This window comes from Lysinibacillus sp. OL1 (assembly GCF_004332175.1).
GTDB lineage: Bacteria > Bacillota > Bacilli > Bacillales_A > Planococcaceae > Lysinibacillus > Lysinibacillus capsici.
In genome coordinates, this window is the sequence record NZ_SJDS01000015.1 from 1 (window position 1) to 110,640 (window position 110,640).

General features: G+C 33.9%; 114 protein-coding genes. 87 read left to right on the top strand and 27 right to left on the bottom strand.

The genetic code is table 11. The features are described 5' to 3' along the window. Positions 1 to 131: 131 nt before the first annotated feature. The 21 genes from EW028_RS20795 (at position 132) to EW028_RS20885 (ending at position 11,453) form a co-directional block, all read left to right on the top strand. Complete coding sequence (locus EW028_RS20795; protein ID WP_131522207.1) at positions 132 to 650, top strand: hypothetical protein; 519 nt, start codon at positions 132 to 134, stop codon at positions 648 to 650. A gap of 115 nt (positions 651 to 765) precedes the next feature. Further along, positions 766 to 1,020, top strand: a complete 255-nt coding sequence (locus tag EW028_RS20800) for a hypothetical protein (RefSeq protein ID WP_131522208.1) — start codon at positions 766 to 768, stop codon at positions 1,018 to 1,020. Positions 1,021 to 1,036: 16 nt separating this feature from the next. Further along, complete coding sequence (locus EW028_RS25390; protein ID WP_193767425.1) at positions 1,037 to 1,186, top strand: hypothetical protein; 150 nt, start codon at positions 1,037 to 1,039, stop codon at positions 1,184 to 1,186. A 301-nt stretch (positions 1,187 to 1,487) separates the two neighbouring features. Continuing rightward, positions 1,488 to 1,769, top strand: coding sequence for a transition state genes transcriptional regulator AbrB (locus EW028_RS20805; RefSeq protein WP_131522209.1), 282 nt, complete (start codon positions 1,488 to 1,490; stop codon positions 1,767 to 1,769). Positions 1,770 to 1,967: 198 nt separating this feature from the next. Beyond that, positions 1,968 to 2,180 carry a hypothetical protein gene (locus EW028_RS20810; RefSeq protein WP_131522210.1) on the top strand — a complete coding sequence of 71 codons (213 nt, stop codon included), beginning with the start codon at positions 1,968 to 1,970 and terminating at the stop codon, positions 2,178 to 2,180. Positions 2,181 to 2,253: 73 nt separating this feature from the next. Beyond that, the gene (locus tag EW028_RS20815; protein WP_131522211.1) at positions 2,254 to 2,910 is read left to right on the top strand and encodes an EcsC family protein; all 657 of its coding nucleotides are present in this window, start codon (positions 2,254 to 2,256) and stop codon (positions 2,908 to 2,910) included. A gap of 32 nt (positions 2,911 to 2,942) precedes the next feature. Continuing rightward, the gene (locus tag EW028_RS20820; RefSeq protein WP_131522212.1) at positions 2,943 to 3,587 is read left to right on the top strand and encodes a competence protein CoiA family protein; all 645 of its coding nucleotides are present in this window, start codon (positions 2,943 to 2,945) and stop codon (positions 3,585 to 3,587) included. 1,285 nt (positions 3,588 to 4,872) lie between these two features. Then, entirely contained in the window at positions 4,873 to 5,034 is a 162-nt protein-coding gene (locus EW028_RS25395; RefSeq protein ID WP_193767426.1) for a hypothetical protein, read from the top strand. 52 nt (positions 5,035 to 5,086) lie between these two features. After that, complete coding sequence (locus EW028_RS20825) at positions 5,087 to 5,314, top strand: hypothetical protein (RefSeq protein ID WP_131522213.1); 228 nt, start codon at positions 5,087 to 5,089, stop codon at positions 5,312 to 5,314. A gap of 104 nt (positions 5,315 to 5,418) precedes the next feature. After that, complete coding sequence (locus tag EW028_RS20830; RefSeq protein ID WP_131522214.1) at positions 5,419 to 5,934, top strand: hypothetical protein; 516 nt, start codon at positions 5,419 to 5,421, stop codon at positions 5,932 to 5,934. 111 nt (positions 5,935 to 6,045) lie between these two features. Next, complete coding sequence (locus tag EW028_RS20835) at positions 6,046 to 6,366, top strand: hypothetical protein (RefSeq protein ID WP_131522215.1); 321 nt, start codon at positions 6,046 to 6,048, stop codon at positions 6,364 to 6,366. Between the two features lie 53 nt (positions 6,367 to 6,419). Then, on the top strand, positions 6,420 to 6,842 hold the full coding sequence (locus tag EW028_RS20840; RefSeq protein WP_131522216.1) for a hypothetical protein: 423 nt from the start codon (positions 6,420 to 6,422) through the stop codon (positions 6,840 to 6,842). A 44-nt stretch (positions 6,843 to 6,886) separates the two neighbouring features. After that, positions 6,887 to 7,876 carry a DNA-binding protein gene (locus EW028_RS20845; protein WP_227744994.1) on the top strand — a complete coding sequence of 330 codons (990 nt, stop codon included), beginning with the start codon at positions 6,887 to 6,889 and terminating at the stop codon, positions 7,874 to 7,876. A gap of 210 nt (positions 7,877 to 8,086) precedes the next feature. Beyond that, on the top strand, positions 8,087 to 8,377 hold the full coding sequence (locus tag EW028_RS20850; RefSeq protein ID WP_227744995.1) for a DUF2187 family protein: 291 nt from the start codon (positions 8,087 to 8,089) through the stop codon (positions 8,375 to 8,377). A gap of 204 nt (positions 8,378 to 8,581) precedes the next feature. Then, entirely contained in the window at positions 8,582 to 8,962 is a 381-nt protein-coding gene (locus tag EW028_RS20855) for a hypothetical protein (RefSeq protein ID WP_193767427.1), read from the top strand. A gap of 85 nt (positions 8,963 to 9,047) precedes the next feature. Further along, positions 9,048 to 9,269, top strand: a complete 222-nt coding sequence (locus EW028_RS20860) for a hypothetical protein (protein ID WP_131522219.1) — start codon at positions 9,048 to 9,050, stop codon at positions 9,267 to 9,269. A gap of 31 nt (positions 9,270 to 9,300) precedes the next feature. Then, positions 9,301 to 9,924, top strand: coding sequence for a hypothetical protein (locus tag EW028_RS20865; RefSeq protein ID WP_131522220.1), 624 nt, complete (start codon positions 9,301 to 9,303; stop codon positions 9,922 to 9,924). A gap of 95 nt (positions 9,925 to 10,019) precedes the next feature. Beyond that, positions 10,020 to 10,331 carry a YopX family protein gene (locus tag EW028_RS20870; RefSeq protein ID WP_131522221.1) on the top strand — a complete coding sequence of 104 codons (312 nt, stop codon included), beginning with the start codon at positions 10,020 to 10,022 and terminating at the stop codon, positions 10,329 to 10,331. Positions 10,332 to 10,362: 31 nt separating this feature from the next. Then, entirely contained in the window at positions 10,363 to 10,722 is a 360-nt protein-coding gene (locus EW028_RS20875; RefSeq protein ID WP_131522222.1) for a hypothetical protein, read from the top strand. A 51-nt stretch (positions 10,723 to 10,773) separates the two neighbouring features. After that, positions 10,774 to 11,136 (top strand): hypothetical protein, encoded by a 363-nt coding sequence (locus EW028_RS20880; protein WP_131522223.1) that lies wholly within the window; start codon positions 10,774 to 10,776, stop codon positions 11,134 to 11,136. Positions 11,137 to 11,183: 47 nt separating this feature from the next. Then, the gene (locus EW028_RS20885; RefSeq protein ID WP_131522224.1) at positions 11,184 to 11,453 is read left to right on the top strand and encodes a hypothetical protein; all 270 of its coding nucleotides are present in this window, start codon (positions 11,184 to 11,186) and stop codon (positions 11,451 to 11,453) included. Positions 11,454 to 11,786: 333 nt separating this feature from the next. Here EW028_RS20885 and EW028_RS20890 read toward each other — a convergent pair whose 3' ends face one another. Next, complete coding sequence (locus EW028_RS20890) at positions 11,787 to 11,987, bottom strand: hypothetical protein (RefSeq protein ID WP_004225113.1); 201 nt, start codon at positions 11,985 to 11,987, stop codon at positions 11,787 to 11,789. 128 nt (positions 11,988 to 12,115) lie between these two features. Here EW028_RS20890 and EW028_RS20895 point away from each other — a divergent pair, with 128 nt between their 5' ends. The 8 genes from EW028_RS20895 to EW028_RS25935 all read left to right on the top strand — a co-directional run bounded on the left by EW028_RS20895 (position 12,116) and on the right by EW028_RS25935 (position 15,902). Beyond that, complete coding sequence (locus EW028_RS20895) at positions 12,116 to 12,415, top strand: hypothetical protein (protein WP_131522225.1); 300 nt, start codon at positions 12,116 to 12,118, stop codon at positions 12,413 to 12,415. Between the two features lie 91 nt (positions 12,416 to 12,506). Further along, positions 12,507 to 12,689, top strand: a complete 183-nt coding sequence (locus tag EW028_RS20900) for a hypothetical protein (protein ID WP_131522226.1) — start codon at positions 12,507 to 12,509, stop codon at positions 12,687 to 12,689. A gap of 107 nt (positions 12,690 to 12,796) precedes the next feature. After that, entirely contained in the window at positions 12,797 to 12,952 is a 156-nt protein-coding gene (locus tag EW028_RS25400) for a hypothetical protein (RefSeq protein ID WP_193767428.1), read from the top strand. 54 nt (positions 12,953 to 13,006) lie between these two features. After that, entirely contained in the window at positions 13,007 to 13,402 is a 396-nt protein-coding gene (locus tag EW028_RS20905) for a hypothetical protein (RefSeq protein WP_227744996.1), read from the top strand. 186 nt (positions 13,403 to 13,588) lie between these two features. Further along, positions 13,589 to 13,999: a hypothetical protein gene (locus EW028_RS20910; RefSeq protein ID WP_131522227.1), complete on the top strand. Its 411-nt coding sequence runs from the start codon at positions 13,589 to 13,591 to the stop codon at positions 13,997 to 13,999. A gap of 27 nt (positions 14,000 to 14,026) precedes the next feature. Next, entirely contained in the window at positions 14,027 to 14,347 is a 321-nt protein-coding gene (locus tag EW028_RS20915) for a YozE family protein (protein WP_131522228.1), read from the top strand. Between the two features lie 129 nt (positions 14,348 to 14,476). Further along, on the top strand, positions 14,477 to 15,754 hold the full coding sequence (locus tag EW028_RS20920; protein ID WP_131522229.1) for a G5 and 3D domain-containing protein: 1,278 nt from the start codon (positions 14,477 to 14,479) through the stop codon (positions 15,752 to 15,754). Positions 15,755 to 15,776: 22 nt separating this feature from the next. Further along, positions 15,777 to 15,902: a hypothetical protein gene (locus EW028_RS25935; RefSeq protein WP_255501747.1), complete on the top strand. Its 126-nt coding sequence runs from the start codon at positions 15,777 to 15,779 to the stop codon at positions 15,900 to 15,902. 410 nt (positions 15,903 to 16,312) lie between these two features. On the opposite strand, the gene EW028_RS20925 is transcribed toward EW028_RS25935, so the two are convergent. From EW028_RS20925 to EW028_RS20935, 3 genes are all read right to left on the bottom strand, one after another. After that, positions 16,313 to 16,615, bottom strand: a complete 303-nt coding sequence (locus tag EW028_RS20925; protein ID WP_131522230.1) for a hypothetical protein — start codon at positions 16,613 to 16,615, stop codon at positions 16,313 to 16,315. A gap of 509 nt (positions 16,616 to 17,124) precedes the next feature. Beyond that, positions 17,125 to 17,358 (bottom strand): hypothetical protein, encoded by a 234-nt coding sequence (locus EW028_RS20930; protein WP_131522231.1) that lies wholly within the window; start codon positions 17,356 to 17,358, stop codon positions 17,125 to 17,127. After that, entirely contained in the window at positions 17,359 to 17,556 is a 198-nt protein-coding gene (locus EW028_RS20935; protein ID WP_131522232.1) for a hypothetical protein, read from the bottom strand. A 523-nt stretch (positions 17,557 to 18,079) separates the two neighbouring features. Between EW028_RS20935 and EW028_RS20940 the strand changes: the two genes are divergently transcribed. From EW028_RS20940 to EW028_RS20950, 3 genes are all read left to right on the top strand, one after another. Beyond that, positions 18,080 to 18,862 (top strand): helix-turn-helix domain-containing protein, encoded by a 783-nt coding sequence (locus tag EW028_RS20940; protein ID WP_193767429.1) that lies wholly within the window; start codon positions 18,080 to 18,082, stop codon positions 18,860 to 18,862. A 245-nt stretch (positions 18,863 to 19,107) separates the two neighbouring features. Next, positions 19,108 to 20,316, top strand: a complete 1,209-nt coding sequence (locus EW028_RS20945) for a hypothetical protein (protein ID WP_131522234.1) — start codon at positions 19,108 to 19,110, stop codon at positions 20,314 to 20,316. Between the two features lie 17 nt (positions 20,317 to 20,333). After that, positions 20,334 to 21,152, top strand: coding sequence for a hypothetical protein (locus EW028_RS20950; RefSeq protein WP_131522235.1), 819 nt, complete (start codon positions 20,334 to 20,336; stop codon positions 21,150 to 21,152). A 75-nt stretch (positions 21,153 to 21,227) separates the two neighbouring features. Here the strand turns inward: EW028_RS20950 and EW028_RS20955 are convergent, their stop codons facing one another. From EW028_RS20955 to EW028_RS21000, 10 genes are all read right to left on the bottom strand, one after another. Beyond that, entirely contained in the window at positions 21,228 to 21,599 is a 372-nt protein-coding gene (locus EW028_RS20955) for a hypothetical protein (RefSeq protein WP_193767430.1), read from the bottom strand. Between the two features lie 334 nt (positions 21,600 to 21,933). Continuing rightward, positions 21,934 to 22,776, bottom strand: coding sequence for a hypothetical protein (locus EW028_RS20960; protein ID WP_131522237.1), 843 nt, complete (start codon positions 22,774 to 22,776; stop codon positions 21,934 to 21,936). A 21-nt stretch (positions 22,777 to 22,797) separates the two neighbouring features. Then, on the bottom strand, positions 22,798 to 23,139 hold the full coding sequence (locus EW028_RS20965; RefSeq protein WP_131522238.1) for a hypothetical protein: 342 nt from the start codon (positions 23,137 to 23,139) through the stop codon (positions 22,798 to 22,800). Between the two features lie 180 nt (positions 23,140 to 23,319). Further along, on the bottom strand, positions 23,320 to 23,961 hold the full coding sequence (locus EW028_RS20970; RefSeq protein ID WP_131522239.1) for a hypothetical protein: 642 nt from the start codon (positions 23,959 to 23,961) through the stop codon (positions 23,320 to 23,322). Between the two features lie 56 nt (positions 23,962 to 24,017). Continuing rightward, on the bottom strand, positions 24,018 to 25,937 hold the full coding sequence (locus EW028_RS20975; protein WP_131522240.1) for a peptidoglycan DD-metalloendopeptidase family protein: 1,920 nt from the start codon (positions 25,935 to 25,937) through the stop codon (positions 24,018 to 24,020). A 31-nt stretch (positions 25,938 to 25,968) separates the two neighbouring features. Next, a complete protein-coding gene (locus EW028_RS20980; protein WP_131522241.1) occupies positions 25,969 to 29,385 on the bottom strand; it encodes a TrbL/VirB6 family protein in 3,417 nt (1,138 codons plus the stop codon). A gap of 33 nt (positions 29,386 to 29,418) precedes the next feature. After that, on the bottom strand, positions 29,419 to 31,545 hold the full coding sequence (locus EW028_RS20985) for a VirB4 family type IV secretion system protein (protein WP_131522242.1): 2,127 nt from the start codon (positions 31,543 to 31,545) through the stop codon (positions 29,419 to 29,421). Then, on the bottom strand, positions 31,478 to 32,467 hold the full coding sequence (locus EW028_RS20990) for a hypothetical protein (protein ID WP_131522243.1): 990 nt from the start codon (positions 32,465 to 32,467) through the stop codon (positions 31,478 to 31,480). The genes EW028_RS20985 and EW028_RS20990 overlap by 68 nt, the downstream gene beginning before the upstream one ends. Continuing rightward, on the bottom strand, positions 32,442 to 32,756 hold the full coding sequence (locus tag EW028_RS20995; protein WP_227745000.1) for a PrgI family mobile element protein: 315 nt from the start codon (positions 32,754 to 32,756) through the stop codon (positions 32,442 to 32,444). Before EW028_RS20995 ends, EW028_RS20990 begins: the two co-directional genes overlap by 26 nt. A 92-nt stretch (positions 32,757 to 32,848) precedes the next feature. Then, entirely contained in the window at positions 32,849 to 33,253 is a 405-nt protein-coding gene (locus EW028_RS21000) for a hypothetical protein (RefSeq protein ID WP_131522245.1), read from the bottom strand. 258 nt (positions 33,254 to 33,511) lie between these two features. Between EW028_RS21000 and EW028_RS21005 the strand changes: the two genes are divergently transcribed. Next, the gene (locus tag EW028_RS21005) at positions 33,512 to 34,459 is read left to right on the top strand and encodes a hypothetical protein (protein WP_131522246.1); all 948 of its coding nucleotides are present in this window, start codon (positions 33,512 to 33,514) and stop codon (positions 34,457 to 34,459) included. A 78-nt stretch (positions 34,460 to 34,537) separates the two neighbouring features. Here the strand turns inward: EW028_RS21005 and EW028_RS21010 are convergent, their stop codons facing one another. The 3 genes from EW028_RS21010 to EW028_RS21020 all read right to left on the bottom strand — a co-directional run bounded on the left by EW028_RS21010 (position 34,538) and on the right by EW028_RS21020 (position 37,864). Then, complete coding sequence (locus EW028_RS21010) at positions 34,538 to 35,842, bottom strand: DUF3854 domain-containing protein (RefSeq protein ID WP_131522247.1); 1,305 nt, start codon at positions 35,840 to 35,842, stop codon at positions 34,538 to 34,540. 22 nt (positions 35,843 to 35,864) lie between these two features. Continuing rightward, positions 35,865 to 36,170, bottom strand: a complete 306-nt coding sequence (locus tag EW028_RS21015) for a hypothetical protein (RefSeq protein ID WP_131522248.1) — start codon at positions 36,168 to 36,170, stop codon at positions 35,865 to 35,867. A gap of 173 nt (positions 36,171 to 36,343) precedes the next feature. Beyond that, on the bottom strand, positions 36,344 to 37,864 hold the full coding sequence (locus EW028_RS21020) for a hypothetical protein (protein ID WP_131522249.1): 1,521 nt from the start codon (positions 37,862 to 37,864) through the stop codon (positions 36,344 to 36,346). Between the two features lie 358 nt (positions 37,865 to 38,222). On the opposite strand from EW028_RS21020, the gene EW028_RS21025 reads away from it, so the two are divergent. From EW028_RS21025 to EW028_RS21055, 7 genes are all read left to right on the top strand, one after another. Next, positions 38,223 to 39,176: a Rad52/Rad22 family DNA repair protein gene (locus EW028_RS21025; RefSeq protein WP_131522250.1), complete on the top strand. Its 954-nt coding sequence runs from the start codon at positions 38,223 to 38,225 to the stop codon at positions 39,174 to 39,176. Between the two features lie 71 nt (positions 39,177 to 39,247). Next, positions 39,248 to 40,402, top strand: coding sequence for a DNA polymerase III subunit beta (dnaN, locus tag EW028_RS21030; RefSeq protein ID WP_131522251.1), 1,155 nt, complete (start codon positions 39,248 to 39,250; stop codon positions 40,400 to 40,402). 45 nt (positions 40,403 to 40,447) lie between these two features. Further along, a complete protein-coding gene (locus EW028_RS21035; RefSeq protein ID WP_131522252.1) occupies positions 40,448 to 40,771 on the top strand; it encodes a hypothetical protein in 324 nt (107 codons plus the stop codon). 10 nt (positions 40,772 to 40,781) lie between these two features. Beyond that, complete coding sequence (locus EW028_RS21040; RefSeq protein WP_131522253.1) at positions 40,782 to 41,387, top strand: hypothetical protein; 606 nt, start codon at positions 40,782 to 40,784, stop codon at positions 41,385 to 41,387. Beyond that, entirely contained in the window at positions 41,384 to 42,157 is a 774-nt protein-coding gene (locus EW028_RS21045; protein ID WP_131522254.1) for a hypothetical protein, read from the top strand. The genes EW028_RS21040 and EW028_RS21045 overlap by 4 nt, the downstream gene beginning before the upstream one ends. A 33-nt stretch (positions 42,158 to 42,190) precedes the next feature. Then, on the top strand, positions 42,191 to 43,447 hold the full coding sequence (locus EW028_RS21050) for a hypothetical protein (protein WP_131522255.1): 1,257 nt from the start codon (positions 42,191 to 42,193) through the stop codon (positions 43,445 to 43,447). Continuing rightward, positions 43,440 to 44,330, top strand: a complete 891-nt coding sequence (locus EW028_RS21055; RefSeq protein WP_131522256.1) for a ThiF family adenylyltransferase — start codon at positions 43,440 to 43,442, stop codon at positions 44,328 to 44,330. The genes EW028_RS21050 and EW028_RS21055 overlap by 8 nt, the downstream gene beginning before the upstream one ends. 126 nt (positions 44,331 to 44,456) lie before the next feature. Here the strand turns inward: EW028_RS21055 and EW028_RS21060 are convergent, their stop codons facing one another. The 9 genes from EW028_RS21060 to EW028_RS21100 form a co-directional block, all read right to left on the bottom strand. Then, positions 44,457 to 44,849, bottom strand: a complete 393-nt coding sequence (locus EW028_RS21060) for a helix-turn-helix domain-containing protein (RefSeq protein WP_227744997.1) — start codon at positions 44,847 to 44,849, stop codon at positions 44,457 to 44,459. A 106-nt stretch (positions 44,850 to 44,955) separates the two neighbouring features. Then, entirely contained in the window at positions 44,956 to 45,858 is a 903-nt protein-coding gene (locus EW028_RS21065; RefSeq protein ID WP_131522257.1) for a hypothetical protein, read from the bottom strand. Next, positions 45,858 to 46,646 (bottom strand): hypothetical protein, encoded by a 789-nt coding sequence (locus EW028_RS21070; RefSeq protein ID WP_193767431.1) that lies wholly within the window; start codon positions 46,644 to 46,646, stop codon positions 45,858 to 45,860. Before EW028_RS21070 ends, EW028_RS21065 begins: the two co-directional genes overlap by 1 nt. Next, positions 46,646 to 47,251 (bottom strand): hypothetical protein, encoded by a 606-nt coding sequence (locus EW028_RS21075; protein ID WP_193767432.1) that lies wholly within the window; start codon positions 47,249 to 47,251, stop codon positions 46,646 to 46,648. The genes EW028_RS21070 and EW028_RS21075 overlap by 1 nt, the downstream gene beginning before the upstream one ends. 178 nt (positions 47,252 to 47,429) lie before the next feature. After that, positions 47,430 to 48,356: a helix-turn-helix domain-containing protein gene (locus EW028_RS21080; protein WP_131522260.1), complete on the bottom strand. Its 927-nt coding sequence runs from the start codon at positions 48,354 to 48,356 to the stop codon at positions 47,430 to 47,432. 547 nt (positions 48,357 to 48,903) lie between these two features. Next, positions 48,904 to 50,745 (bottom strand): hypothetical protein, encoded by a 1,842-nt coding sequence (locus tag EW028_RS21085; RefSeq protein WP_131522261.1) that lies wholly within the window; start codon positions 50,743 to 50,745, stop codon positions 48,904 to 48,906. 902 nt (positions 50,746 to 51,647) lie between these two features. Further along, entirely contained in the window at positions 51,648 to 52,838 is a 1,191-nt protein-coding gene (locus EW028_RS21090; protein ID WP_131522262.1) for a hypothetical protein, read from the bottom strand. 393 nt (positions 52,839 to 53,231) lie between these two features. Beyond that, positions 53,232 to 54,530 carry a plasmid replication protein gene (locus EW028_RS21095; RefSeq protein WP_131522263.1) on the bottom strand — a complete coding sequence of 433 codons (1,299 nt, stop codon included), beginning with the start codon at positions 54,528 to 54,530 and terminating at the stop codon, positions 53,232 to 53,234. Positions 54,531 to 54,561: 31 nt separating this feature from the next. Beyond that, on the bottom strand, positions 54,562 to 54,903 hold the full coding sequence (locus EW028_RS21100; RefSeq protein WP_131522264.1) for a hypothetical protein: 342 nt from the start codon (positions 54,901 to 54,903) through the stop codon (positions 54,562 to 54,564). A gap of 544 nt (positions 54,904 to 55,447) precedes the next feature. Between EW028_RS21100 and EW028_RS26105 the strand changes: the two genes are divergently transcribed. The 44 genes from EW028_RS26105 to EW028_RS21320 all read left to right on the top strand — a co-directional run bounded on the left by EW028_RS26105 (position 55,448) and on the right by EW028_RS21320 (position 106,029). After that, complete coding sequence (locus EW028_RS26105; protein WP_193767433.1) at positions 55,448 to 55,624, top strand: AbrB/MazE/SpoVT family DNA-binding domain-containing protein; 177 nt, start codon at positions 55,448 to 55,450, stop codon at positions 55,622 to 55,624. Between the two features lie 546 nt (positions 55,625 to 56,170). Next, positions 56,171 to 57,553 (top strand): replication-relaxation family protein, encoded by a 1,383-nt coding sequence (locus EW028_RS21110; RefSeq protein ID WP_193767434.1) that lies wholly within the window; start codon positions 56,171 to 56,173, stop codon positions 57,551 to 57,553. Between the two features lie 27 nt (positions 57,554 to 57,580). Further along, positions 57,581 to 60,532, top strand: coding sequence for a TraM recognition domain-containing protein (locus EW028_RS21115; protein ID WP_131522266.1), 2,952 nt, complete (start codon positions 57,581 to 57,583; stop codon positions 60,530 to 60,532). A gap of 255 nt (positions 60,533 to 60,787) precedes the next feature. Continuing rightward, positions 60,788 to 61,735, top strand: a complete 948-nt coding sequence (locus tag EW028_RS21120; RefSeq protein WP_131522267.1) for a hypothetical protein — start codon at positions 60,788 to 60,790, stop codon at positions 61,733 to 61,735. Between the two features lie 260 nt (positions 61,736 to 61,995). Further along, positions 61,996 to 63,033, top strand: coding sequence for a hypothetical protein (locus tag EW028_RS21125; RefSeq protein ID WP_131522268.1), 1,038 nt, complete (start codon positions 61,996 to 61,998; stop codon positions 63,031 to 63,033). Then, positions 63,030 to 64,037 (top strand): hypothetical protein, encoded by a 1,008-nt coding sequence (locus EW028_RS21130; RefSeq protein ID WP_131522269.1) that lies wholly within the window; start codon positions 63,030 to 63,032, stop codon positions 64,035 to 64,037. The genes EW028_RS21125 and EW028_RS21130 overlap by 4 nt, the downstream gene beginning before the upstream one ends. 309 nt (positions 64,038 to 64,346) lie before the next feature. Next, positions 64,347 to 65,810: a hypothetical protein gene (locus tag EW028_RS21135; protein WP_131522270.1), complete on the top strand. Its 1,464-nt coding sequence runs from the start codon at positions 64,347 to 64,349 to the stop codon at positions 65,808 to 65,810. A gap of 40 nt (positions 65,811 to 65,850) precedes the next feature. Next, a complete protein-coding gene (locus EW028_RS21140; RefSeq protein WP_131522271.1) occupies positions 65,851 to 66,825 on the top strand; it encodes an SAF domain-containing protein in 975 nt (324 codons plus the stop codon). Continuing rightward, entirely contained in the window at positions 66,822 to 67,580 is a 759-nt protein-coding gene (locus tag EW028_RS21145; RefSeq protein WP_131522272.1) for a hypothetical protein, read from the top strand. Before EW028_RS21140 ends, EW028_RS21145 begins: the two co-directional genes overlap by 4 nt. Before the next feature lie 3 nt (positions 67,581 to 67,583). Then, on the top strand, positions 67,584 to 68,387 hold the full coding sequence (locus EW028_RS21150) for a CpaE/TadZ family protein (RefSeq protein WP_131522273.1): 804 nt from the start codon (positions 67,584 to 67,586) through the stop codon (positions 68,385 to 68,387). After that, positions 68,384 to 70,267 (top strand): ATPase, T2SS/T4P/T4SS family, encoded by a 1,884-nt coding sequence (locus tag EW028_RS21155; RefSeq protein WP_131522274.1) that lies wholly within the window; start codon positions 68,384 to 68,386, stop codon positions 70,265 to 70,267. The genes EW028_RS21150 and EW028_RS21155 overlap by 4 nt, the downstream gene beginning before the upstream one ends. Continuing rightward, the gene (locus EW028_RS21160; RefSeq protein WP_131522275.1) at positions 70,264 to 71,232 is read left to right on the top strand and encodes a P-loop NTPase family protein; all 969 of its coding nucleotides are present in this window, start codon (positions 70,264 to 70,266) and stop codon (positions 71,230 to 71,232) included. The genes EW028_RS21155 and EW028_RS21160 overlap by 4 nt, the downstream gene beginning before the upstream one ends. After that, complete coding sequence (locus EW028_RS21165; protein ID WP_131522276.1) at positions 71,229 to 73,289, top strand: hypothetical protein; 2,061 nt, start codon at positions 71,229 to 71,231, stop codon at positions 73,287 to 73,289. Before EW028_RS21160 ends, EW028_RS21165 begins: the two co-directional genes overlap by 4 nt. A gap of 126 nt (positions 73,290 to 73,415) precedes the next feature. After that, positions 73,416 to 73,880, top strand: a complete 465-nt coding sequence (locus tag EW028_RS21170) for a hypothetical protein (protein WP_131522277.1) — start codon at positions 73,416 to 73,418, stop codon at positions 73,878 to 73,880. 70 nt (positions 73,881 to 73,950) lie between these two features. Next, a complete protein-coding gene (locus tag EW028_RS21175; RefSeq protein WP_193767435.1) occupies positions 73,951 to 74,322 on the top strand; it encodes a hypothetical protein in 372 nt (123 codons plus the stop codon). A 15-nt stretch (positions 74,323 to 74,337) separates the two neighbouring features. Beyond that, entirely contained in the window at positions 74,338 to 74,892 is a 555-nt protein-coding gene (locus EW028_RS21180) for a hypothetical protein (protein ID WP_131522279.1), read from the top strand. Beyond that, complete coding sequence (locus EW028_RS21185) at positions 74,879 to 75,868, top strand: hypothetical protein (RefSeq protein ID WP_131522280.1); 990 nt, start codon at positions 74,879 to 74,881, stop codon at positions 75,866 to 75,868. Before EW028_RS21180 ends, EW028_RS21185 begins: the two co-directional genes overlap by 14 nt. Before the next feature lie 10 nt (positions 75,869 to 75,878). After that, a complete protein-coding gene (locus EW028_RS21190) occupies positions 75,879 to 76,334 on the top strand; it encodes a hypothetical protein (protein ID WP_131522281.1) in 456 nt (151 codons plus the stop codon). Between the two features lie 14 nt (positions 76,335 to 76,348). Continuing rightward, a complete protein-coding gene (locus tag EW028_RS21195; protein ID WP_131522282.1) occupies positions 76,349 to 76,678 on the top strand; it encodes a hypothetical protein in 330 nt (109 codons plus the stop codon). Positions 76,679 to 76,847: 169 nt separating this feature from the next. Then, on the top strand, positions 76,848 to 77,891 hold the full coding sequence (locus EW028_RS21200; protein ID WP_193767436.1) for an RES family NAD+ phosphorylase: 1,044 nt from the start codon (positions 76,848 to 76,850) through the stop codon (positions 77,889 to 77,891). A 176-nt stretch (positions 77,892 to 78,067) separates the two neighbouring features. Further along, positions 78,068 to 78,235 carry an SEC-C metal-binding domain-containing protein gene (locus EW028_RS25705; RefSeq protein ID WP_227744998.1) on the top strand — a complete coding sequence of 56 codons (168 nt, stop codon included), beginning with the start codon at positions 78,068 to 78,070 and terminating at the stop codon, positions 78,233 to 78,235. A gap of 102 nt (positions 78,236 to 78,337) precedes the next feature. Beyond that, a complete protein-coding gene (locus EW028_RS21210) occupies positions 78,338 to 79,150 on the top strand; it encodes a hypothetical protein (protein ID WP_131522284.1) in 813 nt (270 codons plus the stop codon). 206 nt (positions 79,151 to 79,356) lie between these two features. Further along, complete coding sequence (locus EW028_RS21215; RefSeq protein WP_131522285.1) at positions 79,357 to 83,004, top strand: leucine-rich repeat protein; 3,648 nt, start codon at positions 79,357 to 79,359, stop codon at positions 83,002 to 83,004. 600 nt (positions 83,005 to 83,604) lie between these two features. Next, positions 83,605 to 84,048, top strand: a complete 444-nt coding sequence (locus EW028_RS21220; RefSeq protein WP_131522286.1) for a hypothetical protein — start codon at positions 83,605 to 83,607, stop codon at positions 84,046 to 84,048. Between the two features lie 26 nt (positions 84,049 to 84,074). Then, positions 84,075 to 91,466 carry an S-layer homology domain-containing protein gene (locus EW028_RS21225; RefSeq protein ID WP_131522287.1) on the top strand — a complete coding sequence of 2,464 codons (7,392 nt, stop codon included), beginning with the start codon at positions 84,075 to 84,077 and terminating at the stop codon, positions 91,464 to 91,466. Between the two features lie 152 nt (positions 91,467 to 91,618). Then, positions 91,619 to 91,969: a hypothetical protein gene (locus tag EW028_RS21230; protein WP_131522288.1), complete on the top strand. Its 351-nt coding sequence runs from the start codon at positions 91,619 to 91,621 to the stop codon at positions 91,967 to 91,969. Continuing rightward, positions 91,953 to 92,261: a hypothetical protein gene (locus tag EW028_RS21235; protein ID WP_131522289.1), complete on the top strand. Its 309-nt coding sequence runs from the start codon at positions 91,953 to 91,955 to the stop codon at positions 92,259 to 92,261. Before EW028_RS21230 ends, EW028_RS21235 begins: the two co-directional genes overlap by 17 nt. Before the next feature lie 94 nt (positions 92,262 to 92,355). Continuing rightward, complete coding sequence (locus EW028_RS21240) at positions 92,356 to 92,634, top strand: hypothetical protein (protein ID WP_131522290.1); 279 nt, start codon at positions 92,356 to 92,358, stop codon at positions 92,632 to 92,634. A 67-nt stretch (positions 92,635 to 92,701) separates the two neighbouring features. Then, positions 92,702 to 93,070: a DMP19 family protein gene (locus EW028_RS21245; protein ID WP_131522291.1), complete on the top strand. Its 369-nt coding sequence runs from the start codon at positions 92,702 to 92,704 to the stop codon at positions 93,068 to 93,070. A 279-nt stretch (positions 93,071 to 93,349) separates the two neighbouring features. Next, positions 93,350 to 93,640: a hypothetical protein gene (locus EW028_RS21250; RefSeq protein WP_131522292.1), complete on the top strand. Its 291-nt coding sequence runs from the start codon at positions 93,350 to 93,352 to the stop codon at positions 93,638 to 93,640. Between the two features lie 149 nt (positions 93,641 to 93,789). Next, on the top strand, positions 93,790 to 94,026 hold the full coding sequence (locus EW028_RS21255; RefSeq protein WP_131522293.1) for a hypothetical protein: 237 nt from the start codon (positions 93,790 to 93,792) through the stop codon (positions 94,024 to 94,026). 25 nt (positions 94,027 to 94,051) lie between these two features. Next, positions 94,052 to 94,333: a hypothetical protein gene (locus tag EW028_RS21260; RefSeq protein WP_131522294.1), complete on the top strand. Its 282-nt coding sequence runs from the start codon at positions 94,052 to 94,054 to the stop codon at positions 94,331 to 94,333. A gap of 45 nt (positions 94,334 to 94,378) precedes the next feature. Continuing rightward, a complete protein-coding gene (locus EW028_RS21265; protein WP_131522295.1) occupies positions 94,379 to 94,678 on the top strand; it encodes a hypothetical protein in 300 nt (99 codons plus the stop codon). Positions 94,679 to 94,730: 52 nt separating this feature from the next. Next, the gene (locus tag EW028_RS21270; RefSeq protein ID WP_131522296.1) at positions 94,731 to 94,916 is read left to right on the top strand and encodes a hypothetical protein; all 186 of its coding nucleotides are present in this window, start codon (positions 94,731 to 94,733) and stop codon (positions 94,914 to 94,916) included. Positions 94,917 to 94,957: 41 nt separating this feature from the next. After that, the gene (locus EW028_RS21275) at positions 94,958 to 95,539 is read left to right on the top strand and encodes a hypothetical protein (RefSeq protein ID WP_131522297.1); all 582 of its coding nucleotides are present in this window, start codon (positions 94,958 to 94,960) and stop codon (positions 95,537 to 95,539) included. A gap of 268 nt (positions 95,540 to 95,807) precedes the next feature. Beyond that, positions 95,808 to 96,278: a hypothetical protein gene (locus EW028_RS21280; protein WP_131522298.1), complete on the top strand. Its 471-nt coding sequence runs from the start codon at positions 95,808 to 95,810 to the stop codon at positions 96,276 to 96,278. A 430-nt stretch (positions 96,279 to 96,708) separates the two neighbouring features. After that, positions 96,709 to 97,974: an S-layer homology domain-containing protein gene (locus tag EW028_RS21285; RefSeq protein WP_227744999.1), complete on the top strand. Its 1,266-nt coding sequence runs from the start codon at positions 96,709 to 96,711 to the stop codon at positions 97,972 to 97,974. Positions 97,975 to 97,989: 15 nt separating this feature from the next. Further along, positions 97,990 to 101,061: a DUF5704 domain-containing protein gene (locus EW028_RS21290; RefSeq protein ID WP_131522299.1), complete on the top strand. Its 3,072-nt coding sequence runs from the start codon at positions 97,990 to 97,992 to the stop codon at positions 101,059 to 101,061. Positions 101,062 to 101,361: 300 nt separating this feature from the next. Further along, a complete protein-coding gene (locus tag EW028_RS21295; RefSeq protein ID WP_131522300.1) occupies positions 101,362 to 102,414 on the top strand; it encodes a GGDEF domain-containing protein in 1,053 nt (350 codons plus the stop codon). A gap of 107 nt (positions 102,415 to 102,521) precedes the next feature. After that, complete coding sequence (locus EW028_RS21300; RefSeq protein WP_131522301.1) at positions 102,522 to 102,956, top strand: hypothetical protein; 435 nt, start codon at positions 102,522 to 102,524, stop codon at positions 102,954 to 102,956. 221 nt (positions 102,957 to 103,177) lie between these two features. Next, complete coding sequence (locus tag EW028_RS21305; protein WP_131522302.1) at positions 103,178 to 103,726, top strand: hypothetical protein; 549 nt, start codon at positions 103,178 to 103,180, stop codon at positions 103,724 to 103,726. 19 nt (positions 103,727 to 103,745) lie between these two features. After that, entirely contained in the window at positions 103,746 to 104,540 is a 795-nt protein-coding gene (locus tag EW028_RS21310) for a hypothetical protein (RefSeq protein WP_131522303.1), read from the top strand. Between the two features lie 215 nt (positions 104,541 to 104,755). Beyond that, a complete protein-coding gene (locus EW028_RS21315) occupies positions 104,756 to 105,844 on the top strand; it encodes a GAF domain-containing protein (RefSeq protein WP_131522304.1) in 1,089 nt (362 codons plus the stop codon). 5 nt (positions 105,845 to 105,849) lie between these two features. Further along, complete coding sequence (locus EW028_RS21320) at positions 105,850 to 106,029, top strand: hypothetical protein (protein ID WP_131522305.1); 180 nt, start codon at positions 105,850 to 105,852, stop codon at positions 106,027 to 106,029. Positions 106,030 to 106,365: 336 nt separating this feature from the next. Here EW028_RS21320 and EW028_RS21325 read toward each other — a convergent pair whose 3' ends face one another. Then, on the bottom strand, positions 106,366 to 107,037 hold the full coding sequence (locus tag EW028_RS21325; protein ID WP_131522306.1) for a hypothetical protein: 672 nt from the start codon (positions 107,035 to 107,037) through the stop codon (positions 106,366 to 106,368). Between the two features lie 312 nt (positions 107,038 to 107,349). Between EW028_RS21325 and ligD (EW028_RS26020) the strand changes: the two genes are divergently transcribed. From ligD (EW028_RS26020) to EW028_RS21335, 3 genes are all read left to right on the top strand, one after another. Next, positions 107,350 to 108,441: a non-homologous end-joining DNA ligase gene (gene ligD / locus EW028_RS26020; protein WP_306461364.1), complete on the top strand. Its 1,092-nt coding sequence runs from the start codon at positions 107,350 to 107,352 to the stop codon at positions 108,439 to 108,441. 5 nt (positions 108,442 to 108,446) lie between these two features. Next, a complete protein-coding gene (gene ligD, locus EW028_RS26025; RefSeq protein ID WP_306461365.1) occupies positions 108,447 to 109,181 on the top strand; it encodes a non-homologous end-joining DNA ligase in 735 nt (244 codons plus the stop codon). Between the two features lie 77 nt (positions 109,182 to 109,258). Beyond that, entirely contained in the window at positions 109,259 to 110,521 is a 1,263-nt protein-coding gene (locus EW028_RS21335) for a Y-family DNA polymerase (protein WP_131522307.1), read from the top strand. Positions 110,522 to 110,640 lie beyond the last annotated feature (119 nt).

A 110,640-nucleotide genomic window follows, 5' to 3' on the forward strand; every position in this document is an offset into this window, starting at 1 on the left:
CTATGCGGTGAAAAAATATTTTCATCACTTTAAAAACGGGTCAGACCGTTGATATATCAACATTTATAGAGGGAGGAGATTTTTTATTTGATTAATCTTTTTTGAATTAATTTTTTAGGGGAGGGATTTACATGAAGTTACGACAAAAAATCAAACAGGCGAAGAAAGAATTAAGAAAGTTGGAAGAGTTAGAAGAAGGGGAATTAAATAACCATTTTCATTTTCCGTTCCTTCAGAAGAAACATGGATTGACTAACTTAATTAATATAAAACGTCATTTACATTCCTATACGAAAGATGAAAGTATCCTCAATGGCAAACTTACTTATATGGAGTTATCTTGTGGAATGACAAAGTTGTTCTCTGTAAAGAACCCTACTGGTAAACCGCTCTCAATCACGCAACAAATGTATTTTAATAACCATGCTACTCAAGCATTGTTAAACTATGTTCCAATCGTATACGAAAAATACAGTCAAATAGATGAGTTACCATCAGATTTTTATTCTATTTACACCCTCTACGTATCAACAGACAGTAGCAAGTCCAAAAAATTGTTTTGCAAGCTGACAATATATCAATTTAAGAATAGTCAAAGCTTGTATATCCGAGAAGATGGGAAATGGATAAAAATTATTGATAAAGATTAGGTGTTTAAATATAACACCTATTTAATAGGAAGTAACTAATAATAGCGGTGCCGTTGACCTGTCATTTTGAGACATAATTATATATAGGATATTTTGATTCAAAAGGAGAACCCACATGCATACAACGCCGATTAAATCTGAGAATGTGTATTTAACCTTCTCAGATTTATATAAAAAGTATATACCTGCAGCCACCATTTTCTTTGAGGGTGATATATATGAACGAAAAGAAAATGGTCGGCATAAAAATACAATTATTCACTACTATCGCTGTGAAAATGAACTGCATACATTAATTATTAGACTTAAAGATAATAACGTCCCTTATTTAATAGAAGGAATATACTCTCGAATATATGAACCGCTGTAAAAGATGTGGAAAACAGTTGAAATCGCAACAGTCTATTGTAGATGGCATGGGACCGTTATTTAAAAAGAAAACACATGAGGAAGCGGCATATCTTGAATTTTTAAAAATACAAATGACAATTTTTGATCCAGAATTTGTTTTACATGAAATGAATGACACGAACTAAGTAGATGGGCATTAGAAATCAAGGTTCGGTTAGATGGACAAGTAACCAAGAAGTAAATGATATTGAATATGTGAGTTATACGGGAAACGAGGACAAATGAAAGAAATTTTGCGGAAACGGAGATAACTACAGTAACAAAATCAGGAGGTGTATAACTAGATGCTATACTATATTATTAATATGACATAATAGTTGTGTACATATAGTTTATAGCCTGAGTAAGAAGAATAAATATGCTCACAATCTAAATAAACAGTTACGGTATGTGTAAGTGCAAATAAACTACAAGGGAGAAATAATTATGAAATCAACAGGTATTGTAAGAAAAGTGGATGAGTTAGGTCGCGTAGTACTTCCAATTGAGTTACGTAAAACTCTAGGTATCAAGGAGAAAGATCCGATAGAAATTTTCGTTGACGAAGATAAAATCATACTAAAAAAATATGAACCAAATATGACTTGTGCAATTACAGGTGAGGTATCAAACGATAACTTAAGAATTTTAGACGGAAAACTAATTTTAAGTGAACAAGGTGCTGAACAATTGATTAAGGAAATTCAATTAAAATTAATAAAAGAGTAACTACTACAGATAGATTATCTGAGGAACCGAAAGTGGCAGCATACACAGAGTATGCTGCTTTTTTTATTAAAGAGAACGAAGTACCTCTCCTTACGAAAATTTATCAATAATCAAAAGGGGTCTATTTTACTATTAGAATATCAATTTTTGGACTCTATAATGTCTCAGACATTCAAACATTAAGGAGAGATATAAAAGATGAGACAACTGTTATTGATAACTATTATTTATTTAAAGGCGAGTACATCAGTGATGCTTGCCATAATAATCCTACTAGAATCCACATGGGCCTATGAGATGACAGCAATGGTAATCAGTAAAAATATTTTATCTAGTTTGAATTATCTACTTGATATAGGCCTGATTACAATAAACCTACCTCAAAAAGACATTGAACAAGCTAAATATTGAATCAAATATACTAATTTTTCTGGTTCTGCTAGAATAGATTTACAAATGTTAAATTTAATGGAGGCAGATTAAAATGGGGCAAAACGTAGAGAATATCCAAAAGGTCCTAGATTGGACATATGATAAGGTTTTACAAGGTGTGCCAGGCTCAGATTCAGTTTACGAGCTTGCTGACAGCTACTTGTCAAAACATCCGACTAAAGATAAGGCAATCGATAGTTTAATACGCTATCAACAAAGTAAAGTAGGGGCAAATGGATTTGCTGCTGGTTTAGGTGGCATTGTAATCCTTCCAATTACATTACCTGTCAACCTTGCCTCTGTTATGTATATGCAAATGCGAATGATCGCTGCGATTGCACACATAAGAGGATATGACTTAAAGGATGATCAAGTACAAACCTTTGTTTATGCTTGCTTAACAGGTAAATCCGCTTCAGATGTAGTAAAACAGACAGGTATGCTAATGGCCGCGAAAATGGGAGAAGCACAAATTAAGAGAATACCAGGTGAAGTGATCAAACAAATTAATCAAAAGGTAGGATTCAGGTTAGTGACAAAGTTCGGAGAAAAAGGCGTTGTGAACTTAGGTAAAATGGTACCACTAATAGGTGGGGTAGTAGGAGCCACATTTGACTCATCAGCTACCTACATTATTGGAAAGGCTGCCAAAAAGTCATTTATTGAAGGTGGATATGATAAGGAGAACAGAATTATTTTAAACATTTAGTATGAGGCAGTACATAAATTAGGAGGGATATGATGAGTTTTAAAGCACTAAATATATGCGACAGCATCGTTTACACAATCGACTATTGGGAAAGAAATTTAACTAATGTTACCCCTTACTGTCCCGTGTGTGGTGAAGTAACAGAAATTAGGGCTGCAGGGTCAACAGTAATGAAAACACATTTTTTCCATTCAACACAAGGTACAAATTGTCCAAGCATTATAGAGAATCATTCTAAGTATGCATTGCTTACACCAACTACCTTGGATACTACCAATGGTAATCAACTAATTAATTGGACTAAAATAAATATCTGGCATTTGTATTCAAAATGTAAAAAGATTCTTAAAAACAGATTACAATTTAAAGAGTTCTCAGCCATGTTAGAGAAAGCTAAAGAGAATAAAATTTGGTATTACAAAGGATTAAATACAAATACTTTACCATATGTATTAATCGTTAACTTTGGAATTTTTCCTAAAATTGAAGGTAGAAGTGAAGAAGTTTGGTATATCTTTGATAAAAAAATGTATGGTGATAATCTTTTCTTACAAAAGAAAATCACACATATATGGAGAGTAACAAAATTGGATATAGAAAGAATAGAGTTAGACTATGATACAAGTGATACTGGAAAACATTATGCATGGATAAATTTTCAATCATTCTATAAATAGCTATGATGAACAAACTGAGCATTCCGATTGTCGCGATGCTTTTTAAATTACCTTGAATCAAATGTTTTTCACGGAGACAAACAACTAATGTTAACCTTGTCCTCTATTCTTCAAGATATACTGAAAATAAGTATGAACAGAAAACAGAGACTCATATAATTGGTAGAAAATATTCTATATAGACACAATATGTTAATAGCAGCACCTTTACCGATTTGCAGAATTAGAATTGTAAATTAACATTAAAAAAGCAAGAAATATTTAAACTCTTTTGACTATTTTTAAGGGTAAAGTAAATAAAATCTAGCTAAATTATGGTATAATTAAAAGGTAACTAGATAGAGGTTTCATGGGCGGTTTGGCAAAAATTACACCTATTCTCCTTCAGATTTTATGAAGAGAAAGGAGTTGATGCCATGACAGTTTATGAAGGTATGATGATAGCAATTAGCATGTCCACGCTGATTGTATCGGTACTTGCATTGTCATTTACTTTTACACAAAAAAAGTAAACCGCCGACAGCCTCGCATGCTTTGAGCAGTTTACTTTTTCTCTTAGCCGATCGCCTTTGAAGCGATTCGTCTTGTTACAATGACCATTTGGCGCTGGAACGCCGAATGGTCTTATTTATTTTATATACTGTTTCATAAAGAATTATAACATGAAACCTCTGTATTTTCAAAAAAAAATAGTCCTTAAATACTGGTGTGTGTAATTTGATGAGAGAATTGAATCTCTCTTTTTTAATGTGAATTATATTATTGATTATAAATAAAATATTTTAAATAATTATATAGATAAATATGGTATAATTATAATCAAGAGGAATTATTTGCATTAATCAAAATGCTACATAAATTGTAATAAGAAGGTAATGCAAACTATGTAATTACTGTATACCATTAGCTTTATATGAGGTTTAATCGAAAGAAATTGTGCAAGAAAAGGGACTCAATTTCGAGAGGCTTTGTAATCAGCGATTTGTTGCATAGTCAACATTGAAAAAGAGAAATTGCAAGATATTTTAAACAAAAAGTAGTTACTGCACAATATAAGGAAAAGTATAGTAAGGATGGTGGAAAATGAATTTAGATCCAGCAACTTTTTCAAATAAAATAAATTCACTGGAAGTAGTAATCTATTTCTTTGGGATCTCAATTATCGGTGCAATCATATTATTGCCGTTGTTTATATGGTATCTTCCGAAAAAGAAATGATGGGGGACTAAGAATGTAGTAAACAGTAATTGAAAGATTATGTACTAGTAACGGAAGGTGATATTGAATGGATAAAGAAAAAGTGTTAAAAATTTTGGAAGAAAGACAAGTTTATTCTGGAGAAAAATACATTGAAAATGAACAGAAAAAGCTTATTAGACAAGCTGAATGGTATCAAGGCTACAGTGAAGCCTTACTTTTCGCTATTGAAACGTTAAAGAAATCTTAATACAAGAAATTTATAATAAGGACAAAAATTTTTGTATTTAGGAGGTGCTAAATTGTTTATTCGCAAAGACGAATTATATATAAATAGACATAGCGTAGGCCCATTTAAAGTCTACTTGGCGCTTGAAGATGCTGTAAGTGCCGATAACCTTGTAAAAGTCGTTGATCTTACTCGTAATGCTTATGTTTATCTCTCAAGTTCAACGGTATTGCCGTTTGAAGGCAAACTGGATGAAGAATTAATAGAAATAGCAGTGAAATACAATTATACAAATGAATGAGCGAATAATAGTATGTTGAATTGTTGTTAGAGGAATGCGTAAGTACTTGCTTTGCAAAGAAATCATAGTAAAAAATTATACCTTAAGAACGAAGGTGAAGTAGCGTGCGAGGAATATGTATACAGGCTCCTGAAAAATCTAACCTTATCAATGGAAAGGAATATTATTTGTTTCCCCATGGCAGCCATGCGGTTGAAGCTAGTCTTTTTCCACACCCTGAATCGCATTTTGGAACATATCAAAAAAGTCGTTTTCAAATCATTGACGAACAAAAAATAATAGATTTTAGGAATGAAGCAGAGTCTCCTAAAAAATTTTTAGCACGTGTTGTAATGCCACCCTCTAAGTTTTATATCGTTGGTGAAGAGTATATTGTTAGTGAATCAAATGCAAACGGTTATTATGACGTATTTTTTAAAACTCAACCAGATTGTGCACCAATAGGTTCATACAAAAAAAGCGAATATTTCGAACTTATCGAACGATATAGAGAGGAGCCTTCAGCTGCTAAAAAAATCAGAGCAGAAGAGAACGATTTGGTGCCAGTATCTTATGAATCTAAAAAAAAGATATTAGTACATACAAAAAAGCAAGAATTTACTCAGCTTAGTTTATTTTAATAGAATTTTGTTTACTCAAATTTTTGCCCTTAATGGTTTCTAAAGAATACATTTATTGTTACAGACTCAGGAAAATCTTGAATTTTATATTGAAATTAAAAGGAGATTTCTATGGATGACTTTATTCTATATATAGTATCGATTGTTGAATTTTTGGGCCCAACCAAATCAATTATTATTACTATTATCAGCTTTTTCCTATTACTATTATTAATGTACATATCGATACAGTTAGAGCATAGTTCTATACTGGATGTAATACATTATCGAACATTCATAGTAGTCGCAACTACACCTACAGGAGAAGCAATCAAATTAACACTGAAAGCCTGGGGACGTGTAAATGCTGTTGAAAAGGCTGCTAAAAAAGTAGGAAATACTACTGGTGTAAAATTCACCGTCACAGAATCAATAGGTAAAACTCACAAATGATACTATTATAAATATACTTTTAAACATATAACCATAGTTAGGGAGTTGTGTTTATGGAAGTCCTTGAACAAATTGAACTAGAACTGTTTGATGACGAACTACCATTTCTTCAACCAGCGCTCTGTAATAAAATGGACACGGAGAACAAAGTAATCCGTCAATCTGAAGATATATTATTGAACAATCATGTGTTACCATTATTGCGAGGAGCTGGAGCAAATATAGATCAGTTACAAGTATGTGTTCGTAATATAAATGAAACATGGATGGTAGTGGAAGTGGCCACACTAGACATGTGTGTATCTATGACTATCTGGAATAACGAAAGCAGCGACTATATCCACTATAAGTCGAAACATGTAACTGAAGCCTATATAAATCAGTATTTTACGAGCCGCTATAAGCCTGCTCAGGTGTTCTATTTAGATAAACAACTGGAGCGGTATATAAAGAACTTCTTCCACTATAAGACCTAATACGGGTCTTATAGTTCGTTTAATTTTGAAAGGAATGAAATGTGATGCACAACAATAAAGAATTTGAAGAAGGGCTAACTATTAAAGAAATAGCCAAGACTTTGAGCGTCGCTGAAATTACGGTTTACAAGTACATTGAAAAAGGACTTCTTAAAGAAATTGAACAACCTAACTTAAAATATGCTATTAATGGTCAACGTTTGTTTACTTCAGAAAGTGTCTTTTCTTTAAAGGACCAAATGACGGATACACGTGATCAAATTAGTTTGAATGCTTATGCAAAAGAAAAGAAAGTTAGTCCTGAGTCATTGAAGAAAATCATAGCTGATAATGGCTTAGAAATACCAAAGGGTTTTCATGGATTACGTCAAACATACCTAATATCACCTGAACTTAGACAAAAACTGGACAAGCTTATATTAGATAATAGTTTTTCTCATTTCAGAAATAAAAAAAACTACTATAATAGTAAATTCAACATTGCATTATTGCAGCCTTTTGTTATTGAAGGTGGAAGAACCTACCGTGTTATGATTGAAGGTCGTCGTTGGGGCTTCTATACAGAGACAGGTTTTATTGATTTTGAGAATTTTTCGGAGGCAATTCCACTTTATGATATCCATAAGCCGACTGTCAGATCCACTCTTCATGTAAACTTTTCTATACCTAAAAATAATGAGGATGCTTATTCATATGTGGATGCAATTTACAACGTTTTCGGTATTGAAAACGCACAGTTACTATTGACAGATGACAGTATTAATGGCCGCATAAAGATGGCTAATTGGAAAGTAACTGAAGACCTCAAACAACATATCCAAAAGCTATTAGAATTAAATAGCTTTACTCTAAATGGTGAAATGCAATTGATAAATCATGAGTTACAAGTAATTTGTTTTGATAAACGTGTGGTTGTACTGTTAGGACAAGAATATTATGAACAATTATCTGAACTAGCAAAAAAACAAAACAAAACCGAAAGTAAGCTGGGACAAAAAATCATTGAGGATTATTTAAATAAGCAACATCAGTAATTTACGGGCATAATTCCTTATTTTATGTTGTTAGTAAAATATGATTGAACACTGTGAATCATGTTGATATAATACCCATATAAAGTACTATATTTTCCAAATTTAATCTTGAATGGGAACACCCCTTCATCTACACGAAACTGCAATAATATTGTGGTCTATTTCGTGTGAGTGAAGGGGTTTTTTTGTTCATAAAAGGAGAGAAAAGATATGATAAATCTTGCGAATTCATGGGATATGCAACAAATAAAATGCTCACCAAAGAAAGGTAAAAAAGGGCATGTTGCTGTAGGTAATACAGTTAGATTTTCAAGGAATGGTATTAATATCTGTGGCCAAGTCGAATCATACCGTGAGAATACTGTAATTGTTTCCATCAGTGATGAAGATGCAGCTAAACTTCATTTAGAATCCCCACTAACTTTAGTTAACCATAAGAATTACGAAGTGATTCCTTCAGATAACCTTAGACCAGCATCAGGAGGTGAATTACGTGGTTAATAATCTTTCAGATGTTCTACCAATACTCGCACTTGTTTTTGCAATTATTCTAACTTGGAAAATTGTCTCTGTTATAAGATCCTTCTTACTAAGATTAATTGCATTTATCAGCACCTTTCTTCTTTTATGGAGGCTCTTTGCTTTAGGATCCAGTATTTTCAATTATTAAAGAGAGGAATGAACATAATGAATCGTCAGTTGTTGATGCCGCCAGTACAAGAAGATAGAGGAATATTACAATGTCACAGTTTAAATAATTTGCTTTCTCCCACAAAAAAAGAAGAGTTTTTATTAAGACGAATAAAGGCAGTACATTTAGTTAGCCTCAATTTACCCTATACAAAGTCCAAAAAGAAGTTACTTGTAGATCATGCAATCATCTTGTTAGGCTTCCTCTCAGGGCGCCTGGATCGATCCATGACAATTCCTATTCATATATCCGAAATAAGCGAAGAAACGAAACTGGCAGTTAGTCGTATTCGTACTGTTTTCCACTTTTTAGAAGCGGTCAGAATACTTAAATACAGCAAGAGCATCGTATCCATCTACAAGATTTCAGATTTAAGATCGTATACAGAACACTAGTTAGTTTTGGAAGTAAGGTAAATTCGATCGTAAAAGTGATTATAGAAAAGGATTATTAATTAAAAAATGGGAAGGAGTATTTAATATGGGAATTATTGATTTTGTAATTCTAAGTATTACAGGAATTGTTTTTACAACCACCTTGCTTTTATTAATTTTTAGTTTGAAATCAACGAAAGAAGAAGTTAAGCGTAAACGCTATAAAAGGACTTATGTCCCTGTGATTACATTATGTGTCATTGTTATTACGCTATATGTTGCTGTTCTTAGTATAGGAAATGCTACAGTGAATTTAATGAACCAGTGAAACATATTGTTCTGAACCAGGAGGGAGCAAAGTGAAAGAATCTGAATTATTTACGCCTGTAAAGAAGTTACTCTTAAATCAAGGTTGTAAAGATGTTTATGGAGAAGTATGCAACTACGATGTGGTAGGAGTTGCACCAGACAGCGAGTTCATCGTTGAAATGAAAAAAAATATGAATTTCAAAGTCATAGAACAAGCTCACCAAGGAATCGGCAGAGCAAAGTATGTTTATATAGCTATACCTAAACCAAAAAGCGAAATACCTAATCGTTTTGCTCGAACAATTTTAAATGATTATGGTATTGGTTTGATTTATATAGATAGTGATAGCGCCTCTATTGAGATACCAAGTGCCGAACATGATATTCATTGGAGAAATATTCGTGAGGATGTATTGCCACACAATAAAATTATGATTGGTGGTGTAAAGTCAGGTGATGGGCCAACAGAGTATTCAATCACAATAGACGCTGTAAAAGCTTTTATGCGTGATCGTGATTGGGTAACTATTGAAGAAATCTTACAACATGTAGATACACATTATTCGAATCCCAAACCATCATTAGCTGCTACATTGCGAGCCACATGGAATGAATCATGGTGTGAAAGAAAAATCATCAAACGAAAAACTCATTTTAAATTTAAGAATGACTGAAAGATATTGTGCAGCAAGGAGTGAGAGCATGGATAATATAAAGTTTCGCGCAAAAATTATTGATGAATCACATTTAAGTGCTGGAAAGATTGTTGATGTGGAATAGATTGACTTCAAAAAACAAACAGATTACATTCAATGGTGTGGCATTTGAAATGGGTTTTGGCGAGTTAGTTGAACATGCAAAAGAAAATCAATTTAAGCTCTTGCAATATAGTGGCTATAAAGATATGAACGGTAAAGAGATTTATGACGGTCACATTATTCGTATATTCGATGATGTAGATTCGGACGATGGTTGGAATGAAGATGTAAGTATGCACATGGGTGCTTTTATGGCTGGAGATGAAAATTTTATCGGTAACGTGCATTTCAGATCAAGGATAATTGGCACTATTTTTGATTGAAAGATATTGATCAGTACCAGGAGGGATATGAATGGCTGTAGAAAACGTAATTGAGCTAACAAATATTAAAGCACATCTTATGTTCACTATTAACAATGAGCACAGTGAAGATGAAGTGTCAGTGGAAGTAGGATGTGCAGAGGATATTGAGAATACAATGCAACTATTTTTCAAAGAACGTTGGGAAGCGCTGTTTGGTGATCTTTATGACCGTTTGGAATTCGAGTGGGCGATATTTAACGGAATTTCGTTTGTAAATGATGATAATAACCGCATAGGTATGCAGAATTACGGTAATTACAAGCAGGGAAGTTGCTCACTAGATATTGATTCATTAGCAGATAAAAATGCTGAGAAATTAAAAAGGATTAGAGAAATAGCAATCGAGTAAATTAATTGCAATACGGTATTCGAAAGATTTTATACAGTAGGAGGAATTAATTTGGAACACGAAAAAACCTTAAAAATCACTGATTCATTAGTTGGTATGCTTGAGGATTATTCAAGAGAATTGGAAGAAGCGATTGAAAACAATCAACCAAGAGAACCCGAAATCAACGATGCTTATTTATTGGATGGATTATTAGAAGTACAAGAGGCTCTTCATGAAGATCTGATTTGTGAGGGTGCAACTTATGAAGCGTATACATTAATCACTGATAAACCAGTTACTTTATACAGCACGATGGAGTCAATAACGATGATAGGTGGTAGAAAGCTAAAGTTTAAAGTGATGAGTATCGTTGAAGTAAAACCTATGCCAGATGGACAAATGATGATTGAAATTTTAGGACAGGAATTGTAATAAGTATTTAGTTAATCGAAAGATTTTGTTTAGAAGGGTGGATGAAAATGTTCGCTATATTTTTAACATCAAATGACGAAAGACTAGATGAAATTTGTACAGTTAAGGTTGAAATGTTAAATGCAGATGGAAGTGTATTAGATTCTCAATATCATCAAAATAGCTCATTTAAAAGTGTTGGAGAATTAATTCATAATCGAAATAGGGATGGGGTTGAGATGTCCGTGTTGGATTACGGAGATGAACTTAGAGGTATCATTACACCACTCGGTGACTTAGTTACTCATAGTTATGTGATTACGAAATTCATTGATTAAACTATTACTTCAATTTTGGGTATGGGTATTAATCGAAAGAATTTGTGCAGCAAGAAAAAAGGTTAAATTCTTAATTACGGTAGTATTAGTCAATTTATATTCAAAAGATGCATTTGCCAGCGATGGATGATGAATTACTGAACGAAGCAATTGAAATTGTTCGTCATAGAAATGAATAATTCAAAAGTGAACATTGTTACGTTCAACGGAGTATTGACTATGTAAGTAAAGAAGAAATTGCCAGAAAAGATTGATAAAACCGTAGCAGAGATTAGTTGAAAAGAAAGAAACGAAAAAGGGTCACTAGGTTGGAAATGACCCTAAACAGAAGTTTTATATGAATTTTTTAGGATTAGCAACTTTGAGTGATGCAATCTCTCCGCAGTTTTTGCAAAAAGTCATAAGAATTGGTGAACCAAAAGCCATTTTTGAACCAATCGGTCTTATATTACCCGAACTACTATTACCACCAACTTGACCGCTTATAAAGGAATCCTTACCACAAGTCTTACAAACTAATTTATTATTTTCCATAATATCACCTCTTTATGTAATGTATGTAAATTATAGCATAAAAAACCTGATATATTTCACACGAATACAACAAACAACTGCACAATATGAGGATATTACACACTAGAAGAAAAAGGAGATTAATTAAAATGGATAATTATTTATTAGAAAGATTAAACACTGCTTTAAATTATAATCTAACTAAAGAAGAAGCAGAAAAAGAAATATTTGATTTATTTGATAAGGGAATGATCCCTAACATTGTTAAAGCATTAAATGAGCAGTTGGGTATTACGAATTATGAAACTAGAAATGCTTTAGAAAATTTATTATCTGAAAGGGATAGACTTAATACTATTGAATTACTAAATATATGTGAGGATGAAGTTCGGCATAATAAATTAGAAAAATGGCTTAATACCGAAGTACGCATACATGTAGTTGATTAAATTGGGTAGTATTTTTTTACGAACAAGACCCCACTCACGCAGATAGACTTGAGCAAACTACTGTTAAATCAATAGGAGATTAACGTTGTATATGGAGAAAATTTTATTTAATGTTGTACATTTTGAAGCACCCAATACGCCTATAACAATGGGTGTTATGTTTAAAACTACTACTATCTTAGCTAAAGAATTTCCCATTATTTCAATTTTAATTGGTGTATTCTTTTTGTTTCTAATAGCCCGTTCAATTCGCTTTAAAATAAGAAAAATATGAAATTAGAATTGTGAATCTTAGACCTTCTGAATATACGACATGAACGACATGGTGGACTACATTTTTTTGTACAACAGATTTAGTGCGCAACTAGGAGGTGTTAAAAATTGATTGTAAAATCTCTTATAAATGGATTTGGATTAACAGAAGATAAAGAATATACAGTTATTTTTGAACATGATTCTGTTTATGAAGTCGAATTGGATAACGGAAATATTGCATGTAGAAATAAAGATTTTTTCATTATTGTTCAAGAGAACTAAATCTAAGTTTATGGCAAGTCATCCAGAAAATTTAACTTGGAAAATGGAGGGCCTATGAAGACACTTAACAGGGGAAAAATAATTTTCTTCTCTATATTATTTTGTACACTATTGTTGGTAGGTTGTAATGAAGAAAGTACTAATATCTCAAAAGAGCTCGTATTCTTAGAAAAAACTAATGAATATGGGCGTCCATTATTAGTTTTTGAGAGCATTGAAGATAAAAAGTACTACATTATTGAAGTTACAAACTGGGAGTATGACAATACACAATATGAAAATGGGGAAATATTAGAGGTATATACAAGGCAAGAAAAAGATTTAGGTGTTATAGGGAGAGGTTTGTTGGAGTTACTATTTGATTTTGTTCAAACAACTGATTTTGAAGTTTACATCAATGAAGAATGGCATCATTTATTTGAGATGATCAATTACACGAAAACAAAATGAAGAAAAGAGATGTTGTAGGTAACTTCTTAACAAACTGTTATTCATATCGATAATCGTTAACTTTGGTAAAGTTCCAAGTTATTGATGATAAACCATGGTAGGGAAATTCAGATGTTACTTTTCTCTACCTATTTATTTAGGATTTTTATAAGAACATTGGTAAAAATTACAAAAGGAGCATTTATAATGAAATGGTTTAAGAAATTAATTCATCCCTCATGTTTGTGCTGTGGTGAAATAGCAACTAAGGATGTCAATGAAATACCACTGGGTAAACAGATTTTGGAACACCTAATTAAATCCAAATACCTGATTGTATCAAGAAAACATTATGAAAAGATTACTTATAGGAGGTTTTCTCATGGACCTTTAGCAAGGTACCCACTATGTATTAATTGTTATAAGCAGGTAGAAGAAAAATGGGAAAAAGATGAAGCGGAGTTAAAAGCTTCGCATGAAGAAAAACAGAAAAAGCTTGAAATCAGTGAATATTACGAGAGGTTAGCAGTAGAAATTGAACGTAAAGAATTAGAAATACGTGCAAAAGCTTTAGGAATTGATTTAGACAAAGAAATATTAGAGCTTAATACTAAATAAGTAGGAGTAAGTGAAAGGGGATCAATAATGATAAACTGGATGTCATTTTACGAATTTGCTATTACTTTTAGGCATGACCATATTAGAAAAGAACATAGGGGTGATTATTTCCATGCACGAAACTGTGACATGATGTACCACTTTGCAAACCAAATGTGTCGAGATAAAAAATTTCCCAGTACATGCTGCCATTACTTAGAATTAAAAAATTATATCTCTGATAATTATAGAGAGGATATAGTAAATGGATTTGAATTAATATGGCAAAAGTACAAGAGAGCAAAGGAGCTGGCATTGGATTTGGCACATAAAGAAGCATTAGAACATGAGGAATTGATAAAACAGTAGTGCTAACTACAGTACTGCTTAAGAATTGGTAACCCTTTTACGGTTTGTCAGTAATGAATTATATCACAAGAAGGGCGTAGCAACTAATATAAACTTGCAAAGTTGAGCTCTATGAGGTAGGAGGAATTAATGAAACAATTATTCTTAAGATCATGGTGTAATAAGCAAACAGTGATAATATGCATTATTTCACTTGTCCTGTTTGTATCTGTATTTTCAGTTGTATATTATCTAAGTACAAAAAAGTCCATAATGTTGGAAATGAACAGAGAAACAATTGAAGTATCAACACATGCTAAAACCGTAGAACAATTATTACAAGAACAAAATATAGATGTGGCAGCGCATGACAAAATATCACCTTCTCCAAGCACCCCCATTGTTAATGACATGGCTATTTCGTGGAAGCAGGCGAAAAAAGTAACTATTTCAGTTGATGGAAATCAATCAAAAGTTTGGACAACTGAAACAAAAGTGAAAGACATTTTAAAAGAAGCAAATATAGAGGTATCTGAGCATGATTCTTTATCACAAGAACTAGATACTGAACTAGGAGCAGAAAACGAAATATCTATTCAAAAAGCATTTCAAGTTACTCTTGTCGATGACGTAAATAAAAGAAAAGTATGGTCCACTTCGACTACGGTTGCTAACTTTTTAAAAGAAAACGGAATACAGTTAAATGAATTTGATCGTATTAAAAATAACCTGGAGGATGCTATTACTCCTCAGAGTAAAATTGTAGTAGTTCGCGTAGAAAAGGTTATCGATGTAGTGGAAAACTCTTTAAATTTTGAAATTATTAAAGAGCAGGATGCTTCATTGGAAGAAGGAAAAGAAACAGTAGTAACAGAAGGCCAGAAAGGTTTAATAATTAAAACGTATGAAAGCATAAAAGAGAATGGCAAAGTTGTAGCTAAAAATTTAAAATCTGAAAGTAAAGGTAAAGAACCAAAGAATCAAGTAGTTGCAATAGGTACTAAAAAAATAGTACGTAGTAAGAATAGTACTGATACTACAGCCAAAAAGGAAAGTACAGTTAGCGATAGTACAGTTAACCCAAATAGTATGGATAGTAAATCGACTATTTCATATGATTCAACAGAGCCCGCTATTGGGAGTGAATTTTACGTAATTGCAACTGCCTATACCCCTTATTGTAAGGGTTGTTCGGGTACATCAGCCACTGGTATTAATTTACGCTTAAACCCTGATATGAAAGCTATCGCGGTGGATCCTTCTGTTATTAAGCTAGGCTCAAAAGTTTGGGTTGAAGGCTATGGAACAGCTATTGCTGTGGATACTGGTGGAGCAATTAAGGGGAATAAAATTGATATACTTGTACAAAGTGAGACTCAAGCAATAAATTGGGGAGTTAAGAGAGTACGTATAAAAGTAATAAATTAAAAATATTGGAGGTAGATGTAAGTTGTTTGGTGAAATATTAAAAAAGTATTGTCCAACATGTAAAGAAGATGTTTTGGCCAAAGAGGAAAGAGAGATCATTAGAAAAGCACAAAATGAAGGAAAAGACGTTGTAGTTGTTATGTGCTAATACATTCAATTTATAATTCCTAGACCGTCTATTAGGCGGTTTTTTGTGTAAAGGGAGTAAATAGTTAACTAATGAACGACCCCTTCTTCTCAAAAGAAGAACAATACTGTATAATAAAAAATAAAGGCAACTAAAAAAGTTTAGAAGTCTTATAAAAGGGGAATTGAACATTTAAGATATTTTTTAATTCTACTGAACCTAGAAAACACATTTATACCCTAACTTTGTATAAATGATGGATTCTAGTTTTAAAATATCTCATATTTACATTTTTTGTAAAATTTGTATTTAGTTTACATAACATATATTATAGGAAGTTGTTAAAATACCGGAAAATTATCTATTATAACACAAAATATCTCACTATTACAAGTATACTTGTAATAGTGAGATGAAACAGAAATTTTACATTATTTTGGATTGTAAATTAAAAAGCTCTCGACATCATTTTTATAGAGTTTTGTGAGCTTTAGAAATTCTATAGGACTTATCTGTGTTGGGGCTACTTCAGTTAAACCTTGTATATTTTTCGGTACATTATCTAACTGAAACTCTTTTGAATGTGAATGACGTGATAACAGATTAATATTACCCGTTTTCCAATCATCTGAAATATCTCTTATACTGGTTATTACTATGAGTAAGTTCTCATCTTCTAGTCTATCTATTATTCTTAAAAACTCGTATTTTTTCTGAATCACATGTCGTTCCATTTGGCGCTCCTTTCAAACTTATATTTATTAATTCTATATTTATCCTATCCTTCATATATATTTGTATCGCACCTTTGAATTGCTGCTTCCCTAATATAAATTCCAAAGCACTACTCAAATAAATCATAGAGCTCAACTTTGCATGTTAAGGTGCGAATTAGTTTAGCAGATGCATTTGAGTAGTGTTAGTATTGTCTAATAAAAATAATAGGCACTGTTCCTCGTTTAATTCTAGGCCACTTTCAGATATGTAGATAATATTCCTGTTTAAAAGATAATTAATTGCTTCAGTAAAGTTTAATAGTAAATCTGGAGTTACTACATTATTGTATAGATGCATTTCCTCATAATCCACTTTTAATCCCTCAACAGAAGTATATTTTTTCTTTTTATTATAAATAAACAGTAAAATTATTGAACAACGACTATATTTAGGTATGGGTGAACAATACTCAGAGATCATAGTAAATAAATCGTAAGAATACTTAATCATATTCAACCTTCTTTCTCTAGTCTTCTAATATATCGATGTTCAAGCATCCCTTATTATAATCAGCTACAACCAGCACATTAGTTAATGGGCTAAGGTGAGCAATATCGCTTTGGGGAAGTAAATCACTAACTGTGGCCAGCTTTGTAGTTATCCGAAAAACTTTACTTTTATTTTTTTCAAACTCCTGCAGAAGATCATCTGTCAACTCCATATCACTTAAATTAACTGGTATTGTAAATAATAAACTCATTTATATTGTCATCCTTTCATTTGTATTTAGATTAGTGTTCTCTAACTGTTTAATTTGATTTTGACAACTCTCTAATTCGTCTAATAACTCAGATTTAATTTGATAATTTACGTAGCCATACTCATTTTCAAGAAAAGCGATACTATTTCTCAAATTCTTTTCTTCGTTAATAAGAGCGAGTAATTTTAGTTTCTTCATACTAATTCTCCTATTCACAAGCTGCTGAACTATCAGAACTGTCACTTGTTGAAATACCTCTATGAAAAGAAGACGTACCAACAATATGAGATGAGATCTCCATCATAGACTATCTCGCTTTTTAGTTTTCCTATTTGATTGACCTCATTCATTGAACTACCCCCTCTCTGCAAGTCAACTAAATAATTTATTAACTTTCTAAACATCTACTCAACTCCAATCACAGGATATTTTTAGATTTTAGGTAGAAATACATCTTTATACTTCTCTTAATGTAATCCATCTCTATAAAAAGTATAATTTTCCTTATAACCTCTAATTGTTCTATTGAAACTATTTACAAATCTAATTCTGACTAGAGATAATATACATTCATGAGTTCCAGCTAACCCACAACTACTTATACAGATGTGATAGATTATATCTATTCATTCTGTATAATAATTAGTAAAGAATTAGAAATTTTAGATTACTAAACACCCTAAATTTCAAATGCTTGTAACTATACGAAAGGACTGATTATATGTCATTACCTGTTAAAGGAGTAACGATGAAAGAAAGATTACAAAATGCTCGAAAACAAATCAAGATTACTCAAAAGGTCGCTGCAGCTGATATTTTTAATATCCCCCTTGGTACCCTTACTGGGATTGAGAGTGGCAGGATAATTCCACCAATAGAATACGTTTGTATTGCATGCTATAAGTTATTACAACGAAATACACTTAAAGGATTTATTACATTAGAGTGGGCTAAGGCATTATTTAGAAAGAAATCGTATCGTCTCAATTTTCTTTTTGAAGATGAGGAAGACCTTTTTGAAACCATTATTACTTTAAGTAGAGAATATCCTGGTTACATTCTTTCTCCATCTATAGTAGTTGAGTATCGCAGAGATCATGTGAACTTTGTTATGCCAGCTTATATAGAGCGAATTCATGTGCCCTCTTCTACTACACCATCTCGTAATTTGGCCACTTTTGAGGACAGTGTTAAGCATAGTAAACATGTCGAAAACCAAGATAACTCAAGCTGGACTGAATTAGTTAATGCTTTCTTAGATTTAAAGTTATTGCACAGCAATATGGGTAACATTTTAAATAAAATAAATCATCTACAAAACGAAATAATGGTACAAGCTAATCAAGATAATAAAAATTCAAAAGTCAGTAACATGCAAAATTTTAACGATCTCTTTATATATGAACTCCAATTAAGAAATGAAATATCAAGTATGTTAGCAAATCTCTCCATAGAAGAATTAGAACAGGTCAAATCACTTGTATCTTCTTTTGATATTCTTTAATTTAGATAAATGACCTGACCTGACTTTGCCTTGCCAGTCTGTGCATGTACTACACGTGATATTTGATTAATTATGAGGTGTGCTTACTTATTTGAATATTTTTGCTACGTTTATTTTTACTTATTTATTGACTATAAGTAAGGTTTAAGAAAAAATTGACAATTGTATATAGTTGAAGTATCATTAACTTACATATTTTATAACATTAGTAAAGAAATATCTCGTTATTGAAAGTGAGTGATACTATGTTAAATGAATTACTTTGGTTATACGCTACTAAGCGCCAATACGAAATGCAAAAAGAAAATGGCTTAGCTGGCCTAATTGGTATTTTGGTTACTATCTTAATAATTTGGCAATGGAACAATTGGTTTTATCCAATTTTAGAGTCAGTTGGCATCGTTTCTCTGGCAGATAGAATTGGCATGATCACAGGGTCACCTATTCTTACCACAATTAACGTTTTAGGCTTAATAATGGTCCTAATTTTCATTTTCTTAGCTATGGTGGCTATCCCTACTTTTATAATTCTTTCACTAATGAATTTGTTTGGAAGTAATCACAATAGTAACCGTCCGTCTCCTTTGCAATATGGTGTGTCATTAATTTTGTTACCGATTTTACTTCTGCTTTATCCAATCATAAAGTTAATGAAAAAATTAAAATTAATTAGCCCTACAACAGCAGAGATTTATAAAGAACAGAATAAAATTGATACGAAATCCATTGAAGAATCATATTTAGATGTCTTTACCTCACAAGAGCAAAAGAATGATCCTACGGCTTCTAGAACAGTAATCTCTCAACAAGAGGCCATTTCTCATTTAAATCGGGCAATTGCTTCATTAGAAGACATGAAAGATTTTATTTTTGCATATTCAGAGTCTAATAAAACTTGGTATTTATTAACACCAAATCCAATACCACCGTTTGCGTCTAAGATTTTAGTGAATTCTTCCCCACAAAGAACTCCGTATAATTATGGAGAACTTTATGAAACCTTTAAAAATAATAATGATAATCTAACGAATTTTTATGTACCCGCTTCCAAATTAACGATCAACTGGAATAAGATAACGAATTTCGTTAACATTAGTGTTACTAATGAAGGAAGCGGTTTTATCCTTAATTGTTCAGAAGCCAAAACGTTCGAAATATTAAAGGGTAAATCTATTGAAAACTTATTTAAACAAGCAGCGAATATGGCTTCATTGAAAAATTTGAGTTTAAAAGCTCATGTATTAAGTTACACAATTCCTATTGCTTATCCAGAAGAGATGAAACGTTTTAAAACATCTGCTACACCGTCCTATTATCGAGAACTAAAAAAAGTACCTTATGTAGATGCCTTCGCTCCTTTATACCGAGCAGATGTTTTTCAGGAAGTAAAGACTGCTGCTGCTCGTAACAACCAATGGGCAATTGACTATCTAGCAAATGCACAGAATTTATAAACAGGAGTGTGTAATAAGTGTCTTATCACTATCGAAATCTTACTAAAGAAGAATTAGATATAATTCTAATTCGTTATTTTAATAAAACCTTACTAGCTACCCAGTGGGATCAGATGCTTGGACGAAGGAAGCATCATAATTTACCCTACTCAGATACCATTATGAATATCCTTTCGGTTAATGAATGGGAACAAGTTTATGAGTATTCGGTCCAATTACTTAACAATTATTGCTCCTTGCACAATGTAACAGCCGATGAAGTACCTAAACATATAGAGAAGGAATATCAGAGGGTCATCATTAAATATGAGCTGGAACCCTTCTTAGAAAATGTTGTATCTGTTCGAAAATATGACGAATTTCGTAGAAATCATAGCGATTACCATCTGCCAAATCCTCAAAAAATCATTAGTAACTTTGGTAGTTGGAATCAATTTCGTGAAGCTATGAATTTACCTATCAACGCGACAGGGAATCCCGTTGTATACACGGATGAAAAACTTCTTGAGATTCTAGAAGAGCACAAAACATTCTTCACTACCAATGAAGTTTGGGAACAACATGTAAAGGACCATAAATCTAAAACGAACGAGTCCTTGCCATCTATGCAATGGATGAAAGCTCGTATCGATCGCGAGATTTTATTGAAATATAACCACTTATTGCATCGCACCGAAGAAGAGTACATTCGCGTCCTACAGGAGCATTCTCATGCTTTTAGAAATGGTGTTACTTATTGGACCGCTTACGCTCAGAAATACGGTCTACCAGGCTACAAATCGATTATTCGTAATCTTACTGAAGAACAAATAAATAAAGCACTTAATAGTGACTAGAAGCGGCTAAATGTTAGTCGCTTTTTTCATCATGAACGTTACCTTCCTAATTTCCCTTCAAATGAAGCTTCTTTTTCAACCTTTATTAAATTGCTTAATATCACTGTTGATTTCATCTAATTCTAAATCAATGGTCTGTAGAATTAGTTGTTTTCTATAAGAGGTCATACTTATATCACTGTTAATAAAATTAGATAAATGCGTTATACCTTCCTTTTTATCCATAAGACATTTTAGACAAGTACCTATTTCTGATGAAGAACAACTACAATGGGCTGCATCATACTCATCACCCCCTAGAATCCATTTAGTCGTAGTGCCTGCAATAAAAGCAATTTTCTGTACCTTATCTTTCGGTGATACTGCCAGTCCACGTAACCAAGAATTCACTGTAGACTTTTTAACATCACCGATTCTATATCCAAATTCTGCAATTGATAGGTTCAATTTTGAGCGGATTTTTTTAGTCGCCCAGCTACTTTTACCTTATCTGGTTTCATTAAACTCTTTCATATCAAACTTTCTATCTTCTCGCATATTGCGAAACTCCCTTTAATTTCGAGTAATCTATAATTTTGGTACCTAGTCATATAATCCATAACCAGTAGATTCTTTTCGGTTTCATCTTTAGCTTGTTCAAATATCCAGCTTGGCAATAGTACCTTTTGAGGGATTCTATTACTCAACTGTAATTTTTCCTTGTCGTAAATATAGAGGAATCACAATCTTACCAGGTAATATTTTTATCAATACTAAAGGCACTTGAATTCCCCCTCCTTCCCTATAAAAACTCAATATATTTATCTGATTTAATGACCATTTCTGTAGATGGCTTTTCTTTTACATATTCATTTTTTCGTAAAAAACCCATAGCGAGGATTTCTTTATTTAGAAGTTCTTCATCACGATAAGTAAAATGTTTGAAGTACTTTTCGAAAATAACTAGTGTAAAGTAATATTTGTCTGAAGTTAGGCTGATAAACCAAACCTTTTCACGTCTAACAACTTTTTCAACTACTCCATATATAAAATAAGGGACTTCTAATGTCTGTTCGTTCCAAAATAGTTGATGAGCGGTATCATAATGGCATATTAGCTTTGATATTGGTATTTGATTACCTTTAATAGATATAACAATACTGGCCAGTAGATCTGGACTAACACTTTGATACAGCTTTTTAATACTTTTAAGCGAAGATAATGATGAAGGAGTTTCAGGCTTTTCTTTAAGTAATTTCTGATCGATTTCTGGTGGTGGTGAAGCTTCTTTTTCGCTGTTACTGCGATTCACTTCTTTGGCAACATAATCTGGGTCCAATTTATCCATATTCAACTTAACAACAAATTCCCTGATCCCTTGAGCTCTTAATACCTCTTGATATTCATTAACCTTAGATACGGTGTCCTCAAATGTTAGCTTTTTTGCAAATCCACAAGATTCCTTATGAATTGAATTGGCTTTACCACTTGTTTTAAAATGTGGGGTATTTAATACATCCCCTTTTACAAAATGAACTGGTACTTTACATGTAGGATCCATACAAAGAAGGATTACACCATGTCTCTCCGCTTCATATTCTTTAGCAGTGATCAATTTTCCGTTTGCAAGAATTGCAGAATGCATTTTATTTCACCTTCCTTCATTTTAAAAACGATTTTTTGTACCACTAACACGTTTGATAGATTTAAACGGAATGGATTGATAGGACATTCCGTTACCTATATCACCCATAACTATATTTCTTTCATCAAGTACATTACTCCGTATTAATCTAGCTACTGTTCCTGGTTTACCTGCACCAGATATGTACGGGGAATAGTAGGTTGGTAAAGACCATTGCCCTTTGATATTCTTGAATTTTTCATATATATTTTGTTTTTTCTGAACATTATCAATCTTTTGAAGCAATTGTTTTACACCTTTAAGATAATGTATTGGATGCCCTTCTATTCTCTGACCCATAATACCGATTATTTGTTGATTCATAGTGACTAAACTACCTCCTTAGTTTCAAATAAAATAAAAAACCTGTCGAAAAAACATACTATTGGTATGTTCAATTCGACAGGTTGTTCCCGTTCAAAATATTAAATTTACTAGTTACTTGTTTGTGTTTATTTTATCAACAATTATCTGAAAAAACAACAAGATTAATTAATCTATTGGTTAATTAAATACTTCGTAGAATTCAATAAAAGAAGAACTAATTGCGTAGTAATACTCATTTTTGGTGCCATCCTCTATATACCTTTTAACTTTTAGATTTATTTTTAATGGTTCTCTAGTAGTATAATTAAATACAACAGTAAATTCCCTTTCATCTCTTCGTATGAAGCTAATAGATTCAAATGAACCAGATTTGTCAATTGAATTTAATAATTGGTTTTGCGCAGCTACCAACTCTGCATGACTTTGATATAAATTCACAAATTCCATATATGAATTTATATCAAAGAGAGACACGAGTATACCTACATCTTTGTTTTTTATAGAGTAGTATAGCTCGGCAAGTATGCTTTCTTGTAATTCCTCTTCTGACATTTTTTCATTTTTGATAGCGTCGTGTAACATTTCCCCCATATTTTTTGCATCGATGTTTTTTGGTAAAGAACTTTCAATAAAATTAATTATTTTCTTTCTATCAATATCTTCCATCTTTAAGTCTGAAGCTTTTTCAACAATCCATGCTTTATTATCTTTAAGTACCTCTTCTTCTTTCCCTTTAGATGCTAAATAAAAATACAAATAGAGGCATATAATTAAAAATACGAAAATAATAAAACCGCTATATAACAACCTTTTACTCATGTTTATCATTCCTTTTGAAAAAATCACCCACCATTCGGTAGGTGATTTAACGTTTATTAAAATGGTATATAATCTGCTGGATTTAAAACATTTTTGTTCTTTTGGCGGCTTCCTTTGTGTAATTCAAAATGCAAGTGATAACCAGTGGAACTACCTGAAGTCCCCATAAGTGCTACAGTATCACCTTGTTTAACAGTTTGACCTACTTGTACCTGAATTGAGTTTAAGTGTGCATAAACAGCTTCATATTGAACCCCATCAGCCGTATGTTTGATCCAAATATAATTACCCCAACCATCTCCACATTTACTTCCATAGTAACCTATCGATGGGCATCCACCTTTAGCATTTGTTACTACACCATCTGAAACAGCAAGTATTGGGGTATTCACTGCATTAGCTATGTCTGTACCATAGTGGAATTGACCCCAACGCTCACTAAAAGGTGAAGATAGCCTTCCTGCTGCAGGTCTTATAAATCCATTCTTAACAGTTGAAGGAGGCTTCTCTCCTGTCCCGTTAGAATTTACAGTAGCAGCATTCTTAAACTCAGAAGCTTTCTGATTTACTTGAGCAACATACGAGTCTGAATGATTATATTGATAAATTGCTTTATCCTTATTACTCGAAAATCCATTTTTAGATAAATAATAAGCAGCTGTATAAATGGCATCTGCAATATCCCAAGGACTTGCTTTACCATTACCGTCAGCATCAATACCATACCCTCCATATTGTTTTACAATAGCAGGATTATACAAATCTGATGCGGGCATTTCAGTATGGCCAATTGAACCTTTACAACCTGGGTAACTCCAGCCATGCCAAGTACATCTCATGAACTGTAGATGCCCTTCTGCACCAGTAGATGATATCATTGGTTTATGTGTAGAAAACTTGGTTTCAACCCAATGTAAAGCAGCTAGATAATACCAAGGCACCCCAAACCTTTGTTGTGCACCAAGATAGTATTTCATAAATTCTTCAGGTACGTTGCTACCAGGTGTAACACTGATACCTCCGTTGCCATAATCATATTCATACTCGCCTTGTAGAGTCCCATTTTTCCAAGCTGCATAGTTTACCCGTCCACCAGTTGCTTGGTAAAATACCTCTATAAGTTTTAAATCCTCAACACCCATCTTAAAAGGAGGAGCAAATAAACCTTTCTCAAATCTTGTATAGTCTTCAGTCACATCTTCATTGACTATATAAGTAGTTATACGTGTAGATGTTGTTGTGGTAGTGATACTTTGAACCGTATTCCCTTCCTCGTCTGTCGATTCACTGACCGAGGTTGAAGTTTCAGTTACCCAATCACCCACTACCTGCTCAGGTGTCCCAATCATTATATGATCCCAAGCTTCAACTCTTATTAATAGTTCAACATTAAATGGCTCGCTAGATTCAGTTGTTGTACAATGTCCATCTGTACATGTTGTGGTTTCTGTCTCTATCAAACCTTGCTTAGTTTCATAGGTAAAAATGGGTTTCAAAGCTTCTGCTATGTCAAACATTGCTTTTTCAATGTCTATATCATCATGTTCTGTATAGTAAATTTGAACAGCAGCAATGATGAGCTGGAAGGGTACTTTATATTTTTGTTGTTCTGGTCTATTTGGATCAACAGTTGTATCTGCAGCAGCGAATGCATATTCCCTAATAACTTCAGCATCTTCCCCAAGAGAATCATCTTCACTTAGAATAACTGTTGTCATTATGAAAATGAAAATGATTACAAGCAAAATAGCTCCAATGGCAAGTACATAGGGTCCTAACACCGTTGCTAAGAACCCCATTATTGCCTTCATAGCCGCAGCAATAGCTTTTACAGCTACTTTAATTGCTGTTTTTGCAGCATTTTTTATGAATTTTTTTGCTAGTTTTTTTCCCTGTTTAGATACTTCCTTTTTAACCTTTTCTTTTGCTACTTGCGATACAGTTGGTTGTTGTTCCTCATTGTCAGAATGATTCATCTAAACATACACCTCTTTCTGTATCAAACAACTAGCCTAATATGCCTTGCTTTCTTCTTACTACATCTAATTGATTTCTCCGATCGACAGATCGCATTGCTCGTTCTGTGTGACGGGATGTCATTAAATAGTCTGGTAGGTTTTGTGTAACCAAGCCTGTAACTCCACGCTGATCAAAGAATTGAGTTTCTTGGTTTTCTACTTCATTCCCAGCCACTTGAACTGATTGACTAACTAGACGGCTACCTACTGTTTGGTTAGCCATAGTAACAGTCTGATTGACATTATTCGCCATTTGTATTTCTTGTGAAACTCTTTGAGCAACTGCAGCTTGCCCTGCCATTTTAATAGGTTGTAATTGTCCATTATTAATTTCAACTGGAATTGTTACAACATCATTGTTATTTAAGCGTGTATCTCCTGAGTAAACTGGAGAGATACGATATGTTTGTCCATCTTTTTCAGCTGTAACAAATTGACGTCCTTTTTCCACAACTACTTGAGGATTTAACATGCCAGAAGAAACAATATCCTCTGTATAAAAATTCCCTGCATCTACACGCTGGTTAAATACAGGTGCTTCATTCCGTTGTACAGGTGCATGTTTTGAACTAGCACTTGGATTTCCTAATAAACTATTGTGGGATGAGTTAACTTCAATAGGTGTTTGAATCTTTGCCCCGCCACTATCTAGACGATATGTAGATGGACCACCTTTAGCTCCAGGCATTACAACCAAAGAATCTCCTTCTGCAGTAAGATCTTGATAAACTACGTCACCTTTTTTCAGTGACTCAGCTCCTGCGCCAATACGAGAAACTGTCATTACTTCACCACTATTAGTCCTTACTTCTACATGTGAGGAATCGCGAGTAATTACTTGTCTAATTGCCCCAGGTGCAATTTTTGTATTACCATAATCATCTGTAATAGTTTGAGCCATTCCAATAACTTCAGAAGGTGAAGCAATTTGTTCCTGCACTGCTTGAGTGTATGGAGAAGACATTCTCGTTGCTCCATTCTGAGCTAACTTTAATCCTGTTCTTCCTAACACTAGAGCTCCTGTATAGCCTGCTGCATTAGTAAAATTCCTTTGTGCTAAAACTGCATCTCCACCACTTTGAGCAATATGTTCATTTACCATACCAGTCGTAAATCCATTAATAGCATTAGGAATAGATTTGAAATATTGTCCATCGTTTTTAGATTGATTAAAAGCAGATAGACTCTCACCAAAACCTGCATCAAAACGTTTTCCTATATTTTTGAATGCATTAATGCCAGCTACTCCACTAATAAAAGTCTTTGCGGTAGATGATGATAAAGGTTCAATTGAGTTATGAATTGCATTTGAAAAGTCAGGGCCTTTCATCGCAGCCACGTGTCCTGCGTAAACCGACTTTTCTTGTTGTAACCAATCTTTCCTAGCTGTCTCCTCTGACATTGAAGGGGGTCTATTTTTAATGAATGCTGCTCCTTCTTGTGCGGTTTTAACATGAGCAATACTATTTGCTAATAAAGATAGATTTGGTTTACCTGCTGCATTGATTAGAGACGCTCCTTCTACTTGTGTCATTCCACTTTTTGAAGCTGATAGTAGATTGCTAGTATCGCCAACACCGATATGTTGTTTCGCGGCATCACTCATAAAGGTAGCAACCGCTTCTCTAGAAACATCCCCGCTTGCCCCTTTATTAGCAGCTAAAAACTTTTGTCCATCACTTAAAAAATGTGACTTAACGTCATTGACCCGTTTCTGGAACGCATCCTCTTTTCTTAAATTAAAGGCATCGTCTGATTCACCCAACCTTTGAGGATTTCTTATCGTATAATCTTGCATAAATGTTTCTTTATTATCCTTAGCCCATTGCTTTGCCATACCATCAGCTGATGCAGCAATTAGTTGATTACCGTTACCGATATCCTTGGCAAATTTTTTAGCAGATTGAATATGACTTGAAGCTGAAGCGTAATACTCGGACTCCTTCTGTTTCTTCAAATCGCCAAATTTCTTTTCTAACTCTTGCGGTGTCGCATTAGGGAATCGATCACGTAAATCATCCATGACTTTTTCTTTACTTACTTTTGCCCAATCGTTCGCATAGTGATGACTCAAACCCTTCGCCAGTGCTTCATCATCATTTGGACGATCTTTCATAGAGGTAACGGCATCTTTTCCAGCCTTGATTCTTGATGCTAATAAATTAACAGCGGCACTACCAAACCGACCAACAGGGTTCCCAGCAAGCTCACCTAGCTTAGCTCCTGCTTCTGCAAATCCGATTGAACCTGCTGGGCCTAAACCTGAGCCTGCTACAGAACCTGCCATACCCATAATCGCTTTACCCGCACGGCTCGTTAGATCACCTGCTTTTAGCATTCTATTTGTTTTAGAATCAGCAAAACCTTGTTCTTTACTGCTTGTAATTGACCCTGATGTAGCTTCATTACCTTCGCTTCCATCACCTGTTTTACCATCACGTAATCCAGATGTACCTTTACGCAAACCTTGTAATGTGCTAGCAACTGATTTACCATCCATTGCACCTTTTACAGCTCCAGCCATACCTGCTAGTGCACTCATTCCAAACATAGCACCAGCTTTTGAAAGGTTGCTGTTCATGCCACCTCCCATACCTAGTAGTCCTCTTATAGACTCTGCAATAGGTATGAAAATGACATAGACAATTATTGTTTCAATTAAGCCTGAACCCGAAGTAGATAACATAGCTATAGTCCAGAACACCATTGCATGAACAGATTGCACGAATATTGTGCCTGTAAGTTCTTTAAACCAAGCTGCTGTGATAGATTTTAGGTTTGGTACCATCCAAAAAACCATCATTAAAGGCCCTAAACCCATTAAAAGGATTAAAGTAACACGGCGCATCATGTAGTAGAAGTTAGCCCATAATGCCAAACCTAATAACACAAGGTTTATCGCAATTTTCCCTATCACACCTTTTAATGTAGATTCTTTATTGTCTAGATCCATTTGTTCTTGGATAGTATCTAGTTGTGAATCATGAGTACTCGCAAAAAGGCTGATGATTAAATCGTTAATCTGAAATAATATTTCATATAATGTTGGTAAAAAGTACAACATCATACCTACAAGGACTAAATCTTTCGTAAACTCTATAACTTCATTTCTTCTACTTGCATTGAAGTGTGAGCTTGATATTCTCATTCCTCCAAACACAATGAATGCAATGAAGAAACTCCCTGCCAATGTAAGTATCATTAAATACATAGGTGAGAAAGCGTTTGTTAAATCGGTATCATGAAATGTTGACCAAATTAAAGTCTCACCATCATCTTTGTTTTGTCCATAAACTAAATCCTTTAGCGACGATAGACCTGTGAAAGGTTCAATGAAACTTTTGTATATAAAGGTTATTAAACTTTCAAATATGGCAAGTATCTTCTCACCAATTGCTTCGAACATTTTTCCATCTCCTTTCTGTAGATTTGAATTATTTTACAAACCTGCTCTAGCAAACTCTCTTCGTTTACGTGACTCTGCTAAAACGTTAGCGTTTGATTCTATAAATTCCAAATCACTTGTAGATGGATCTGTTCTTAAGTGAACCGAAGACTTTCCAACTCGTAAAATACATTCACCCTTTTCTGGGTTTTCAAAAATTAATTTTCTTTCTCCTCGTGTTAAATTAAAGTGTTCATCTATTGCAGATAAATCAACTGAGTTTTGTTCAAAGAACATATAAGCGTAAGTGTTTTGGAGTACGCCCCTTGCTTTTTTTGACTCTAGAATTCGAATAAAGTCTTGTGAAGCAATACGGAATCCAGCATTACGTTTACGAGCTCGGCGTGCCATTTTTTCAGAGAAAGATACAGTTTGTTCATTGTCTACCATTGTCCAGAACTCATCGGCGTAGACGACTTTCTTCTTTAACTCGTTATCGATATTTTTAACAAAATATTCCCAAACGTAATTCAAGATCACGTGGTAAGCAATTGGACGAAGATAGCCTTCCTCCATATTCTTCAGATTGAAATTCACCAGTTTAGCAGTATGGATATCCACACCCTCATTTTCTTTTCCAAAATATGTTTGTCCATCAAAGACTGGTTTTGACCCTGTAGATAAAAACGGCCTTATATTTGCCAATAACTTTTCAGCTTTTTCCTCGTTTTTATACTTACTGTATAAGTATTCAAAAACGTCTGTTAAAGTTGGCTCAGGCTTTTTAACTTTTGTTTGAATGATCCTTCCATTTTCCTCTTTAGCTCCCTCTACATAGAGAGATGATGGATGTGTGCGATATAAAAATCTTTCATCTTCTGTGTAAAGATACGTTAAAGCTTCCTCGATATAATTTCGTTCAAATATGTTTAATCCAGGATTTTCTTGATTCTTACCTCGGCTCAAGATATCAAAGAAGTCTGTAGCTTCATTTATCTTTTCGCGAATCGGAACAAATTGAATGAACTTTTGGCCGTCTTCACGTTCAATAATTACGCGCTCTTCTCCATCTTCTAAATCCTCAAGCTCTTCATCATCTTCATCATAGGGAATAGTTGAAACATGAATTGCTAGTGGATTAATTCGAATTTTACTATCCTCTGAAAGTGTAATATTAATGCCTCGTAATCGTTTAACAATGCGGAGATACTCCCCTTCCACATCAATTAAACGGGAGTAAACATTCATACCTGTAGTTTCCCTGGATAGCAGAAGTTTCATTGCGATAGATTTCCCTGAACCCGAGATCCCCAATATTGCCATATTGTAATTTGGGGGACGAAATGACTCTGTACCAAAAGCATTATAAAATTCTTTTTGGCCTGTTCTCCTATTGTTTCCGATAGGAATCCCACCGTTAAACTTCCCACTACCACTAATAAAGGGTGCAAAAGTTGAAAGCGCCCGACGGTCAATATTTCTTAAGGAATCTGGGATTTCATTCTTCCCTAAAGGTGTATTTGAACGAAAACCTTTTTTAACACGTCCAAAAGTTGAAATAATTTTAATAAAACTACCTGATAATAAATCCTCTAGATACTCACGGTACTTATCTAATGTTCGCTTGGAATCACCGTAAAGTATTCCAGAAACGCTCACATGATAAAGGTCGTTCTCGTCAAATTGAGTTTCTTCAGCTAAGATTTCGTTATCTGCAATCTTCGTTTCTATGTCCAAGATCTGATCTTGATTTCCTCTTTTTCTTTGAAAGAATAAGTTGGATTTCAATATGGTATTTTGCTTTTGTAGCATCTTAACGGCTAATGATTTAGGTATTTTTTGAATATCAATCATTACATCACATTCGCCACTTGCTACAATGTCATTTAGCCAATTTGTTTGCAGCTTACGTGGATAACCATCCCTAGAAATATAGAAAGGATAAAAATGTGTCTCTGTACTGAAGGATTGTTTAATAATTCCCGAATCGTTACTCAATTCCGATATACCTATTCCGTCTGGAGAAATAACATCCCAAACATTTGGTTTCATACTAAGTATTGATTCTTCTTCTGACATTTCTGGTTCAATTGGAGAATCATCGAGATTGTCCTTAGACCGACTGAAGATGCTCTTCTTGGCTGGTTTGGCTTCCGCTGCTTTCTTTTTCGTTTTGAACATACTTTTCTAATTCTCCTTTCACTAAGGCAATTCGTTGAGGGGTTTGATCCGCTGTTACATATAAGGAAAGTTGTTCTTGTTTTTCAACATCTTTATAGCGATTTTTTAAAGCTCTTTTACGATTAAAAGCGTAATAACAGACCTCTACTATCCCATCAGTTGATAACATATTTACTTCCATCTCACCAGTTCGTAAATGTTGTTTTGCTGCTTGGATACGACGATGTAATTCATTAAATGCTTTATCAATAATCTTTTCTTCTAATTCTTCTTTATCATCTGCTTTGATTTCCTTAACATCTACACGGTAATCAAAAATGATGAAACGCTTAGCCTCAAATCTTGGTTCAGAATTTTGCCAATATAGAAGATCTCGAACCATGTTTTCACCGAATTCACGTGCGTCGTGATTTAAATTATCTTGAGATTTTAATGTTTTTTGAATTTCCTCAATTGCTTCTGATAAGTCAACATATCGATTTTGTATATAAACACGCACATCGTATCTATTAGAAGCAATCCAAGTTTCGAATGCACCATCGATTATTTCTTGCTCATCATGATCCCTAAGATAGTAGTTAACTGGCTCCACTTCAGCCATCATGCTAAATTCATTGTTAACTCTTCGAACCATATGATTCTCAAAACCCACAATGTCAGGAAAAAGTGTACGAAATGGAGCAGCCTCTTCCTCATCTAATGTAGATGGTGTACCTTTCTTTTTCTTATTACTTTTCTGATCGGGTTGCTTGTTTAAAGAAATGTCATTTACTTTTACTTTCTTTTCTTTCCAAGGGATTATTGGTTCTTTCAACATCACTCTCATAAGAATGTACATGGCTAAACCTATAGCTCCGAAAACTAGAACATCTATCAAAAAATAACTCTCCTTTCTTTTAAACCCCTCTTCGCCACTTTCCATACTGTGTTTTCTTCTGTAGTTTTATTAACATAAAGTAGTCTCGATTCATGTTGTACTTTGAGACTTTTGTAAAACCAAAGAATCCTACGATAAAAGCCACAGGAAGGATAGAAATTGTGCAAAATATTAAGGCAGCAACCCATCCAGCTACCAAGTTTACTATTGCAAATAATGGAGGTACGTATGAATAGACCACTGAAATTCCTACTCCTAAATAAATGGCCTGCCTAGTCGATAAAACCCCCATCAGATTTTTTTGCTCACTGGACATATCAACTGGTACTGTCACCCTTCGCAATTAAAATCACCTCTATGCTAGATTGATAAAACAGCACCTTCCTAAATAGAAGGTGCTGTTAACTTACATCTAATGAACCAAAATTACTTACCTTGACCTAAGCTGACTGCCCATCCGCCAATATCCCAAGCCTTGTAGATAATGAATAGACCAATTGTCGCAGTAAACAATGAACCAATACCTAATGCGCGCTTCTGTGGATTACCGTTACTACCAGATAATTGCATGGCACCTATAACTATGAATAATATTGACCATAGAGCACCAAAGCCCATCGCTATATAGATTAATGATGTAAAACTACCGAAGAAGGAATCTTTACCTTCACCATTAATGCTTTTTGACTCAATCCCTGCAGCTTTAAGGGCATCATCTGCTTTATCAGCAAAAGCTTGGGCTTGAATTAAAAACATTGTCGAACCCACTAATAATGTTGACGTTAATGCTTTTACTTTTGTAGATTTCATAGCATTTGAGATTAATTTCAAATTTTTTCACCTCCATTTTTAGGGACAAAAAAACACCCCGCTTTAAACACGACTCACCTCACCTATAGCTACTGCTATAAGTAAAGTCATGTAAAAAGCGGGGTGTTCCCGTCTTTGTATATTTAATTTCATAATTTCTATATATTGATATTAACCAATATGGAAGAAGTATGCAATAAAAATTTATAACTAACCTAGAGAATAGATTTTTTTGCTATAATTGAACAATTGTAACTAATTATAGGCAGGAGTTATAACATGGAAAATCAAATTATATTAAATTTACAAAATAAAGAAGGTATTGAAAAAGGTATTAAAGCTTTATTAGGAGAAAATTACACACCTTTTATAACATTCTTATCAAAATATCTCTTTGACGAATCAGAAAAATACGACACTCCTTTTAATTTATCTTATTTAGAGAATAATATTGATATAAATTGGGAAAGTATTGATATTAAAAACCTTTGGTTAGTAAATTACCACTTTACAACTAGAAATAATAAAGAAGAGATTATTGAAAATCCAATCCATCACCTTCGCTATCTAGTTAATGAAGAGACATCATTAAAAATATTTTTAAAAAAGCACAACATAGCTTTTGATGTAGAAAATCAACTAATGCGTGTGGAAGATAGAACTTATAATATTCTTGACCACGGTGATGATAACAATACTCCCTTATTTTGGATTGATACAAAACTAAATACAGACCCTGAAGTTTGGGCATTTGCTCGTGTATTAGATATTGGTGAATACAATAATGATTTTCCTGATTATCCTGAGTTTATTCGAAATGTAGCTGATGTATTGGAAGACGATACAGATTTTCTTGATGACTGGAAAAGTACTTATGGAAAACCATATGTAATTGAATTTAAAGAGCATTTAAGTAAAATCAAAATCTATGATGATCATCCAAGCTCATGTGATGAAGACACTATGAAAAAAAGATTGATAAATATATTACTCACCCTATTACTAAGTAGCTTAAGATCATGTTCATTTGTAATTTTTGAGGATATCTTTGGCGAAAATGATATATTAAAAATAGCTACAGCACTTAATCGTTTAAACGATTACAATAACGATGACTCCCATGATGTGCTTATCACCTCATTATTAAAAGGTAATGATTTGGAACCAGAAAACATTATAAAAATTTGGGACTATGAAGAATTTCAGAAGAGAAGTCCTTTCGAATAATTGAACTCACTAAAAAAATCGTATTTAAGAGGTAACGCTCCTAAATACGATTTTCTATTATTGTTGAACAAATACATTTTATAATTTTCTCAATTGTGGCGTGAAACCATTCAAAAGCAAGTCATCTATTCCTTTCCCATTATTTAATGACCATGCTGCTACATAAACTTCAAATCCAAGTGTTTTAAATTCTTTGACCATATCATGAAAATATGGACTTACATGTTCATTCACTGTTGCATCCATATCAAATGCTATATTGATACGTTTAACACCCATGGTTTTTAACAGAGGTAGTAAAGCTCTCCATGAATTAATTCCAGGTGCTGCAAGCATTGTATCTCCGACTTCTTCTATAATATCTGAAAATGCCTCAGCAATGTGATCAATTGCTATATCTGCCTTTAAAGCACCTTCTGTGATCCAGATCGCTTTTGATTTTCTCAAAGTTGTATGGCTATCACTATCTGGATTACTTAAATCCGCTTCAACCGCTTTATTCCAGGATTCTAGTTGTTTACTTGGAATAGCTACATGTATTGGAATAGGATCCCCAGCTACTGTCCCATACTTCTTGTTTGGTGAGCTTAACCAGTAATAACGTTGTCCTCTTGCCAATTTAACAGTCCCTAGAATTTCCCCATTTTCATCTACAACTTTCTCCATTTTTCCCTGTTCTAATACGCCTTCCCAAAACTTCTTACCGTTCACTACAATATTCACATAATTTGGCTGTTTAATTACATATGCCTTTAGATTTGGGTATTTAAGTTGATCTGTTTCTACAAAGTTTTTTACCTCGTCAACTCGAATTTGGTATCCAGTAATTAAATTATATTCGTTACGATAAGGAATCAAGATCCCTGATTGACCATTAATTGTCCAACTATCTTGGTTCATATAAAAACCTGGAATCCCTACTGTCATTTTAGGATCAGCAAGTCTATCTGCAAAAGGGCCAAGTACATTCTTTGCTGTTACCATAGGATGTTGTGGGAAACTGCGATATTGTCTATTTATTATTGTTCTTTCAGGTAGTTTTCTTACATTCATTAAATGTTGTGAATGCATATGAGATAACTCTGTAGTAGAATCCTTTGCTAATTTAGAGAAAAATCCATGTAATAAATGCACAGGGAATTTTTTCCTAGAGTTTGTATTTGATACTGTGTTACCAACATCTACTTTTACACCATCTTTTATTTGATGTAACCACGATTGACAGCTTCCTTTCCCAAATTGAATTTCACTTCTTTCTCGAATACAAGCTATTTTATTTCCGCTTTCATGAATCATACACCCTCCTGATTTTCCGCAAACTGGGCATACTGTACGTTGTAATTCAAACCAACCTTTAATTTTCGTTTGTCGATATACCATCATCCATAATTCCTCCTTTATTTGTTTAGATAACTCTCCTATAGGACTCGTTTGTTGGTGGGAAAAGGTTATATATTTTCAATTGTTTATGGTTTTTGTGATTTTTACCAATAACACAAACAATTGGGTTATCGTGTGCATCTAGTCCCTCTAAAATAACTTTTAATATTCCTTTATGAACCTGAACATCTGTTATTTCAGCTGTCCAAATACACTTAATTACATCACGTTTTGAATAACCCACCTGCAGCATTTTATCTTGAACAAATTTACTTAAAACAATCTGATTATTGACTAATGCTTTTCTGACATTAATAATAGTTAATTTCATTTCGTCACCCCTTTTTTAAAATAAAAAAAGTCTTTGGGATGAGAAAATAGACACAATTGTAGTGTATTTTCATCAAGTCCCAAAGACTTTATCGTAGTAAAATCTCGCAGTAGCTTTAGAATAGCCCGCAGTAAAACAATTAATATTATACGTTTTTATCATAACATTACACTTCACTTATCTTCAATAAGGAATCGAAAAGATTTTCTTAATTTACTTTTTACCTTATTGAACATAGTCGGATTTTCTATAGGTAATTTAGTATTAAAATTACTATTAAGAAAAAGGTGATTTCTTATTTGATAGAAGCCTGATTCCAGTTTTTTATACACCAACTCATTTTCTATTAAAGGTTTCGTTTGGTAATAATTTCTTTTCACTTCCTCGTGTAATGAAGGTAGAGAAGCAATGATTGAATAACCCAGTTCCTTCTCTAATCGACCAATTTGTGAAAAGTCATATTTTTTATTAAAGATTAATTTTATAGGTATATTGGCAAACTCATTCAACTGATTTATATACTCTTTCCAAGCTATTATCTCATGAAAAGAATCATCAACTATAATCCACAGCTCACTTAAATACAGGAGAGAGTCTAACGTGTGATTATTCATTTCTCCTGTTGGCAAATCAACTAAAACAATATCTAAAAGGCTGGGCATTTTAAAATATGATTCTATAGTTTCTTTATTCCATTTATGATCTATATCCTCTTCTTGTAACGGCAAGAATAGCACATTTCCATAAATCCAGTTTGCTTTCGTTGGCTCTATCTCATCATGTATCACTGTTGCATAACTTACCCAACTATCTGGAACCACCGTATAGCGATTCAACCAATATTTTAATATATGGTTACTTGTAATACCTTCCAAAACACCTGTATACATTCTTTGCTTTGCCAAATATAGAGCAAAATTAATAACAAAAGTAGTTACCCCAGTCTGATGAACAGGTGACCACACCCCTATTGTCTTATTTGTTTGCCATTCTTGTCTTGCAAACAACTGTTTTTGAATTGAACGAGCTTTTTTGTAATTTTCGTCATCATCAATTTCATTTTGATCTACTTTTACCTTATTATCATCCTCATTGGCAAGTGGCTCTTCAGCTCTTATAATCTCAGGCTGTACAATCTGTTCATGCTCATAGGACTGATGTTGCTCCAAGTCTACTTCTGGTGGTTCTGGATAAGGAATTGTATCATCTATCAATTGATTATGATTACTCGCACTTTTTAGAGGTGTACTTACATTACTTTTTTGTATCTCATTATTGACGTTATAGGGCAACGGTTGATTATGGTTCATCCATTGAGTATCACCTTGTTTTAGAAAATCTAAATTTGGTAAACCACTGTGTTCTACATTATTTATAACCTCTCCTTCGTCTATTTCAAACATTTCAAATTCCCAGTGATTTGTACTATCAATGTTCATATTATAAATTGCTTCTAATGAAGGACAATTAAATAGTACATTTTGTATCTGTTTTTCAGTAGCGTTTAACAATAGGACATATCCAACGTGATTTGGATCAATTTTATTTGTCCATTCCATTGCTAGTGTTCCGTATGACAATCCATAATCTGTACCAGTAATACAATCATTTAAGTAGGCTCGTAGCTCCTGCATAGCTGTAGCATTTATTGGAATACCGTTATCATCAGTGAATAGTATTATTTTTTTTATCATCGTATTTACTCCTTTAAAAGTGTCAAAAAAAACTCACATGAATAAGACCAATATAAGTTGGCCATCTCATGTGAGCAGTGTTTGCTTCTACGAATATTTAAAAATTACATATGGTTGTATTCTAACATATTTACTTTCTTTTGTATTTCATTTGCAAATATTTTATTGTATAATAGCCATATAACTATTTGTTTACTTTGTTTGCATAGAATTTATGTATAACACAACACTACTACTAACAGCCTTTGTGGTTGAATTGAGGAACGGGTATACTATGCCTGTTTGAATACAATTCTTCCCCAAAGGCTTTTTTGTTTTCTAACAAATAGTTAAATCTTTGAGGAAACAGGTGATCATTATGACAGGTATCTCCATTTTAGAAGCCCTAGCCCAACCAATGGAAGATAACGAGATTGAATGGAAAGTGCAAACAGTGTCTAGAAATAATCAAGGTCAACTCAACGCCTTAATTGTTCCTTATGTACAAGCACGTGCGATTCAATCAAGACTTGATAAGGTTTGTGGTCTACTTTGGCAGACAAAATATCGGGAACTGACTATTTTCGAGAAACCAGCAATCGAATGTACTATTTCTATTTTTCACAATAATGTATGGATCTCACGCTGTGATGCTGCCGAAGCAACTCAGTATGAGTCTGTAAAAGGCGGTTACTCAGATGCTTTGAAAAGAGCAGCAGTACAATTTGGTATCGGTAGATTTCTTTATTCTCTACCCCAATTCTGGGTTCCGATTAGTAACACAAGGCCTCAAGGTCAATCAGAATACATTGGAGGTCAGTACAAAGTAAATGGTAAAAATGAGTATGTTAAAGGTTACTATACTCGGCCTGAATTAAATTTGAATCAAAATCAAGCTTCCCTAGAAACAGGAAAACAAACTTCAGCAGCACAACAACCTTCGACTAAACAGAGCAATAAGAAAGAGCCGACTGAATATTCTCCTCAACAATTACAGAAAGAAATATTTGATTGTCTCCAGGTGTTAAATATTAATCCACAGTACGCTCCTAATTTATTTCACTACATCCACTGTCCACCTAAGCAACTACAGCATGCTTCTAAAGAAGAATTACTAGGACTCTATGAATTACTTCATCCAGTAAAAATGTATGTACTAATTTGTACAGATACTTTCAAACTTTCAGTAGAACATCAATTATGGTACGCAAGCCACTTCCTTGAGCAATCAATCGGTAGTTACATGCAGTTAATTGGTTGTCTTGATGATAGTTCAATTCGAATTATATTTGATATTATCCGAAACGATTTAAATACACAACAACGCGCTTAAGAGGACTTATACAATAGAGGACATCTCAAGTCCTCTATTCCTTAATACAACACAATTTGGAGGCTATTTATATGAAATTTCAAATCACAAAAAACATTCTTGATTCCATTTGCTTAAAATTTGGCAGATTATTATCTTGTTCTGTACCTATCCCTATTCTTGAAGGAGTGCTAGTTGAAACGACTGAAAGTTATATTAGCTTCATCGTTTCTAATAATGATGAAACAATACTTGAACGCATATCACTATCTGATGAGGTTAAGATTGAGGTTACTGGACGAGCAGTATTTCCTCGTAGCTTGTTTTCTATGTCTAGAAAACTAAAAGCAGGGGTAATAGATTTTTCTCTAAGTAAAAATAAGGTGACGGTAAAACAAAAGAAAACTAATCTGGAGTTTCAAGTAATGGACGCAGATGAATTTCCAAATCTCAAAACAGATCAAGCACCTATAAATACATTCTCTTTACCATACTCAGTGTTCAAATCATTTATTGAAGATACTGTCTTTGCAGTTGCAACTAATGAATCCCGTCCAATTTTACAAGGGGTAAAATTAGAACTTACAAACACTTCTGAAGGTACATTGTTTAGTACTGTGGCAACTGATGCACACCGCTTAGCTCAATGTCAGACAAAGAATTATTATACGAATGAAAACACAGTAGTCGTGACACCCCACGCTTCAAGCTTGAATCATGCACTAAAAAGTTTTAATGGTAACACATCTATAGGAATTGCTTGCTACAAGAATCAAATTGCTTTTGTGAGTGGTAATCAGAGAACTATTATGTACTGTCGTTTGTTAGAGGGCTCTTATCCAGACACTTCCAAATTAATTCCTCAAACTACTAGCTACTTTTCAGTTTCTACAGCTGAACTAAAGGATGGCGTAGAACTTATCAAAACAATGAAAGATTCCACCAAAAAAGATGCTATATGCAAAATACAATACAATGCTGGAACAGTGTCTTTAAGCTCCATTGATCCTGGCGGTGTATCTAAATTTCAGCAGGATTTGACGATCTCTGATTGTCAGATGGGGAATGTTTTTACCCTAAGTTGTAGTGCTGAGTATTTATTAGAATCCTTAAAGACCATTAGTACTGAAAAGGTAATGTTTAAAGTGGTAGATACATTAAAACCATTTTTAGTCGCTAATGTATTTGAAGATACTAGTAGCAGTGACGAACGCATTCAATTAATACTGCCAATTCGTACTTACTGACATATAGTGTTTTTTACCACTTGAAGTATATTAGGAGGAATATAGGTGTTAGATTTTGAGCGTTTCAATAATATTTTAGAACAGAATGGCAGACAAACTGATACTTTAAGATACGGGGAAAATTATATTTTCCATATTCTATATCATAGGTTATCTGTCAAAGAAATTAACTTTGATTCATTTAGTTTGCAGGATATTAATAATGTCATAGAAGAATTCGGAGATTATTTTGAATTCATAGAGGATACAGAAGAATATTTTATCAATTCTAAATCGCCCTTATATGCTATGGCTTCGACTTACAACATAATTTCATTACTTAATTCTACACCACATTTGAGATTCAAAAGAAAACATAAGTTTTTATAGGAGGCATTTTATGATTATTCATTCAGAAGAGTACTATACATTTGAAAAGACTTTACACATGATCCAAATTATGAAAATGTACTATGAACATGTCGGAGATAAGTCAGCTTTTAATAAAATAGATATCCATAGAAGTGATTACAATGGCGGTTGGGGAACTGTATATCCACATGATGTCTGCATAGATATTATCAACGAGCTATTCGATAGTGTTGAGATATTCACACCATATTCCATTAGTAAAACTGATAAGGATTATTCCACTCATTTAGATAAATGTCTTTCATTTTCTAAAAAGGTTGACATGAAACACTTATATAAATACCCCGTCAATTCTAAGAACACAGATTCAGAGTATGTAAACTATATCGATGACCTATTCTATACAAGCTATTTAATATTCATAGATTGCAGTACAAAAAACATTCCTTATTTCATTAATTTAGAACAAACAGAAGGTCACTTTGGAGAGTTTGTTATTGCAGAAGGAATTAAGAAGGATTGTTTTTGTATCATTATCGATGAAGAATTCTACTACAGTAATAACAAAGAAGATTTGATAGAGTTTTTACTACAATGTAAGAAAATTATTGAGGTGGAAGGTGACGTCGAATGAAATGGACGTTAGAAATTTCAGATAACCCTGTAAATCCTGACTACCCTGTAATAGGCCAAAGAATTTTTGATAACGGTACTAAAGGGCAATCGGTTATGTTGACCATTGAATCCGTTGTTAATGCTCTTACCTCTGGTCCCGTTGAAGGTTCTTCCCTATCAGATGAAACAGACTATTCTAAAGAGAGATGTACCCCACTACTACCCCGGAATACCCTTTCATTTAGTTATTCAGAAAAAGGTAATTATGAACGTTTAACAATGGTAGTCGATAAGGCAACCTGGTTTATCCGTTATCTTTCGGATGAAGAACTCTATGAAATTCCATTCCCTAAAATGATCATACAACTAGCACTTCGCCCTGTTGAAAATTCATTAAAAAGAAGAGTTATTGAGACAAATATCTTTGCTGTCATGGACAACCATGCGGTTATTGATGAAAATACAGAGCTATTCTACTTCCCTTACCCAAATGTGTCAAAGGAAAGTGGACAAGTTTGCTGGGGCACTAATACATTTACACTTGATTCTGTAGCAGCGAGTGAGCGATTTTTAACACAATTCTTCTCGGCCCCATTTAATGAAGACTATCATTTGATGATTGACTATGATTATAAAAAATCTAATGATTTTTCGAAGTTAGATATTGGCCAATTTAAGTATTTTATACAACACGTTACTGACAATAACATAAAACAATTTGATGATAATTGGCTTCTACCTTCAAAAAAGAAGTTATCCGATATTCTAGGAACTACTCTAATTTACTAATAGAAATAATAAGCCAATACTGGAGGATATATTATGACTAATTCTTTTGATTCTTTATTCACACTTTTCGATTTTCAAAATGAAAAAACTACAAATAAATCTACTGATAACAGGGTAGATATTAATCAGGATAACATTATAGAGGCAAATTCAGAACACTGTACACCAGCAATTTCAACTGATACTCCGAATGCTAATCAATACGAATTAATGATAATACCACCTCAAAACATGACTAGTGTTTATGGATTAATTCATAAAATTAACATGATGGAGGCTGAAAATGCTAATTCATTCAAGAAAAGCGAGCAAACTACTTCTGCTACTACTTTTGAGAAATTGTCAGCCCAAGTGGATGCACAGATCCAAGAAGCAGAAGCAGCAGAAAAAGCGAATGGTACCACAAGCAAAACTAACATATCGAAAGCTAAGGAAGACGATTTTGCTATTAACGAAGAAACCCTTATTCGGTACTACAGAGAAATTATACCGATCACTAATTATTTCACAATAGATGAAATTAATAACGGTATACAGAAAAAGAAGAAGGATGATACGATTGAGATTAAAAAAATTGATGGTGAGATGGTACGTCAACGCTTAGAGAAAGAATTTCCAGAGTTAGTGAAAGATTATACTGAAATGAAATACATTGGAAAAAACAAGAATTTTATTATTCCTGTTACAATTGCCAAGAAAAAGGGTTGTACAGGAGAAGTTAGAAAAGGAGTGGAATCGTCTATTGACGATCCCACTTCTTTTAAATTCCCATCTAAAATTCCTCTAAAGTTGCTATTGCAATTTATAAACCTTGCTAGATTGTATGCTGATTTTAAATTAGAGGTACGGGGAGAATTTTATTATAACTTTGATACGGAAGAATTCTTACTTCATATACCTAAACAAACTGTTTCACCTGAACTGGTAATCTCTGATGAAGAACCTGGTTACTTTGAAGTTATGCAATTGGAGACGAATGGACACTTTGTTCAACTGGCATGTGAAATTCATTCACATCACGTCTATAGGCCCCTTCCATCAAGTATTGATAATGCTAGCGAAAGAAAACCAGGTATGTTTTATATGATCGTAGGCAATTTCCAAAAAGTTGCTTTTCCCGAAATCTATTTAAGAACATTTTTATCAGATGGAGATAATGAATGGCATGTAAGTTGTGAGTTACAAACAATATTTGAAGATGATCACACACCACATAAGTACAATCAATTACCTACTGATTTAGAACTAAGAGATATTAAAGTGAATCTACTAGGAGGTCATTATGTATAATTTATTAGGAGCAGACGCAGAAATTCCATTTCGTAAATATGAAAGTATTTACCCTTATATCGTTCAAATCGGTACAGGGGGTACAGGAGGATACATTGTGCAACATCTTGCACAAATGCTAGGAACATTAGATTGTCCACATAGTTATGTATTGGTCGATCCTGATACAATTGAGAGCAAAAATTTAAAAAACCAACTATTTTTGGAGGAAGAAATCGGTGAAAAGAAGGCAGAAGTTTTAGCTGATCGTTATGCTGCAGCATATAATTTAAACATTTCTACCTTTACCGAAAAATATGTTGAGTCTGTAAGTGAAATTATTAGTCTATTTGCAAGCGAATACCTATCTACAGGAGATGGTTACTTTAATTATAAAGTTAAGTTAGTACCGATATTAATTGGTAGCGTTGATAATGCTTTTACACGACAGCAGCTCCATAAAGCCTTTTTAGAGCTTCCTAGATGTATTTATATAGATAGTGGTAACGAGAGCGTCAAAGTCCCTAGAGATTGGCAAAACCGTCCTATAAACGAATGGTCCAATGAGGAATTAAAGGATTACAAAGAAAGTGGATGGACGGGACAAATTGTTTGTGGCATAAAAGATGGTACACAAATAATACAACCACCTATATGTGAGGTATACCCCGACATGCTATCTACCGCTGATACAATTAAGCCTAGTGAAGTTAGTTGCAGTGATCTTACTGCTAGTGATCCACAGAGATTAATTGTCAATAAAATGGCTGCTCATGCAGTTATGATGTATATGAGCGAAATACTTGAAGATAATTATATTGAAAATCATATAACCGTTTTTCACGCTAAAAAGGGATACATGAGAACTCAAGATTATGTACCTTATGAACAAGAACAGGGTTAAAACACTATAACTATTAAATTATGACAGTGCAATAAAAGAGAGTGAGACAAAGGTTTTAGCCAAAAATAAACCCGAATTTACGAATAGCAATTCGTAATAATTCGGGTTTATTTTTATTTGATTGAATTAGTTGGCTTTTTTCTCTATAAAGTTTTCTAATGTTAAAATTATTTTGCGTTTGCAGGATTGAGACAATTTTTTACCTTTAAAAAAAACTTCTTCGTTTATCTCTAAAAAATCAAACAAATCTATATTCTTTATTTTATCTAATATATCTTCAGAAAGTGGCAATTTTTCTTGTCCATATAACACCATATTCGGTGATACTCCACCCAGTAATGCAATTTTGCGAATCCTTTCATATCGCGGAATATTTACACCTCTTTCCCAATTTGAAACATTCCCCTTACTCGCATTATCGATTAAAGAACCAAAATCTTCCATAGTAAAACCCAGTTGTAAACGAATTTTCTTTATTCTCTCCCCTATAGCCACTTCATCTAATTTAGTATTAGGCAAGACGTAACCCCTCCTTAAAACATTGTTAGAAAAAATTCTAGTAAACTCAATGTAGAGAACTTTTTTTACCCACGAGATATATAAATATCTTGTGGGTAAAAAGGGTCTACTGATTAAAAGTTACTATGTCTACGTTATTTACTGTATACACGCGGTATTCAGCATCAATTTTAATTTCATCTGGTAATATTTGATGTAAATTGTACATAATTTGATTTCGTTCTTCTTCACGAATGTCTATAGATAGACTAAAATTAATAATATAGTGAGTCTTCTTTTCATTTTCTGGTAAGATCACTGGAATAGCTGAAATATGAACTGTTCCTACCCACTTTTCTTCTGTCTTACCATCACTGATTTTGAAGGCATCCCAAATTTCATGTTCTTCTGAGTAATAAGAAGCCTTTAAAAAAATTTGAGGATTGACAAATTTTAAATCTAACGGATATCCCAATAAAAAAATGACTTCTTCTGAATTTTCTTCAAGTGCATATAATTCATGATCTGTTACATAAACATATGCACCGTAGCATGCAATTTCTCTAAGTAAACTTTGATATAGTTCGTAGAGCTCAGGTGATTCTCTAAGTAAATAGGTATTATATTGACTTACAGCAGTATTCATATACCATCTATCATCATGATTCAAGAATGCTCTGTTCATAACATTAGTCATTTCAATTCGCAACATGCCCTTTGGAATTTTAAAGGTTAACAGATAATCTTCTATATTTTCAGGGCTGTTCTGTAAATCCTTATCTAATAAGGACATTAGGTAATAACCGTGGAAAATTTGTTGAGTAATTGTATTTTCCATCATTTCAATAAATGATTCACGTTGCTCAGAATTTTTTGCTTGTTGAATGATTTTTTTTGTGTAAAATAATGAAAGATTATTATACTCTTGTGCAAAATCTTTATCATTTTTTAATTTATTCTCCAACAATTTAAAAATCTCTTCCTCTTGTTTTTTAGCCAAGATTAATTGCTCTTCAGATAATTTATCCATTATTCATTCTCCTCTTTTTCTAAAAATGCTGGTTTAAATTCAGCTTTCCCTGCATGGTAACCAGCTGTAGGTTCATCATTTGTAAGCTGCCATGAACCATTTGATATTTTCTTCATTGTTGTTCTATAAAATATCTCCACTTTATTAGAAAGAGTATACTTTCTAAAAAAAACTTTCTCTTCTTCTGAATCTCCATCATATAATTTAGTCATTTCATAATCTTCAATAGTATTTTCTAGCTGCTCAGTAAATAATCGTTGTAGTGATTTATACATCTTGATACGATCTTCTTCTATTGAAGGAAGCATATCTAAAAATTCTTTATGAAGGTATGGCTTTATGGTTTTATAGAAAGTTGGGCCATCCCAATTTACTGAATAATACATGAATAATGCATAACTAAAGAACTGACTCGCTTCATCTGCATTTGTAAAATTCTCTTTGATTACTGGCACGTTTTTCTTAACTACAACTCTTTCATCTAAATTGTTTTGACTGGCAGCTTCAGTTGGGCTTTTACTTTCACTTTTTTCTAGCGACTTTTTTTGACTCTCAGTCATTTCATAATCATTTGCAATACTATCAAACTCCGAACCTGATTCAGCATCCTCTATTTTTTTATCATTAATATTATCTTCTTTATTACTATCTTCTTTTGCATTTTCATTAATCTCTTGTTTGGCTTCATCTTGTTTTGTACCTTTTTCAATGAATTTAGTAGGCGTGCAACCTGTTATTATAAAACTTGAAAGAACTGCTACAGAAATAAACAAACTTCCTTTTTGCACTAGAAACAAGCGTGCTCCCTCATTTCCTCTTCTATTTTTTCTTGCTTTTGCATAAAACTCTTCTTAGCATGATCCGTTAATAATTCAAGTATCGCCAGTGACTCATAACTAGGGCGATGCTCAATAATTGAGGTGAGAAGTAATTCGTCTAAAGCCTGGACTTTAAAATTACCTTCCGAATTTAATCTTAAAAAGGATGTTCTCATTGCTTTTCCAAAAAAGTGAATAAGAGAATGTTTTGTATTTAAAGTCAAAGTGTTTTGGTGAATGACAACCTGATTATCAATTTTATTACCAAATAAACACAGCCATAACATATATGTGCTATTCCTTAATAATCTAGGATCAAGTGCAACTACATTCTTTCCATCTGACCAATCCCGAATAATTCTTTCTAATACTAAAGAATTGCTTATAACAAAGAGATTATCTTCTCCCGAAATTTTATCAATGCCAATTAAAGTTTGTAATTTTGATTTATCAATATAAAACTTCAAGATTTTCTGTTTACTTGGAGGTAAGTAAAATTTCAATTCATGTTTACCCCCTTTCCTATCTATAGTGCTATCTCCAAGGAGAATTGCAACCAGTAAGTCTTCTGTCATTTTTAGAGTTGCCATTGACATAGTCAAAAATATCACTATCCTTTTCAAATTTATAATAAAAAAAGACACCCTAAATGATGCGATTACAATTGCATTTTGCTTGTATCGCTAGGTCATTTAGGGTGTTCCCAAAATCAAATATTCTGATGTGTTTTCTTATTTATCATAACTGTAGTAACTAGATATTTTCAAGTATATTCGAATTATTTCCATTTGAAATATTAATTCTTTCTTTTGCTGATTGTAATAAATGGATAACACTACTCTCAGTCCGTCCAATTAATTCACTAATTTCACTAACTGATTTCCCTTGTTCAGATAAGTAATGAACGTAAGTGACACGGATTTCATCAGAACGAAAAGGCATCCCTATGAATTCATTAATGTAATTAATATATGTCCTTGATGATATTGGTTTTGTTTGAACATATTCTCCAGCATGCTCTTTAGAACGTACACTAATCAAATATTCTGTACCTCTAAATATGGCTACTTCAATAGCTTGTCTTAAAATTTCTATATCTAGTGGATCAGTAAATGGAATAATTGTTTTAATGTTAAATTTCGAAATATATGTTAGTTCCACAACCTCTAAACGGGATGTATCAAAATTATCAATTGTTAATCTATACATATCTATTAATTGAATACCCTTCATATAAAGAACAGCTAATAATTTGGAGTTGTCAGCTATATCGGAAGTTAAAATTTTTGTTTTATGTTCAAGCATTTTCTCATAAGTATAACTGATTTCCGATTGAATGTACTTAAAATTCTTCTTAGTTGTTGGTGAGTCCTGTTGATCGGCAAAGTAATTAAATTTTTCCATGAAATCATATGAAATTTGGTTAGTTCTCCATAAATAATCGAAGAAGCGTTTTAAATGGCCTTGTTTTCGATAGATAGTATGATCTGTCCAATTTTCACTTTCACTATGCAAAAAATCCCTTACATCTTCAGGAATAAATTCATGGGGCTCTTTCGTTTTATTATATTTTAGAGAAACAAATCTAAGAAATTGCTTTATTACTATTATCTCAAATTTTAAAGTACTTTCTCTTTTATTACTATTTTTGAGATTGTACTTTTCATATCCAAAAGGCATATTATCACACTCCTCTCAAGTAAATTACGATAAAATCCATCACTTATCTTTATAGTACACCATTTATTATCTTAAGTAGTATTCGAATTTGTATTAAATAATAGGTAAAGAACTTAATTAATAATATATTAAATAAATTTCATAACAAATAACAGAATAATAATAAAGAATAAAAAACAGAGTAATTGGCTAAATTAAAGAAATAAAGATAATGTCCAACGAAAGCTGATATCACTGCATCTCTTTAAAATTCTGAAAAATCAAAAAACAAAACATATAATCTTATAGTAATAATAGATTGCATTTAATGGATAATCATATTATATAACTACTTCTTCAATATCTATAGCGGCTTTTATGTGGTTATTTTTTACAATTAATACCTAAAAAAAATACTAAAAATAATACCTCATAAAAAAAATTAACCTTTTATGTTCTTAATAAATCTCTTTATATAAAAGCAGATATTGCCCCATGCCAAATAGGCCATTCCTATATAGATAGAAATAGCCGAAAGTATGTACGTATTTTTAAAAAAATTTAAAAGTTAATCACGTTCTTCTAACCAGTTATAAAAAATAACTTTATTCACGTCTGAGTTACCAGCACTCTCTAATGTCTTAGCTAAATATTCATTCGCCCAAATCTGGATTTTAGCTTTACGCGAGTTAAAAAGGGCCCTAGTTTCATTTTCAGTAAGCTCATAAATCTCTTCAATGGACATAGGTGTTTCATCTTGGTTTACAAATATCTTATCATGAAGCATCTTTATTAATGAGGGGGCAAAATCAGTATATGCTTCATCTAGTCTTGTTAATTCTTGTTCTAATATTTTGTTTTTAAAAGTATTTTTGAGTGATTTAGCAGCAAAATTAAACTGTTTTACTTTGGCATCAATCAATTCTTTTTCATTCATTCTTAATTTTTCTAGATATTTATGGTCTAAATGAATTTGGGCTATTTTAGAGTCGTAATATTGCTGAGCATAGAACACGTCTTTGATTAGTGATTTGTACTCATCAAATAACATAATTTTAGATGGTTCTCTATTTTCCATGTCAGTACTATAAGATTTCTTTAGTAAATTATAGCCATGATCAAAAAGGATAGAAAAACTGTCTTTTAATTCCATGTTTAAAGAAGGAGCTAAAGTTTCATTTTCTAAAACGAACAACATTAACCGTTCTTTAGCTACCTTATCATGATAATAATGTATTAAATTGTTCAAAATAATCTTGTTAGGGTGCTTAGAATCTAGATATGTGACTATCATGTTTTCAATAGCTGGTAATATATAATAATCAACCAATACATTAGCTAGCTTTTCTAAGATAACAAATGTAGCCACACGTTCTTCATGATCCAGAAATAGTTTATTAAGAGCTTTGTTATAGATGGATAACCCTACTTCCCCAGCTAATTTATAAAGAATATTTTTGTGCCCCACCACAAACCCCAGTTGAGCACTGTCCTGAATTTCATCAAAACTAATATTGTAAGCATCACAAAGTAAGCGTAACTCTGTATAGTTAGCCTGATTTCTCACCTTGTTTAAATAGAGTGTACTTGGCATTCTATACTCAAGTATAAAGTAAGTACTTGTTTCTTTACCTAATTTTTTCCTTGTATTTCTTTCATAATAATTGAATATACAAGATTCAATTTGTGCAAGGGACATATCTTGCGAAACAAGTAGAATAAGCTGCCCAGAAAGCTTATTTTGATGTTGAAGTAAAGTACAGTATTTTGTACTGTAACTTAGCTTCAAATCGATCACACCTAAATAAGCAAGTTTTGATAATGATTTTACCAAGTCTTGAAAGCTATCAAAAATGTCTAAACCCTTACTATTCTTTACAAAATTATTCTTGTATAAATTCGTAATACGAGTTCTTGAATACATCTGTGGACTTCGATTTGCATACAAATGTAAAAGTAATCTTATATCATTTAATGAAAGTTGTCCCATTATCACTTCATCTTGTAGAATCGCATAGTTATCAAAATATACAAAACTTCTACTAGTTACTTCTGGTTGATATACAGTGAAGATTGCTGGAGATAAAAAGTTCACTCCTTCTTTAGAAAATATAAAACCATGCTCAAATAACCTTTCTAAACCTTGAGAAAACGTCTCTTTTCTAACTACCATAGTTGCTTCCACTTCAGAAAAATTAGGACCTGCATGAATTTGGCCGTTGACATCTGTATAAGTGATCAACTTAAAAAGGATACGAATCGCAGTTGGAGTTAGTTGCATTTTTTCATGAACTAAACTCTTAATAAATGAAATTGTAAATCTAGGAGTATAGTTAGTTGAAATTAAGAGATTTTTATATGATGTTTCATTAACTGCAGATATATTATCTAAAATGTTTGAATTAACCATTGTCGCACTTCCTTGCTAGAAAAAAATTCAGTCTCTGACAAGGTTAGGATGTAACGGCAAAGCTTCTCTAAAAAATTAACTAGATTTATAATTTATCATACTTTAAATGACTCTAATCTATTGCCAAAACAACAGCATCTTTGCTAAAATAAAGTATGTATTGCATTTATAAAAAAAGGCAACTTTAAAGGCATATTCATATTTTTATGAATATGGACTTAGCATTAACACCCTAACATTGAAAAGAATGTTTTGATATGAGATTGTATGGTTTTGAATTTTATCTTCTCCCTTCTTTCTCTTCTTTTTCTTTCTTTCTTTCTTTTTCTTGTTGTCCAAGTAGTTATTACCAGTAACCCTTGGATCGTGTGGTGTATCATCTAAAAATTATTGGTCTTATGACCACAAGCACATCGCAGCGTCGGAAACTGTGGTGTGCTTTTTAATTTGCTTGTCACAAATTAAAATTTTAGAAATGTTACTTAATATTCTTGTCCTCAAAATAAATATGCTCAAATAAACCCTGTTACGAACGTATACAACTCTATTAGCACTCAGCACAAAATATGTAGTCGGATTACATAATCGTACTATAAACGGCAAATAAAGGCGTATAGACGCAATCAGCGTTTTTTTAGAAGGACACCACAATTGTACCAAATTTTATTAACGGTCTGCAATAGTTTTTACATTTAAACAGCTCTATTTTGCTACGTACAAACTATATAGTCATAATTAAATTAATTAAATATTAATCTCTTTGTTGCAATTTTATAAACAAATTGATATGATTAACTTAATTAAATCACGTATTCAAATTAATGCTCAGGTAACCCCTGAACAGCGTTTTTTTGAAGGACACAAAAAAGCTACCATTAATGGTAGCTTTTTTACTTTCTCTTTTATTCCTTACTTGGCATATTAAGTTGATTCTTCAATGTTTCAATACTCTTATTAGATTTAAGCCCCTGAAGCTGTTCCTCTAATTGTTTTACTGTATCAAGTGCTTGTTGTAACTCATCTGAAAGCTTTGTTTTATGCGTCTTACTATTTTCTATAGAAGCTGTAATATTACCTTGTTCTAACGTAAGATCCTCTATATGCTTCAAGAGATTAGCCTGTCTATCTTTAATTTGTTCTACCTCAACTTTATCTATTTCCTTCGTAATTTTAACAGTCTGCTCTTGTAAATCTTCTCCTTCTTCTATGAAAAGAAAGTTTTTTAGGAATCGAGGAATGTACTTCTTACCTGATACAACAGGGATATTTACAGTCATCTCTTCTTTTTTATTTAAACTAGCTTGTTGAGCAGTTTCCTGCTCTCTATCGACTAATACTGCAATCGTTCTTTTATTTTCCGCTAGTTGCCTTTCTTCAGTTCTTATAAAAGATTCTAAATAGTTTAGTTCAGTTCTAATTTGATTAACTTTGCTTTTTTCTTGGACTAATTCAAGCTCTTTTCGATTAATTTCATCATTATAAGTTATATGGTCCAGTAGTGTTGATTGCATTTTTAAATAACTTTGATCTTTAACTTGTGTTCGTCTCTCTAATTCTTCTACGAAATTTTTAAAACCATCTTGCATTTGCATTTTACTTTCTTTTAATTCTTGCTCTATAAGCCCCTTTAAGAAACTAGGGTTTATATTTTGTCGGGATGAATTGTTCTGACGCTCACTATCATCGTTCAATGATGTGTAAGTATCATCTTCACCTAAAATCGTAGAAATATCAGGTGCATTGAGCAAAAGAGACTCAGAAAGAAAAGTAATTAAAAGCAATTTAAAAAGTATCTCTATATTATGTCTATATTGATTTCCCTTTTTAAATGGTTTTAAGTAATTAGAGTACTTACTATCATTTAACATGTTAAGAATCTTTTGAGAGTATTTAAAACCAAGCAGCTGGGTAGCTGTATTATTAGTATAGTATTTATCTAATTCAACATTTTCAAAGAAATCCTGGGCATATTTCAAAAAAATATCTTGAGCTTGTCTATCTATTATATAAAGTAATAAAGGATCATCCTTATAGGTATCTAAAACATAAGCTTGTTTTTCAGTAACGTTAAGCTTTTTTCTGCTCTCATCCACTTTTCAACTCTCCTTTCCAAACAATTAAAAAAAAATTAAAAACAAATTAAGACTTTTAAGGTCATATTATCGCAGCAAATGTGATTAAACAAGGTTTTTGAACAAATAATTAAGATTTAATTGCAAAATAATTAAATATAAAACCATTAAAGACTGATTAATTAAATTAAACAAATTAATTTGTAATTAAAGTAATTGTAATTAAATTAATTAATTTAATAATTAGTTGAAAATTAATTGAATGTCTTATTTTATTGAGGAAATTAGGATCGAATTAGAAATTCATTAGTTTTAATACGTTGATTAGAACTGGATTATAAAAAAATTAAGAGCTAACTCAAAGGAATTAGCTCTTAATTGTATAATAATTAAAAAGTTCTTCTTAAACTCTATTTAATCAAAAAGATGCTTTTTAAAATCTGTTACTTCTTTTTCATTAACATTTTCATCTAAATCATCCCCGAATAGGCCATCTAGAGATTTTTTGCTTTCTGAAGTATTGACTGTACCACTCTTAAACCCAGCAAATAAATCAATATCTTCGTTTCGTTCTTGATCCTCTAATTCTTGTAGTTTATTAAATTCTACTACCATTTGAGTAACCCGATCAGTAGGTAATGGTAAACCAGCAAATACAGCATAAAACGAAACATTGGAACCCTTTATTTCATTGGATTGATAAGTAGCAATTGGTTTCTCAAGTGCTGTAGGAGAAACTTTATTAACTAATCCTTCCATTGTTCTCGTGAATTCAAAGGTAAATAATCTTTTGGCAACAGCAGAGTCAGTTAAAACACTTACTGCGAGTCTTTTTGCTTTATTTAAGTCATAGCCACTTGATAGAACACCTTCATTAATAAGGATTTCTAATCTCTGAGCGTATGATAAATCTTGTGAAGCATCTATAGCTGCGGCTTTTTCAGTAAACCTTGCAAAATGTAAGAGTCCTGGAGTTTTGATCAATTTTTCGAACTCTGAGCTATCAAAATGATACTCACTTGTCGGTAGGTAGCTCGCAGTAACTGTGTTTAATTCATGTAATGCCTCAGCAACGTATTTATTAGAAAAATCAAGATACTCAGAAACTAAAGAATTTGGTTTTGATTCACTAAATTCTTTAAATAACTTTTCGTTATCAACCAGAAGCACAGGTCCTAACCCATCCATGAATTTATTGATTTTTTGTAATCGTTGTATTGCATTGTCAAGAACAGTCTTTCCTTCTTTTAATCTTGGTAAAGTTAAAATCATGCCAAATTTCCCATCAAAACCTGCTTTCAATAGAGTTTGAATTGCTAAGATTACGGCACCTGTACCAGTTCCACCACCTAAGCCAGCAACTAACCAAACATAATCAACGTTTTTAAATTGCATTTTAGCTTTCTCAAGTATTTTATCAGCGTCTGCTTTATATATAGATTCACCAATCAATATATCTCTACCTGCCCCTTTGCCAGTACCAATTAGCATTTTTGCTGTATTTTTATTTACAGGTTGGACTTTAGCAAGATCGATCTCATTTGAATTAATGAGTAGAGCTGTATAAGGGAAGTTATTATTCTGAATATTGGTTTTTATGTCAGCACAGGTAGCAGCGATTGATGTACCTCCCATCCCAAGTCCAAGAAATCCGAATTTTAAGCTAAGTTTTTTCCCACTTTGAATTAATGTTGAATTCGTTGTTTCTATCATAATTAATCCCTCCATTGAACATTTTATTTAGTTAGTTTCTATTTATCATTTTTTTTTCTGACTTATAATTGAGTAATTTTTTCCCTAAATCAGTAATTGAATACATTCTTATTCGACCTAATATCTCTACATTAACTAATCCGGCACCTTCTAATCTTGCCGTGTGAATATCAAGAAAGTGGCGGGATGGGATTAATAATTCAGTTGTCGATAGCCCTTTTTCTGATTGTCTTTCTGCATATGCTTCATTAGCCATGTCATTTAAAAGAGCTTTATTAATGGGCTTCCCTGCTTCAAAGAGAATGAATAAAAACCATGTACTTTCTTCACTTAAGTTATTTTCAAGGATTTCCAAGAAGTCTTTTTCATGCAAAAATTGTCACCACCATTCCTATTGATTAAATAATTTCCGCAATAATAGCTGCATATATTTAATGTATTATTTCATCTATTATTTCCGCAATACATTTTGTATAAATCAATAATACCCAACAAACGTTTATATATCAAGATATATTATTGATCTAGTTGTCGACTTCACTATTTCATAAATAATAGAATCTATTATTGCATCAATAACTGTTTCGATTATTGCTGCAATAACTGCATTAATTAAAATTTAATTAAAAATTAAAGACACTAATTTCAATAGAGTTTATTTAATCTCTTTAAAATTGGACCATTTTAAATTAATTTTTTTACATATTTTAATAATCGGATTAAAAATTAATTAAGGATTAGATACGGAGGGCGTGTAATAAGTACAGTAAAACTTCTGAGTAAAGGAGAAATTACAATTCCAGGAGAAATACGAAATATACTTAAATTAAAACCAAAAGAAACTATAGTTTATCTACTAAATGTACACAAGGAAGTTGGGTTAGTGAAATTGGAATACACTAAATAGTAAATCAATTGTGACTGATAAAGGACAAGTAACTATTCCAAGTAAAATAAGAGACGACCTTAAATTGGAAACTGGTGATTTTCTTATATTTAGTTTTGTTAATGAATCTATATTTATAAGAAAAGAAGGTCAGATGGTCCCTTGTTGTGCTTGTAATGCAACTGGTCAATATGAGGATTATGGATAACCATATTTTATTTGTGATCAAACTTCTTATATCGAAAAACATAAAAATGGTATTTTTTTTATTGAGCCTTCCAAGTTTTTGATTCCAAATGACATTGCTCTGAATGAAATGTTAGATTTATTTGGAACTGATGAAGCGAAAACAATTGTAACTGAATGGTTTTGATTTAAAAGAACAGTTTAACGATAGAGTTTTAGTCATTTGATTCTCTAATCACCAAGTGACTGAGGCATTCGGAAAGAGGCATTCAGCGGGACTCATATAAAACCAATAACGAAAAGGGTTCCGCTTCGCTCCAAGAGCGAAAGTAAGTAGCTAAGTAGGAAGTGTATTTAACGGGGAGCAAATGGCCTTCACCTCCTATATTTTTTGAAAGCCTTTCTCTCAGAAGACGTCATAAATGCAACTTGAGATAACTAAAGAATCATGCTAGTATTTTTATGTAACTTAATAGTTCCGAGAACAACTCGAACACAAATTAACTCTATGGATTTCCATATGAGTTTGTTATGTGTTCGAGTTTTTTTCGTTTTAGGAGGTGAGATAGTGAGAGAAAAAGCAGTTTATAAGTTATCTAAAAGCAACAAGTACAACAGTGCATTACTTTACCAACACGATATTGTTTTATTGGAGCAATTAGCAATCCATCGATTAATGCGAGCTAGGGATGTCATTAATTTATTGGAATGTGCAAGGGAGCTAGAAGGTGTTCCAGCCCCCACAAAAAACGCGATTAGTAAACGATTACGAAGACTAGTAGCAGCTGGGATATTGGTGTTGGAGCAAGATGATGCGATGATCTTGCAAGGAATGAGATTTAATAGCTACTTTTATCGATTGGGATTAAGAGGGTATCGTGCATTAAAGGAGTTTACAAACGACAATACACTTAATCCTGAATCTGCTTATGCAGCTGCGCAAAAGTTATCAATTCCGAAATTGCATAATCAGGCCGCTTCCACTTTGGCAAATGAAATATACATGCACTTTCTAAAATTGCAATATGAGGGGAAGATTACCGAAGTACCCTTGGTATTAAGAGGAGGAACACACGAAGCATTTAAAGATCATCGAAACGAAAAATATCGAGTTCCAGTACAGCCAGATTACGTAATTGATTTTAAAGGGACATTAATTGCAATTGAAATGGATACAGGAAATCAACGAGGTACAGCTAATGCTGACAAGGTGAAGCAATATAGTAAATGGCTGAATAATCATTCTAAAGCCAATTATAAAAAGCTCATTATACTCTTTGCTGTTATGGATGAAAGTGTAGCTCCTTTAGTTGTGAAAGACAGAACGAGACGTGTTGTTACTTTAAGAGATCGAACTGGTATTCAGTATGTAGACTGGATGAATGATTCAAGAATGGGTGTATATTGTGCACTTTCAATTTTTGCTAAGGAGCTTATTGGTAACTGGATACAAGGGATAAGTATGGCCAATTCATCTGAACGCAGTTTTTTTGTATCACAATGGTTTGGTTATCTAGCAGGTTGTGTGAAGCCAGAAACTATGTTTTTGGAGACAGTTACTAACGAAGCATATAAACCAATTAGTCGTAATTGGGACAGGCAATGGGAAGCAGATGAGTACATGTATCTGAAAGAGAAAGAGAAGAAAGCTAGACATTTTTTAATTCTCTATGTGGACTCAGGTTCTTCAGTAGAATATAAACGAATCATAGCAAATATTGAACGTGTGAAATTAATCAATGATTCTGACTTGACGAATTTAACCGCTAGCTTGTTATTGGTTTATTCCAGTGAAATTGAACGACAGCTTGATTGTGTAGGTCAATTAAAACAATTGGATGTGCCTGTCTATTCAACAAGCTCTGAATTATTCCATGAAATGTATCAAAAAGAAGCACAAGTAGAACAAATACTTGAATTACCGCTTCACTTGTTAAGTAAACAAAGCTAGGACCTTCAGTAGGAAAGGAGGTATAACTTGTACCGAACAGATAAAATAGGCAATGTGGCTGAAATAGACGAGGATGAGGTAGAAGACTTAATTGAGGCAGAAGATGAAAAAACTGATGCAAGACAATCGCGCAAGAACAAGTGGTTAAAACGTTTACCTTTAATAACTGTCTTTACGTTCTACGCCATTACAGTTTACTTTTTACTTTGGAGTTGGATCAAGATCGGGTCAATGGCCATTTCTCAGTATATGGGGAAAGAGATTTTTCTAGTGCCATTATTATTTGGGCGAACAATGGGTATATCACTTCGTTGGATACCGTTCATTACAATTATCAGCATTTTTGGATGGTTATTGAGTACCCGTGTTCCACTATTGAAAGGGAAATTTTCAAGATTAATATTATTTGGCACCGTTTTTATTACAAATACAGGCTTGGCAATAGGATATGGAATGACAAAAATTCAGAACTACATCCTTCCATTTTTCTATGTACGAGTTTCCCGTGTTATTGATGCAAATGATGCCCTAAATAAAGTGCTATTTGAACAAACCAGTGGCTTTTTCTTTATGCTCCTAATGATGCCGATTATTTTAATACTCTTCATTGGCATGTTTATCTTAACAAAGTACAGACAGCATGATGAAGATCTTAAAAAAGCATTTTTCACTTATGAATGGACAGGAGAAAGGCTAAGGAAATTTGAAAGGTTAAGTAATATTGATGACTCGGTTGTGCCGCTTCCTGACATTGAGTTAGGGATTGAGGTAGAAAAAGGAGAAATGGTTACAATTCCAGCGATGGACCGAACACTCAATACTAATATCAATGGTAGTATTGGTACAGGTAAGAGTGCTGCTTTAGGGAAACCGATAATCAATCAAGACTTAGGCCACTTCACTCGATTTCTTAATGATTACTATAAAATAAAGAAATATAAGAACTTTAAATCAGAAGAGATTTTGGGTAGATATTTGAATGGTATATCGATAATTGAACCGTCCAATGACCTGTGTCAAGATGTTTACAAATTAGCTAAAGCACATGGGATTCCAGACGAAGCGATAACCTATATTGACCCAACCAATCCAAATACGCCTGCTATTAACGTCATGCAAGGACCAACGGATAAAGTAGCTGAGGTTTTTGCTCAAGTAATTTCAGGTTTATCGGATAGTGGTGGTGGCGGGAGTTTCTACTTTGAACAAGCTCAACGTAACCACTTAAAGCACCATATCTATTTACTAAAAATGCATGATCCAAATAAGGATGTTACCTTTGATATGCTGCTGGATATGTATAGTGACACTAAAATTGTGAGACAGATGCATGTGCAATTAAAAGCTAGATTTCCAGATGGCTATGAGAATATTGACAAAAATGAACGTAGGGATGAATATAACTACTGGCAAATTTTAAAGAACATTGATAAATGGTTTGATACAGTAATTGTTCCTCTTAAAGAACGAGTTGGAAATAGTATGCAAGTAGTCACTGATGATAATGGAGACATTGTTTATGTAGATACTAAAGAGGATAGGGTTGATGGGTTAAGAAATATCCTAAATGATATTGGAGCCAATCCTTTAATAAGACGTGTTCTTTTCGGACCTTCCAAGTTCAATTTCGATGAACATATGGGACCAGGAGGAGGTTTATTACTTGTAAATACAGCTAAAGGGGAATTAGAGGCTTTAGGTAGTGTCTTAGGTAAAATTATTTTAATGACTTTACAGAACGCTACATTCAGGAGAGCACCTAAAGTATCAGCGTTTCATCATATCCTTATTGATGAAGCTCCTGAATACTACTACAGTTCATTTGCTACTTTCCCAGCACAATCACGAAAGTATAAAGTAATCATTACTACTTTACAGCAGACATTAACTCAATTAAAAGGTGCTTTTGGTGAAGATTACATGAATACAGTAGTCGCTGCCATGCGTAACCGAATGGTGTATGCAGATGTATCAAATTTTGATGCTAAATACTTCTCGGACATGTTTGGAGAAAAGGATGTATATAGAGAATCAGAATCTGAACAATCTGTATCGCCAATGCAAGAAAATCCTGTTTCTAGAAGCGGATCAACATATTCAAAAGTTAAAGAGGCCGCAATGAGTGCAAGTGATATCTTGTTTCAAGAGGCATTTGAATGTGCTGTAAAAGTAGTTGTAAATAATAAGACTATGCCTGTACAAAGAATACAAGCTAATTTTGTCCCTAAAGAAGATTTTATAAAATCGAGTATTCAGGTAGATGCAAAGGCAGCTAAAAAGTGGTTGAAACTACGTGGTAGTGAGACACTAAAAGTAGATGAGTTTGGTATTGTGTACTCGTCAGAAGATGAAGTTGATACACCGCTTCCAACAACTGATGAAAAATTAGAGAATGCAATGGTACTATCTTTGTTAAATGAAGAAGATGCAGCTGAAATAGAGCGTGCTTTACAAACACCAACTCCAACCCGACCGTCTAAAAATCAAATTCCAAATCATGAACCTCAGCAGACAATTATTGTTCCACAAGCTGTAGTAAATAGAGATAAAGAAGAGCAGGCCATACCTTCAGTGGAGAGGAAAAACATTCAAATAAATGGAGCTGTGCCTGTGGTTGTTAAGAATGCTGAGGAAGAAATTCAGAAAGAAAATGTATGTGAGGAAAGAGAGGGTACTGCTATTAAAAGTATCACGTCAAAGGCTGCTCACCAGGGTACTGAAACCACTTTAGAAGTGGTAGACATAAGGCAGAGAGTGAAGCTCACAGAACCAGCACAGTTGATAACGTCCACCACAACACAACCTGAACTCGAAACAGTAGATATTGCTGTTCCTCGTAGGCGAAAAGCTAATACAGCAGCAGAAGTTTTATCAGACTCAGAATCAACAATTGATTATCGAGTAGATCTAGTTGATGAAAAGACTGAGAATTTTTTAAATTCACTTGCTGAAACTGCAAATGAAGTCAATAAACAGTAAAATTAGAAAAATAAACTTGCAATCTTGATTTTCAATCAAGTATTATGTAAATATCCAATAATAAATTGGTACCAGATGGAATACATTAGCGGAAAATTCCAAATCATAAAACCTATAAAACAATATATGAACAGGGAACACCCCTTTCAATGCAAACACACGTAATCTGACGTGTCGTTTGAATTGGGGGTGTTCTTTTTTGTTTAGGTATGGTTTACGAATAGGTATCTAGGTACTGCCGAACGGAGGAGAGGAATGGGTGTATTAGACATTGATTTAGGAATTGACCTTGTCAATGAAGAACCGATTACACTGTCATTTGCAAACAGACGACTAAGCACTCTAATTAAAGGCCCGAGTGGGTGCGGGAAGAAAGTTAAATTTCTAATACCCATGATTAAACAAGACTTAATGGCCCTCAACCATACCTACAAATACTTTGAGAGTGGTGGCGAGCATTTAAACGGCTTAACCATTTTTGAAAACAATATTCGATTAGGCAAAATTGCTTTAGAGTTAGCAAATGTCTACGGCTTGCCTAAAGGTGCCATAGCGGTTATTGATCCTAGCAATCCAGATACCGCTTCAATTGATTTAATGCAAGGGGAAGCGGATGAAGTAGCAGAGGCTATGATGGAGTTAGTCAGTCAGCTGTCAAACAGTGCAACGGAGGAAAAATATTTTGTAGAACAAATTCAACGTAATCATCTTAAACAACATGTTTTTTTACTCAAGATGCATGCACCAGAAAAAGAGGTAACCTTAGATATGCTACTGGATATGTATAAAGAGCCACACACAGTCCATGAAATGCACATGCAGTTGAAAGGGCGTTTTCCGAACGACTTTGAAACCATTGACCGCATAGAGAATCGTGAGGAATACAACTACTGGCAATTACTAAAGTTTTTAGACCGCTGGTTTGATAGTGTTATTGTTCCAAGTTCGAATAGAACAACCACTCGCTATATGGATGAACAAGCTTTTTATACAAATGGATTACGTGAAACGCTTAACTATATAGCAAGTAATGAAATGATTCGTAAAATTTTATTTAATGATGTAGGATTCAGTTTTGACAAACATCTTGGTCAAACTGGTGGGGTGCTACTTATTAATACAGCGAAGAATACTTTTGGTGAACTAAGTGATGTTATCATGACTCGGAAAATTTTCATCATTTACTCATTGATGATTTTTTAGACTTTTGGACAAACAGCTTTATTAGCGCACATTATTTAGCCAGAAAGAAAGGGCTTATTATTACATGTTCAACAGATCGTGAAGTAGTAGCTTTGGAAAAATTTGATAGAGGTTATGCTACAAGGTTTCAAAATAAAATTGAATTCGACATTAAGGAATATGGTATTGAAACACCATGGAAATGCCATGTACAGCAAATAGAAAAAGGTACTTCAAAGGTCTTCTATTTGAAATAAAAATCAAAGAAAGAGGTAATGTAAATGTCTATTGAAAACGAAACATTCTTACAAACACAAGCTGGAAGTGAAGGTGGAGCGGGAACTATAAATGGGGAACATGATGTGCATCATGGTGAACAAACTGTAGATGCACAAGATCAACCTACTGAGAAAGAATTATCATTAATCCAATCATGGAGTAATAAAGAGCAACTTGAAGAGCTTGTCAAAATGGAGCGCTATAGACAGCGAGTAAAAGGAATCGTTCGTACAATTAAATACACAGAAACACGAGAAGTTGTCGATGGCAAGTATGTGCCTGTTAGGAAGGATATTCTTGTTATTGCTTTACCGAATGGTGTAACAGGATATTGTCCAGCAGAGCAGTTTGCAGTACGTGAATATAAAGGATATATCCGTTTTATTGGTCAAGCAATTGAATTTTACATTGACCGGATTGACATGAGTAGTCGCATCCTAGTACTGAATGGTAAGAAAGCGCAGCAGGTTATGATTGAAGAATTGTGGGATCAATTAGAGATTCTTCAAGAAGAAAACGCATTACGTACTCACAAATTTAAAGCCATAGTAAATGGAGTTAACGAAAATACTCAAGTAGTTCACGTACGTGTCCACGGTAAAGATTGTTTCATTACAGCTTCTGAATGGTCATGGAATAGACGTGATTCTTTAAATGTAATAACAGGAGAAGAAATCGATGTCATTGTACGCCGCTTCGATCGCGAAGGTGGATTAGTGGAAGTTTCTCGGAAGCTAACGTTACCAGACCCATATGAGTTTTTAGAAAAGTTACAACCAGGTGATCTGATAGCAGGTAAAGTGTCTGACGTTGATCCAATTCGAGGGATTTTTGTAGAATTGGAGAGTGGTCTGGATGTAAAAGCGGGCCGTGTTAAAGAACTAGAGGAACCAGTAGCGGGGGAAATAGTACGTTGTCGTATAGTGGAGCGTATCACTAGACGAGGTAACGGAGAAGTGCAGGGACGTGTTGTGATTATCGGATACCCGAATGGAAAACTAACACGTAGAGACTTAGGCGGTTTTTTATTTAACTCATGACAAATCAAGATGCACCCATTATTCAAATGAAAACGTTCCCTCGTGAGGATGGTTCACTTTCATTGTGGGACCATCCCAGCTTTAGTTCATACAAAACTACACCCAAAACAGCACATCGTCCTACAACTTCATTAATGGATAGCATCTCCTATACGTCTAGGTGGAATCAGGATTTTTATCAAGACCGTCTAACCATTTTAAAAGTAATTGGTGACGCTATATGTGCGAATGAGAATCAGTTAAGAAGGTATATGGCATTAGCAGGATTTACTTCTTCACAAACAAGTACACACATTCGTTATTTGCGAGATAGAGGCTTTGTCGATAGACATAAGTGCTTTATTGCTGATTATTTAGATGATGAGGGGCAACCCATTTCATTAAAAAACCCAGCTCCGATTACACTTGGTATCGGTGGATGGTATTTAATGAATCATTTTTATAGTGGTCAATTTTTTGCAAAGCCAGACATGTGGTTTCAGCAAAATGGTAGTGCAGCGATTCAACGTTATGTGGCATTAAATGAAATCCGTTGTGCTGGTATTGAAGCTCAATTTATTACAAATTGGCGTTGGTATCCAATGGTAGGATCCAGTGTTCATACAAAAAAGCCCTTTGCCCTTATGCAGCTGGGTCAATTAACTGAAGAGTATGATGAACGCTCTTATATGTTGATTGAAAGAGCCCAAATGAGCCAGAAGTTTATTGAGTTCTTACGTACAAGGCTTGAAGAGTATCGTAAAATATATCAAGAGTTTGGTTATTTAAAGGTAGCAGGAGTTGATAAAGAAGCGGAAGTACGTGTCATCTTGTCAGTATCTAGTTTTCTAGTAGCCAAAGCACTACATAACAATATAGGCTTACATAAGTACCCCTTTGATGTTTGGGTGCTTGTGGATGAATGGTTTGATACTGGTGAGCCAGAGGCAATTACAACCGCTTTTGCTATGCCTAATGTTGCTAATGACGTAACCCAATTACAAAGAATACGACTGAATACCTAACCGACATTATTTTACAAAAAGTGTGTTGACACTATATTTGGTTATATGTTACATTTTATTCATCACTTGAACTCAAAGGTTTAACTTAAAAACTTTTTGATTACTTATGTAGTAGTGAGTAGTTAAATTGTAAGTAAACATTGAGCGAAAGGGCGGCTTCGGTCGCCTACTTATCATATACATTAATTTAAATTAAATATACAGAATGGGAACACCCCAATCTTTTGTTGACGACTGTTATCACAGACGTTTATTAAAGATTGGGGTGTTTTTTGTTTTTAAGTATCTATCTGGAAGGAGGATTAATCGATGTCAAATACAACAAACAATTCTGTATTACTGGCGATAGCAGAGGCTACCATCTCTAATGCTTTAAGAAAGTATTTAAAAAGTATCGGATTTGATGTGATAGAGGATGAAGTACTTCATCGAAAATATTTGCACGAGAGTGTGGAATTAAAAGCACCAGGTCTTGTGATAATTCACGATTACTACTTACCATCAGAGTTTGATTATGACAAGAAGGCCAAGGATCAGGAAATGCTTCAAATGATTGAGGATTGGCGGTTAATGTACGACCAATCAGTACGAGTTGTTTACTTGTGTGTCCGAGAACGATCAGATCCTTTTTTAGGCCAACTTGTAGCAAGAAATGTCTTAGATATATTCCATGAACAATCCATCCAGCTTGAAACATTTAATCAATTATTGGAACCTCCCCGCTTCTCAAATGTGAGGAAATTCGGGACGGGAAATTTAGAAATTGAAGAAATGCTTAAAGATGAAGTGGTGAATGAACCTGTAACTGAAGAGGATGGTGGTCATGGACAAATTACATCTGTATTACCTGATGAACATCAATCAACGCTGACATCAAAATCAACTGAGCGTGGTGAAAACCATTCGACTATGATGGAGCGGGCTCAGCAGGCATCCCAATCAGTTAAGGGGATTGTAGAGAATATCAAAGATAAGATTCCTAAAAGAGATATTGATAATTCTGAAAGCGAACAGTTCAAAGAAATGTTGGACTTGTTGCCATTAAGTATTTCAGAAGTAACAGCCCAAAGAGCAACGGTAATTGGAACTGTATTGATAGCCGTGGCTGGCGTAACAGCCCATTTAGGATCTACACACACATCATTAACGATTGCTCGCTACCTAGCCCAGTTAGGACATACGGTTGCCGTGATAGAACTGAATTATTCAGAGGATTTTGATCGCATACATGCTGAGTATGAGGGAGAAAAGCAATATTTAAAAAAGGATTCTTCTTTTGATATTAATGGCATCACACACTTTAAATACCGAGAAAATCTAAATTTAAACACACTATATTCCGCATTCGAATATGTGATTTTAGATTACGGAGATTTAGAAGAGGCAGCAGCCTTTACTGAAGAATTTAAACGAGCTCACGTACGCTGTGTAGTTTGTTCGGCCGATGAATGGAAGATCAAATGGATTCATGATTTCATGACATTTAATCAGTTAGAAGTAACAGATTGTGTACTCGTTGTCCCAAATTGTGGTCAAGAGAAAGTAGACGACTTAAAAGGACGACTTGACTATATGGACATTTTTGCCATGCCAACTTTGGATTATCCATATGAGATTTCTAAAGAAGCGGAATCAACAGTAAAAGACATTCTTGGTGATTTCATTAAGAATTCATCTTTATCTGTGTTCTCTCGGAAGGCGATGATTGCCATGGGTGCTATAAGTGCCTGTATCACAGCTTTAGTGCTCACCGTTGTTAAATTTTTATCTTAGTCCAGGAGGGCTACATAGTGTTAAGGAGGCTCAGTAAAGAGTGGGTATACGATTACGTACAAAAAAATTGATTTACTCGGGTTTAGCAGGGGCTGGTATTATGCTCCTTTTAAGCTCAACTGGCGGTTATCTAGCCTATAACAAGATGGAGGAAAGAGAAATTGCTCTTAAGCGAGAGTACAAGGGGAAAATGGAAGCTTTGCAGCTAGTAGCTGATCAAAGTGAAAATGCTTTAGCACTTAATCAAGACGTTGCAAAGGGTGAGCAGATTACAGAATCGATGCTTACAGAAGTATATGTTCCTGAAGGTGCTGCAGCAGGAGACCGCTTCTTGCTAAATACTTGGGAAGCGGCAGGAGATACACCCTACTTTGCAAAAACAGACCTTACTGCCAACACGCTTTTAACAGAATCTATTGTTTATGCAGAGGAAATGATCACAAATGATATTCGTGAAGGTGAATATTCGTTTATCGAATTACCTAGCAAGCTTGAAGTTGGGAAGTACATAGATATTCGTATTCAATTCCCAACGGGTGATGACTTTGTTCTCTTCAGTAAAAAGAAAGTTAAAGACGCACTGGGTGTAACCGTGTGGTTCGACATCGATGAGGGTGAAATCATGACTATGAGTTCGGCCATTGTGGATGCTTATGAGCAAGGTGCCAAAATCTATGCTTTACCTTATGTAGATGAGCATATGCAACAAAAATCTGAAATGACTTACCCAGTTAAGTTGAACGTGAAGGAATTAATTGAAAAAGACCCTAACATCGTCAATATTGCTAAGTTAAATCTTGAACAGCAAAATCGAGCACGCGTTGAAGAAAACTTAAAGGCACTGGATGAAATCACAAAAGAAAAGATTCGTGCTGGTGAGGCTGCTACGAAAAATGCGTTAACTCAAGATCAGGAAAAACGGTCAGCAGAAGAGCGTATTAATGCTCTTAATGAGCACCAACAACAAGAACAATACGATCTCGTTGGAGGTGGTGAAGGGGGTAGTGAGGAATGAAAATAGTCACGCTATTGGGGACTAAAAATAAAACAGACTTTGCTTTCTATCTTGCGTATGCAATGAAATCTCTAAAGAAGAATGTTTTGATTGTTGATGCAACGAAAGGAAGCCATTACTTAAAGGGCTATTTCCAACCAGATGATTCATATACGACTGAGATATTACACTCATTAGAAAACATAGATGTAGTGTTTGAAGCTACGGATTGGGTTGATGTTGAAAGAAAGCTTAGAAATATGAACACGACAACAACGAACTATGACTGCGTCATCATCGATGTAGATTCAACTGAAGGTATTTTAAAAGAGTGGCCAGATTCTAATATGCTACTGTACATCAGTGACAATGAACGAATTAATTTAGCTGGAGATGTACCGTTATTACATCGATATTTTGATGAAAAGGAAACAAATATGATTCGCCGTATCCATTTTGAATCAGCCTATGCTATTCCATCAGATTACATTGAAACGCTAATGAAAAATCGACCATCGTTTGATGAAAATTCTTTCGGTTTTGATTATGACGAAACGGAAACAAAATTACGAATGATGATGCAGCATGAACATGTCATTCCATTTAACAAATTAAATAAAGCATATAAACGTGTCTTACACGAGCTTTCAAGTGAGTTGTACCAAGACATGCCAATGAGGGATGTAGAAAATCAAACCAAGAAATCTTTCTTTGGGGCTTTTCGTCGCACCAAAGACACTGAAGAAAAAGCATCACAGCACACGATAGGGGGTTAAACAATGGGAAAGACAATTGCCAGTTGGTCACCCGTACATGGGCAAGGCTGTACCTCCAACACAGCTGCTCTTGCTGCAGTGTTTGCACTTAACTATCAAGTCAACACACTCATTACACACACGCAATTTTCAGAATCAAACCTAGAAAAAATGTTTAACAAAGCTCAAAAAATGGTTGGTTTCGATAGTGGTTTGAATGCATTGGAGCGGCTTGCTAAAAGTGATTTATTAAAATCAGATGCCGTTATCGATTATACCGAAACTATTTACAATAGGCGTTTAGATATTCTAGGAGGCAGTCAAAGCAGTCAAGGGGACATATTCATTCTACATTCTTTGTTACAAGCAACAAAAGAAGCATACGATCTAGTTTGGATTGATACAGCTACAGGTTCGCCTAATGAAATAACTGAAAGTATTTTAAAAGCAGCTGATGTCGTGTTGGTTACATTACCACAAAACACCTTTGCATTAGACCGCTTCTTTGAGAAAAAAATTGATTATCCAGCCTTTCTAGATGAAAAAAATGTGATTTATCTTATTGGATCGTATGACTCAGAAGCATCATTAAATGTTAGGAAGATTAAAGGCCGCTACAAGTTAAAGAATAAAGTTATGCCTGTTGTCTATTCCCACTTGTTTAAAAATGCATACAATTCAATGGCTGTTACCGAGTTCTTCCATAGAAATAGGACGGTGCTTAAAAATCATCCTGTATATGAATTTACGCATTCATTAAGAACGGTGAATGACCATATCGCTAAACAAGTAGATCTCGTTCGTAAGGGAGATGATGAGGAAGAATGAGTTACACATTCAATGTAATTTTGATCATAGCCATCATCTTCTCAACCTTAGCTTTATTGGCTTTTTATATTTTAAGGAAAAACTCCAATAATGCTGGCTTTAATACGGATGATACAAAGGCACTTTATAACTATGAATCGATACTAACATTTATCAAGAAACGCATGAATGAGCTTACAACAAGTAACTTGTACGCAGAGAACTTATCAGAGGAAGAGTTTAAACGTCGTACACGTCGTAGACAAGAATTAAAAGATGCCCTAAAAAACTGTAATACAATGGATATTTCTTCAAAAATCTATGTACGTAGTTACATAAATGATTTGTTAACCATGGAGTATGGTTTCACAGATGAGTCCATTAATTGGACCATACCATTCGATAATCCACGTCAGATGACAGCAGAGGAAAAGTACGAAACATTATTATACATCTTTGAAAAAGAACATCAGTGGGACGCTTTAGGTTGGATGATTGACACACATAAATTAGATGAGCCTAAAAAAGATGGTAGTTACTTTATTGAAGCTGAAGATATTGACAAGCTCTATAAGATGCATGTTAAATCTGGAAAACTAAAATTTGAAGACAAGTTAAATATTATCTCACAGATTATTTATAGCAAGTATAAAGGGTTCGGTATTGTAGATGAGACACGAGATATGTCCATTGATGGTGTACTGGGTGGTGTGTCGGGCCTACCCAAAAGACGTACGTCTGAACATCTTACAGATGAGTCGTTTTTAGAAGAAGGACGGAAGAGAAAGTTCACTGGGATGGAAAGTGCCTGGATCATTTATAAAGGTAAACCAATCCATCTTCGCTTTTTATCATTTAAACATGAGTCGGAATTACGTAGGGTAGTAACAAATCTATACAAGTACGGTTATCCTGGTCAATTGTCGGAATCAAACCCAGCTATCATTAACGAAGGGTTTGATGGGTCAAGGGTAACAGTAGTTCGTCCAAAGTTGTCGGAGACATGGGCGTTCTTTGTTCGTAAGAAATATGACCTTAAGGTACTTACTTTAGAAGAGTTAATTTCTCAACCAAATAAAAAATTAGCAATTAAATTACTAGAATTTTTAATGAAGGGCAACCGAACTACAGCAATAACAGGTTCACAAGGTAGTGGTAAAACTACATTGCTTATGGCTATGGTCGGACATATCCATGCAGCTTTAAAATTACGTGTACAAGAGACAGCTTTTGAATTAAATTTACGTTCATTATTCACTGAACGTAATATCGTATCTTTCCAAGAAACGGATACAATGAGTGGCCAAGATGGTCTTGATTTACAAAAGAAGACAGATGGTGATGTAACTATTCTGGGTGAGGTTGCTACAGATCCAGTGGCAGCGTGGGCTGTTCAATCAGCACAAGTTGCTTCGCTTTTTACAATCTTTACACATCATGCAAAGACGTTTCCTTTACTTATTGAATCGTTACGTAACTCATTAATGAAAGTTGGTATGTTTAATATTGAAAAAATTGCCGAGAAGCAGGTAGTACAGGTATTAGAATTCGATGTTCATTTGACAAAATTGTACGATGGTACCCGTTATATTGAACGAGTTACAGAATGTATACCTTTGGAATACGAAGATACAAGTGAAATGAGGAACAAGATTAAAAATGCTAGCACTAGAAAGGAAAAATGGGAGGCACTCATTGATGTGGCCACTACTTTCTTCAGCCAACAAACACAGCAAAGGCAATACATTGAACGCAATATCATTGAGTTCAAAGATGGTGAGTATGTAGCTTGTCATCCAATCAGTGAAGAACGCCAAAAGGAAATACAAGCGGCATTATCACCTGTTGAACAAGCAGCATTTAAAGAATTTATTCAAACATATTGGGGGAATGTTGCATGACTTTACAAAAATTTATAGCTCCATCGTCCAACCATGATTTAGCAGCTAAGTTTCTTGAAAACCTAACCGCAAACAATTCTAAACAAAGTATTTCTTTCACAGGAAAACAAGGTAGCGGTATGCAACCTTTAACATTCCCGTTTTGGAATCAAATGTCAGGCTATTATCCTTCGACTTTAATCGAATTTTTAATGAAAGGTTGGCAAACGACAGTAATATCTGGTACGCAGGGTAGCGGTAAAACCACATTAATGATGAATCTAATTAGTGAAATTCACCCTAAATATTCTATTTTAACTAATCAAAAAAAATGTGATTTTATTCGCTCTCTATATCCTGAAAGAAATGTTTTGCCATTTAAGAAAAGCGATTCTCTAATTTCTGATTTTCATCCTAGACGCGATGTTATGGTGTCTGTATTTGATTATGAGGATTTGAGTTCGTCTCGTGAATTTTTAACAGTACATCTAGAAGGTGTTTTTAGCTTATTCACTTATTATGGGAACGAATTAACAGATATTATTGCTTCCTTAAGTAGCACATTAATGAAAAGTGGTATTTGTGATAATAAAGCCCATGCAGAACGATTAGCTGCCAATCTGATTGATTTCAACATTCATATTGAGCGTGATCAAGACACTGGTGCTCGATACATCAAGAGAATTACCGAATGTGTTCCCTTACAGTTGTCTTTTAATGGGCAACAATTTGAAACACGAAATATTGTCGAATGGCGAGATGGAAAGTATGTCACTGTTCAACCAATTAGTCCAGAACGATTGCAACTAATCGAAAAGCGCCTGTCGGAAGTTGATAATTTACAAAAGAAGGCAAACGGAAATGCAGCCATTCTTGGTGAAATGGCTACTGTCCCTGACACAGCAAGTGAGGTTTATGGCTCACTTGCACAGTTAGCAGAATCATTCCGAGCATTCACTAAATTGCATTGGATGGATGAGCATTGAACATACAAACATTAGCACCATATATATTAGTAGTCTCTATTTTAGTATTTGTATCTATTGCTGCATTTCTCTACTTCGATACTAGGAAAAGAAAAAAGGAGCAGGCGTTAATTGGAGGTATAAGTACTACTTCTAAATCGGTTCAATTTAATAAAATTGCACAAAATGCTTACAATCGACTTCTGAGAATACCTGGTATAAGAAATATTATCCTTAATATTCGTAAGCGAGTAGAGACATTGGCTGTATATGATGAGTACAGGCTGCGTACTGAAATCATGAAAATTGTTTTCACGATCTTTGCGGTTACAACACTCATTATCACAATACTACTTTTGGTAAGACCTTCACTTTTAACGGCTTTCTGGGTGCTGCTAGGGATTTTATTCCTAAGTGGTGTGCTTATCGATTACTTTGTTTACCGAGTAGAAAACAAATTATTGGTGCAACTCAAAGAGTTCAATAACAGGGTAAGAAACGCTTATCAGCAAACGAAAATGGTGGATGAAGCTGTTTATGACAGTATTCAGTATGTAGGACCAGAGATGCTGGTACAGGCTGAACATATTCACAACATTTTAACGCACTTAGAACCAGAAAAAGAATTATTGAAGTACGAAGAGGTGGCTCCTACAAGATTTTTAAAGGTAATCGCTGGTTTGTCACTTCTAGTAAAGAACCAAGGTGACAAGATCACTGACAAAGGAAGTGCCTATTTAAAAGGGTTAAGTGCCATAAATGATGAGCTAAATAGTGAAATCAACTACCGCTCCAAGTTGTCTTATCAAATGAGGAGTATGGGACCAATTACGTTACTACCTATGTTTTTAGCATTGCCTTTGAAAAACTGGTCCATTAGTTCATTTCCAATTGCACTTACCTTCTTCAACTCAACAATAGGATTTTTCACGGAAGTTTTAGTTTATGCAATCGTTTTGATTTGCTATTTACTAATTCGAAGAATGAAAAATACGACAGAAAATATACATGGTATGCATGTGAAAGAAGTGAAATGGGAGAGTGCGCTGTTAGAAAAGGTGCCTTTACTAAATAAGCTAATGGTTGGTTTATCACCAACTCCGTATACAAAGAAGCATTTTAAGCTTCAAAAATTACTAAAGGATGCCAATTCACCATTAAAAATAGAGTGGCTCACTTTACACAGATGTCTGATTACAATTGGTGTTCTTATTCTAATTGTTGGTGGATTCCTATTTGCTCATAATCGTGAACTAAATAGTGTTATGAACACTAGTATGGATTTACTCATGATGAGTAGTAACCCTACTGAAGATGAGCTGGAAATGGATAGAAAGAATACTGAATTTGATAAACAAGTCATTGCAGATCTTCAAAAGCTCACTGAGCCCCCTTCTGAGAAGGAATTTGAAGCTTATGTAGCTACACAATTAGGGGTAGATATTAAGAATCCTAAAGTAGCTGCAGCAGTAGAGCGAATCAACAATAAATGGGATGTCGTTCAAAATGGATTCTTCAAATGGTGGGAGTTACTTATTGCTATCGGAATAGCAATAAGTGCTGCTTACATTCCGATTGGGATCCTGCACTTTAAAAAATTCCTTCGGTATAAAGAAATGGATAATGAAGTGCATCAAATCTTAATTTTAATCAGTATTCTCCGAGAGTTCGATAGTATGACAGTTCATTCAATCCTCGAATGGATGGAACGTTTCTCTATTATTTTCAGGGAACCAATATCAATTACTTTACAAGATTATGATAGTGGTCCCGAAGAGGCCTTGGACTCTTTGAATTTGATGGTTAGTTTTGAACCGTTCCAGCAAATAGTGGAACGCTTAAAACTATGTGTGGTTCGAATCTCTATTCAAGAGGCATTCGAAGATATAGATATGGAACGTGAATATTACATGGATAAACGTAAGGAAAGTCAGCGTAGGACTCTAGAATCGCGAGAAATCTTAGGAAGCGGTATAAGTCTAACGCCACTTTACGCAACGATTTTCCTGTATATTGTGATACCACTAATGTACATTGCAATAACTAAAGGTACTGAAACCATGTCATATTTTAAATGATCATAAACGAATTTTGATTGTATTAGCTATATCAAGTAATCAACTTGTGAGCATATATATTTCCACCCCTACACATTAAATTTAATCGTTTGAAAAAATTTTTGAGACAAGAATGGAGATGTTTTAATGGGTACAGCAACAAAAGCCTTTAAGTGGATTGCAGGATTATTAATGGCAATTACTTTTATATCAGCAGTATTAATGATTTTTGTATTATCAATGGATGGTGCAAAAACTGGATCAAATGATGCTCAAGCTATGACTACGGAATTGTCAGAACAACGATTTATGAATTATGACAATAATGAAGTGAGTGGTAGTCAGGTAATTAGTGCATTACGAAAGTTTGAAACTCAGGGTAAAGATCAAAAAATCGCAATCTATGTTGAGACTGGCCGTAATGTTGGTGCTGGTACTTGGTATTACTCTCAGTTTGGTAGTGATCAAGTAACTGCTTCTTCGGTAACGTCAATTGAAAAAGCAATGAAACCAACTGACAATAACTATATTAATCCGTCTGGTAGATTTAATGGAACAATTGAGCGAGATACAAACGGTGTAATTCGCGCAGTAAAATTTGTACAACGATAATATAGCGATAAATTAAAGTGTGGGGAGGGATGGGAATGCTTAATAAAAAATTAAGCATTCCCAATTATTTATGACAACTGCGAGACATTCATTATGGTTCTTATTTGCATTTAGCATGTTCCTCAGTAGTGTGGCATATACAGTGTTCCTGACAACCGATATTTATAAAGGACTTACAGAATTGCCAACATCTGAAACCGTTTATAACACGCAATTAGAGATACCTGAAGAAGTTTTATGGACAGGGGCTCAGGTTGTAGGAAAACTGTATAGGCTAACAGAAAACGATTATCCAATCGTTGTAGGAACTGAAGTATTTGAAACCGATGAAGATGTAAAAAATAAACAACATTTTATTAACTTACAAGGCCACTATAAGTCAGAGACGATTTTAGGTTCTGATGGAAATATACTTAGAATCGTATTCACATATCAACCATAGAAAGGATGGTTTAATATGCCAAACTTTATATCTAAATTCTTTGCTTCCTTAATAGCACTAGGTGTATTATTTTTGTTCCCTACCTATCAAATTTATAAAAAACAGGAAGATTTAGCTTATCTTAATGCATACCAAACAGTGACTGAATTTGTAGATAATGTTCGTACGAAGGGCTTTATAACATCACAAATGGTTGAAGATTTTCAACAGCAGCTACATTTAGGTGATGTACTCTATGATGTTGAAATGGTACATAAACATAAGATTTATACGCCAGTCTATACGAATACATCTGATTTAAATTCTTACACAGGTGAGTATTCAGTAGATTATGAAGAATTCTTTGGAACTCAAATTATGGATTACTTATATGGTGATAGCGGAAAAGGCCCTATCGAGTCCAGAAAGTACAAACTAGAAAAAGATGACTATTTTGAAGTTTATGTAGAAAACAAAACGAAGTTCAAATCGACAATGCTGTTTGATTATATAACGTTGAATGCATCATCTGATAATGCAGTAGTTATCTCAATCCCATATGGAGGGATGGTTTTAAATGAAGATTACTGATTTTGTATTGGTGTTCTTTACACTGTTCCTACCCATATTTGTAGCAATTGAGATCCATTATGATAAAACAAAGACTTACATAGAATATGACCATTTTCATGAAGGGGCTTTTACTACTGCAGCACAAGATGCTGTTCATATTCTACGAACAAATGTCAATCCATTACTAGAGGCGGGATATGAGTCGTACAAAATTAATCCAGCACATCCGCAGCCAGCTTTTGATACGTTTGTACAGTCTTTGGCGGTCAATTATCAAGTAAAAGATAAGTACGCAATCAACCAAATGCTACGGTATATTCCTGTATTCGCCGTTTTAGACTATGACGGCCTGCTGCTCAATGTATACAAGCCATATAAGGACACACGCGGTGATAATGCTTATGAACGAGTATGGCTATCCAAAATACCCCTAAGCTATGCTGATGATGAGGGGAACATCATAAATTTTACGGTTGAAGAGGATATTGAGGTTTTTGATACAGAATTAAATGAGTGGTTTTTTGGCAAGAGAGCAGAACTGGCCAAAGATGGAGAAATCACGATACCGCTTCTGAAAAATGCTCAAGAATTTGACCAAATTAGACGCCAAACCATCGTCAATATTGTGCAAGAAAATCTAGCTTACTATATTAATGAGCACAACGTTTATACAAAGGCATTAGACGTTACATATAAGTTTGCTATGCCATTAATACCACAGGAAGATTGGTACAACACAGTGGACGATATTTCTATTTTCGCTTTTATCCAGGGCTACCCCTACAAAGTTGATACAAAGTCATATAATGAATATGCATTCGTTGGAACACGTCTACATTATAAAAACCCAATCTATGCTGGGATTGTAAATAATGAACGCCGATACTGGTATAAATCTTGTAATTTCAATTACAAAGCAGATGAAATTTACTCAACAAAAAAACAAGCGGCAGCGTCAGGATACCGTGAGTTATCATGTCTGAATCCGAATTAGGAGAGATAATATGAGAAAAAAGGATTTTCTCCTAGGTGTACTCTTCACTGGAGTGTTATTTTCTGTAGTTAGCTTGATACTTGGTTCTATTATAACAAGTAAAATATATTTGACTGTGACTTCTATGGATGTGGTATCCAGTACAGCTGAGATTGTATTGATTATGAAGGAACTTGAAGAAGAAAAAGTCGAACATGATTATGCTGCTACTTTATTAGAAAGACAATTAAATCGTTTAAAAAATACTAAAGAACTAACAAATGCTTCATTAAATAAAGGAAAAGCAGATGGAAGATATACAGATTACGAAGATTCCATACAAAATATCATAGACGTAGTTAATGAATTAAAAGATAGAGTCGTAACAGTAGAAGAAATAAACCTTGAAACGGATATGAAGTCTTATTTCAATGAGGTCAAATATTTTGGCGAATCAATGGAAACTTACATGAAAAGAATCTGGTAATCGGAGGGGTAGCAATGATCGTTACAGGATCTACTGAACTGGGGTTTATTCTTTTGGGGTTTATTCTTTATTTTATTTTACATTGCCTAGCCGTACATTTTGTATTACGAAATGGGCACCTGAATGATAGTATGAGATTTACACTAAAATTTTCTTATGTAGTAGCATTAGGCGTAATTATTTTCATTATGTTGTTTATAGGAATGAAACAATTTGAAATAGATTACAATACTGCTGTTAAGTTAGCTACAGTGTTAACGATGTCTTTATTATCTTTAGGGTTTCTTATTTATAAAATTGCTCAAAAAGCACAGCAAAGTAAGAGAGATGAATATATACAATAGAAAAACGAAAGGTAGATCTTAAAGATCATGCCTTTCGTTTTTCTATATGATAAAGATTAGTTAATTCATGCCACATGTAAATACTTACAATTATATTATATAATTGAATATAGAAATTTAGTAGAAGTGGTGATTTAACTTGAATTGTTGTCAATATTGTTTTAAAGATATGTATCTAATTTATAAAATTAAAGATAATAATACCTTGGGAAAATGCGATTATTGTAATTTTCTAGAAGAGGGAGAAGAAGTATATATTATAGATATAGTTAATTTAACCGAAGATTTTGAAAAGCTTTTTAAGTATTATGAAAGTACAGAACCTTATCAACATTATATTCCTGCTATTCATGATGACCCTACAGAATTTGGTGATAGGCTTATTGATTTAATAAATGAGGACTGGAATATATTCTCAGAAGATCATGTAGAATCTGGAACTGCTGAAAGCTTATTATTCGACTTATTGAAGAAAAGTGACCCAGAAAGTTCACTTGATGTAGATAATTTATATTCAAGAATTACGAATGCATTAACATTCGTAGATCCTTCAGAAAGTTGGGAACAAATATGGGAAAATTTCAAAAATGAAATAAAACATTCTAATAGATTTTTTCCTGAAGCCGAGTATGAAATCTTTAATGATCGGATTGATGAAATTTTAAATTATAGAACGACTTATACCGAGAAGATGAACCTATTTAGAGCAAGATTAGGTGAGCATCCTATTAATAAAATGATGGCTCCTCCTGCAGAAGTTGCTACAGCTGGAAGGGCAAATCCTCGTGGTATAAGCTATTTATATTGTGCAATAGATGAGTCAACAAGTATTGCTGAAATTAGGCCATGGAAAGGAGCAAAAGTAACTGTTGCTCACTTACTTCCAAAAAAGATATTAAAATTGGTTGGTCTATTTAGTCAGCCATTATCTCCTTTTGATTTTGAATCACCTTATGAAATTTTAGAAATTAATAAGATATTAACATCCTTTATACATGAATTAAGCACTCCAGTAGATCCAAATAAATCAGAAATTGAGTATTTGCCAACACAGTATATTACAGAATTAATTAAAACAAAAGGATTCGATGGTATTTTATTTGATAGTGCGATGGGGCCAGGAAACAATGTTGTAATTTTTGACGAGAATAATGTTGAAGCGAAATCAATTGATACATTTGAAATAAGTAACATCAAATATGATTTTAAATAAAAGAACTAAAGGATCCATTCTGCTGAAAAATCTTTATTAAATGGATTCTTTTAATTTAGGTAAATAAGGAGATTCTAGAGTTTAAACTTTAGTTGAAAGTTACAAATTTTTAAATGCGTATAAAAGTCTAGGATTTTGTAATAAATAGAGATACAGATCTTAAGGGGGGGTAGTGAATGGCTGAGTTGAAAATAGGAAGGAATGAACCTTGTCCCTGTAAATCGGGAAAAAAGTACAAAAAGTGTCATGGAGCAATGGAAGAAAAAAGCGATAATATAGATCCGAAAATACCTATACAGTCAGTTATAGAGCGTAAAGTAAAAGCAGGGCATATTAAACAGTGAATACATCCTGATAAATCTAAATGCTCAGAAGATATCGTTAAGGCCCATTCAATTCAAAATAATAGAATCTTAAATAAAATAGCACGTAAAGGTGAAGTGTACATGGTTAGACCTGTAATGACCCGCCAATCCTATCGAATGAACTTTAGGAGTTTCGGGCGAAAAGTGGCGACTACCTTTACTGGATTTTGTGGGTTCCATGATAAGATTTTATTTCAACCAATCGAAGATACTGATTATGTAGGTAGTGATCAGCAAAATTTCTTATTTGCATATCGTGTTTTTTCCTTTGAATATCATAAAAAGCTAGAAGCACAAAAAGTTTCTAAGAAGAGGTTAGATGATAAACCAAGTTTGGTAAAAGATGAACGTTTCATGGACCACTTAGAAGGTTATGACCTTGCCATAAGAGATACTTTACGACATAAAAAGATATTTGATCAAGCTCTCCTGGACCAAGATTATGGCATAGTTGAAACGATTTCTTTTAAAATAGATAGTGCTGCAAGATTTGCTGTTTGCTCTGGATTCTTTCTTGAATACGATCTTAAAGGGAAAAAAGTAAACCAGCTTGCTTACACAAAAAATGGAATGAAGTTATTGATGGTAAATGTATTTCCACAAAACGAACAAACCTTTGTTTTATTTAGCTGGTTAAAAGAGGATTCAAATAATTATAGGGAGTTCCGCGAACAGCTGTTAGGCTTAAATACTGAAGAAAAAATTCAGTTATTGAATAATCTTGTTCCTGCCTATAGCGAAAATGTAGTCTACAATCCAGACTTTATAGATAGTTGGAGCGAGAGTGAAAAGAAGAGTTATCTTAAAATATTTCAACAATCTATTCACAATCCTTTGATAGAAAAGAGTAAGAAAAACCTTTTAGGAGCCACTAACTATAACTTGTTCAAGTAATTGCCTTTTAACCAGAGCCTAAGATAAACGATTGAAATCCGAAAAGTAAAATGGTAATATAGTCTTTAATAAATCCAAATAAATGACGGGAACACCCCGCTTTAGATATATCGATGTAACAGACCATTTAGTCTATTACATTGATTATTTGAAGCGGGTTTTTTATTGTTCAAAATAATTTTAAGTAGAAAGGGGATTAATTTTCATTGAGAAGAAGATTAAAAGTAAGTGTCTGTACAGCTATTTTGCTGCTGAATACTTTTTCAACAAGTATACCAATGTCAGCTATGGCAGTAGATGTAGATACAACGGAGACGAATTTTGAACAAGAACCAGACGTTAGTAATGAGGATCTTGGAAATAAAAATGGAACAATAGAAGATGAGCAAATTGGTGTTGAAGAAAATCAGCCTGACGATAAGCAATCATCGGAAGATAATAAAAAATTTTCAACAGGGGAAGAAATTAATGTTGAAAAGCCTACTGCTGAAGAGGAGCTCCCACCAGAATTAAATAATATTGAATTTCAAATAAACAATTATGGAGATGGGACAGCTTCAATAACTGGATACAACGGCACTAATACAGATCTTGTAATACCAATTAGTATTAATGGATTAGAAATAGTTGAAATTGCAGATGAAGCTTTTAAAGGCAAAAAATTTACATCGGTATTATTCGAAGGAAATATTAAAAGAATTGGTAAAGAGTCATTTTATAATACTACCATTGATAGTATTAAATTCAATGGAGATGTAGATTTTATCGATAAGAGTGGATTTGAAAGCTCTGAAATAGGCAGTATCATTGTAGAAGGAAATGTAGGGATTTTTGGTGAAGAATCTTTTATGGAAAGTAAAATAGGACCAGTAACTATTAAAGGTAACATTGGCTCTACGGAGGAAGCTTCATTCTTTAAAACTGAGATTGGAGATATAGAAGTTGAAGGTAATTGGGGGAAAATAGGAGATGAGTCTTTTTCTGACTCCAAATTAGGAACAATTACTATTAAAGGTATCATCAGCGAAATGGGCTCTACTACTTTCAGGGATTCCAAAATAAAGAACTTCACGCTTAAAGAGGATATAGAAAAACTTGGAGATCATATGTTCTTAAATGCCGTTCTAGATAATTTTTTAGCAGAAGGTAATATAGGAACTATAACGAATGGTGCTTTTTTAGCCTCTAAAATGGATTCTTTAACAATCTTGGGTAAAGTTGACACCATAAATAAATACTCTATACAGCAAACTGAAATAAACACCATAGAGTTCGGAGACGATGTAGGTGATATTGGAGAGGGTACTTTCTTACTAGGGAAGTTCAATGATATTATTTTCAGAGGAAATGTAGGATCTTTAGGTGAGTCATCTTTTTTGCATTCCAAAGTAGAAAACTTAACTTTCGAAGGTGATATAGGTTCCATAGGAAGTAGTTCTTTCATTAGCGATAACATAACTCAACAATATATAGGGACACTTATAGTAAAAGGAAACATTGAAGAATTAATGGATTCCAGCTTCTTAAGTGTAAATGTTAAAGTAGGAATCACTGTAGAAGGAAGCATAAATAAAGTCGGAGATGGTGCGTTTTTATCATCTAATATTCCATTTTTACATGTTAATGGAGATATAGGAAGTATTGGTGCTAGCTCTTTTCTGTATACTAAAGGCTCCGGTTTTGAAGGAACAAAAGAGATTATTGTTAACGGAAGAATAGGAAGCCTTGGAAGCTCTTCTTTTATATACGCAGAAATGGACAAGTTCATAGTAAGAAAAGGTATAGGTGACATTGGGGACGCTGCTTTTATACTTTCAGATATAAAAGAATTAGATATATTTAGCAACACACAATTAATAGGAAATTCAACTTTCCAAGAAGCTAAATTCTACAATACCCTAGAAGTACCTAATACTGTTATTAAAGTTGGACCTAATGCTTTCAGGGGTATTGACGTTTCTGAATTTGTATATAAAGCTAGGTTTAGTGTCATACCTGATAGTATGTTTATGGCCTCTAGAGTCTTAACATATTTAGAAGTTCCAGATCCTGTTATCACTATTGAAGATGGAGCTTTTAGGGATGTTGCTCTAGAGAAAGTTAAATCTAATAAGAATTTAGAATCAATTGGTGATGAAGCTTTTCTTAACCACAATATGTCCTGTGTTACTTTATATCCTAAAGTTAAGACGATAGGGATCGATGCTTTCAAGTCTTCAAATGTAAATCCAGCCGATTTTACAATTTGGGGAGACAAAGACTCCGCAGCAGACGCATATGCACAAGCTAATGGACACACATTTAAAGAGAATGATATATTCTCTAATGATTGTAACCCAGCAGAATGGGCTATCAAAGTGGAATATGTTGACGAACAAGGAACGTTACTTGATTCAAAAACTATTAGCAAGCCTGCTAAGGGAAATCATACTGAAGTTGCCAAAGCTATTTCGGGATACACAGTGAAAAGCAATAAAACAGTTACTGTAGAAGTTACAAACGCAAATCCTAATCATACGATAACTTTTGTTTATTCTAAAAATACTTCTCCTAAACCCCCACCAGAGATCGTTTTTGGAACAGTAACGGTGAAATATGTAAATGAAGAGGGGAAAGTACTAGATACTAAAGTGGTCAGTAATGTACCGCTTGGTACGCACACTGAACAGGCCAAACAAATCGCAGGCTATACTGTAAAAGATGATCAAACCATCACAATTGAAATTACAAACAAAAATCGAGAACATACGATCACTTTTGTTTATTCAAAAAATACTTCACCAAAACCACCCGAAACGGTTATGGGAAAAGTTATAGTGAAATATGTGGATGAAAATGAAATTGTTTTAGATTCCAAAGTTGTCAATAATCTGCCCCTTGGTGAGCATATTGAGCATTCAAAAGTATTCAACGGTTACGAAGTAATTGGACCCGAACAACAATCTGTAGAGATTACTCAAAACAATACTATATTTACAATCACTTTCACTTATAAAAAAGTAAATACACCACAACCTGAATCGCCTGGTCCAAATCAGCCAGAGCCAGTAACACCAGTAATACCAGTAATACCAGTAATACCAGTAATACCAGTAACACCTCCACTTGTTACGACACCTGGTACAACGGAGCCCTTACCAGAGAATCCTAGAGAAGATGTGGAAAATCAAAAAGGGAAACGAGTTATCCGTGATGAGGGCAACGGAATATTTACCACAGTACCGCATTATTTAGACAATAATCTAAAACTTAAAATTACAACAAAATTTGACTATGGCTTATTAGTTACTGATCGTGTATCAGTTCCTTTCAAAGACATAAAAGGGTTGTTTAGTTATCAAGAGGTGGAGGATCTGTATAACTACTTAATCGTCAATGGAACAACCGCTTCAACTTTTAGTCCAAATAAGGATTTAAAACGCGGAGAATTCAGCGCCATGATTGCACGTGCTCTTGAATTAAGACCAAAAAATAAGCATGAACGATTCAAGGATGTAGCCGTCTATAAAAATGAAGTACAGGCGCTGTACGAAGCAGATATAATTTCAGGATATACGGATGGCACATTTGGTGAAGGCAAAACCTTAACACGACAAGAAGCAGCAGCAATGATTGTTCGTATGTTGGACTACATGGGGGTTGAAACAAATGTTATATCAAAAGTAGATTTGGCCGATATGGAACAAATTAGTGAATATGCGAAAGCAGCTGTGCAATATCTTGCTACTCAGGATGTGCTTGTGAGTGGCCAGACTACTAAGTTTAACCCTAAAAGAAATTTAACACGCGCAGAAATGGCTAAAGTATTAATGCGAGCTCTACGATTAAGTGAATGGTATGGTAGCACACAATAAAATATGTGGAAAATGAAATTGTAATTTTGTACTATAAATATAACGACATAACTGATGGATTGAAAGGTTGGAAGCACCACTTTCGTATTTTGCGAAGGTGGTGCTTTGTCGTTTTTAGAAATATATAGTAGGAGGAATTAAAGATATATCGTTATATTGGAAAGGATCCATAGGAGTTTAGAATTGTAGGATATAGTATTCGTGAAACTAGTTCAGAAACTATACAATACAAAAGTGTTATTGCACAAAATGAACAACCACCTTAGATATCGTCCATTTACTCAGATATGGACCAACGTTAGTTAGATAGCTATTTTAATATTCTAATTTAACCTGATGAATGTTCTTGATATTAATTATAGGGTTAATCTTAATTTAATTTGTGCAATATAAATGATTGTTTTCACTAGGGCCATATGATAAATTATTATTAGTTAGTAATAGTCATTATTGCTTAAAGGACTAATGACTTTAAAAAATATAAAAATTCAAGACGGGAACACCCCGCTTCAATTATGACTTATTCAAGCAAATTGCTTGGATAGTGAGTCGTATTTGAAGCGGGGTTTTTTGTTTGAAAAATTAGGAGGGAGATAAAATTTGCAAGCCACACTAACGTTAAACGACAACTTAAATGCTAAAGGACAAAAAATGGTAATGTGCCTCATTACTTTCCCAGTGAATATGAGTGTATTTAAGAGGGAAGAAGAGGGGTTAGTGAGAATTCCTAATACTTGGATACCTAGAAATACTACTCATCCAATTGTATCCCTTAAAGGTGATATAGCAGAGCTGTCCGATGGAAGATTTGTAAAAGACATTTTTCATTGCAAACCAAAAATATATTATGGAGAAATCCAAGTAAAGAATGAAAATGTCCCAGTATACACAAAAAAAGGTACTTTTTCAAGATACCTTACTAAAGGACAAGTTATAAAAGTGATTTCTTATTTAGAAAATAGTAGTGGTCTTTATCTGGTGATTAACGATCATGAGATAGTAAGTATTATTGCAGAGGGGATTAAATATACGCCTGTTAAATAAATAGATTATAGAGGAGCTGTATATCTTTGACAAAAAATACTGGGATTAAAAAATCTAAGAATAAATCAAACCAGAAAAAATTTAGTAACTTAATGTTAGCAGCAACCGTTACTGTTCCTGGAATTGTGGGCGTAGGTGGAGATATACCAGAAGCCAAGGCAGCAGGTTTAAAGTATACTGATGGCATTCACAAGTTTGAACTTACGCCGAGTGGGGGTGATCCAGGTAGTGGATACATTACTATTAGAATGGTAGGTGGTGGAGGAAATGGGGGTAAGTTTACTTCTTACGGCTCAGATGGAATACCTTCAGAGGATACATGGATGTCAGATGGGGTAGCAGTGTTACATTATATAGGAGGATCTTGGCCGAAAAAGATCACATTCAACGGAGCTGTTCTTGTTCCTATCACTAACACTGCACCTAACATTCCTACACTAAACATACCAGTCCAACAATTTGAGCACATGGATAAACATGTAATAAGCTGGACAGTTGATGATCCAGAAGGAGATGAACTAAATAGTACACTATATGCAGCTTATAATGGTACCGATAATTGGATACCAGTGTATTCAGGAAAAAACAAAAACTTTGAATACACAGTACCTACAGACAAAAGTAGCGTTAAGTTTAAATTGATGGTGAGTGATGGAGAACTTACAGTCAATAGTGCTGAAAGTGTTGTTAAATCAATAAGACCAGTTACTTATTACTGGAACAAATTCAACGCAGCAAGTAATAATAAATTTTATTTACAATGGGATCCTTCTAATTCTTATGGATCTTCAATGGAGATACCAGTAGGTAATGCTGGAGGATACTTGAATTTAGGTAGTGACTATGGCTATAGCTATAATTTGGATTCTGAGGGAAGGATCAACATACTAGGGACTAACCATATGCCTCATGCTAACTATGGCCAAACTTCTGGGAGTATGGGAACTCTTTATAGAAAATCAGGTTCTTTTTTAGAAATGTACGAGTATAACATAAACAATGGATTTTTTGGTAACAATGGTTGGGTTGTAGATTTCACAGTAAAATCTACTAGAGGTATGGCAGTAACCAATCCTAATCCTTCTTACTATAAAGGGACACTAGTACAAGGTAACATTGAAGGTACATTTGATTCATATCAACATGGAGTTAGAAACCCAGATGGTTATTGGTACGAAAGAGGTCAGCGTCAATTAGGAGAAGATACTACCCCTCCTATAATCGAATTAGAGGAACAAAAAGATTATTCTTTAACGCCTATTGTTACAGTACATACATACGACGCAGGTAAAGTACAAACAGTTAAATGGGCGAAAGGCAATCTTTCTATGTTAGATTTTGTTAATGGCGGTACTGAAATAGCTACAGGTCAGTCGACTCCTTCCAGTTTTACTGTATCGGAAAATGGAATATATACTGTATTTGCAGTAGATGAAAAAGGTAATAAAACAGTACAAACTATTAATGTGACAAAAGTGAATCAAAAGCCAGAGGTTTCCAAAAACTTTGAAACTATTACTATTCAAGGCAAAGGCAAAAACGAGGTAATTGACTTAAATATGCACTTTAAAGACCCCGATGGGCATCCTTTGAAATTTGAAGTGGTATCCTCCTCTGAGGCACATGTTAAAGCAGAAATTGAAAATCGAAGCCAGCTTAAAGTTACTGGAGTAAGTAAAGGTAAGTCGAAATTAACCATTACTGCAGATGACGGGTATGAAACAACGACGATACAAGTAGACGTAGCCGTGTCGAACACGAAACCAACTATAACGGTTAAAGAGTTACCAAATCACGTTGTCTTAGATGATCAAACACACTTTACGATTGATGGGACAGCTACAGATGAGGACAGTGATGCCTTAACCGCGAAAGTAGAACATTTTAGCAAGGAATTAACAGCTCCAGTGACAGACGGCAAGTTTAGTGTTAAGTACCAGGGCAATCAAGTATCAAAAGGATATCACCATGAAGCCATGCAAGTGACAGTATCTGACGGCTTAGAGGATAGTGAAGTGTATACGGCAGCCCTTCCTATTATCAAAGTCGATGAGGCAACCAACTATACCAATGAAATGGCTGGTCACCAAGATAAGTACAATTCTTGGACTCCTGAGCAACATGAAGCCTTTTACAATGGCTATGAATCGATCTTTAATTACGAAACTGTTCGTACAGAGGAAGCACTGACGAGAGTGAAGGATGTAATTGCTGCATTGCAAGCTCAAACAGTAAAAGAAAGTGAAACCATCACGAACTGGGAAAATCGCTTATTTTTAGTAACGGCAACAGTAGCAACAGAAAGCGCCGAAAAGAGCTTGATAAAAGACGATTATAAGCATGCAGAAGAACTGGTAGAGGCATTAACATCTTCTGCTGAAAAAGAGGCTTTAGAAGAACGTATTAACGAATTACAACGTTACCATGATGCCAACAACGCTATATTGGTGATGGAAGATAATCATGGCAGTATTTCATGGGATTCGATAAAAGACACTCAAGATAAAGTGGAAGTGGTTGAAAATGCTGCAAACAAAAAAGATTTAGAAGATCGCTTGTCTCAAGTAATCAAAGATTACATTTCTAATTTGGAAACAGTCACACCTGATGATTTAGATAAATTTGGTGTATCTGATGTTAACACTGAAAATAGTGATTTATATGATGAATTTAAAGATGCATTTAAACCTATTGGTGAAAATCATAATGCCCAAGATTTAGTGAATTTCGTGAATGCGTTAAAGGTTTTCCTTAGTGATGTAACACAAAGTGCTTTAGATACACTGCACAGTAATGAGCCATCTTACTCTCAAGATATGTTAAAACCTGTTTTAACTACTGCAGATGAATTAATCCTTTACCGACAAACGTTTAAAAGAGAAGTAAGTAAAGACAAAACATTATCTGATAAGGTACAAACTGTTGATTTCCAGCAAACGAAAGAGTACATGCAAACAATTGTAAAAGCTATGCAAGAAGTGATTGAATACAATGATACGCATGACGAACAAGAAAAATCAGAAGGATATGCTGCTACAGATGTTCTATGGGAAGGTCAATTACGGAAGGATATGCAAGCATATCTAGATAACGGTATCCCTGATATTATTGTTTTGGATGATCGTTATGAATATATCAATAACGGCCAGCTTCATGTAGTCGCTACAATCAATGACTCTGATGATTCCGAACATGATGTAACTGTAACATTTAACGGTGAGTCTAAGACTGTTAAAACGGCAGATGGTAAAGTTGCAGTGACATATGACTTGGCAGATGGGGTTTACGATGGATTTGTGGAGATTGAAGCTAAGGACAAGCTAACGGAACGCAAATTAACAATTGCCAACAAACCTGTGGTGACTGTTTCGGATGTGGAAATGTTTAAACGCTTTGTACAGGCGTTAGAAGCGGATTTAGGCTCTTCATTTGATGAAATGGAACAAACAACTATTACATCATTAAAGATGCTGTTTGATAAGACATTAGCGATTAAGGTGAACGTTTCCTCTGAACGAGAAATCCGCGAAGTAGAAAATACCGCTACTAAACTGGGTGGAAAGAATGGTCAGCTTGAAAGCTTAGTAAAATTATTAGTTCAAAACAATCGTCTTGAATGGCTGATCAATAACTACAAAATTGCTACCGATGATGATTTTACATGGGCTGGTGTAGTTGGTGTAACACCAGATAATATTGGAGCGTTGAAATCAATTATTGATGATTATGTTGCCTCATTTGAAGATAGAGCTGTCAAAACTCCAAGTTTAGAAGATTATCAGAGTTGGTTAAACCTTAGCACAATCATTGAAGAAGCAAGAATGGCCATTGAAATTGCTGAGGGACTTCATACAAAAGATGAATTAGACAAAGCCATTTCAACTGCTAAAGAAAAGTTACTTAATGTTCCTGAATGGTTAACGGTTAAAAATGTACTAAAAAAACAGTTAGATGCAGTTATTGCATATTCGAAAGTAATAGAAAGTGTCATGAATTCTGAAATATCGTATCAACAAACAGATAAAGATGCCGCTCTTTTATTAGTTGAACAATTGCCTGATGGTACACCAAAAGATAGTTTGCTTTATCGTCTAGAAATTGTCCAAACAGTTATTGATGCAACTTTAGCAGTTGGAAATGCTGAAATATCTTTAGAAGAAGCAGACCAATTAGTGGCACAAGCGCTAGTTGATGAAATTGATTCAAACATCGTGAAAAAGACTGAACTACAAGAACGATTAGACGCTTTATCTAAGTTAAAAGAAGCCATTGCAGCACTAGAACAAGCCGATTTATCTAAAGCTCAAACAGATTTAGATGTCGCTAAAGAACTGGTTGAGGCTCTCCCTGATAGTCCTAAGAAGGAAGAATTACTTGATCGAGTAAAAGAACTGCAGGATGTCATCGACAACAAATCAAAAGAAGACCAGGCAAAAGATGCAGTTAACAAAGTAGAGGATTCTTTACTTGAAGCAGACCGAGTTAAGGCGCAAGAAAAGGTGGATGCATTAGAGGATGGCCAGTTAAAAGATGAGTTACAAGACCGTCTAGATGAGATCCAAACTCATGTTGATGCATATAAGAGTGCGCGAGAAGCGGTCGAGAAAGCAGAAGTATCCAAGGACAAGGCAGATATTGATTCTGCACAGCAGTTAGTAGATGTTTTACCAAATAGCAAAGCTAAGATGGATCTACAAGAACGTTTAGATGTGGTCAGTCTGTTCATCCAAGCTGAGCAAGGAGTATCAAAGGCAGAAGTATCTCTAATTCAAAAACACAAAAATGAGGCCCAAAAGCTTGTAGATGCTCTACCAAAAAGTGAAGAAAAGACAGCTTTACAGAATCGCTTAGATGCTCTGCAAATATTAATCGATAACAAGAAAGAAGATTTGTTGGATAAAATTATAAACGACTTAGATAGCGTAACATCTAACGAATTGGCTGATTATACAGGGGAAAAGGTATATGAAGAACTTATGCCCAATTACCGTGAGGCAATTGATAAATTAGGGGATTCTGTTACTAAAGAGCAAGTCATCAATGTCGTGAAATTAATTAATGCCTTAGAGCTAGCAAAGCGAGAAATGAAGTTAGAATTTATTATTGCTTATCAAAAGGAATATGCTGATTCATCAATTTTACCAACTTTAGATAACTACCCACAACCAGCTGCACTAAGTAGTGTTGTGGACTATCTGCAAGATGACAGTGCCTTAGAGCAAGTGATTAAAGAAATTGCAATAGCACTTAAGGTATCAGAAGATGAAATTAGAATGGAAATTGAAAAAATTCTGAAAGACGTATCTAATGCTACTACAACTGGCAAATACCTTGTTCAATATGTTTCGGAAGAAGATGGTGAAGTTGTTGCTGAAAACTGGATTACAGAAATTCCGTATGGTGAGGTGGAAGTAGTTGGCCAGGCACCTGAAGGTTACGAAATAGTAGGGGACCCTAATCAATCATTTACATTATCTGATGAAACGACAGAACACGTTATTTCATTTGTGATCAAAGTAAAACAAGAAGAAAATTCACCTGAAACAAATGAACAAGATACAGAAGAGGTCCAACCAAATGATGGTTTAGAAAGTGAACAAAACACAGAAGAAGATGATACTGATGCTACAGAATCTAATGACAACCACCAGGAAGAATTAGAAGTTCCATCTGGACAAGATACACCGAAAAATACTGATACTGATATGGCACAATCAAAAGGTGAAAATGTTGTAAAAGATAATATTCAAGTGGATAAATTAATAGTAGATTTTATTCAATCTTTATTACTTGAAACACTAAATCATTCATCAATACAAGATGATGTTTTATTTTTGTATGTCCAGCATATTAATGACTATGCTGCAGAAAGTGGTGTAACTGAATACACACGGGAAGAGCTAAGTGTTTTATTAGAGGCAATTCAAGCTGCTTATGGACAAGAAATTGGAGCCGAAGACAAGATTTCTAAATTAGTGAATGGACCAGTCAAAGAGACTCTGTTTTCTTTAATTAAGCCAAAATCTACAATTGGTCCAGAAGCTTCTCTAGTTCGCTCTAAAATGATGGTAGCATCTTTAAATGATAGTTATTTACGTGTCTCATCTACCCCTTTTGTAGAGTGGGGAACTGAAAACGAAAATCATGCAGAGTATGTATTTAAAACTTTTTACGCTTTAGCTAGTGTTAAATCGTATAAGACCTCCCCTTCTGATAAATATAAATTAGAAGTTAAGGATTACATTGTGAAAGAATTACACAAAGGATCATATAAGGCTTTGCTTTTATCTGAGTTGGGCTATAGTGTTGAGGAAATTGGAGATGAAGGAAAGACTAATTTAACAGTAGTTACACCAACACCTTCACCTGTTAAACCACCAGTTGTAGACCCACCTATTGTGGAACCACCAGTGATAGGGCCACCTGTAGTTGTAGAACCGCCGTCAGTAGTCAATCCACAACCAAAACCACCAGTAGTTAAGCCTGAGTTACCTGAAGGTACAATCGCTGAAACGATTGATTACGACAACAATGGCAAGTGGACTATCACAAACCCTGCTAAAGAAGTCATAAACCTTGAGCAAGATGGCATTCAAATCAAGATACCACTGGAATTACAAGCAAAACTTTGGGAAGTTGAATGGATCTTGAAATCTAATCAACATTATCAACTTCGCATTTTGGCTGATGGTAAGGAAATCACCGTATTTAAGAAGCCAATTGAAATCACAAAAACATCGAAAAAAGCGTATGTATTCCGATTCGAAAATGGACAATATACAGCTATTCCATTTACTTTTGCAGTACCGAACCAAATTCAATTTAAGGTGACTAAAACAGGGGAATTCCAATTCTCTACAAAACGTATTACATTTAAGGACATTGATGGGGTCTTTAGTCAACGTGCAATTGAGGAGTTAGCAAGCAGACATATTGTTAAGGGTACATCTCCTGACTACTACAGCCCTTACGAGTCACTAACTAGAGCACAATTCAGTGCAATGTTAGTAAGAAGTTTAGGAATTGATACATCTGATGTTGTAAACGGAGTCTTTAAAGATGTAAAGGCTAAAGATTGGTTTGCTAAGGATGTACAAGCCTTATACGAAACGGGCATTATCAGAGGTGTAACTGCTTCGAAGTTTAATCCTAACAGCCCGCTAACACGTCAACAAGCAGCACTTATGTTAGACCGAGCTCTGGACTATTTAAAGGTTGAGAAAAGTGATTCTACAAAGCTTGATTTTAAAGATGCAAATAAAATTTCAGAAGAGGCAAAACCAGCTGTTGCTACAATGCAAACACTTGGGATATTCAATGGTAAGCCAGGTAATTTCTTTGATCCTCAAGCCAAATTAACACGTGCTGAGATGGCCAAAGTTCTACAGCTTACTTTAGAAATAGCAAACCAATTTTAATAAATATATTTAAAAATAAAGGCTGCTCTCCAAAAACAGAGCAGCCTTTCAATAATTGAACAAAATTTCAGAGAGTTATATATACAATAAAGGATAATATTGCTAAAATAGTGTTAACAAAGTAAACATAAAATTGAGGGAGATGATAGTTAATGATACTTGAACAACAAATTTTACATTTGTTATTAAAAAAAGGCTTTATGTATACATTTTATGAAAAACAGAATTTATATTTCTATGCCCAAGAGATTAAAGACCCTAAATTAGTTGAATGGTTAGCAGAAAAAAATTATGGAGCATATGGACCATTTGATTTATCTGCAGTCTCTGTACTTATTGAAATAAGCGATAATTTTGAGGTTGCTCAATACACATTTATAAATGGATTGGATGCATTTTATATTTTTGAAGACTTACAAGAGTTCAAAATAATATTAGAAAAGTTACCTAATCAAATAAAAAGGACATATGAAGGTTTAGATGCAAATGTACAAAACAAATAAAAGTGATAAATATTCTATTAATGTTATAAAAGAAGTTTTAATGTTAGATGAGCCATTATTCCGCTTTGACGTGATAAATGAAGGTACAGCTATGTTATTGACGATTCAAAAGGAAAGTCAAACATTAGAGTATCGTATTTATGGTAATAACAAATACGAAAAAATAAAGGCTATCTTGATTAAATTAAGAGAAGTAGTCCCAAATGCTTCAAAAGAGGATATTGAATTTTTACTTGAAGAAATAGAAGATACATTTAATTATTCTAGTAGCTTGGATGGTTTTGCTCACTGAAAATTGCCAGCAATTTCAACACAGCAAACTCAGCTCTAATACAGTACGGAATTATATACTAGAAAGAAAATGTTCAGTGAAGGGAATGTTAATCATGGAAGAAATAGTATGGGTTAATGGTCAAGATGAACTTGATTTTGAGTATTTATTAAAACGCACTAATCAAAGATTTGTAAATGAAGTAACTTCATTTTTAACAATGGATGGTGGTTTCGAAAGAGTTTCTATTAGGACTTTAACTGGTGCATTTTGTGAGGTTGTTGTTGTTCTTGGTACATCTCTTGCAATTTTTAGCTATTCTCCAGTAGAAGATCGTTATGAAAAAGTTTTTGTTAGTACAGCTCAAGTTAAGCGTGCATTGGGGTTAATGTAAAGTGACTACTGAACAATATGAGCATTTTAAGCAGTGAACAAAAATTAAAAATAGAGGAGAGAAAATTATGTTAAACCAACAAGAAATAGAGTTAATAGAGTATATGGACTATCAAGTATTGAATAATGGTATGGATGGATGGTTAGGTAATCGAGCTTATGAGAAAGTATTTGAACTCATTGAAATATTGAAGAAAAGAAATTCGGAATTGGATCAACAAGTAGCTTCCATCTTTACTAAAGTTACTGTATCAGGGTTAGGGTATTACCAGCATAAAGATTCAATATTTATTCCTGAAATCAAAGAAATGTGTGATGAATATGAAAAAGAAATTGAAGAATGCAGTAAACAATATCAGCAAATTGCAAAGGATTTTATGAATAGTTATGGGTTGGAAGATTACCTTACTAAATTCACAAAAAATATTAGTAGTTAATATGCATAATTGAACCATATTGTTCAGTAGAAGAGTCATTTTGTTGAGGAGTGATCATGATGTCAAAAGAGGAATTTTTAGCTGAGCTGTCTGATTAAACACCAGAAGAGTTAAATTTTAATTATGATTTAAAAACACTCAAAAAAGCTGCTTGTGTATTCAAAATTCCAGGTAGGTCTTACATGAATAAAATACTACTTTGTTTAAACATAGAGCAATATTTAAACGATTTAGGAGTGTGAGCGAGGGAATCATTATGTGAGGCAAGTGAGGTGTAATATGAATCAATTAAATATATTTGATTTCATAGAAGAAGAACTTCAAATAGGGAATTTTGTATATTTCAAGTGGTTTAGTGATTCAGGAAAACTATTGACTGATGGATTTGGAAAAATTTCAAAAATTTATGGCAACATTGTTGAAGTAAAAACATTAAACAAACAAAAAAATGGGTTATATCAATCTTTAATATTTCCAGTAAAAAAACATGATGTGATCATTAATCATCGCATCACTGAAAAAGATATTAAAAATAATTTAAAACTAGAAAATCGTTTCCATAAATATTGATCAATTTGAGGAACATATCTGAACAATTTTATGCAATAAAAGGGTGAGAAAAGATTGATGTAGATTCATTTGGAACGCGAATTATTGATCGATACGATACGAAGTGAAAGATATTGTACAGCAGAGCATCAATTTATAGGAGTAAATTAATGAAAAAACAGCAATTATTAACCTCTAAGGTCTTTGCTTTTTGGAGTGTTTCAACCATACTATTCGCTTTAATTGCAAAAATAACATTTGATTCAAATGTAGAGGATGAATTGACACTCAAGCAATGGGTATCTTTTATTAGTGCAACCTTTTGCGTGATAATTCTATGTCTACCAGTCGTAATACCATTGATAATGGTAATGATAAAAATTGTAGAAAGTCTTTTTAAAAAGTAGATATTGTATAGGAAGGATTGAGAAAATGGCTAAAAAATTAACGTGTCATTACTGCAGAAATCCAATAACTGATAAGTCACCAAGTAGCCAAAATTGTGGATGTCGCACTCGTCCAGCACCAACAAGTGTGTCAGTTGGCTTTGTATTAGCTCATGATGAATATAAGAAAGCAATAGAAGAAATTGCTCATTTAACTATTCATTATAAAAATATGAGCGAACAAGACATTAGAAAAACATTATCAGAGGTAGCGAAATCAGTTAACGCTGCGATTGTTAGTGCTGAAAATTATAAAATGACTTACTGAACAATCTAAACAAAATTGGAATGTTAATAGAAAGGAGAATTTTCAATGAACGATATTGCCAATGACATTGTAAAGGAATTAAGAAAATATGAACAACAGCAGCAACAGAAAGAAATAAATTTTGCTATTGCAAATATTAAATATCAAATGAATGAGATTAGAAACAAATTTTATTCAGTACAGATTGTTATGCTGCTTATTCCTACAGTCGTTTTAATATTAGTGGAAAGTCCAATACGATTTCTATTAATGCATTGGATAATTCAATTTACAATAGGAGCTTTAGCGATTTCGTACATGTATCGTATACAGAATAAATTTATATCCAAATACCGAGGGTTTTAGAATTATGGAAGTTAACTAGAAAGATATTGTGCAGTTGGAAGGATGAATTAGATTGATTGATATAATAATTGAAAAACCTTATAAAACAAGTCTTTTAATGATATTACTTACATTAATTTCTATTTTTATGGCCTATGGAACTAATATATTTTGGCTACAATTAATAGGAGTGTTATTGGGCTTTTTCTCTGCTTTTGGACTATTTGCAATTATTTATCATTCTGAGTATTGGAAATAAGGCCTAAAAGAGACTACCAATCAACGCAAGGGGGACGTCAAATGACTATAATTGAAAAAATATATTTGATTTTTATTATTTTGTTTATTTTAACAGCAGTAATTTTATTTGCAAGCGTGGTTATAATTTCATGGATAGAAGTTAAAAAAGAAGAAGCAGAATATAATAAAAGTTTGTTTAGATATTTGAAAATTTCGCAAAACAAAATTCTAAAAGAATATAGACAGAAAGAACCTGATGAAGTAATAAAAGAATTTAGTGAGATTAGTAAGAAAATATTGAGATTGAATAACAATCATTCAACAAAAATAAAAAGTGGAAACATGCGTTTAATTGATTCATTAACTTATCATGAGTTAAAAGCTTTGAAAAAGGTTAATGAATCTTTGAATGTTGGAGTTCTGCTTACAGATGAAAAGATCCAAGAAGCACTTGTTGAAATTACAAAAGGATTGAATAAACAGTATACTGAATTTTGTCATTTAAAAACAGCTGATGTAGAGGAAGAAACATATATTCTTAAAGTCCTTGAACAAAAAAAGTCCGAACGCTTGGACTTTACTAACTCAGCCAGATTAGACCTTATTAATGAAAATGAAATAAGTTTAAAGAAAAATGATTGAACCACGCTTCATTATCAGCAAATACTATTTGAGTGTTTTAAAGGAGGGGAAATGAAATGAAGCTATTGGACATTTATCGTAAATTTTTTTCAAATGAAATGAAAGTAAATTTAGATTACGAAAGAACTTGAAAATGTAATGAGCATTATATCAGAACTTGATTTAGTGGAAAAGTAAATCAAAAATCTATTCATAAACTTAAAGCTATCGCATTAGAACTTTTATTTATAGGTTCAGGAGAAATTAGTGGAAATGGAGGGGACACTAGATGATTAATTTAGGGCAAGAATTATTAGTCTATTTCGGAATTAATTGTTACCAATGCAAAAAGGAAAAGTCTGTACATAAATTAACACCAAAGGAACTAATATATATGGGTTTTAATGCTTACAACGTAAAAAATCTGGAGATCCAGGTTTGTGAAAAATGCTATGAGGAAGTAATACAAATTGTGAGCAAAACAGAACAAGGGGCTACTCAGTGGCAAGAAATAATAGAACAAGAACAAAAAACGAAGAATACTTCAGAAATACAACCACTTATTGGGTTAAAAGAATTCTCCGAAATGTTAGGCTGGAGTAAACAAGCATTAAGTATGAAATTTTTAAGGCAACGTAAGGGTAGAAAGGTACGAAATCCGCTCCCTGAGCCAGTACAAATACTCGCAGCAACACCTGTGTGGACCCAAGAGCAAGTGGAAGAATATAAGAAGCAGCTTGCTACTTCAGAACCTGACTAATTGTGGCAGTGTTATTAAACAGACTGACAAGTAATTTGAAAATAAAGAAGAAGTATAGATGGCAGTGCCGATATGTTTTGTAACGAGCTTCGGTACATATTTTTATTATCTGGCTATCAAATATATCAAAAAACAAATGATGTGAGCTTACACTAGATTTTTGATTGAAATTACCAACTACATATGGTAAGTTTAGGATATATTTTATATCAGAAAATGACGGGAACACCCCGCTTTAAGCATGGCTTAATTCTTTGCTATATCTGCAAAGTAGAGGCTTATGTTTGAGGCGGGGTTTTTGTTTTGTTTTAGCAAAAAAAATCAAAACAAATAAAACGTGCTTGTTGATTTATCTGGTAAAATATGGTAAAATTATTTTAGGAAGTGATACTTAACTAGACTAAGTTACTACGGAAGGAGATTTATTCTCATGAAAAAAGACTTAAAACACAAAGGTTTTAAAGGTTTTGTAAGACAAAACAAATTTATGTTAGGTGCGATGGCTATGGGCATCGCTACAGCAAGCATTGTAGTTCCAGTAGCTACACCTTCTACAGTAGAAGCGGCATCAACAACATTCAAGGATGTACCTAAATCACATTGGGCGTATGATTCAATTAAGCAAGTAGCAGAAAAAGGGCTTGTGGCGGGTTACAGCGATGGTACATATAAACCATCTGCTCAAGTAACACGTGCAGAGTTTGCGACATTCCTATCACGCGTATTCGATGGCAACGACCGTACACCATCTAAATTTTCAGATGTTGGGGCATCCCACTGGGCAAATGACGCTATTCAAGAAGGACTAGCTGTTGGATTCATTAAAGCTAGTGATTTCTCGAATAACAGATTTGAACCAAACAAAGCAATGACTCGTGGTGAAATGTCCCGTTGGTTAGCGAATGGTTTAGCACATGCGAACGCTGATTATGGCAAAGCAATCGAGGAAATGGCAAATTCAAGCCTTACAATTATTCCGATTCCAGAGTTTTATGGTGGCGGTGTAAACAAGAAGGATTTACCGTATATCGGGGTGGCACTTGGTACTGGATTACTATCAGGCTATGAAGATTTCACATTCAAGCCAAATGGCAATACAACACGTGCCGAGGTAGCAACTATCCTTATCCGCTTCATGGACGCAATGAAGAAAGCTCCATCTGACTTTACAGGGTTAAAAGAACTTCGTGAGGTTGCTAGCACAGGAACGAACATTTTAACTATTTCTAATTTCAAGAAATCGAAATACGGCGGATATGAAGATGTTCTTGGTAAACCTCATACGTATTTAAATAACACTGGTGTTGCTACAATTGAACATGCTATTTTAGTGGATACATTAGGCACTAAACCAAAGGGTATTTTTAAAGATATGTTTTTTAATGAACAAAGCAACAATAAAGTTTATTTGAATAATGGGATTTATGCAATCTACTATGAATACACATTTAAGCCAAGTAGAGATGTAAGTGTTCAAAGTGTAAGCAATGGATCTAATCAACACTTTGCTTCCAACTTATTAGTAGATAAAAGTAAAATTGCACAGTTTAATTTACCATCCCCAAAAAGTACATCAAAAATTGAATTTATGAAGGGTGAAACATATCGCTATTGGGCTTTCAATTCAGCTTTAAGTGGTGAAATGTTTGGTAGTAGAACAGATGATGACAGTATGTTCTATTATGAACCAAAATAGGAGTTGATAATTCAATTGAAATTAATAAAAAAAGGTACGATTGCGGTCGTATCTTTCTTTTCAATATTTATTTGCTTGTTTATTTTAGATGGTTCGCTAACTGCATCAGCAAAAAGAACCTATTATGAATCAGAAAGGGTGCCAATAACCCCAGCAGTACATTGGTGGCAAATTGATGACGGACATTTTAGGGCGAAAAACTTTGATGCTGAATTAGAAGTTCCAATGGTCGGTAAGCGAGATGAATCCGCACGCCCTAAACAGTCTGCAGTCAATAACAAATTAAATTTAAACGATTATCCTATGCCGACCGTGTTTACGAATGTCAATGACAAAAGTGACAAGAAATCTCCATCTGATCTAAAAGGTCTGGAAGCACTAAACCCAGAATGGGATGAACGTGCAAATGGCAAACAATACATTGGCAATACGAAAAGGGTTGTTCAGGGACATTATCTAGAAATAAAAGTTACAACGGGTGCAGGTCTACAAGATTCTGATGTAGAAGTTTATGGTCATAACGAAAAAGGGGAAGTAAAATTAAACGTAAAGTACGATGTACCAATGTATATACAATGGAGAGGCTATATAGATGACGAGGAAGAAGGCGAAGAAGAAGAACCTTTAGAAGCCTGTTCCATCGAGTTTTTATTAGAAGGAGACAGTGCCTCACAAAAAGGTAGCCTAATTCAACCTTCTCCAACGGGTAGCATCAGCTCCGATAGTGGTGAATTTGATGTAGTACAAGGTATACCGTCATCAGAATACTTACGTGCAGACGCACAAAGTGAAGAATACCTATATGAGCAAGATTTTGTTCAGAAGAAGGGTAAAACAGTATTCAACAATGTAAATGCATCTAAAGAGTTTACATTGAAGTGGAGAACTAAAGAAACTGACTCAAAGGGTAAAGTCACTTATACAAACCATGAAGAAACTGAAACCAAAAAAGTTGCAGTAAGCGGAATTGAAAGACCGTTTTCTTACTGGGAGATTATCAAGTATAACGTGTGGAAGCTAACCCATTCTGAATTCACAAACTATGCATTACCTGGCGAGTTTTTACGAATCGATGCGATGACGAATGTTTCAGCTGATGGCAAGCATAGTGACAATGTGGAAGATCACGTTTTTCCACCAGAGTGTCCTGAAATTGAATTGCCTCCTGAAACAATTGATGGGGGAGATTCTAAGCCAGATGTTCCAGATATAGAGGATGAGGCAAAAGCAGCTGCTGAAGATGAAATTGGAGAGAATGAAGTCGAAAATGACCGCGCTGAATTTAAAGGCTCAGTAATCATGGATGATACACGTACAACTACAGATGGTCCAACACCTTCTGATGTACCTCCACCTGGCATGATTCAAATGACAGCGAGAGGGCTTCTTATTGATCCATTAAAGACAAACTACTGGCAATCTCCAAGTACAGGTAAAGTGTTCTATGAACCTGTTTTCTCAATCGATGGTTCAGCATCCGCAATGGAATTTCCATTTGATGTTAACGTAGTTACGGTACATACGCCAGTTGTCATTTATGCAAGAGCAAGTGATGACAAGGAACATGATCAACGTACAAAACCGCCACTACGGTCAACACCGCCTGACCCAGATAAGGACCGTCATGCGTTTATTTTAGATAGACCATTTACCGTGACGTTGCCAACAAAAGGGCAGCATCGAAATATCCCTGGTTATGGTGATAGAGACTTTTCTAAATACATCAAAGAAAAACAAGTACAATTCCCATTTGATGTATATACGAAGACAAAGCAAGGCTTCTATCCAGCCAATACATGGATTTCGGTGCCAGTGGATATTGAGAGTGTAGACTTCTTTATGCCAGTCTGGGTTCCAGAAGGTCAATACACGATTAAATTCCGTTCGTTTGCAATCAACGCATTACCAAATGGTGACTTCGGTGGTTCTGAGCACCATGCGAACATTACGATTCCAAACCCAGCATTCAATGTACCGCCTGCAGGTAATATGTCTGCAGCACACGTAGCAACCGATTCTATTGAAGTAGATGTGGTTGGACGTTTGTATGATTTCCATGTAACTGACATTACGGATTTCAATTGGAAGTCTGTATTCCGTCAAAGTGATGGTTTCACACCTACTAAAAATTCATACTGGGTTGGTTTGAATGGTATTGATGGTGATCCAAGAGGAAATAGTAATCTCTTCACCTTACCAGTTCGTCATGGAAGTCATCCAGATGGTTATGCCAATGTCGCTGTGAAGACAGGCTATGCATTCAAATTCGATATGAAAACAAAAGGGAATATGTTTGGCAAAAAAGACGCCATCCGTATTAAACCAACTTTTTATTTCGTGAATAAAAATGGTACAGGCCGCCAAGAAGTCGATCTGTATTATCATGACAAAACCAATTATTTTGTGAAGATTGGTTCTGAAAAAGACAAGATTTATCGTGAGGTCAAATTAAATGAGACATCACGCAATGTACCACAGGAAGAATTAATTTCGAATGCGAATTACTACTATCGTCATGCCAATGAGTTTGGTTTAAATGATGTTATCGCAGGTTATTATCCAGCTTCATATGCTAGAAAATATATCAAGCATTTTTCAAAGGACAGTATTGAAACAGGTCCTTATGGTTGGCAAATCTTGAACTGGAAGTTACGCACGTATAGAGGTCCGAAAGAGAATCAGGTGCCTCCAAACACGATGATTCCAGCTAATGATATTGTCGCACGCGAACAAACATGGTATGGAGAATACAGCTTACCAACAAAGGTATACGCAGTGAAAAAAGGAACTGAAATTGGAGCGGCAGCACAAGTTGGTCGCATTAATGAAAACCATCCAATGTTCCTGAAAGATGGCTATATCGTAGTGAATTTCAACATCGAAACAATTCGAGATGGGGATGTAAATAACCCATATCTTCAATACATCGATGCTCATTACATGAATCAATGGTATGGCATGGAAGGTTTTAAACGTAGTTTCGTAGACAAGTATGGTTACACGTTTAACCAACGTGATGGTGACGTCATGTTCTACCATGGAGACCAAGGATCAGACCTTGATTTTGCTCCATCCGTTACGCATTAAGAATGAACCCCCTACCATTAAAAAAGTAGGGGGTTTTATTGTAAGTTTAACTTGCTTGGATTATCAACAGTAGGTGTAATCATAGCCATCCTTCTTATGGCAGTAGGAATAATGGTTTTAGTCAAACCCCTTGAATCCAGTTCCCATTAGCTGTTTTGGTGCTTGCTCCTATTGTATGGCTAACTTTAAAGGACGAATTGAAAGACTTCATAACAAGAATTTGTGAACATTATACCTTTTAACAATCGGCCCCTGCAAAAAGTGAGGGGTTTTTTATCTAAAAATGGAGCGTGAAAAATTATGAAATTAACCTATGATATTAGTATTATCCCATTGTTGTATGTGCCTGTATTAATATTCATGTTAGCATTATTCGCATTGTATCTTTATAATAAAACTAGGTTAAAGACGGAATTATATATTTCTGTAAGTATGTTTGTTTTAGCAGCAGCTTCAATGTTTGTATTCTCATTTCAAGGGAAAAGTATGACTTTTGATACGTTCCCATTTCAAATTATTACGACGTTATTATTAGTAGAAACAATCATCATGCAATTATTCAGTGAGAAGAGAGAATGGCAAAGCTGTATTCCAATCGCTATTACACTAATTCTAACAGTGCTAACGTTATTTACTCATCCACTTGTTAGAGGAATAGTTTTTCCATTGTTGCTATTTGCTCTAGTAGGTTGGCGTTACATCCGACTAATTAAGAGAGATACGACAGAAATAATACGTATGTCTTTACTGACTTCGTTGGGTATCACAGTTATACTGGGAAGCTTTATTGGTTCTGCTGCATTCCAGTTTATTAGCAGCTTGCTGATTTTAAGTTATTTTGTCTTAGAAAATACTCATTATTTTAATCGTGTGCTTGCCATGTTTAAAAATGTAAGTATTAATAGTATGACCGATTCTCTAACACAACTTTACAATAAGGCGTACTTTACAAAAAAAGCAGAGCTATTATTTGAAAAACAACCTATCAGCATTATTTTTGCTGACCTTGATAATTTTAAAAAGTTGAATGATCAAAAAGGTCATGAATATGGGGATGAGGTACTGCAGAAAGCAGGTCTGTTATTCAAACGAACACTGCAAGATCACGGCCAAGCTTGTCGGTATGGTGGTGAGGAGCTAGTAGGGATTATTACTACTAAAAGAGCTATGGAGCTAGCTGAACGTTTTAGGATAAACTTGGAAAAGACAATTGGTATAACAGTAAGTATCGGAGTTGCCCATTCCGAAGAATTAGGGGTTAATGAAAAAGAAGGAGGGGTTAATTCTTTAATCAAATTGGCAGATGAACGGATGTATCAGGCCAAACAGCAAGGAAAGAATCAGGTGTGCTAGTCTGGACTGAATACGGTATCCGGTTTGACTATAGACTATAGAATCTTACAGAATCGGAGGGAATGGCTTAACTTGGTTTCACCATTTACGCCAAAAAGCCTATGCCTATGCGAGCAGCAATCAAAATCAATCATTTCATTTCCTCAATTACGAAACATAGCCAGCCAATAAGAACGATATACGGTAAAGATATCGTTATGGTTCAAATGTATAATTATTATTTTTCAAAATTTCTATATAAAAAGAATGATTCAGTGTATATATTTTTAATGGTGTTAGTAAGTAAGCAACAAGACACTTATCAGATGTCTGTAGCTCAAAAAATAAAAGACCATTACACAATCGATCGGCAGACTAGCTCTGTAGATGGAAGAACCTTTATGTTAGATGAGCCACTCGATCAGTTAGCACCTTGTTGGTTATTTGTAAACAATATACCTTCTGGAGACAAATTTTTGGGGCTATCGGAAGCTGAATACTACAGACTCATTTCTCCATCGTGTGAGGATAAAGAATTTCTTCAATATTCTCTAACAAAGTAGATTGTGTACGTGTTGACTTTTTGATATGATTAATTTAGTTTATTTTTGTTTTTTTATTTTTTCTACCTTTAGTAGAAATGGCAACCAACATTTTACAACCTTTGGGTTGAATTGAGTACAGGATAGTTATGTCCTGCTTTACTACAATTCTTCCCAAAGGTTGTTTTTTTTTTGCTAAAAAATCAAAAATAACGATTAATCAAAGAAGGGAAGAAGTATCCATGAATATTCAAATCAAATTAACAATGCACATTGAAGAGGATTTTGAAGAATTAAAGAAAAAACTGTTACCACTGCAGTTCCACTGTACAAGGGACGGAGCATTATCCTGGGCAAATCCATTTGAAAGTACACAATATTTTTCAATTAAACCACTGAGAGCAGGCAGCACTAACTATAGCGTGATTATTAGTAGGAACTGTGATCAGCTCATCACAATGGTCCAAAAATGCTTTGGCTACTTTGACTGTGAGGTGAGGCAGTTACATTATGTATTAACACAATCTAAGGAATTTAATCGTGAAGATTTCAGAGGTATAGCAAAGAACGAGTGGCCAGAATGTAGTCCGTATATTTTTCTATGTAAACAGGAGGTAAATGAAGAATTAGTGTGTATTGTTATGCCAGACAATGTGACTTTTCATACCAGATGTGTGTATCAATTGAGTCGAATAAAACACTTTATGGAGCTGTGTGAACACTACAGTTCTTTTTTTGTACCTAAAATACCATTTAATTTATTCACATTGGATGAGTATGCAATACAGTAACGGTTTGGAGGATAAAGATATGACTAACGAGAACACACGCCATTTTATCGAATTTGTTAAAAGTGGTGCATATGGAGATAAAGTTACAGCTGAACTTAATCATAAACATGCAAAAGCAGTATTAGAGCAGCACTTATTACCACTAGAAGAAAAAAGACACGTATTCAAAGAATTGGGAATGGTAGCAAAATTTATTCCGAAAGAAGAAAGAACAATCGATCATGGTGGTCTTATCAATGAGATTTTAGCTTATATACGTTCTGAAGCTTTATCGCAGGTAATCACCCTCGATACTACAAAATTGGAGCAGAAGGGCGTTAGCAGCTTGGCCGATGAGTACTTGTATAAACCAACCTATTTTACTCGACCAGCTTTGAACACGTTCGGGAAATCCTTTAATTTAAGCGTAGAGGAGGATTTCACAGATAAAAATATACTTTACCTGGTACGCTATCTAAAGTTTAATAGCGAGCGTAAAAAACGGCTTGAGGACGATTATAAATGGATCATGAAGAATTTTACTGACATGAAAGAAAACAGTATTAAAACAGAAGTCGGAAGTATATCAAAGATACCAAATAAACCAATTTGGGACATCTATTCTTTAGAAAAATACTATGGCAGCGAGTTCCTATTGGAATTTGGCGAAGTAAATGTTACCAAGCTTCAAGAATGGATTCAGATAGGAGCGTTACCTAAGGAAGTACTGACAGCTCATCAAGTCGTAAATGATATACGATTAGATTTTATGGTTATGTCATTAGACAACGAGAAAAAGATGCTAGATGCCTTTTATTCACGATTTGCTAGCTGAAAGGATATAGAAACTAGATTACAGTCTATATTTGCCCCTTTAAATTTCTATTAAAAGGGGCAATTTTCTGGTGATTTCTTGAATGGTACCTTCAGTTTTCTATTATTCAACGATTATGCCAAAAGCGCTTAATTAAAATACAATTATTCGATATAATTTACTATAATGGATGGTGCTTTTGTAATTTTTTTAAAAAAACGACAGGGAGTGATATTTTGAGTAATCAATACGCAGATTCTAAAAGTACAATGTTAGAAGAGAGTAGTTCAGCTGAAGGCAAAAAGAATCCAGAAACTAATCCCACTGAACCGCAATTAGCAAAAGAAAAGCCACTTTCTTTTATTAAGTTAGTATTATGTTATGGTTTAGCTATTATTTTATTTATGCTTATTTTTAATGCATTCTTACCAACAATTAGCGAATGGATATCTATCCCTTTATTTAAGTTTAAATTAATTGAAGATAAGACCAATTTTGATAAGTGGAAATTATTTAGTGTGATGGGATTTATTTTTCTTAGTTATACTATTGTACGGTTTATTGGTAACACGTGGAGAACTAATGAAAAGTTAGAAATTGGAACAGCAGTAACAGGTTTCCCCAATCCTTTTTATGATCCAACTTTTAAAAAAAATGCTGTAGATTTTGATAGAAGTTATAGAGAATTAGTTGTAGACTACAATAAAAACGTGGAGTTGTTAAAAGAAGCTAGGGAGTATCATAAGGGATTAATAGATAGTCTAGAACAATTAGAGGTACGATTACGAATATTAATGCGTCATAATAAAAATGCTACTAGGGTAGTTAGATCACTAAATTATTCGTATTATAAAGACTCAGAGCTTCCACTTGATACAGGCTTAAAATTGATTTTGGAAGAATGTATAACAATTTTAGAAAAAGACCAAAGTGATAAATCCATTTCTTTATTTAAAGTAGAAGGAGACCAATTGAAAATTGCTTCCAGCGTTAGGATTAACTTTGAATCAGTTGATAAAAGGGTATTTAACAAGGGAGTAGGGTTTGCAGGCTATATTTGGGAAAACAACAAAGCAGAAATTGTTAACAATATAGAAGGAAATGATTCAAGATTTGAAGATGGTGGACTACCTGCTACAAAAATCGGTTCAATTTTGGGGTATCCACTCGCTATTGATAATCAAGTTATTGGCGTTCTATGTTTACAATCAGAAAGTGAAGAAGGCTTTATAGAGTCAGACCTATTAACAGTTGAATTTTATGTTAGATGTTGTACACTTTTAATGATACATGATAAAATTAAGTCAACAAAAGCAGCGGGGTGAAAATTATGGGAGCAATGAATAGAAAAATTAAACCCACTGGTTCTAAAGAAATTGATCAAATTTTAATGCAAGCTTACAAAAGAATTGAAGACAGTCAAGCAGTACTTGGAAAAATTGATAGAGCAGTATCTAAAAAGAACAAAATGACAGGAAAGAAAAGATTTTTTTCTTTATTTTCTAGATAAGATAAATGTGAAACGAGCAGCTTCTTATAAGGTGCTCGTTTTTTTATTGTCAAAAAAAGTAAGAGCATAATTTTTCTGAAGAACTGCTATTCCTGTTGATTTAAAATAAAGATTGATCATTTGTAAAAAAAAGTTTGAGCAAATACGTATCCTTATTACAAGACCCTTGTCATATCAACGTTTATCAAACCACTTTGATCAATCTTTTTTATAAAAAATTGTGAAATTCACATGTTTTGATCGAACTTTATTATAAACGGTGCTGCTGAGTGGTACGTGAGTGGTACGGAAGAATGCGGGTTTGCAGGCTGATTTTAATCAAACTTTATTCAAAAGCTACAATTCCTCTACCGATTTGTCTTTAGTAAAAGAAGAGCAGGTTTTCCATAATTCATCTAGTTTCCCTTTGTCGCTATTTCCGCCACAGACATGCTCACATTTCATTAGATTAAATTCGAGTCCATCGTTATAAAACACATGAATATCTTCACTTTTGGTAATACTATTATATTTCCCAACTATGTAATAGATAAAATCTTTACCTTTACAAATAAATGTTGTTACAGGATTACCGTCTGTGCCATAACTGTTTTTGTAAGTATCAATTGTTTTACCCATTTCTTCGAAATTATCTATTATGATTTTAAACACTATGTGGTACTCCTCTGAATGAACATCATTAGGAGGGAATGCACTACCTACTCTTTCTACAGTAACTCTTCGATTTTTTATTTTCCAAATTAAATCTTTTAAAACAATTTTTCTAGTCCAAATATGAGGTAAGACCATCTCTTCGCCATACTCATATTGTATAGCACGTTCTATAGATTCTATCCAATTATTTTCTTTCGCTTCCTTATATTCAACTGCTTTCATGAAAGTTGTAACTGCTCTTTTATCCAAAGATTGATGTTTTTCTATTAACCGATACTTTTGCAGCACACTCCTAAATTGTTCAATTGTTCCTCTTTTTTGACCAGTAAGCTCCATTATTTCGTCCACTGTCATGTTAAATCATCTCCTAATCGTATTAGACTCTAATCAGATATTTATTGATTAACTCCGATTCTAGTCTGATTAGATTTTTTTGTCAACAGTTCTTTTCCAGCTGAGATTTTCATGAATCCATCATTTGAAGTGGGATATGTATTTAAGATATGAAGAGCATGCATAATAACAATTAAATAATTTCTATAGCTTCATATCTGCCAGGATATTTTCAATAAAAAATCAAATAAATGACTAAAGATTAATAATAAATGACTAAAGATTAATAATAAATGACTAAAGATTAATAATAAATGGAAAGAAGGTTTTCAAATGAAGCCGATGTTAGTAACAGCTGCAGATAAATCACCAGAAGGCCTTGATTGGATTTATGAAGCCAAATACGACGGTTTCCGTTGTATTTTAGAGTGGGAAAGCGAAGATAAAACACCAATATTAAAAAGCAGAAATGATAATATTTTAAATCATAAATTTCCCGAAATCATCTCATATTGCAAAAGTATTCTAGAAGAAATCAAATCATATTTACCCATTAAAATGGATGGTGAAATTGTCTATCTTATGAACGATTACCAGAGTAATTTTTCTACGGTACAAAAAAGGGGGAGAATGAGAAAGGTACAGACCATTGAGGAACATAGCTCAATATTCCCTTGTCATTATGTAGTTTTTGATCTACTTGTTAAAAATGGTGAATTCTTAATTTCTTACCCATTAACCTTGCGGAAGCAGCTACTTACAGAGTTATTCAATAAAGTGAAACTCCCTCAAAACGTTAGGTATATGGACAGTAGAAGGATTCAAGCTATAGAGGTCTTTGAAGACCTAGAGCTCCTTTGGGAAAAAATTAAAACCTATAATGGGGAAGGGGTAATCGATAAGAAAAAAGATAGCAAATGGATTGAAGGCAGTAGGACAAAACATTGGCTTAAAATCAAAAATTGGAGAATTATAACTGTTGTTGTATTCAAGTACGTAAAAAGTAACAACTATTTCATTGGTGGCGTTTATCGTGGAAATCGCCTTTATGAAGTAGTTGCATTTAAACATGGCTTTGATGCAGAAGAATTTAATACGCTGGTTACATTTTTTATCGACAACGGTGAGAAACAAAAAGGTGCTTGGTTTTTAACCCCTTCTGTTTGTGTTGACATAGCTTGCATAGATTTTGATGGGACAAGTTTACGAGAGCCTCGTTTTCATTCATTTCGGCTTGATGTACGTCCAGAAACCTGTACCTGGAGTAGTATGCAAAGACAATTAAATCCGATACCAGAGGAAATAGTGATCGCGCAACCAGATAAACCAATTTTTTCTCTTATGAACATTAAAAAAGACGATTATTTATTATATCTTCAGACTGTTTCTCCATTTTTTTACCCTTTCTTCAAGATCGATCATTAACATTAATTAGATACCCTCATGGTGTTCCAGGGGATAGTTTTTATCAAAAATCCATACCTGATAATGCACCAGCCTTTCTTAACGCCAGTATTCCAAACGGCTCTAATAATCAATTAATATGCAACGACATTCAAACCCTTTTATGGTTAGGAAATCAATTAGCATTGGAGTTTCATATACCATTCCAAAAATTTTACAGTGATAAGCCAAGCGAGATAGTGTTTGATTTAGATCCACCTTCAGTAAATGATTTTAATTTAGCGGTTTTTGCAGCACAAAAAATGAAGATGATATTTGACCGATTTAATTTAAAGTCATTTGTAAAAACTTCTGGTGGAAAAGGTATGCAGGTTTATATTCCATTACCATTTGATACTTTCACCTATGAAGACACGGCTATTTTTACTGAGTTTATTTGTTCTTTCTTAGTCGAACAATACCCCGATATTTTCACAATCGAACGATTAAAAAAGAATAGGGGAAACCGTTTGTATCTAGATTATGTACAACACCGTAAAGGGAAAACCATTATCGCTCCATATTCGACGAGAGCGAATGAACAAGGACTTGTTGCTACGCCTTTAGAATGGCAAGAGGTAGATGATTCATTGCGACCAGAAAAATTTACGATACCTGCAGTAATGGAGCGGTTGAAAAACATTGGAGATCCATTCAGAGATTACCGTGAAGTAAGGAATAGACAAGCCTTTGATATTGTATTAAACCAGTTTAGGAACTAAATATTACCTCTTGTAAAAACGAACGTTTGTGCGTAAAATATAAGCAAACAAATGTTCGTTTTGCGGAGGGCGAAAAAATGAATTATGAGGATATGCCAAAAAAGGATATTTTTTGTATAGATATGCGATCCTACTATGCTAGCGCGATGGCTGTATTACATGGTTTAGACGTGATGACTACGCCTATAGCTGTTATCGGTAGTTTTGAACAACCTGGTAGTGTAGTTCTCGCTGCTTCACCCCCGATGAAAAAGAGGTTTGGTATAAAATCGGGGGTCAGTAGACGTTATGAAATCCCGAAACATCCTGATATCCATTTATTCGAGCCAAAAATGAATTACTTTATTGAGCTGAGTATGGAAATAACCAAGTATATTGCTAATTATGTTCCACCCGAGTGCATACATTCATACTCCATTGACGAATTATTTGTGGATATTTCTAAAACTGATAATTTATGGGGAGAACCCGAAGGCTTGGCAAGAAGAATTCAGCGAGAAATTTATGAGATTTTTGGCATACCAAATTCAGTAGGAATGGGCCCTAACATGCTTATTGCCAAATTAGCATTAGATATTTCGGCAAAGAAAACAGGCTTTGCAAAATGGACTTATGAGGATGTGCCAACAAAATTATGGCCTGTTCGCCCATTATCCGAAATGTGGGGTATTGGTAAACAGATGGAGGCTAACTTGAATGCTATGGGTATTCAAACTATTGGTGGAATAGCTAATTCAGATCCTAAAGAATTAGAAAAACGCTTTGGTATCATGGGCCTACAGCTATACAATCATTCGTGGGGGATTGACCTGTCTGAGCTAGGGGAGCCATTAGTAAAGAATTCAGCACTAAGTTTTGGTAAAGGCCAAATGCTAATGAAAGATTTTCACACGAGGCAGCAAATAGCTGTCCCCATCTTAGAGATGTGTGAAGATGTAATGCGACGGGTAAGAGAAGCGGGGTATGTAGGGCGTACAATATCTCTTGGACTTTCTTATAGTCGGCATGCAATGACAAAAGGTTTTCATCGTTCGAGAACAATTGAAGTGCCAACCAATGAAACGCTTGTAATGTATCGAACTTGCCTTGAGTTACTAGATGAGCATTTTGCAGGTGAACCTGCACGTCAATTATCAGTTAGAATTACTAATTTAGAGCCTGAAAGAAGTATACAACTTGATCTGTTTGATGAGCAGAAAGAAAAACGAGAAATACTAGGCCACACGATGGATGCTATACGTGCTAGATTTGGCTCAACATCGCTTTTAAGAGCTGCATCATTTACAGATGCAGGAACAGCCCTCCAACGCGGAAAATTGGTAGGAGGGCATTTAGGATAAGTTAGGGAGGTATTTGACTTGATCGTTGATCGCGGCAACAAATAATCAATAGTATAATTATAGGTAGGATGTATAGTATTTAATGATACATCCTACCTTATTTTTTTATTGTTGTTTAT

Coding starts and splice junctions, on each gene's coding strand:
- EW028_RS21175 (WP_193767435.1), top strand. CDS start 73,951: ATGACAACTGCGAGACATTCATTATGGTTCTTATTTGCATTTAGCATG.
- EW028_RS20970 (WP_131522239.1), bottom strand. CDS start 23,961: ATGAGTAAAAGGTTGTTATATAGCGGTTTTATTATTTTCGTATTTTTA.
- EW028_RS20855 (WP_193767427.1), top strand. CDS start 8,582: ATGCCGCCAGTACAAGAAGATAGAGGAATATTACAATGTCACAGTTTA.
- EW028_RS20885 (WP_131522224.1), top strand. CDS start 11,184: ATGTTCGCTATATTTTTAACATCAAATGACGAAAGACTAGATGAAATT.
- EW028_RS20900 (WP_131522226.1), top strand. CDS start 12,507: ATGGAGAAAATTTTATTTAATGTTGTACATTTTGAAGCACCCAATACG.
- EW028_RS20940 (WP_193767429.1), top strand. CDS start 18,080: ATGTCATTACCTGTTAAAGGAGTAACGATGAAAGAAAGATTACAAAAT.
- EW028_RS20920 (WP_131522229.1), top strand. CDS start 14,477: ATGAAACAATTATTCTTAAGATCATGGTGTAATAAGCAAACAGTGATA.
- EW028_RS21055 (WP_131522256.1), top strand. CDS start 43,440: ATGTATAATTTATTAGGAGCAGACGCAGAAATTCCATTTCGTAAATAT.
- EW028_RS21195 (WP_131522282.1), top strand. CDS start 76,349: ATGATCGTTACAGGATCTACTGAACTGGGGTTTATTCTTTTGGGGTTT.
- EW028_RS21150 (WP_131522273.1), top strand. CDS start 67,584: ATGGGAAAGACAATTGCCAGTTGGTCACCCGTACATGGGCAAGGCTGT.
- EW028_RS21130 (WP_131522269.1), top strand. CDS start 63,030: ATGACAAATCAAGATGCACCCATTATTCAAATGAAAACGTTCCCTCGT.
- EW028_RS21170 (WP_131522277.1), top strand. CDS start 73,416: ATGGGTACAGCAACAAAAGCCTTTAAGTGGATTGCAGGATTATTAATG.
- EW028_RS20925 (WP_131522230.1), bottom strand. CDS start 16,615: ATGGAACGACATGTGATTCAGAAAAAATACGAGTTTTTAAGAATAATA.
- EW028_RS21300 (WP_131522301.1), top strand. CDS start 102,522: ATGCGAGCAGCAATCAAAATCAATCATTTCATTTCCTCAATTACGAAA.
- EW028_RS21190 (WP_131522281.1), top strand. CDS start 75,879: ATGAGAAAAAAGGATTTTCTCCTAGGTGTACTCTTCACTGGAGTGTTA.
- EW028_RS20850 (WP_227744995.1), top strand. CDS start 8,087: ATGATAAATCTTGCGAATTCATGGGATATGCAACAAATAAAATGCTCA.
- EW028_RS21185 (WP_131522280.1), top strand. CDS start 74,879: ATGAAGATTACTGATTTTGTATTGGTGTTCTTTACACTGTTCCTACCC.
- EW028_RS20905 (WP_227744996.1), top strand. CDS start 13,007: ATGAAGACACTTAACAGGGGAAAAATAATTTTCTTCTCTATATTATTT.
- EW028_RS21260 (WP_131522294.1), top strand. CDS start 94,052: ATGGCTAAAAAATTAACGTGTCATTACTGCAGAAATCCAATAACTGAT.
- EW028_RS21040 (WP_131522253.1), top strand. CDS start 40,782: ATGATTATTCATTCAGAAGAGTACTATACATTTGAAAAGACTTTACAC.
- EW028_RS21180 (WP_131522279.1), top strand. CDS start 74,338: ATGCCAAACTTTATATCTAAATTCTTTGCTTCCTTAATAGCACTAGGT.
- EW028_RS20985 (WP_131522242.1), bottom strand. CDS start 31,545: ATGTTCAAAACGAAAAAGAAAGCAGCGGAAGCCAAACCAGCCAAGAAG.
- EW028_RS21135 (WP_131522270.1), top strand. CDS start 64,347: ATGTCAAATACAACAAACAATTCTGTATTACTGGCGATAGCAGAGGCT.
- EW028_RS21240 (WP_131522290.1), top strand. CDS start 92,356: ATGGAAGAAATAGTATGGGTTAATGGTCAAGATGAACTTGATTTTGAG.
- EW028_RS21310 (WP_131522303.1), top strand. CDS start 103,746: ATGACTAACGAGAACACACGCCATTTTATCGAATTTGTTAAAAGTGGT.
- EW028_RS21015 (WP_131522248.1), bottom strand. CDS start 36,170: ATGAAATTAACTATTATTAATGTCAGAAAAGCATTAGTCAATAATCAG.
- EW028_RS21265 (WP_131522295.1), top strand. CDS start 94,379: ATGAACGATATTGCCAATGACATTGTAAAGGAATTAAGAAAATATGAA.
- EW028_RS20815 (WP_131522211.1), top strand. CDS start 2,254: ATGGGGCAAAACGTAGAGAATATCCAAAAGGTCCTAGATTGGACATAT.
- EW028_RS21230 (WP_131522288.1), top strand. CDS start 91,619: ATGATACTTGAACAACAAATTTTACATTTGTTATTAAAAAAAGGCTTT.
- EW028_RS20810 (WP_131522210.1), top strand. CDS start 1,968: ATGAGACAACTGTTATTGATAACTATTATTTATTTAAAGGCGAGTACA.
- EW028_RS21045 (WP_131522254.1), top strand. CDS start 41,384: ATGAAATGGACGTTAGAAATTTCAGATAACCCTGTAAATCCTGACTAC.
- EW028_RS20960 (WP_131522237.1), bottom strand. CDS start 22,776: ATGCATTCTGCAATTCTTGCAAACGGAAAATTGATCACTGCTAAAGAA.
- dnaN (WP_131522251.1), top strand. CDS start 39,248: ATGAAATTTCAAATCACAAAAAACATTCTTGATTCCATTTGCTTAAAA.
- EW028_RS21145 (WP_131522272.1), top strand. CDS start 66,822: ATGAAAATAGTCACGCTATTGGGGACTAAAAATAAAACAGACTTTGCT.
- EW028_RS21285 (WP_227744999.1), top strand. CDS start 96,709: ATGAAAAAAGACTTAAAACACAAAGGTTTTAAAGGTTTTGTAAGACAA.
- EW028_RS20935 (WP_131522232.1), bottom strand. CDS start 17,556: ATGAAGAAACTAAAATTACTCGCTCTTATTAACGAAGAAAAGAATTTG.
- EW028_RS21255 (WP_131522293.1), top strand. CDS start 93,790: ATGAAAAAACAGCAATTATTAACCTCTAAGGTCTTTGCTTTTTGGAGT.
- EW028_RS21080 (WP_131522260.1), bottom strand. CDS start 48,356: ATGCCTTTTGGATATGAAAAGTACAATCTCAAAAATAGTAATAAAAGA.
- EW028_RS20805 (WP_131522209.1), top strand. CDS start 1,488: ATGAAATCAACAGGTATTGTAAGAAAAGTGGATGAGTTAGGTCGCGTA.
- EW028_RS21085 (WP_131522261.1), bottom strand. CDS start 50,745: ATGGTTAATTCAAACATTTTAGATAATATATCTGCAGTTAATGAAACA.
- EW028_RS21075 (WP_193767432.1), bottom strand. CDS start 47,251: ATGACAGAAGACTTACTGGTTGCAATTCTCCTTGGAGATAGCACTATA.
- EW028_RS21335 (WP_131522307.1), top strand. CDS start 109,259: ATGAATTATGAGGATATGCCAAAAAAGGATATTTTTTGTATAGATATG.
- EW028_RS21160 (WP_131522275.1), top strand. CDS start 70,264: ATGACTTTACAAAAATTTATAGCTCCATCGTCCAACCATGATTTAGCA.
- EW028_RS21250 (WP_131522292.1), top strand. CDS start 93,350: ATGAATCAATTAAATATATTTGATTTCATAGAAGAAGAACTTCAAATA.
- EW028_RS21210 (WP_131522284.1), top strand. CDS start 78,338: ATGGTTAGACCTGTAATGACCCGCCAATCCTATCGAATGAACTTTAGG.
- EW028_RS21095 (WP_131522263.1), bottom strand. CDS start 54,530: ATGATAGAAACAACGAATTCAACATTAATTCAAAGTGGGAAAAAACTT.
- EW028_RS21020 (WP_131522249.1), bottom strand. CDS start 37,864: ATGATAAAAAAAATAATACTATTCACTGATGATAACGGTATTCCAATA.
- EW028_RS20910 (WP_131522227.1), top strand. CDS start 13,589: ATGAAATGGTTTAAGAAATTAATTCATCCCTCATGTTTGTGCTGTGGT.
- EW028_RS21295 (WP_131522300.1), top strand. CDS start 101,362: ATGAAATTAACCTATGATATTAGTATTATCCCATTGTTGTATGTGCCT.
- EW028_RS25395 (WP_193767426.1), top strand. CDS start 4,873: ATGGATAAAGAAAAAGTGTTAAAAATTTTGGAAGAAAGACAAGTTTAT.
- EW028_RS21305 (WP_131522302.1), top strand. CDS start 103,178: ATGAATATTCAAATCAAATTAACAATGCACATTGAAGAGGATTTTGAA.
- EW028_RS20840 (WP_131522216.1), top strand. CDS start 6,420: ATGGAAGTCCTTGAACAAATTGAACTAGAACTGTTTGATGACGAACTA.
- EW028_RS21200 (WP_193767436.1), top strand. CDS start 76,848: ATGTATCTAATTTATAAAATTAAAGATAATAATACCTTGGGAAAATGC.
- EW028_RS21235 (WP_131522289.1), top strand. CDS start 91,953: ATGTACAAAACAAATAAAAGTGATAAATATTCTATTAATGTTATAAAA.
- EW028_RS21275 (WP_131522297.1), top strand. CDS start 94,958: ATGACTATAATTGAAAAAATATATTTGATTTTTATTATTTTGTTTATT.
- EW028_RS20965 (WP_131522238.1), bottom strand. CDS start 23,139: ATGAATCAACAAATAATCGGTATTATGGGTCAGAGAATAGAAGGGCAT.
- EW028_RS20795 (WP_131522207.1), top strand. CDS start 132: ATGAAGTTACGACAAAAAATCAAACAGGCGAAGAAAGAATTAAGAAAG.
- EW028_RS21320 (WP_131522305.1), top strand. CDS start 105,850: ATGGGAGCAATGAATAGAAAAATTAAACCCACTGGTTCTAAAGAAATT.
- EW028_RS21280 (WP_131522298.1), top strand. CDS start 95,808: ATGATTAATTTAGGGCAAGAATTATTAGTCTATTTCGGAATTAATTGT.
- EW028_RS21120 (WP_131522267.1), top strand. CDS start 60,788: ATGGGTGTATTAGACATTGATTTAGGAATTGACCTTGTCAATGAAGAA.
- EW028_RS21010 (WP_131522247.1), bottom strand. CDS start 35,842: ATGATGGTATATCGACAAACGAAAATTAAAGGTTGGTTTGAATTACAA.
- EW028_RS20980 (WP_131522241.1), bottom strand. CDS start 29,385: ATGTTCGAAGCAATTGGTGAGAAGATACTTGCCATATTTGAAAGTTTA.
- EW028_RS21065 (WP_131522257.1), bottom strand. CDS start 45,858: ATGGATAAATTATCTGAAGAGCAATTAATCTTGGCTAAAAAACAAGAG.
- EW028_RS20975 (WP_131522240.1), bottom strand. CDS start 25,937: ATGAATCATTCTGACAATGAGGAACAACAACCAACTGTATCGCAAGTA.
- EW028_RS21325 (WP_131522306.1), bottom strand. CDS start 107,037: ATGACAGTGGACGAAATAATGGAGCTTACTGGTCAAAAAAGAGGAACA.
- EW028_RS20845 (WP_227744994.1), top strand. CDS start 6,887: ATGCACAACAATAAAGAATTTGAAGAAGGGCTAACTATTAAAGAAATA.
- EW028_RS21245 (WP_131522291.1), top strand. CDS start 92,702: ATGTTAAACCAACAAGAAATAGAGTTAATAGAGTATATGGACTATCAA.
- EW028_RS20895 (WP_131522225.1), top strand. CDS start 12,116: ATGGATAATTATTTATTAGAAAGATTAAACACTGCTTTAAATTATAAT.
- ligD (WP_306461364.1), top strand. CDS start 107,350: ATGAAGCCGATGTTAGTAACAGCTGCAGATAAATCACCAGAAGGCCTT.
- EW028_RS21050 (WP_131522255.1), top strand. CDS start 42,191: ATGACTAATTCTTTTGATTCTTTATTCACACTTTTCGATTTTCAAAAT.
- EW028_RS20875 (WP_131522222.1), top strand. CDS start 10,363: ATGGCTGTAGAAAACGTAATTGAGCTAACAAATATTAAAGCACATCTT.
- EW028_RS20990 (WP_131522243.1), bottom strand. CDS start 32,467: ATGGAAAGTGGCGAAGAGGGGTTTAAAAGAAAGGAGAGTTATTTTTTG.
- EW028_RS20820 (WP_131522212.1), top strand. CDS start 2,943: ATGAGTTTTAAAGCACTAAATATATGCGACAGCATCGTTTACACAATC.
- EW028_RS20930 (WP_131522231.1), bottom strand. CDS start 17,358: ATGAGTTTATTATTTACAATACCAGTTAATTTAAGTGATATGGAGTTG.
- EW028_RS20890 (WP_004225113.1), bottom strand. CDS start 11,987: ATGGAAAATAATAAATTAGTTTGTAAGACTTGTGGTAAGGATTCCTTT.
- EW028_RS25705 (WP_227744998.1), top strand. CDS start 78,068: ATGGCTGAGTTGAAAATAGGAAGGAATGAACCTTGTCCCTGTAAATCG.
- EW028_RS21005 (WP_131522246.1), top strand. CDS start 33,512: ATGGAAAATCAAATTATATTAAATTTACAAAATAAAGAAGGTATTGAA.
- EW028_RS21155 (WP_131522274.1), top strand. CDS start 68,384: ATGAGTTACACATTCAATGTAATTTTGATCATAGCCATCATCTTCTCA.
- EW028_RS20860 (WP_131522219.1), top strand. CDS start 9,048: ATGGGAATTATTGATTTTGTAATTCTAAGTATTACAGGAATTGTTTTT.
- EW028_RS20945 (WP_131522234.1), top strand. CDS start 19,108: ATGTTAAATGAATTACTTTGGTTATACGCTACTAAGCGCCAATACGAA.
- EW028_RS20915 (WP_131522228.1), top strand. CDS start 14,027: ATGATAAACTGGATGTCATTTTACGAATTTGCTATTACTTTTAGGCAT.
- EW028_RS20835 (WP_131522215.1), top strand. CDS start 6,046: ATGGATGACTTTATTCTATATATAGTATCGATTGTTGAATTTTTGGGC.
- EW028_RS21125 (WP_131522268.1), top strand. CDS start 61,996: ATGTCTATTGAAAACGAAACATTCTTACAAACACAAGCTGGAAGTGAA.
- EW028_RS20870 (WP_131522221.1), top strand. CDS start 10,020: ATGTGGAATAGATTGACTTCAAAAAACAAACAGATTACATTCAATGGT.
- EW028_RS21025 (WP_131522250.1), top strand. CDS start 38,223: ATGACAGGTATCTCCATTTTAGAAGCCCTAGCCCAACCAATGGAAGAT.
- EW028_RS20800 (WP_131522208.1), top strand. CDS start 766: ATGCATACAACGCCGATTAAATCTGAGAATGTGTATTTAACCTTCTCA.